This window comes from Arthrobacter sp. 9AX, assembly GCF_902506095.1.
In the GTDB taxonomy this organism is placed as follows: domain Bacteria; phylum Actinomycetota; class Actinomycetes; order Actinomycetales; family Micrococcaceae; genus Arthrobacter.
In genome coordinates this window covers 1,190,774-1,303,687 of record NZ_LR733293.1, presented here as the reverse complement: position 1 = coordinate 1,303,687, position 112,914 = coordinate 1,190,774, and the positions used below count along the sequence as shown (strand labels likewise).

At 64.6% G+C, this 112,914-nt stretch carries 107 protein-coding genes and 8 pseudogenes (2 of these 115 only partly in view); 56 read left to right on the top strand and 59 right to left on the bottom strand.

All coding sequences use genetic code 11. From position 1 onward, the window contains the following. The 3 genes in view from BACI348_RS06050 to BACI348_RS21085 are tightly spaced (at most 9 nt apart) and all read left to right on the top strand, a layout consistent with a single transcriptional unit that may run on beyond the window. On the top strand, positions 1-291 hold the 3' portion of the coding sequence (locus BACI348_RS06050) for a hypothetical protein (protein ID WP_159824398.1). The gene continues 258 nt to the left of window position 1, outside the view; the window shows 291 of its 549 coding nt (coding positions 259-549); its start codon lies off the left edge, out of view; it ends in the stop codon at positions 289-291. A 1-nt stretch (position 292) separates the two neighbouring features. Next, on the top strand, positions 293-1,879 hold the full coding sequence (locus tag BACI348_RS06045; protein WP_159824397.1) for a GmrSD restriction endonuclease domain-containing protein: 1,587 nt from the start codon (positions 293-295) through the stop codon (positions 1,877-1,879). A gap of 9 nt (positions 1,880-1,888) precedes the next feature. Beyond that, positions 1,889-2,434 (top strand): GIY-YIG nuclease family protein, encoded by a 546-nt coding sequence (locus BACI348_RS21085; protein WP_442858491.1) that lies wholly within the window; start codon positions 1,889-1,891, stop codon positions 2,432-2,434. 32 nt (positions 2,435-2,466) lie between these two features. Here the strand turns inward: BACI348_RS21085 and BACI348_RS06040 are convergent, their stop codons facing one another. Genes BACI348_RS06040 through BACI348_RS06030 form a run of 3 tightly spaced genes read right to left on the bottom strand, consistent with a single transcriptional unit; the run spans position 2,467 to position 5,529 of the window. Beyond that, positions 2,467-3,246 (bottom strand): carbon-nitrogen hydrolase family protein, encoded by a 780-nt coding sequence (locus BACI348_RS06040; protein ID WP_159824396.1) that lies wholly within the window; start codon positions 3,244-3,246, stop codon positions 2,467-2,469. Positions 3,247-3,291: 45 nt separating this feature from the next. Beyond that, positions 3,292-4,641 carry an APC family permease gene (locus BACI348_RS06035; protein ID WP_159824395.1) on the bottom strand — a complete coding sequence of 450 codons (1,350 nt, stop codon included), beginning with the start codon at positions 4,639-4,641 and terminating at the stop codon, positions 3,292-3,294. Between the two features lie 9 nt (positions 4,642-4,650). Continuing rightward, entirely contained in the window at positions 4,651-5,529 is an 879-nt protein-coding gene (locus tag BACI348_RS06030; protein ID WP_159824394.1) for a carbon-nitrogen hydrolase family protein, read from the bottom strand. Between the two features lie 96 nt (positions 5,530-5,625). Between BACI348_RS06030 and BACI348_RS06025 the strand changes: the two genes are divergently transcribed. After that, the gene (locus BACI348_RS06025; protein ID WP_159824393.1) at positions 5,626-6,390 is read left to right on the top strand and encodes a FadR/GntR family transcriptional regulator; all 765 of its coding nucleotides are present in this window, start codon (positions 5,626-5,628) and stop codon (positions 6,388-6,390) included. 725 nt (positions 6,391-7,115) lie between these two features. Further along, positions 7,116-8,045: a GIY-YIG nuclease family protein gene (locus BACI348_RS06020; protein WP_159824392.1), complete on the top strand. Its 930-nt coding sequence runs from the start codon at positions 7,116-7,118 to the stop codon at positions 8,043-8,045. A 171-nt stretch (positions 8,046-8,216) separates the two neighbouring features. On the opposite strand, the gene BACI348_RS06015 is transcribed toward BACI348_RS06020, so the two are convergent. Together BACI348_RS06015 and hisC are read right to left on the bottom strand one after the other, a co-directional pair. Then, complete coding sequence (locus tag BACI348_RS06015; RefSeq protein WP_159824391.1) at positions 8,217-9,629, bottom strand: amino acid permease; 1,413 nt, start codon at positions 9,627-9,629, stop codon at positions 8,217-8,219. Positions 9,630-9,669: 40 nt separating this feature from the next. Continuing rightward, positions 9,670-10,767, bottom strand: coding sequence for a histidinol-phosphate transaminase (gene hisC / locus BACI348_RS06010; protein ID WP_159824390.1), 1,098 nt, complete (start codon positions 10,765-10,767; stop codon positions 9,670-9,672). Between the two features lie 93 nt (positions 10,768-10,860). Between hisC and BACI348_RS06005 the strand changes: the two genes are divergently transcribed. Continuing rightward, positions 10,861-11,391: an Lrp/AsnC family transcriptional regulator gene (locus BACI348_RS06005; RefSeq protein WP_159824389.1), complete on the top strand. Its 531-nt coding sequence runs from the start codon at positions 10,861-10,863 to the stop codon at positions 11,389-11,391. A 94-nt stretch (positions 11,392-11,485) separates the two neighbouring features. Next, positions 11,486-13,138: a thiamine pyrophosphate-binding protein gene (locus BACI348_RS06000; protein WP_159824388.1), complete on the top strand. Its 1,653-nt coding sequence runs from the start codon at positions 11,486-11,488 to the stop codon at positions 13,136-13,138. A 41-nt stretch (positions 13,139-13,179) separates the two neighbouring features. Here BACI348_RS06000 and BACI348_RS05995 read toward each other — a convergent pair whose 3' ends face one another. Next, on the bottom strand, positions 13,180-13,320 hold the full coding sequence (locus tag BACI348_RS05995; RefSeq protein ID WP_159824387.1) for a hypothetical protein: 141 nt from the start codon (positions 13,318-13,320) through the stop codon (positions 13,180-13,182). A gap of 420 nt (positions 13,321-13,740) precedes the next feature. Further along, positions 13,741-14,994: an ROK family transcriptional regulator gene (locus BACI348_RS05990; protein WP_159824386.1), complete on the bottom strand. Its 1,254-nt coding sequence runs from the start codon at positions 14,992-14,994 to the stop codon at positions 13,741-13,743. 151 nt (positions 14,995-15,145) lie between these two features. On the opposite strand from BACI348_RS05990, the gene BACI348_RS05985 reads away from it, so the two are divergent. The 9 genes from BACI348_RS05985 to BACI348_RS05945 all read left to right on the top strand — a co-directional run bounded on the left by BACI348_RS05985 (position 15,146) and on the right by BACI348_RS05945 (position 24,469). Then, positions 15,146-16,624 carry a sugar ABC transporter ATP-binding protein gene (locus BACI348_RS05985; protein WP_159824385.1) on the top strand — a complete coding sequence of 493 codons (1,479 nt, stop codon included), beginning with the start codon at positions 15,146-15,148 and terminating at the stop codon, positions 16,622-16,624. A gap of 2 nt (positions 16,625-16,626) precedes the next feature. Further along, complete coding sequence (locus tag BACI348_RS05980; protein ID WP_201298383.1) at positions 16,627-17,730, top strand: ABC transporter permease; 1,104 nt, start codon at positions 16,627-16,629, stop codon at positions 17,728-17,730. Positions 17,731-17,786: 56 nt separating this feature from the next. Further along, positions 17,787-18,845, top strand: coding sequence for a substrate-binding domain-containing protein (locus BACI348_RS05975; protein WP_159824384.1), 1,059 nt, complete (start codon positions 17,787-17,789; stop codon positions 18,843-18,845). 28 nt (positions 18,846-18,873) lie between these two features. Next, entirely contained in the window at positions 18,874-19,734 is an 861-nt protein-coding gene (locus tag BACI348_RS05970; protein ID WP_159824383.1) for a sugar phosphate isomerase/epimerase family protein, read from the top strand. Between the two features lie 13 nt (positions 19,735-19,747). Next, a complete protein-coding gene (locus BACI348_RS05965; RefSeq protein ID WP_159824382.1) occupies positions 19,748-20,293 on the top strand; it encodes a gluconate 2-dehydrogenase subunit 3 family protein in 546 nt (181 codons plus the stop codon). Next, complete coding sequence (locus tag BACI348_RS05960) at positions 20,290-22,023, top strand: GMC family oxidoreductase (protein WP_159824381.1); 1,734 nt, start codon at positions 20,290-20,292, stop codon at positions 22,021-22,023. The genes BACI348_RS05965 and BACI348_RS05960 overlap by 4 nt, the downstream gene beginning before the upstream one ends. Continuing rightward, positions 22,013-22,870, top strand: a complete 858-nt coding sequence (locus tag BACI348_RS05955; protein WP_201298382.1) for a mycofactocin-coupled SDR family oxidoreductase — start codon at positions 22,013-22,015, stop codon at positions 22,868-22,870. The genes BACI348_RS05960 and BACI348_RS05955 overlap by 11 nt, the downstream gene beginning before the upstream one ends. Positions 22,871-22,899: 29 nt before the next feature. After that, the gene (locus tag BACI348_RS05950) at positions 22,900-24,093 is read left to right on the top strand and encodes a Gfo/Idh/MocA family protein (protein ID WP_159824380.1); all 1,194 of its coding nucleotides are present in this window, start codon (positions 22,900-22,902) and stop codon (positions 24,091-24,093) included. Between the two features lie 139 nt (positions 24,094-24,232). Continuing rightward, entirely contained in the window at positions 24,233-24,469 is a 237-nt protein-coding gene (locus BACI348_RS05945) for a hypothetical protein (protein WP_159824379.1), read from the top strand. An 88-nt stretch (positions 24,470-24,557) separates the two neighbouring features. Here the strand turns inward: BACI348_RS05945 and BACI348_RS05940 are convergent, their stop codons facing one another. From BACI348_RS05940 to BACI348_RS05920, 5 genes are all read right to left on the bottom strand, one after another. Next, a complete protein-coding gene (locus BACI348_RS05940) occupies positions 24,558-25,217 on the bottom strand; it encodes a dihydrofolate reductase family protein (RefSeq protein WP_159824378.1) in 660 nt (219 codons plus the stop codon). An 85-nt stretch (positions 25,218-25,302) separates the two neighbouring features. Continuing rightward, positions 25,303-26,283, bottom strand: a complete 981-nt coding sequence (locus tag BACI348_RS05935; RefSeq protein ID WP_159824377.1) for an NAD-dependent epimerase/dehydratase family protein — start codon at positions 26,281-26,283, stop codon at positions 25,303-25,305. After that, positions 26,280-28,979, bottom strand: a complete 2,700-nt coding sequence (locus BACI348_RS05930; RefSeq protein WP_159824376.1) for an alpha/beta fold hydrolase — start codon at positions 28,977-28,979, stop codon at positions 26,280-26,282. The genes BACI348_RS05935 and BACI348_RS05930 overlap by 4 nt, the downstream gene beginning before the upstream one ends. Continuing rightward, the gene (locus tag BACI348_RS05925; RefSeq protein ID WP_159824375.1) at positions 28,973-29,995 is read right to left on the bottom strand and encodes a 3-oxoacyl-ACP synthase III; all 1,023 of its coding nucleotides are present in this window, start codon (positions 29,993-29,995) and stop codon (positions 28,973-28,975) included. Before BACI348_RS05925 ends, BACI348_RS05930 begins: the two co-directional genes overlap by 7 nt. A 270-nt stretch (positions 29,996-30,265) precedes the next feature. Beyond that, positions 30,266-30,409 (bottom strand): hypothetical protein, encoded by a 144-nt coding sequence (locus BACI348_RS05920; protein ID WP_159824374.1) that lies wholly within the window; start codon positions 30,407-30,409, stop codon positions 30,266-30,268. 116 nt (positions 30,410-30,525) lie between these two features. Here BACI348_RS05920 and BACI348_RS05915 point away from each other — a divergent pair, with 116 nt between their 5' ends. After that, positions 30,526-31,455, top strand: coding sequence for an NADP-dependent oxidoreductase (locus tag BACI348_RS05915; protein WP_159824373.1), 930 nt, complete (start codon positions 30,526-30,528; stop codon positions 31,453-31,455). A gap of 289 nt (positions 31,456-31,744) precedes the next feature. Here BACI348_RS05915 and BACI348_RS05910 read toward each other — a convergent pair whose 3' ends face one another. The 7 genes from BACI348_RS05910 to BACI348_RS05880 form a co-directional block, all read right to left on the bottom strand. Beyond that, positions 31,745-32,848 (bottom strand): oxidoreductase, encoded by a 1,104-nt coding sequence (locus BACI348_RS05910; protein ID WP_159824372.1) that lies wholly within the window; start codon positions 32,846-32,848, stop codon positions 31,745-31,747. 8 nt (positions 32,849-32,856) lie between these two features. Next, positions 32,857-33,147, bottom strand: coding sequence for a hypothetical protein (locus BACI348_RS05905; RefSeq protein WP_159824371.1), 291 nt, complete (start codon positions 33,145-33,147; stop codon positions 32,857-32,859). 94 nt (positions 33,148-33,241) lie between these two features. Beyond that, on the bottom strand, positions 33,242-33,967 hold the full coding sequence (locus BACI348_RS05900) for an SDR family oxidoreductase (protein ID WP_159824370.1): 726 nt from the start codon (positions 33,965-33,967) through the stop codon (positions 33,242-33,244). Between the two features lie 17 nt (positions 33,968-33,984). Next, positions 33,985-34,752, bottom strand: coding sequence for an SDR family NAD(P)-dependent oxidoreductase (locus tag BACI348_RS05895; RefSeq protein WP_159824369.1), 768 nt, complete (start codon positions 34,750-34,752; stop codon positions 33,985-33,987). Beyond that, positions 34,739-36,130, bottom strand: a complete 1,392-nt coding sequence (locus tag BACI348_RS05890; protein ID WP_159824368.1) for an MFS transporter — start codon at positions 36,128-36,130, stop codon at positions 34,739-34,741. The genes BACI348_RS05895 and BACI348_RS05890 overlap by 14 nt, the downstream gene beginning before the upstream one ends. Next, a complete protein-coding gene (locus tag BACI348_RS05885; protein WP_159824367.1) occupies positions 36,127-37,017 on the bottom strand; it encodes a polysaccharide deacetylase family protein in 891 nt (296 codons plus the stop codon). The genes BACI348_RS05890 and BACI348_RS05885 overlap by 4 nt, the downstream gene beginning before the upstream one ends. A 41-nt stretch (positions 37,018-37,058) precedes the next feature. Further along, positions 37,059-38,087 (bottom strand): asparaginase, encoded by a 1,029-nt coding sequence (locus BACI348_RS05880; RefSeq protein WP_159824366.1) that lies wholly within the window; start codon positions 38,085-38,087, stop codon positions 37,059-37,061. Positions 38,088-38,354: 267 nt separating this feature from the next. Between BACI348_RS05880 and BACI348_RS05875 the strand changes: the two genes are divergently transcribed. Then, complete coding sequence (locus BACI348_RS05875) at positions 38,355-39,404, top strand: LacI family DNA-binding transcriptional regulator (RefSeq protein WP_159824365.1); 1,050 nt, start codon at positions 38,355-38,357, stop codon at positions 39,402-39,404. Positions 39,405-39,460: 56 nt separating this feature from the next. Here the strand turns inward: BACI348_RS05875 and BACI348_RS05870 are convergent, their stop codons facing one another. Next, positions 39,461-40,906: a PucR family transcriptional regulator gene (locus BACI348_RS05870; RefSeq protein WP_159824364.1), complete on the bottom strand. Its 1,446-nt coding sequence runs from the start codon at positions 40,904-40,906 to the stop codon at positions 39,461-39,463. A gap of 119 nt (positions 40,907-41,025) precedes the next feature. Here BACI348_RS05870 and pxpA point away from each other — a divergent pair, with 119 nt between their 5' ends. Genes pxpA through BACI348_RS05845 form a run of 5 tightly spaced genes read left to right on the top strand, consistent with a single transcriptional unit; the run spans position 41,026 to position 45,281 of the window. Next, positions 41,026-41,775: a 5-oxoprolinase subunit PxpA gene (pxpA, locus tag BACI348_RS05865; RefSeq protein WP_236557465.1), complete on the top strand. Its 750-nt coding sequence runs from the start codon at positions 41,026-41,028 to the stop codon at positions 41,773-41,775. A gap of 30 nt (positions 41,776-41,805) precedes the next feature. Next, positions 41,806-42,045: an acetyl-CoA carboxylase gene (locus BACI348_RS05860; protein ID WP_159824363.1), complete on the top strand. Its 240-nt coding sequence runs from the start codon at positions 41,806-41,808 to the stop codon at positions 42,043-42,045. 2 nt (positions 42,046-42,047) lie between these two features. Continuing rightward, the gene (locus tag BACI348_RS05855) at positions 42,048-43,400 is read left to right on the top strand and encodes an acetyl-CoA carboxylase biotin carboxylase subunit (protein WP_159824362.1); all 1,353 of its coding nucleotides are present in this window, start codon (positions 42,048-42,050) and stop codon (positions 43,398-43,400) included. Then, positions 43,397-44,305: a 5-oxoprolinase subunit B family protein gene (locus BACI348_RS05850; RefSeq protein WP_159824361.1), complete on the top strand. Its 909-nt coding sequence runs from the start codon at positions 43,397-43,399 to the stop codon at positions 44,303-44,305. Before BACI348_RS05855 ends, BACI348_RS05850 begins: the two co-directional genes overlap by 4 nt. Continuing rightward, on the top strand, positions 44,295-45,281 hold the full coding sequence (locus BACI348_RS05845; protein WP_159824360.1) for a 5-oxoprolinase subunit C family protein: 987 nt from the start codon (positions 44,295-44,297) through the stop codon (positions 45,279-45,281). The genes BACI348_RS05850 and BACI348_RS05845 overlap by 11 nt, the downstream gene beginning before the upstream one ends. Positions 45,282-45,428: 147 nt before the next feature. On the opposite strand, the pseudogene BACI348_RS21080 reads toward BACI348_RS05845, so the two are convergent. From BACI348_RS21080 to BACI348_RS20995, 3 pseudogenes are all read right to left on the bottom strand, one after another. Beyond that, a pseudogene (locus BACI348_RS21080) lies at positions 45,429-45,497 on the bottom strand (helix-turn-helix domain-containing protein); the annotation flags it as partial. Positions 45,498-45,686: 189 nt separating this feature from the next. Continuing rightward, positions 45,687-46,235: pseudogene (locus BACI348_RS05835) on the bottom strand (aminotransferase class I/II-fold pyridoxal phosphate-dependent enzyme); the annotation flags it as partial. Next, positions 46,215-46,407: pseudogene (locus tag BACI348_RS20995) on the bottom strand (Lrp/AsnC family transcriptional regulator); the annotation flags it as partial. The pseudogenes BACI348_RS05835 and BACI348_RS20995, both read right to left, overlap by 21 nt. A 43-nt stretch (positions 46,408-46,450) precedes the next feature. Between BACI348_RS20995 and BACI348_RS20990 the strand changes: the two are divergent. The 8 genes and pseudogenes from BACI348_RS20990 to BACI348_RS05795 form a co-directional block, all read left to right on the top strand. Continuing rightward, positions 46,451-46,510, top strand: a pseudogene (locus BACI348_RS20990) (hypothetical protein); the annotation flags it as partial. Then, positions 46,508-47,884, top strand: a complete 1,377-nt coding sequence (locus BACI348_RS20895; protein ID WP_328699917.1) for a thiamine pyrophosphate-dependent enzyme — start codon at positions 46,508-46,510, stop codon at positions 47,882-47,884. The pseudogene BACI348_RS20990 and the gene BACI348_RS20895, both read left to right, overlap by 3 nt. Positions 47,885-48,092: 208 nt before the next feature. Beyond that, the gene (locus BACI348_RS05820; protein ID WP_236557464.1) at positions 48,093-49,526 is read left to right on the top strand and encodes an MFS transporter; all 1,434 of its coding nucleotides are present in this window, start codon (positions 48,093-48,095) and stop codon (positions 49,524-49,526) included. Positions 49,527-49,592: 66 nt separating this feature from the next. Then, positions 49,593-50,495 (top strand): ABC transporter substrate-binding protein, encoded by a 903-nt coding sequence (locus BACI348_RS05815; protein ID WP_159824359.1) that lies wholly within the window; start codon positions 49,593-49,595, stop codon positions 50,493-50,495. Further along, positions 50,492-51,493, top strand: coding sequence for an ornithine cyclodeaminase family protein (locus BACI348_RS05810; protein ID WP_159824358.1), 1,002 nt, complete (start codon positions 50,492-50,494; stop codon positions 51,491-51,493). The genes BACI348_RS05815 and BACI348_RS05810 overlap by 4 nt, the downstream gene beginning before the upstream one ends. Next, entirely contained in the window at positions 51,490-52,239 is a 750-nt protein-coding gene (locus BACI348_RS05805; protein ID WP_159824357.1) for an aspartate/glutamate racemase family protein, read from the top strand. The genes BACI348_RS05810 and BACI348_RS05805 overlap by 4 nt, the downstream gene beginning before the upstream one ends. 30 nt (positions 52,240-52,269) lie before the next feature. Then, complete coding sequence (locus tag BACI348_RS05800; RefSeq protein WP_159824356.1) at positions 52,270-52,947, top strand: GntR family transcriptional regulator; 678 nt, start codon at positions 52,270-52,272, stop codon at positions 52,945-52,947. 64 nt (positions 52,948-53,011) lie between these two features. Continuing rightward, positions 53,012-53,577 (top strand): annotated as a pseudogene (locus BACI348_RS05795) (DM13 domain-containing protein). A 69-nt stretch (positions 53,578-53,646) separates the two neighbouring features. Here the strand turns inward: BACI348_RS05795 and BACI348_RS05790 are convergent. Continuing rightward, entirely contained in the window at positions 53,647-55,161 is a 1,515-nt protein-coding gene (locus BACI348_RS05790; RefSeq protein ID WP_159824355.1) for an MFS transporter, read from the bottom strand. Positions 55,162-55,532: 371 nt separating this feature from the next. On the opposite strand from BACI348_RS05790, the gene BACI348_RS20625 reads away from it, so the two are divergent. Continuing rightward, positions 55,533-55,787: a hypothetical protein gene (locus BACI348_RS20625; protein WP_236557462.1), complete on the top strand. Its 255-nt coding sequence runs from the start codon at positions 55,533-55,535 to the stop codon at positions 55,785-55,787. A gap of 203 nt (positions 55,788-55,990) precedes the next feature. On the opposite strand, the gene BACI348_RS05780 is transcribed toward BACI348_RS20625, so the two are convergent. The 3 genes from BACI348_RS05780 to BACI348_RS05770 are packed head-to-tail and all read right to left on the bottom strand — an operon-like array spanning position 55,991 to position 57,745. Next, a complete protein-coding gene (locus BACI348_RS05780; RefSeq protein WP_159824353.1) occupies positions 55,991-56,311 on the bottom strand; it encodes a GYD domain-containing protein in 321 nt (106 codons plus the stop codon). Between the two features lie 13 nt (positions 56,312-56,324). Next, entirely contained in the window at positions 56,325-57,092 is a 768-nt protein-coding gene (locus BACI348_RS05775) for a DUF2182 domain-containing protein (protein ID WP_236557460.1), read from the bottom strand. Positions 57,093-57,139: 47 nt separating this feature from the next. Then, the gene (locus BACI348_RS05770) at positions 57,140-57,745 is read right to left on the bottom strand and encodes a DUF1326 domain-containing protein (RefSeq protein ID WP_159829825.1); all 606 of its coding nucleotides are present in this window, start codon (positions 57,743-57,745) and stop codon (positions 57,140-57,142) included. 383 nt (positions 57,746-58,128) lie between these two features. Here BACI348_RS05770 and BACI348_RS05765 point away from each other — a divergent pair, with 383 nt between their 5' ends. After that, a complete protein-coding gene (locus BACI348_RS05765) occupies positions 58,129-58,824 on the top strand; it encodes a DUF2306 domain-containing protein (protein WP_159824351.1) in 696 nt (231 codons plus the stop codon). On the opposite strand, the gene BACI348_RS05760 is transcribed toward BACI348_RS05765, so the two are convergent. After that, entirely contained in the window at positions 58,821-59,510 is a 690-nt protein-coding gene (locus tag BACI348_RS05760) for a TetR/AcrR family transcriptional regulator (protein ID WP_159824350.1), read from the bottom strand. The two genes, BACI348_RS05765 and BACI348_RS05760, sit on opposite strands and share 4 nt — an antisense overlap. 89 nt (positions 59,511-59,599) lie before the next feature. On the opposite strand from BACI348_RS05760, the gene BACI348_RS05755 reads away from it, so the two are divergent. Continuing rightward, positions 59,600-60,301 carry a DUF4386 domain-containing protein gene (locus BACI348_RS05755; RefSeq protein ID WP_159824349.1) on the top strand — a complete coding sequence of 234 codons (702 nt, stop codon included), beginning with the start codon at positions 59,600-59,602 and terminating at the stop codon, positions 60,299-60,301. A gap of 100 nt (positions 60,302-60,401) precedes the next feature. On the opposite strand, the gene BACI348_RS05750 is transcribed toward BACI348_RS05755, so the two are convergent. Then, positions 60,402-61,235, bottom strand: coding sequence for a hypothetical protein (locus tag BACI348_RS05750; protein ID WP_159824348.1), 834 nt, complete (start codon positions 61,233-61,235; stop codon positions 60,402-60,404). A gap of 342 nt (positions 61,236-61,577) precedes the next feature. Between BACI348_RS05750 and BACI348_RS20620 the strand changes: the two genes are divergently transcribed. The 3 genes from BACI348_RS20620 to BACI348_RS05735 all read left to right on the top strand — a co-directional run bounded on the left by BACI348_RS20620 (position 61,578) and on the right by BACI348_RS05735 (position 65,058). Beyond that, positions 61,578-61,832 (top strand): hypothetical protein, encoded by a 255-nt coding sequence (locus tag BACI348_RS20620; protein ID WP_236557457.1) that lies wholly within the window; start codon positions 61,578-61,580, stop codon positions 61,830-61,832. A gap of 148 nt (positions 61,833-61,980) precedes the next feature. After that, positions 61,981-62,247 carry a hypothetical protein gene (locus BACI348_RS05740; RefSeq protein ID WP_159824346.1) on the top strand — a complete coding sequence of 89 codons (267 nt, stop codon included), beginning with the start codon at positions 61,981-61,983 and terminating at the stop codon, positions 62,245-62,247. A 138-nt stretch (positions 62,248-62,385) separates the two neighbouring features. Then, positions 62,386-65,058, top strand: a complete 2,673-nt coding sequence (locus BACI348_RS05735) for a PEP/pyruvate-binding domain-containing protein (RefSeq protein ID WP_159824345.1) — start codon at positions 62,386-62,388, stop codon at positions 65,056-65,058. Between the two features lie 7 nt (positions 65,059-65,065). Here BACI348_RS05735 and BACI348_RS05730 read toward each other — a convergent pair whose 3' ends face one another. Continuing rightward, positions 65,066-65,332, bottom strand: coding sequence for a hypothetical protein (locus BACI348_RS05730; RefSeq protein WP_159824344.1), 267 nt, complete (start codon positions 65,330-65,332; stop codon positions 65,066-65,068). Positions 65,333-65,537: 205 nt separating this feature from the next. Here BACI348_RS05730 and BACI348_RS05725 point away from each other — a divergent pair, with 205 nt between their 5' ends. Next, the gene (locus BACI348_RS05725; protein WP_159824343.1) at positions 65,538-66,776 is read left to right on the top strand and encodes an MFS transporter; all 1,239 of its coding nucleotides are present in this window, start codon (positions 65,538-65,540) and stop codon (positions 66,774-66,776) included. A gap of 61 nt (positions 66,777-66,837) precedes the next feature. After that, positions 66,838-67,785: a lipid kinase gene (locus BACI348_RS05720; protein ID WP_159824342.1), complete on the top strand. Its 948-nt coding sequence runs from the start codon at positions 66,838-66,840 to the stop codon at positions 67,783-67,785. Positions 67,786-67,799: 14 nt separating this feature from the next. Here the strand turns inward: BACI348_RS05720 and BACI348_RS05715 are convergent, their stop codons facing one another. After that, positions 67,800-68,837 carry a DUF808 domain-containing protein gene (locus BACI348_RS05715; protein WP_159824341.1) on the bottom strand — a complete coding sequence of 346 codons (1,038 nt, stop codon included), beginning with the start codon at positions 68,835-68,837 and terminating at the stop codon, positions 67,800-67,802. A gap of 220 nt (positions 68,838-69,057) precedes the next feature. Between BACI348_RS05715 and BACI348_RS05710 the strand changes: the two genes are divergently transcribed. Next, positions 69,058-70,125 (top strand): glycerophosphodiester phosphodiesterase family protein, encoded by a 1,068-nt coding sequence (locus BACI348_RS05710; RefSeq protein WP_159824340.1) that lies wholly within the window; start codon positions 69,058-69,060, stop codon positions 70,123-70,125. A gap of 120 nt (positions 70,126-70,245) precedes the next feature. Continuing rightward, complete coding sequence (locus tag BACI348_RS05705; protein ID WP_159824339.1) at positions 70,246-70,707, top strand: hypothetical protein; 462 nt, start codon at positions 70,246-70,248, stop codon at positions 70,705-70,707. A gap of 86 nt (positions 70,708-70,793) precedes the next feature. Here BACI348_RS05705 and BACI348_RS05700 read toward each other — a convergent pair whose 3' ends face one another. Continuing rightward, positions 70,794-71,663, bottom strand: a complete 870-nt coding sequence (locus BACI348_RS05700) for a DUF1295 domain-containing protein (protein ID WP_159824338.1) — start codon at positions 71,661-71,663, stop codon at positions 70,794-70,796. A 286-nt stretch (positions 71,664-71,949) separates the two neighbouring features. Here BACI348_RS05700 and BACI348_RS05695 point away from each other — a divergent pair, with 286 nt between their 5' ends. From BACI348_RS05695 to BACI348_RS05680, 4 genes are all read left to right on the top strand, one after another. Beyond that, complete coding sequence (locus tag BACI348_RS05695) at positions 71,950-72,858, top strand: SAM-dependent methyltransferase (RefSeq protein WP_159824337.1); 909 nt, start codon at positions 71,950-71,952, stop codon at positions 72,856-72,858. A 66-nt stretch (positions 72,859-72,924) separates the two neighbouring features. Beyond that, positions 72,925-73,443 (top strand): DinB family protein, encoded by a 519-nt coding sequence (locus BACI348_RS05690; RefSeq protein WP_159824336.1) that lies wholly within the window; start codon positions 72,925-72,927, stop codon positions 73,441-73,443. Between the two features lie 73 nt (positions 73,444-73,516). Then, positions 73,517-74,818 carry a hemolysin family protein gene (locus BACI348_RS05685; RefSeq protein WP_159824335.1) on the top strand — a complete coding sequence of 434 codons (1,302 nt, stop codon included), beginning with the start codon at positions 73,517-73,519 and terminating at the stop codon, positions 74,816-74,818. A 261-nt stretch (positions 74,819-75,079) separates the two neighbouring features. Further along, complete coding sequence (locus tag BACI348_RS05680) at positions 75,080-75,514, top strand: nuclear transport factor 2 family protein (protein WP_159824334.1); 435 nt, start codon at positions 75,080-75,082, stop codon at positions 75,512-75,514. An 82-nt stretch (positions 75,515-75,596) separates the two neighbouring features. Here the strand turns inward: BACI348_RS05680 and BACI348_RS05675 are convergent, their stop codons facing one another. The 8 genes from BACI348_RS05675 to BACI348_RS05645 form a co-directional block, all read right to left on the bottom strand. Beyond that, positions 75,597-76,298: an excalibur calcium-binding domain-containing protein gene (locus BACI348_RS05675; protein WP_159824333.1), complete on the bottom strand. Its 702-nt coding sequence runs from the start codon at positions 76,296-76,298 to the stop codon at positions 75,597-75,599. A gap of 66 nt (positions 76,299-76,364) precedes the next feature. Further along, complete coding sequence (locus BACI348_RS20615; RefSeq protein WP_442858522.1) at positions 76,365-77,114, bottom strand: GmrSD restriction endonuclease domain-containing protein; 750 nt, start codon at positions 77,112-77,114, stop codon at positions 76,365-76,367. A 6-nt stretch (positions 77,115-77,120) separates the two neighbouring features. Beyond that, on the bottom strand, positions 77,121-77,447 hold the full coding sequence (locus BACI348_RS20610) for a hypothetical protein (protein WP_236557454.1): 327 nt from the start codon (positions 77,445-77,447) through the stop codon (positions 77,121-77,123). A gap of 445 nt (positions 77,448-77,892) precedes the next feature. Continuing rightward, the gene (locus BACI348_RS05665) at positions 77,893-78,273 is read right to left on the bottom strand and encodes a VOC family protein (protein ID WP_159824332.1); all 381 of its coding nucleotides are present in this window, start codon (positions 78,271-78,273) and stop codon (positions 77,893-77,895) included. 219 nt (positions 78,274-78,492) lie between these two features. Further along, positions 78,493-79,005 carry a mycothiol transferase gene (locus BACI348_RS05660; protein WP_159824331.1) on the bottom strand — a complete coding sequence of 171 codons (513 nt, stop codon included), beginning with the start codon at positions 79,003-79,005 and terminating at the stop codon, positions 78,493-78,495. 79 nt (positions 79,006-79,084) lie between these two features. After that, entirely contained in the window at positions 79,085-79,285 is a 201-nt protein-coding gene (locus BACI348_RS05655; RefSeq protein WP_236557451.1) for a hypothetical protein, read from the bottom strand. 354 nt (positions 79,286-79,639) lie between these two features. Further along, positions 79,640-79,984, bottom strand: a complete 345-nt coding sequence (locus tag BACI348_RS05650) for an iron chaperone (protein ID WP_159824330.1) — start codon at positions 79,982-79,984, stop codon at positions 79,640-79,642. Between the two features lie 101 nt (positions 79,985-80,085). Then, positions 80,086-80,412: a hypothetical protein gene (locus BACI348_RS05645; RefSeq protein ID WP_159824329.1), complete on the bottom strand. Its 327-nt coding sequence runs from the start codon at positions 80,410-80,412 to the stop codon at positions 80,086-80,088. Positions 80,413-80,470: 58 nt separating this feature from the next. Between BACI348_RS05645 and BACI348_RS05640 the strand changes: the two genes are divergently transcribed. The 3 genes and pseudogenes from BACI348_RS05640 to BACI348_RS05630 all read left to right on the top strand — a co-directional run bounded on the left by BACI348_RS05640 (position 80,471) and on the right by BACI348_RS05630 (position 82,518). After that, entirely contained in the window at positions 80,471-80,878 is a 408-nt protein-coding gene (locus BACI348_RS05640) for a DUF1801 domain-containing protein (RefSeq protein WP_159824328.1), read from the top strand. Positions 80,879-80,964: 86 nt separating this feature from the next. Beyond that, positions 80,965-81,477, top strand: a pseudogene (locus BACI348_RS05635) (NAD-dependent epimerase/dehydratase family protein); the annotation flags it as partial. Positions 81,478-81,486: 9 nt separating this feature from the next. Further along, positions 81,487-82,518: an aldo/keto reductase gene (locus tag BACI348_RS05630; protein ID WP_159824326.1), complete on the top strand. Its 1,032-nt coding sequence runs from the start codon at positions 81,487-81,489 to the stop codon at positions 82,516-82,518. A 165-nt stretch (positions 82,519-82,683) separates the two neighbouring features. On the opposite strand, the gene BACI348_RS05625 is transcribed toward BACI348_RS05630, so the two are convergent. After that, on the bottom strand, positions 82,684-83,586 hold the full coding sequence (locus BACI348_RS05625; protein ID WP_159824325.1) for a TerC family protein: 903 nt from the start codon (positions 83,584-83,586) through the stop codon (positions 82,684-82,686). Positions 83,587-83,798: 212 nt separating this feature from the next. On the opposite strand from BACI348_RS05625, the gene BACI348_RS05620 reads away from it, so the two are divergent. Further along, positions 83,799-84,803 carry a TerC family protein gene (locus BACI348_RS05620; RefSeq protein WP_159824324.1) on the top strand — a complete coding sequence of 335 codons (1,005 nt, stop codon included), beginning with the start codon at positions 83,799-83,801 and terminating at the stop codon, positions 84,801-84,803. Positions 84,804-85,662: 859 nt separating this feature from the next. Here BACI348_RS05620 and BACI348_RS05615 read toward each other — a convergent pair. The 4 genes from BACI348_RS05615 to BACI348_RS05600 form a co-directional block, all read right to left on the bottom strand. Next, positions 85,663-86,445 (bottom strand): amino acid ABC transporter ATP-binding protein, encoded by a 783-nt coding sequence (locus tag BACI348_RS05615; RefSeq protein WP_159824323.1) that lies wholly within the window; start codon positions 86,443-86,445, stop codon positions 85,663-85,665. Next, positions 86,432-87,097: an amino acid ABC transporter permease gene (locus BACI348_RS05610; protein ID WP_159824322.1), complete on the bottom strand. Its 666-nt coding sequence runs from the start codon at positions 87,095-87,097 to the stop codon at positions 86,432-86,434. The genes BACI348_RS05615 and BACI348_RS05610 overlap by 14 nt, the downstream gene beginning before the upstream one ends. Positions 87,098-87,130: 33 nt before the next feature. Then, positions 87,131-87,952, bottom strand: coding sequence for an amino acid ABC transporter substrate-binding protein (locus BACI348_RS05605; RefSeq protein WP_159824321.1), 822 nt, complete (start codon positions 87,950-87,952; stop codon positions 87,131-87,133). A 116-nt stretch (positions 87,953-88,068) separates the two neighbouring features. Further along, positions 88,069-89,229, bottom strand: a complete 1,161-nt coding sequence (locus BACI348_RS05600) for a low temperature requirement protein A (RefSeq protein WP_159824320.1) — start codon at positions 89,227-89,229, stop codon at positions 88,069-88,071. A 243-nt stretch (positions 89,230-89,472) separates the two neighbouring features. Here BACI348_RS05600 and BACI348_RS05595 point away from each other — a divergent pair, with 243 nt between their 5' ends. Next, positions 89,473-92,049, top strand: a complete 2,577-nt coding sequence (locus BACI348_RS05595; RefSeq protein WP_159824319.1) for an ATP-dependent Clp protease ATP-binding subunit — start codon at positions 89,473-89,475, stop codon at positions 92,047-92,049. A gap of 206 nt (positions 92,050-92,255) precedes the next feature. Next, the gene (locus BACI348_RS05590; RefSeq protein WP_268892325.1) at positions 92,256-93,191 is read left to right on the top strand and encodes an amidohydrolase family protein; all 936 of its coding nucleotides are present in this window, start codon (positions 92,256-92,258) and stop codon (positions 93,189-93,191) included. 119 nt (positions 93,192-93,310) lie between these two features. Here the strand turns inward: BACI348_RS05590 and BACI348_RS05585 are convergent, their stop codons facing one another. The 3 genes from BACI348_RS05585 to BACI348_RS05575 all read right to left on the bottom strand — a co-directional run bounded on the left by BACI348_RS05585 (position 93,311) and on the right by BACI348_RS05575 (position 96,604). Continuing rightward, positions 93,311-93,940, bottom strand: a complete 630-nt coding sequence (locus BACI348_RS05585) for a DUF1345 domain-containing protein (protein WP_159824318.1) — start codon at positions 93,938-93,940, stop codon at positions 93,311-93,313. A gap of 268 nt (positions 93,941-94,208) precedes the next feature. Continuing rightward, complete coding sequence (locus BACI348_RS05580; protein WP_159824317.1) at positions 94,209-95,231, bottom strand: cytochrome d ubiquinol oxidase subunit II; 1,023 nt, start codon at positions 95,229-95,231, stop codon at positions 94,209-94,211. An 8-nt stretch (positions 95,232-95,239) separates the two neighbouring features. Then, complete coding sequence (locus BACI348_RS05575) at positions 95,240-96,604, bottom strand: cytochrome ubiquinol oxidase subunit I (protein WP_201298381.1); 1,365 nt, start codon at positions 96,602-96,604, stop codon at positions 95,240-95,242. 227 nt (positions 96,605-96,831) lie between these two features. On the opposite strand from BACI348_RS05575, the gene BACI348_RS05570 reads away from it, so the two are divergent. The 3 genes from BACI348_RS05570 to BACI348_RS05560 are packed head-to-tail and all read left to right on the top strand — an operon-like array spanning position 96,832 to position 98,499. Then, positions 96,832-97,422: a molybdopterin-dependent oxidoreductase gene (locus BACI348_RS05570; protein ID WP_159824316.1), complete on the top strand. Its 591-nt coding sequence runs from the start codon at positions 96,832-96,834 to the stop codon at positions 97,420-97,422. Positions 97,423-97,432: 10 nt separating this feature from the next. Next, positions 97,433-98,170, top strand: a complete 738-nt coding sequence (locus BACI348_RS05565; protein WP_236557449.1) for a ferredoxin reductase — start codon at positions 97,433-97,435, stop codon at positions 98,168-98,170. Further along, on the top strand, positions 98,167-98,499 hold the full coding sequence (locus BACI348_RS05560) for a DUF6510 family protein (protein ID WP_236557447.1): 333 nt from the start codon (positions 98,167-98,169) through the stop codon (positions 98,497-98,499). The genes BACI348_RS05565 and BACI348_RS05560 overlap by 4 nt, the downstream gene beginning before the upstream one ends. Positions 98,500-98,595: 96 nt before the next feature. On the opposite strand, the gene BACI348_RS05555 is transcribed toward BACI348_RS05560, so the two are convergent. The 8 genes and pseudogenes from BACI348_RS05555 to BACI348_RS05520 form a co-directional block, all read right to left on the bottom strand. Continuing rightward, on the bottom strand, positions 98,596-98,856 hold the full coding sequence (locus tag BACI348_RS05555) for a muconolactone Delta-isomerase family protein (RefSeq protein WP_328700006.1): 261 nt from the start codon (positions 98,854-98,856) through the stop codon (positions 98,596-98,598). Positions 98,857-98,917: 61 nt separating this feature from the next. Next, positions 98,918-99,809 (bottom strand): annotated as a pseudogene (locus tag BACI348_RS05550) (enolase C-terminal domain-like protein); the annotation flags it as partial. Between the two features lie 73 nt (positions 99,810-99,882). Then, positions 99,883-100,728 carry a catechol 1,2-dioxygenase gene (gene catA, locus BACI348_RS05545; protein WP_159824314.1) on the bottom strand — a complete coding sequence of 282 codons (846 nt, stop codon included), beginning with the start codon at positions 100,726-100,728 and terminating at the stop codon, positions 99,883-99,885. Then, positions 100,725-100,886: a hypothetical protein gene (locus tag BACI348_RS05540; protein WP_159824313.1), complete on the bottom strand. Its 162-nt coding sequence runs from the start codon at positions 100,884-100,886 to the stop codon at positions 100,725-100,727. Before BACI348_RS05540 ends, catA begins: the two co-directional genes overlap by 4 nt. 54 nt (positions 100,887-100,940) lie before the next feature. Then, the gene (locus BACI348_RS05535; RefSeq protein WP_159824312.1) at positions 100,941-102,539 is read right to left on the bottom strand and encodes a 4-hydroxyphenylacetate 3-hydroxylase family protein; all 1,599 of its coding nucleotides are present in this window, start codon (positions 102,537-102,539) and stop codon (positions 100,941-100,943) included. Positions 102,540-102,661: 122 nt separating this feature from the next. Then, positions 102,662-103,237 (bottom strand): flavin reductase family protein, encoded by a 576-nt coding sequence (locus tag BACI348_RS05530; protein WP_159824311.1) that lies wholly within the window; start codon positions 103,235-103,237, stop codon positions 102,662-102,664. Positions 103,238-103,350: 113 nt separating this feature from the next. After that, on the bottom strand, positions 103,351-104,208 hold the full coding sequence (locus BACI348_RS05525) for an AraC family transcriptional regulator (RefSeq protein ID WP_159824310.1): 858 nt from the start codon (positions 104,206-104,208) through the stop codon (positions 103,351-103,353). A 333-nt stretch (positions 104,209-104,541) separates the two neighbouring features. Next, positions 104,542-106,758, bottom strand: coding sequence for a catalase (locus BACI348_RS05520; RefSeq protein WP_159824309.1), 2,217 nt, complete (start codon positions 106,756-106,758; stop codon positions 104,542-104,544). A gap of 840 nt (positions 106,759-107,598) precedes the next feature. Here BACI348_RS05520 and BACI348_RS05515 point away from each other — a divergent pair. Both BACI348_RS05515 and BACI348_RS05510 read left to right on the top strand, forming a co-directional pair. Beyond that, positions 107,599-108,498, top strand: a pseudogene (locus tag BACI348_RS05515) (EAL domain-containing protein). A 211-nt stretch (positions 108,499-108,709) separates the two neighbouring features. Beyond that, positions 108,710-109,765 (top strand): AraC family transcriptional regulator, encoded by a 1,056-nt coding sequence (locus BACI348_RS05510; RefSeq protein WP_236557443.1) that lies wholly within the window; start codon positions 108,710-108,712, stop codon positions 109,763-109,765. 61 nt (positions 109,766-109,826) lie between these two features. On the opposite strand, the gene BACI348_RS05505 is transcribed toward BACI348_RS05510, so the two are convergent. The 3 genes from BACI348_RS05505 to BACI348_RS05495 all read right to left on the bottom strand — a co-directional run. After that, positions 109,827-110,936: a hypothetical protein gene (locus tag BACI348_RS05505; RefSeq protein ID WP_159824308.1), complete on the bottom strand. Its 1,110-nt coding sequence runs from the start codon at positions 110,934-110,936 to the stop codon at positions 109,827-109,829. 134 nt (positions 110,937-111,070) lie between these two features. After that, the gene (locus tag BACI348_RS05500; RefSeq protein ID WP_159824307.1) at positions 111,071-112,816 is read right to left on the bottom strand and encodes an FAD-dependent oxidoreductase; all 1,746 of its coding nucleotides are present in this window, start codon (positions 112,814-112,816) and stop codon (positions 111,071-111,073) included. 23 nt (positions 112,817-112,839) lie between these two features. Further along, on the bottom strand, positions 112,840-112,914 hold the 3' end of the coding sequence (locus tag BACI348_RS05495) for a UBP-type zinc finger domain-containing protein (protein ID WP_159824306.1). The gene runs 189 nt beyond the window's last position; 75 of the gene's 264 nt are visible here — the last part of the coding sequence; its start codon lies off the right edge, out of view — the gene reads right to left on this strand; it ends in the stop codon at positions 112,840-112,842.

Below are 112,914 nucleotides of genomic sequence, written 5' to 3'. Positions count from 1 at the left end.
GATGACTGGAAAAAATCAAAACGCCATAAGAAGAGCAGTCTCGTGATACGCACCACTCAGGCCCCAGCGCGCCACGCATATCTGAGGTGTGATCAACGCTACGCCTTGTTTATTGATCCCCTCGACGGACATCGTGGTCAAAATTATGCGCTTCTGTTGCGCTCCGACCGAGGTACCTATCCCAGCATTCAATGGCTAGATGACTCGATAAACAGGTTCCAGAGTAATTCAAAGGCGCCACGCTATTCGGACCGCGCCGAAGAAAACGACGATCACTTGATCGAGGAGTGAAGTGGGACTAGAAAAAACACATGGTCGCAATTACGATTTGTCTCGTATTCTTTCTGGCATACATGAAGGCCGGATCGTTCTACCCGAATTTCAGCGCGACTTTCAGTGGGACAATGGGGCAGTCAAGCAGTTGCTGGCCACATGCTTAACGGGATGGCCAATTGGCAGTCTGCTGTTGCTTCCTGGCAAGTCGCAATTCTTTTTTTCTGTTCGCGAGATTGAAGGCGCGCCGCGGGCGTCGCCTCCTTACCAAATGGTAGTCCTGGACGGGCAACAGCGGCTGACCTCTCTATACCAAGCGCTCTACGGGAGAGGTTCCTTCCGCTACGCCATACGTCTCGACGTTATAGCCGACAGAGAAACCATCGAGGACCTCGAAGAAGCTATTGTCGCTGTCCCAAGCAAGCGGTGGGAGCGCTACTACGGCAATCCACGGCGGGAGTATGAACACAATCTTCTGCCCGTATCAGCGCTGAGAAGTCCGTCCGCTTTCTACGCGTGGCGGGACGAAGCCCTAGAGCACGAGGTTCGCGCCGATTCGAAACGGCGCATTACCGACCTATATGTCGACTTTCTCTCTGGCTTGGACCGGTATGAGATACCGGCCGTTGTAATTGATGATGAGGTACATCCTGAGGCCGTTGCTAGGATCTTTGAACGAGTCAACAGGCTGGGTCAAGCGCTCGGGACTTTCGATCTCATGGTCGCTAAGTCCTTCACACAACACTTCAACCTCCGGCACCGCTGGGAGACCGCTCAACGTGAGCACCCTGGACTGGCCGCCTACCTTGAGGGTGACGGGCTTCCGGTTCTGAGCTTGATTGCGCTGCGGGCACGTCATAGCGTTCGTCAACATGACGTCTTGGAGCTCCCAGGCACCGTCGTTCGAGACTTGTGGGAGCCGAGCGTTGAAGCTATGTCACGTGCTGTCATTTTTGCCCAACAACGCCTCGGAGTGCTGGATCCGGACTGGATGCCTTTCCGCGTTCAGCTATCCATCCTCGGGGGCCTGGCCCTGGAGGGAGAGTTGGACAGCCACACGTCGTTTGTAGAGTCGTGGTTTTGGAAGTCTGTCTTCCAAGGAAGGTACGATGTTGCGTCCAATACACGCGCTGTAGAGGATTTTCAGGCCCTCCTGGGTGGCCGTGACCCACTGCCAGACCGGATTGAACTGGACAAGGAGCTAATGCTTTCTGTCAATAAACGTCAATTCGGTTCTCTCCATCGTGGGCTACTTTGCCTGTTAGCAACCGCAGGACCCATAGACCCAGTTGAGGGCGTACCCACCGCCTTCTTCGACGCCAGTAACATCGCGGCTGTTAGCGTCCTGGGTAGGGATGTGCCACAAATTTCCTCAGCTCACCTTCTTACTCTTGGAATGCTGCTGGTCGGGCGTCAAACTGCCAAAGCGGGGATAATTGACCTTGACGAGTTCCAACCAGCTACTTTGGCTTCGCATTTGATAGAGACGCCGGAACTTCTTAAGAATCCCGCTGAATTTCTAGAGCAAAGACTCGAGAGGGTTGCTCGGCAGCTGTCATCACGAGCACAGGTCCCCGTCGAGTTGATGGCCGCCGAAACGGACTAACGGTAGGGCATGTCTGTAGCCACAGATGTCCAGCACACTCGATGCGTCAGCGGCCCAATGGGGCACAAATTCCGCACTACCGCTCCGGATTCACCTGGATATCAAAAGGAGACCAGTATGGCAGGGAAGAATGTCCCGGGGAATAAATGGGAAGATGCCTTATCAAGGGTTGAACCACGCGAATTGCCCGTACCATCTCGTGAGGTTCCTGTCGCGCCCGGGGTGTACATCTGGTTCCGGGAGGGGCAGCCTATTTATGTAGGCAAAGCATTAGGTGCTGATGGCCTGCGCGGTCGCCTCAAGGCCCATTTCGCCCAAGGCACCGATTTTAGTCGCAGCACTTTTAGGGCGAGTATTGCAGCTGCCCAGCTGGGCCTCCCCCGATCCGTCGTGCGTCAGCGTCCAAGCGTGATAACCCCGGACCAAACCGCGGTTGCGAACCAGTGGCTTGCTCAATGTGAAGTGGGATGGATTGTATGCGCTAGCGCCGGAGAATCGCAGAGGCTGGAGGATGCCCTGCGCGGCGAATGGTTGCCACCGCTAAATCTCGTTTGACGAAGTTGTGGCTGAAGGGGGATGTCTTCGCTCTATAGCCGCCGCTGCCGGAACATCGGGAATGAGTCCCGAACCCGCTCCACCGTTTCGAGCGAAACCTCCACCACCCGAACGCCAGGTTCCAACCCGAGGTCCGCTTCCATAACCCCCATCGGATCCACCAGCACGCTCCGACCCACGGACACCGGCGGTGCTTGGCACACCCCCGCCACGTACACACTGTTCTCAATGGCGCGGGCTGCGTTCAACGCCAGCCACTGCTCTGTCTTGTGCTCTCCCGGCACCCACGACGAGCAAACCAGCAGGACCTGCGCGCCCGCGTCGGCCAGCGACCTGGCCAGCTCCGGGAACCGCAGGTCGTAGCAGGTCATCAGCCCGAACCGCACTCCCCCGTGCTCAAACACCACCGGTTCCAGGGACCCGGCCGGCTTGATGAACTCGGACTCCCCGAAGCCCTGCGCGTCGAAAAGGTGGATCTTCCGGTAGGAAGCCAGCCTGCCGCCGTCGGGCCCGAAAGCCACCAGCGTGTTGTACGCCCTGCCCGGCTCCTCAGACGTCTCCACCACGCCCGCCACCAGCGCGATGCGGTGGCGGGCGGCGATAGCGGCAAGCTCCCGGCAGACGGGCCCGTCCAGCGGCTCAGCTACCGCCGGGAACGTTGCGTCCACTTTCTTCTTCTCGTAGGTGGCGTACTCCGGAAAGGCGACCAGCGCGGCGCCGTCGCGCGCTGCCTCGGCGGCGGAACGGTCGATCGCGGCGAGGTTGGCCTGGATGTCGGCGCCCGACTCCAGCTGACCCAGCGCTATCTTCACGAACTTTCCTTCCCTCGGCCGTACAAGCCACAACTCAAACAGAGATCAGGCGGCCGCCTCGACCGTCGCCTTCTCCGTGGCGGTCATCTCCGGCGGCGAGGCCTTGAACCCGCGGGTGATCAGGGCCAGGACCACGACGCCCAGCACCAGCCAGGACACGCCCAGCGTAATGGCGTTGCTGTCCAGCTGGGAGAGCAGGTAGGCGCAGATGACCGCACCGACCACCGGGACCACCACGTAGGACACCGGGTTCAGCTGCCGCCCGGTCCGGCGCTGGCGCACATAGTGGAACACCACCGAGGCGTTCACCAGCGTGAAGGCGGTGAAGGCACCAAAGTTGATGAACGACGTCGACGTGGCCACGTCCAGGAAGATCGCGATCAGGCCAACGATGCCGGTGATCACCAAGTTCGCCACAGGGGTGTGGAACTTCTCACTGAGGCGCCCGAAGACCGCCTTGGGCAGGACGGAGTCACGACCCATCGCGTAGAGCAGGCGTGAGGCGCTGGCCTGCGCGGCGAGGCCGGAGGCGAACTGCGCCACCACCAGGCCGGCCAGGAACACGGCACCGAACAGCTGCCCGCCGATCTGCAGGGCGATGGAGCTTGCCGCGGACGCCGAGTCCTCGAACACGCCGCCGGGGTGGACCAGCTGGGTCACGTAGGACACCGCTACGAAGATGCCGCCGCCGATCAGGGCCACCAGCATGATGGCGCGCGGCACGGTCCGGCGCGGGTTGATGGTTTCCTCGGTGAGGGTGGTGACGGCGTCGAACCCCAGGAACGAGTAGGCGGCGATGGCGGCGCCGGCGGAGATGGTGGTGAAGCTGGCGGTGTCGTTGAAGAACGGCTGCCCGCTGGCCAGTCCCCCGGCGCCGTTGGCGGACACCACATTGCCGATGGCTAGGGCCACGAAGAACACCAGGACCAGCAGCTGGAACGCCATCAGCACGTAGTTGGCCTTGTCCGCCACCTTGATGCCCAGGATGTTCAGCAGCGTGGTGATGACGATGAAGCCCACCACCCAGACGCCGATGGGGATGCCCGGGAACTGGGCGGTCAGGTAGGAGCCGCCAATGAGCCAGATCACCATGGGCAGGAAGAGGTAGTCGAGCAGGACGGCCCAGCCCACCAGGAACCCGACGCGGGGATCGATGGAGCGGCGGACGTAGGTGTAGGCGGAGCCTGCCACGGGGTGGGCGACGGCCATCCGGCCGTAGCTGTGCGCGGTGAACAGCATGGCCACGAGCGCCACGAGGTACGCGGCGGGGGCGGCGCCGCCGGTGGTTTCGGCGATGATGCCGAAGATCCCCAGGACGATGATCGGGGTCAGGTACGCCAGGCCGAACAGGACCAGCGAGGGCAGCTTCAGCGTGCGGGTGAGGGTGGTTGTCACGGTGTTTCCTTAGGGCTTGTAGGACGGCGGTGTCCAGGTGGCCGGATTGATCCGGCCTTGGTAGACGGAAAGTTCGACGGCGGGCTCCCCCTCGCGGAACTGGGACCAGGGGCGGTTGAGGTTCTCCGTGCCGTGCGTGCGGACGCGGTCGACGCCGGCCAAGTCCAGTTCCGCTGTGAGCAGCTGGGGCTGATCGTCTTGTGCTTCTTTGAGCGTGTTGCCTTCCGGGTCCACGATGATGCTCTTGCCCTGGCCCGTGGGGCCGGCGCAGTTGACGCTGACCATAAACACTTGGTTCACGATGGCGTTGGCCTTGGCGAGGACCACTTCCTGCTTGCGGTCCGGGGTGGTGGTTTTGACGACGTTGAGGATGACTTCGGCGCCCATCCAGGCGAGCTGGCGGGATACCTCGGGGTACCAGGCGTCGTAGCAGATGTTCAGGCCCACCCTGCCGATGCCGGGCAGGTCCACGGTGGTGAACCGGTCGCCGGGATCGTAGGGCTCGAACGGGCGCCAGGGGAAGATCTTCCGGTAGTAGCCGGCCAGTTCCCCTTCCGGCGACAGGACCAGCTGGGTGTTGAACAGCTGCCCTTCGGGACCGCGTTCGCAGACGCTGCCGGGAACGAGCCAGATGTTCAGGTCTTTGGCGAGCTGTTTGAGCTCCTTGACCCGTGGCCCGTCCAATGGCTCGGCGGATGCCTGAAGGCTTTCGGTTCTTTGGAGGTCCGGGTTCTCGTCGCCGAAGAGGTGGAGTTCAGGGAAGACCACCAGCTTGCTGTGCGGCTGGGCTTCGAGGGCGTCTTTGACCTCGTCGGCGAAGGCCGAGACGGGTTCGCCGATGAGCCGGGGACGGACCTGGGCGGCGATGAGGGGAAGGATGCGTGGCATGGGTTTTTCTCCGCTGTGGGGTGTGATCCGGGTTATATTAGATCAGAATGATCCAATAAAGGGAAGGGGGGCGGCGTGGGCCGTAAAGTAGCGGTTATGACCGATCAGCTGGAGGAGACCGCCGAGCCCTCACGCCTTGGCGCCAGCAGGATCTCCGGGACTGAGCGGCGCAGTGCCATGGACGCCGTGCGGATGCGGATCGGGATGGCGATCTCTTTAGGCCTGTTGAGGCCGGGCGAGCGGCTGCCGGACCAGGAGGACGTGGCGCTGGGTCTCTCGGTCAGCCCGATCACCGCCCGCCGCGCATTGGCGAGCTTGGCAGAGCAGGGCGTGGTGGTGCGCCGGCGCGGCCGGGCCGGCGGGACGTTTGTGGCGGATGCACCGCCTACAGATGTTTTGGCTTCACTTTCGGCGTCGGCGGCCGAGTCACAGGCCGTGAACCGGCTGGTGGACCGGAGGCTGCTGTTCGAGTGCGCGGTGACGCACTATGCAGCGGTCAATGCGTCGGCGGAGCAGCTGGATGAACTGGAGCGGCTGACGCGTGAGATGGCCGAGTCGTCCGACTGGTCCTACTACCACCGAATGGACGAGCAGTTCCATCAGCTGGTGGGTACTGCGTCCTGCCTGGACTCTGCCGTCGAGGTCTACCACGAGACCCTCGCTGAGCTCTACGACTACTTCATCCCCTACCCCATCGAGAAGCTCCACAAGTCCAACCAAGACCACATCGCCCTGGTGGCAGCCCTCCGCGCCGGTCGCGTCGAGGAGGCCGTGGAGGTCTCCCGGAAGCACGTGGACATCCTGCATCGGACGATGTTCATGGGGCTGGCACAGGGCAAGCGAGACGCTGCGTCTTCCTGATCACGCTGAGTCTTCCCGATTGCACGGGCCTGCTTGTCGTACGTAAACCTCGGCCCGGCGGCACGCCGGTACATCCATGCGCATCTGAAGGCCTAACTACGCCTCCTCTAAGTTTCCTAATGCACCAAATGCCTTCATACAGAGGAACCGTTGTCGATCGGCTCACATGCTCCCAATAGGTTGCGTCAGGGCTGGCAGCGGCGTAGCATTTTTTCAGGTCTCGTAAGCACTCTTGCTGATAGTTCATCTGAGGTGCATGACCATGGGATTCGAAGTATTCAAAAGGGGCAGCTTTCCACCGCCTAATGCCCCGAGCGTCACAATCCAAAAAAAGGGTTTAGTCTCGCTAAATCGTGCTGCGATGGAGCTATTGCACAACCCGGAAGCAGTTCAATTTCTTTGGGACCGTGATAGGCGTGTTATGGGAATCCAAGCCGTCAGCATCGAGTCGTCTAACGCGTATCCAGTCCGCGCCCAAGTTCCGCCCGACCGCCGCGCGAATGCTCATCACGGAGCAAGCCTAGTAGCCGGAACGCTGTTCACGAGATCTATTGAGCTGGATACTTCCCAGGCAAGAAGATGGCTGCCCCGCATGGAAGGCGACATACTATGCGTCGACCTCAAGCAGGTAGGGCAGCCCATAACTTCTAACAGAGATCGGAGAACCGGCCACCACAATTCTTGACTGGGCCAAATAATCCTCTCGATTTCTCCAGGGCAATGAGATGAATGACGCGCTCGTTTTCACACGATATCCCGCCACAACGGGCATATCCGTTGCCTACCTGCTCGAAAGCCAGGAGGGATACCACGGGATTTATGTTTTGAGGTTCGCTGATGGCACTGAGTATGTGGGGAAGGCGGTCGACGTACTCAACCGATTCCGATGGCATGCGCGTCATCAGCACGACAGCATCGTGTCTCTCGACTTCGCACCCGTCACCCGCGCCAGCTTGGATCAGTTGGAACTACTTACTATTCGCTGGAGGAAGGAGGAAGGCGCCCATCTGCGAAACATACTTTTGATGGGTTCTCACGAGCAGAATGTTGCGCCTAGTCACTGGTTGCCTCACAGTTACCCCGTTTCCTTCAGCATCCTGGATCCTAAGGCATCGCAAATAAACAACTTCGCGAGGAACGGATCAGCAGGCGCAGATCTCGTGCGAAGTTATGCGCGTCTTGTCCAACACCCTCATGCGGAAATTGTTATCGAAGTCTTGGCCGCCTACATCCGCGCTTCTTTGCCATCGCCCGCTCGCACTGAAGGACGAGTCTGGGTTGTCACTGCACTCCCTCGTTCCGACGATGGGATGCGCCGGTTGGCCTGCCTGACCGTACAAAACATGCAGATGCTCACGCTCTTCGATGATGAAAGGGGAGGGATTTATGCGCTCCTCAACCTCGCAGCAAGCCCAAAGCTCTCGACGAGGTACGACGCAAAAGACTTTTGGCGGGAATCAAATGCCACAAAAACAAGGTTGCTCCGACTTGCACCAGAGGTGTTGATACGGGCCCTAAACGAAGACCGTGAGTTCCGCGAGGCTACAAGCGGTGCTGTCACAATGTGGCTAAACCGAGGTCCGTCCTTAATCAGCCGTTTCCACTGCTGGCCCTTAGCTGATGCGTTGTATGCGCACATCAGTCGTTCTACCTAGTGCATCTGGCGTAGACACGAACACACGACGTGTGCCTTTTATCGTTTAGCCTCGAGCCGCTTTGCCCCGGTAGAACCGACAAGCGAAGCAGCAAGTACGGAGGGCGCGTCCGGTCAGACCGGACGCGCCCTCCGCTTGCCTTAGACCCGTGGAGGGGTTCAAGCGGGTGATTCAGTCAATAAGCGCCGGCTGTTTGCCACCCTCCGACGTTTCAACAGCGGCCGGTACCTTCCTAGACCGCTGGTTCATCCAGCACCCCACCGCAAGCAGTGCCACGAGTCCGAAGGTGCTCAGGAGCTGGGGACGGGAATCCTCGCCGATGAAGCCCACCGTGAAAATCGCCGCCAGGATCAGCAGACCGAGGGAAGTCAACCACGGGAAGCCGGGCATCCGCAGCGGAAGCACCGTTCCCTCACGGTCGGCGCGGAGGCGCAGCGCGAGCTGGGCCAGGAGCGCGGACGTCCACACCAGCAGGCACGTTGAGCCCACAATGTTGAGCAGGATGGGAAGGACCATCTCCGGGAAAGCCAGCTCCAGCACAACAGTAACGACGCCGAAGGCAACGCTGGCCAGGACCGCAACCACGGGAACCCGGGCCTTCGACACGGAAGCGAGCCAGCGTGGCGCTTCGCCACGCTCCGCCAGAGAGTACGCCATCCGGGACGCACCGTAGAGGTTGGCGTTGAGCGCGGAGAGCAGCGCAGCGACGGCAACCAGGGTGATGGCGGTGGCCGCGCCGGGCATGCCTGCGGCATCCAGCACCGCGGCGAACGGGCTCTTCAGCCCCGCCGAACCGACGGGAACCACAGCAGCGATCACAAATATGGCACCGATGTAGAACACCAGAATGCGCCAAAGCACCGTGCGGACCGCCTTTTTAACGCTGCGGGCCGGCTCGGCGGTCTCAGCTGCGGCCACGGACACAATCTCGGTGCCGCCGAACGCGAACGCCACCACAAAGAGCGCCGTAGCAATCCCGGCAAAACCGCTAGGCGCGAATCCTTCACCGGTAAAGTTGGCCAGGCCCGGCGACTGCACGCCCGGCACCAAGCCGAAGAGCAGGGCAAAGCCCACCAGCAGGAAGCCGATAATTGCCGCCACCTTGAGCAGGGCGAACCAGAACTCGAACTCGCCGAAATTCTTCACACTGGTCAGGTTTACGGCGGTGAGCACCACGATGAACACAAAAGCCATCAGCCACACCGGCAGTGCCGGGAAGATCGTGGCCAGCAGACCCGCCGCACCGAGCGCTTCGGCCGCGATGACCACCACGAGCTGCAGCCACCAGAGCCAACCCACCGTGGCACCGGCCACCGGCCCGTAGGCCTTGGCCGTGTAGACGGAGAAGGCGCCGCTGTCCGGGTTGGCCGCAGCCATCTCGCCGAGGGCCCACATCACCAGGATGATGAGCGTGCCGGCCACGAGGTAGGAGATCAGTACCGCGGGGCCGGCTGCCTGGATGCCGGCGCCGGAGCCGATAAAGAGGCCCGCACCGATGGCGCTTCCAAGCCCCATCATGGTGAGCTGGCGGGGTTTGAGGGCCGCCCCGAGCGCGCGGGCAGACGTCTTTGTCTGTTGTTCCATGGGATTCCTCTAGTTAGTAGGACGTATTGGGGATAAAAATTCAGGCTGCGTGGGCTGCCAGGATCCGGAGCACGCGGTCGTTGGCGGCGGCCTCAGCAACGGTGATCCGCAGGCCGTCGCCCTGGTACGCCCGGACCATGATGCCGGCGCAGTCGAACGCCTCCATCAGTCTCGTCCGGAGCTCGTCATCGGCGCGGATCCACAGGAAATTGCCCTGGCTCGGCTCCAGCTTCCAGCCCCGGGCTGCCAGCTCCCGAGACATCCGTGCACGCTCCTGCTTGACGACGGCGACCCGCGCCTCCATCTCCTCCCCCGCATCCAGCGATGCGACCGCCGCCTTCTGGGCCAGCGCGCTCACCGAGAAGGGAAGGGCGGTCCGGCGCAGCCCGTCTGCGATGTCCGGCGCCGCCACGGCGTATCCCACGCGCAGTCCGGCGAGCCCGTAGGCCTTGGAGAAGGTGCGCAGGATGCAGACGTTCGGGTACTCGCGGTAGAGCGCCAGGGAATCGGGGCCGCTGCCCGCCTCGGCGTATTCCACGTAGGCTTCGTCGATGACTACGAGGACGTCCGAGCGGACGGTCCGCAGGAAGGCCTCGATACGCTCATGGCTGATCGGGACGCCGGTGGGATTATTGGGCGTGCACAGCAGGATGATCTTGGTGCGTTCGGTGACGGCCGCGGCCATGGCATCGAGGTCGTGTCCCTCCAGGTGGTCCAGCGGAATGCGGACCGGCCGGGCGCCTGCCAGCTCCACCAGGATGGGGTAGGCCTCGAAGGAGCGCCACGCGAAGATCACTTCATCCCCGGCGTCGCACAGTCCGGTGATGATCTGCTGGAGGACGCCCACGCTGCCCGGTCCCACCGCGATCTCCCCGGCCGTGACGCCGAGGTGCCGGGCCAGCCGTTCGCGGAGTTCGACGGCGGCCATGTCCGGGTAGCGGTTCATGGCACCGGCAGCTCCGGCCACAGCAGCGATTGCTGCGGGCAGCGGCTCGTAGTGGCTTTCATTGCTGGCAAGGGCTGCGACGTCCACGCCGGCGCTGCGCCGGCCCGGGACGTAGGACGGAAGTCCGGTCACCGCGTCACGAAGGGTGGGGCGCGCCGTGTCCGGTGCATTCCGGGATTGAATGAGGGTCATGAGCACCGATCATGATTGTGACCCGGCGCACATTGCAAGATACTCTCAAGCTATTGGGACTTCTGCTCAACTTCTACTGCATGTGGTGAAAATATGACCATCGCCAACTCCCGCACTCTGGATTCCCTCGACGGCAGGATCATCCTGGCCCTGGACAAGGATCCCGAAGCCAGCGCCCTGGCACTCTCCCGGACACTCGGCGTCGCACGGAACACTGTCCATGCCCGGCTGTCGCGGCTGGAGCGCAGCGGCGCCCTCCGCTCCTTCAGCCGCAGGCTGGACCCCGCTGCCCTCGGCTACGACCTGATGGCCTTCCTCTCGCTGGCCATCAGCCAGACGCGGGCGGGTGCGGTGGAGAACGGGCTCGCGGCCATCCCGGAGGTGATCGAGGTGCACGCCACCACCGGCGACGCGGACCTGATGGCCAAGGTGGTGGCACGGAGCACGGCCGACCTCTACCGCATCACCAACCAGATCCTGGCCATCGACGGTATCCAGCGGACCAGCACCGCCATTTCCGTCGTCGAACTAATGCCGCCCCGGTACGACGGCCTCCTGAACCGGCTGTCCCGGCAGGACTCCCGCCCTGCGGATGAAATTACGGGTGACGCAGGCCACAAGTAGGCATGTTGTCAATTACTCCTACTTCGGACTGCCAATAATCCCAGCCAGAGCCAGCTCTATTGCTTATCCGCAAGCTGGCCCACAAGATTCCTGCATGACTACTCTCACCGTCTCGGGCCGCGTGGCACAGGTTCTCAGCAACTATGTCAGCGACGTCTTCGGCGTTATGGGCAACGGCAACGTCTACTTCCTGGACGCCGCCGAAAAGATGGGCCTGCGCTTCTCCGCCGTCCGGCATGAGGGCGCCGCCATCGCCGCCGCCGACGCCTACTACCGGACCTCCGGACGGCTCGCGGCCGGCACCACCACCTACGGCCCCGGCTACACCAACGCGCTCACCGCCCTGGCCGAGGCGGTCCAGGCGCAGATCCCCGTCGTGCTGGTCACCGGGGACGCACCCAGCAGCGGCGCCCGGCCACAGGACGTGGACCAGGCAGCCATCGCCGCCGGCCTCGGCGCAGCCACCTTCACCGTCACCCGCGACGCCGCGGGCTCCGTCACCCGGCAGGCGGTGGAGTACGCACTCACCCGGCGCACCGCCGTCGTCATTGCCATCCCCTACGACCTCGCCGCGCTGGAAGCGGAGGATGAGGACCTTCCGGAGCCGGCGGCTTTGAAGGTAGCGGACGACGGCGGCACGGACCTTACGCGTATTGCCCGCCTGCTTGCCGGGGCGCGGCGGCCACTGATCCTGGCCGGGCGGGGTGCGCACCTCGCCGGAGCCGGCCCGGAACTCCGCGAACTCGCCGACCGGCTCGGCGCACTGACCGCCGGAACCGCCCTGGCGCTCAACCTCCTCAACGGCGAGGGCTACCTGGGCGTGGCCGGCGGTTTCGGCACCGACACCGCGGCCGGGCTCATGGGCGAGGCCGACGTGGTCCTGGTGGCCGGCGCCAGCCTGAGCCCGTTCACCCTGCGGTTCGGCCACCTGCTCGGCCCGGACAGCACCGTGCTCCAGATCGACACCGCCCTGCAGCCGACCAACCCCAGGGTGGACCTGTTCGTCAGCGCCGACGCGAAGTCCGCTGCCTCGCGCCTGCTATCCCTGCTCGACGGCGAGGCTGTCGCAGCTGGTTGGCGCGCGGAGGCCAGCAAGCGTCTGGCGTCGGGTGCGGGGCACCACCCGGGCTCGGATGAGACACCGGACGGACGGCTGGACCCGCGCTCCCTCGCCACGGCACTCGACGCCGTGCTGCCGGAGCGCCGCACGGTGGTCCAGGACGGCGGGCACTTCCTCGGCTGGGCACCCATGTACTGGAACATTCCCAGGCCGCAGGACCTGGTGATGGTAGGGACCACCTTCCAGGCCATCGGGCTGGGCCTCGCCAGCGCCGTCGGGGCAGCCCGCGCCCTGGAGGACGGCCACACCCTGGTACTGGCCTCCGGCGACGGCGGATTCCTAATGGGCCTGGCCGACCTCGAATCGCTCATCGGTGCGGCGAAGAGCGCCATTGTGGTCATCTACAACGACGCCGCCTACGGAGCCGAAATCCACCAGTACGCCTCCCAGGGCCTGACCGAAAAGCCCATGCTGATCCCCGAGGTGGACTTCAGCGGCATTGCCCGCGCCTTGGGCGCCGAGTCCGCGGTAATCCGTTCCCTGTCGGACCTGTCCGCGCTCACGGACTGGATCGACGCCGGCGCCCAGGGAACGTTCATGGCCGACTGCCGGATCACCTCCAGCGTCCGCGCCCCGTGGCTGACCGAGTGGATGAATGCCAAGCAGGCGGCGGCGGTGGCGGGGTAGCTAACCCTCAAGTTCCCACCGGGTCGCGGTGGCCTCGGTGTCTACTGCACGCCACCCTGGTCATCAGGATCTTGGGCCCTTGCCGCATCGTCATCTGCGGCGGGCTTGTCGTGAACCTTTTTCGGGATCTTGCCCTCAACGTCAGCGGGCACCGGTGGGTCCTTTTCTTCATCAGTAGACATAGGCCAAGCCTAAGCGGCACCCGGCTTGCCGCCCCACATACGAAAAACTTACGCCCACCCAACTATCCGGGTGGTTTTCAGCGACTCCCGGGCCCTTTCCAAAGCACTTCATGAAGATTGGAAAGATTGAAATTGCTGGCCCCATTTACGGCAGGCACCCGCGGATCCTGAGGGCGCCACCGGGAATTCGTCCGGTCCCTCGGTCTGACAGCGGCGTGCACTGCGCATTGCGACCCGGCGCATGTGAGGTTTGACACCCTCGCGCGTAAACGTTTACGATCCTTCCGTAAACGTTTACGGGGCTGTGACTTTACAAACGGCCCATTTCAAGGATGAAGGAGCGGAGTATGCCTGGCAGTGTTGCAGACTCACTTCCGCTCGATTGTTCTTCCAACCCTCGGAACCCTTGCCCAGCGCCGGCTAAAGTCCAAGCGGCTGCATCGTCGAGCCGGCGGGCCGGGTGTGATACGCGATTCCTCGCGGGGACAGCACCTGTTCGATTCCGGAGATCATCCCCCCAATCAGGCCTGCTTCGTTGCCCAAGGTGCTGTGTACCAGGGACAGATTGCGTGTGGCCAGTGGTTGCGCCTGTTGGTAAACGACGCTCCGGACCTGGGCAAGTATGTCTTCGGTGCATTGAGTGATGGCACCTCCCAGGACAATGCGGGCCGGATTGCAGAAGTTCACCAAATCGGCAACAACCTGCCCAACGACGGTTGCACTCTCCCGCACCACGCTTACGGTTGCGGGGTCACCCCGCACGAGCAGTTCGAAAAGTTGCTCCTCCCCTACGTCATCGTGGCGTACGGCGGAAACACGCGCAGCCATTGCACTGATTGACGCCACCGCCTCCAAGCAGCCGTGGCTGCCGCAGCGGCACAGCAGGTCCTTCATGTCAGGTACTTTGCTGTGGCCGATGTCGGCAGCCGCGCCGTCGGCTCCGTGCAGAAGATTGCCGCTCTCGCTGACAAACCCTCCGCCCACTCCCGTGCCGATACTGATCATCAGCAGAGGCAGATGCTCACCCCGGTACGAGCGGGCCTCACCGAGGGCCATCAAGTGAACATCATTATCGACGATCACATCGCATCCGAAATGACGGGCAAAGTAGCCGCAGACCCCAAATCCGTCCCAGCCCGGCATCAGCGGGGGGCGAACCGCCATTCCAAGCTTGGCATCAACGGGTCCTGGCAGGCCGACCGAAATGACGAGAACATCCTGCGCTCCCAGACCGCCTTCCGCGAGCATGGCCTCAAAGGCCGAAGCTATCTCGCCCAACAGCTGGTCAGGACCGACAGTGACGTCCATCTTGATTTCGCCCCGCGAGACCACCTGCTTGTCCAAGGTGGTGACAGCCAACCTGGTGGTGCGCGAGGACACATCGGCCACCAGGACGACGCCCTTGCTGGGGCTGACACGAAAAGCCTGGGCGGGCCGCCCCCTACTCCCTTGCGGGCCAGGTCCGGCGTCTTCGATCAGGCCGTATTCCAGCAGGATGCTGAGGTGATTCTCGATGGTAGAGCGGGCGAGCCCAGTGGCTTTGACCAGGTCCGTTCGCGTCACTTGTTCGTCATCGGCTATCAACCGGGCGACGACGCTGCGCGCAGCCACAGCATCCGGCGCCAGGTTCTGATCCTGATGCAGGAGGCCGACTTCAGTCCATAGGGATCCCACGGGCACGCTCCACTTTTCGTTGTAATTATGTCGAAAACAAAATAAATCAGGCAGTTTTTTTCAGTTATCGAGCTCTTTTAGGGTGAACCCATGACCTATTCGATGATAGACGCAGTCGTCTACACCATCCAACGGCTCGCGGAGGCGTGAAATGGCGCCACGTTTAGCTGTCCAGAATCTTTCCAAGCACTTCCTGGGCGTACAGGCCCTCCACGACGTAAGTTTCGAACTTCATCCAGGCCAGGTTCTGGCCCTCATTGGAGAGAACGGTGCCGGCAAGTCCACGCTGATCCGTATCCTTTCCGGAGCCCACCAGCCCGACACAGGTGAGGTGAGGATGAACGGAAGGCCCGTTCAGATCAACGGCCCCAAGGACTCTGAAGCCCACGGCATCGCCACCGTCTACCAGGAGCTGAATCTTTTCCCGGACCTCACGGTCGCGGAAAACCTGGTGTTCGGCGCGTACCCCCGCAAAGGCGTCATTGACTGGAAGGCCGCAAAGCGCGAGGCCCGCGATTTCCTGGGAAGCCTTGGACTCAACGTCGACGTCAACCGTAAGGTGCGTGAGTTGAGTGTGGCCGAGAAGCAGATGCTGGAGATCGCCAAGTCGCTGCACCGCAACGCCCAGGTTCTCATCCTGGATGAACCCACCGCTGTGCTCGGCGGTGACGATGTGGATCATCTTCTGCAACTGGTCCACGGTTTAAAGGAACGCGGCGTCAGCATCATCTTTGTGTCTCACCGTCTGGAAGAAGTCTTCGACCTGGCCGACCGCTACATTGTCCTGAAAGACGGCAAGCTCACCGGCGCCGGAAAGATCTCAGAGACCGATCACGACGACCTCGTTTCGAAAATGGTGGGCAGAAACTTCACCCGCGGGGAGCGTGAAGTCTCGGGAACGCTGGGAGAGACCGCTCTCGAAGTCAAGAACCTGACCCGCGAAGGCGTCCTGAACGACATTTCCTTCAATGTTCGATCTGGAGAAGTAGTCGGGGTAGCCGGCCTCAGAGGCGCAGGACGTACGGAACTGGCACGGGCCATCTACGGCGCCGATCCCTACACCAGCGGCGAAGTCATCGTTAAGGGCCGGAAGCTGAAAGCCGGAAAGCCACTTCAGGCCATCGACGCCGGGATCGGCCTCGTGCCCGAAGAGCGGAAAACCCAAGGACTGTTCACCGCCTTGTCCACCGCCATGAACATCCCCCTTGTCAGCATGCTCAAGAACCGCACAGCCACGGCCTCGCCCAGCCGGGACCGGAGCCTGGCGAAGGGTTACGTCGACAAACTCCGGATCAAACTCCCGGACGTGTCCTCACCCGTGGCGACGCTTTCGGGCGGAAACCAGCAGAAGGTTGTGCTGGCGAAGTGGCTGGAAGCCGGCGTGGACGTCCTCATTCTTGATGAGCCCACCCGCGGCATCGATATCGGTGCCAAGCAGGAAATCTACGAATTGATCCACGAACTGTGCCGTCAAGGCCTGGCCATCATCGTCATCTCCTCGGAACTGCCCGAGGTCCTGGCCCTTAGCAATCGCATTCTGGTCATGTATCACGGCGAGGTTGCGGCCGAACTCGAAGGCGCCACAGCCACAGAAGAACAAATCATGTTTTACGCCGTCGGAGGTAAATAGAAGTGACAACCCAAGCGCCAACGGAGCCCTGGGCCAAAGGCCTGTCCCTGAAACTGCGCAGTAACCTGCTGCCGATCATCATCCTGCTGGTTATGGTCGCCGCCGTGGCCCTATTGGTCCCCTCGTTCTTCCAGCCCAGCAACTTGCTCAATGTCGGCCGCCAGTCAGCAATCGTGGGGATCATTGCGGTCGGCATGACGTTCGTCATCCTCACTGGGGGAATCGACCTTTCGGTTGGTTCCATCCTCGCCCTATCCGGCGTTACCACCGCGATCCTGATTAACAACGGCCTGATCGTTCCATTGGCCATCGTTGCGGGCATGCTTGTGGGGGTGGTTGCAGGCATCATCAACGGTATCGGCGTTGCAGTTCTAAAGGTCCAGCCGTTCATCATGACCCTGGCCACCATGGTGGCCATCCAGGGGCTTTCGCTCCGCCTCACGGACGGGGGACCCAGGCAGTTCTCCAACCGTGAACCATTCTTCAACTTCATCGGAAGCGGCAGCTTCCTGGGCGTACCCGGGCCGTTCATCGTGTTCCTGTTGATCGCCGCCGCCGGAATTCTTGTCCTGCGCTACCTTGCCTTCGGACGGTACATCTACGCCATCGGCGGCAGCATAGAAGCCGCGCGCCTCTCAGGGGTACGGACCACCCGCACCATCATTCTGGCCTATTCAATCAGCGGGCTGTGCGCCGGCCTGGCCGGAGTCATGACCGCGGCCCGCCTCGGCGTCGGAGATCCGACGGCCGGCAGCCTGTCCAACCTGGATGCGATCACCGCCGTCGTCATCGGCGGAACCAGCCTCATGGGTGGCATCGGTGGTGCTGTTGGTACCGTGTTCGGGGCCATCCTGCTGGCCATCTTGTCCAACGTTATGAATCTCCTCGGGATCTCCCCGTTCGACCAGCAAGTGGTCAAGGGAGCGGTCATCGTCATAGCCGTCCTGGTCGCCGCCAAAGCAACCGTGAAGCGGTTCAAAGAGCGGCGCACTGACTCACCGAAGGCGGCCACCAGCCAACCACCCGCCATCCCCACGTCTTCAGCAACTCCGGACTCCCCCGAGCGGGACGGATCCTCGCCCGCTGAACAGACGACGCCCCGCTGACTTCATCTCACTCCAAACGCAGTCCCACCACCACAACAACGAAAGTGAAAAATGCAATGACGCACGCCACAAAACAGCGCACCCGGTCTTTCGCCGCCATGGCCGCCGCAGGAGTCGCAGCGACTCTGCTTACCGCCTGCACCGGCCAAGCCACCGCGACATCATCAAACGAAGCCGTCGGCGACAAACTTGCTCCGAGCATCTACTGCGGTGATACATGCCAAGGCCAGCTCGAGCTGAAGGCTGATCCGGCGGGCATTGAGTGCAAAGTCGGCGTCTCCTGGAGCAGCGCCTCCTTCCCCTACGGAGCGAAATCAACACAGCAAATTCCTGAATTCGCAAAAGCCTTCTTCCCGAAAATGAACGTCACCGTCAGTGACGGGCGCGGGGATGCGACCAACCAGTCAAACCAGGTGTCAGAGATGATCGCCCAGGGAATCAAGGTGCTCATCCTTTCGCCCCAGGATGCCAACGCGCTGGCAGGAGTTGCGAAACAGGCAACGGCGGCCGGCATCAAAGTCATCGCCGCGGACCGCCAGGTCAACGCAGAAGTCTCCACTTACATTGGCTCGGACAACGAGGAAGCCGGAGTGGTCGATGGCAAGGCCGTGGCGGAGGCCCTTGGCGGAACCGGCAGCGTCGTGGAACTCTCTGGAAGCCTTGGCGCTTCCCCCACAATCGCCCGGGCGGCCGGCTTCCGCAAGGGACTTGAAGGATCAAAGGTCGAGGTCATCGCGTCCCAAACCGCAAACTACGACCGCGCCACAGGTCTGAAGGTCATGGAGGACCTCCTGCAGCGCTTCGGAACAGGCAAGATCCAGGCGGTCTACGCACACAACGACCAGATGGCCTTCGGCGCCATCCAAGCCATCAAGGAAGCCGGCCGCGAAGGCGAAATCAAGGTGTTCGGCATCGACGGAGAGGCCGAAGCGCTCGATCTGGTCAAGGACGGAAGCTACGCAGCCACCGTCGGCTACCCGCTCGTTGTCAAGGAATCCACCATTGCCGCCGCCAAGCTCTGCGCCGGCGAGCCCGTCGAGCCGCGCATCAAGCTCGATTCCACCCTTATCGACAAGACCAACGTGGACCAGTACCTGGGCAAAGCCCCCCAGTAAACCCTGACTGCCAAGAAAAGGAACCGTAATGAAAATTTCGTACAACACCTGGGCCTATTCCAGCTTCTTTGTCTGGGTCCCCTCCTACACGCTGGAGGAGACCATCAAGCGGATCGCCAAAATGGGCTACGACGGCATTGAGATCGGCGGTGCAGCCCCGCACGCCTACCCGGCCTACCTGGGAGCCGAACGGCGGGCCGAGATCAAGGATCTCCTCGACGAACACGGTCTGTCGCTTTCCAGCATGTTGCCCGCTCCGTCCGGCGGCCCGGGAAACAACCCGGCTTCGCCCTACATTGAGGAACGCCGCGCCACCATCGAACACTACGTCGAGCTGGCCGAACTCACCGCCCAGTGGGGCGGCAAGACCTTGATCTACCTGCCCGGTTGGATGATCTTCGGCACCAGCCGGAGGCAGGCCTGGGCATGGACCCGTGAATGCCTCACGGAGATCGCGGACCGGATCGCGCACACGGGCGTCACCTTGGTGATCGAACCCACCTCGCACGACACGAACCTGTGTGAAAGCGCCGACGACGCCATCGAGCTGATGGAGGACGTCAACCGGGACAACGTGAAACTGATGTTCGACACCTTCCACGTCATGTACCGCCGCGAAGTCAACACCGACTACGTCTACAAAATGGGGAAAAACCTGAAGCACATCCACATCTCCGACAACGACCGGCTGCCCCCGGGTAAAGGCATCGGCGACTGGCCGGCGCTGGTGGACGCAATGCTCGACATCAACTTCGACGGATACCTGACCATGGAAACCGGCTTCCACCAGCGTGGAATTGAACCGGACGAGGACGCGCGGTCCAGCATTGAGTTCCTGCGCCCGCTGGTAGAGGAACGCAAGAAGTTGCGCCTCGGCGCGCAGGTATAGGAGGACGGCGTAGATGGCGTCGAAGTTTGTGCTCGACTTTCCTCTGACGTTCCTCAACCCTGAGGAGGCGGCAGTGATTGATGCCCTTGCGGCTCACATCATCCCGTCGGAACCCGGTTCGCCCGGTGCCAGGGAAGCAGGAGTAACGGAATACATTGACAAAGCTCTGGGTGGGTTCCTTCGGGAGCTGCAGCCCGTGTATCGCAGCGGGCTGATCGCATTGGCGGATTTCACAGCCGGCATTACCGAAGGACGGTTCCACGAACTGTCCGACGGGCAGCAGGAAGAGGTGGTCCGCCAGTTGGCCGAGCTGAGCGAAAGGGATCCTTCGGACTTCGCCGGCCAGTTCTTCCGCATCGTCCGGGAACACACGGTGCAGGGCTTCTTCGGGGACCCGGCCTACGGCGGCAATCGCGGGCTGGTCGGCTGGGAGCTGGTGGGTTTCCCCGGCGCGCAATGGGGGTACACGGCTGAGCAGATGGCGCCGGACTTCAACACCCGGACCATTCCGATGCTGACCATCAAGGATCTTTACTCCCGTATTGGAGGAGCACAATGAGCGAGAACTTCGACGCCATCATCGTCGGCATGGGGTCCACTGGTGGAATCCTGGCCGAACAACTGACCAAAGCCGGCCTGAAGGTGCTCGGACTGGACAAGGGCCAGGACTACACCGAGGAAGATTTCGCCATCAAGCAGGACGAAATCCGGTACTACCAGCGGGGCGCCATCGTCGCCGGCGTGAACGTGGACCCGGTGACCTGGCGCGGCTCCGAGGGCGAGACCGCGCGCATCCTGCCCTGGTCCGCCGGCGCCCTGGGCAACGACGAGCCCCTGTACGGCCTGCCCTCCATTGGAACCGGTGGCGGCACCCTCCACTGGGGGGCGGCCGCCTACAGGTTCAGGGAAGCAGACTTCCGGATGAAGAGCGCCATCGCTGAGCGTTTCGGCACCCAGGCGCTGCCGGAGGGCTCCACCCTGGAGGACTGGCCGATCAGCTACGCGGACCTGGAACCCTACTACGACCGGGTGGAATACGAACAGGGCATCTCCGGGCTGGGCAACACCGGAGGCGTGATCCCCCCAGGCGGTAACCCGTTCGAACCCCCGCGCAGCCGGGACTACCCGATGCCGCCCGTAACACAGGGCCCAGGCGACGTGCCCTTCGTGGCGGCGACCAAGCGGCTGGGGCTGCACCCCTTCCGCCAGCCCCTGGCCATAAACTCCCAGGAGTACAAGGGGCGGCCGGCTTGCGTGAACTGCGGCTTCTGCCACGGGTACCCGTGCCACGTCAAGGCCAAGTCCACAACACAGGTCACGTCGGTGCCCGCCGCCAAAGCCACCGGCAACCTGGACCTCCGCCCCCTGAGCCGCGTCCTGCGGATCAACCGGACCGCAGACGGCAAGCGCGCCACCGGTGTGAGCTACCTTGACAGCACTGGAACGTACCGGGAGGCCACAGCCGACAAGGTCATCCTGACGGCCTACTCCCTTGAGAACGTCCGTCTGCTGCTTCTCTCGGACATCAACAGCAACGGGCAGGTGGGCCAGCACTTCATGACCCACAACTTCGGCTGGTTCACCTCCATCCTGCCTGAGCCGACCAACCCGTTCCTGGGCACGTTCAACGCCTCCAGCGCCGTGGATGACTTCACCTCGGAGCTTGTCCCGGACAACGACCTGGGAGTCCTTTGGGGTTCCCCGATCATCAGCGTCGTAGGGGACCTTCAGCCCATCGAGGCCTACCACAACATGGATCCGCGGACCCGCAAGTGGGGCCTGGACCTCAAGCACTGGCTGCGGGACAACTACACACACATGCACCGCATGTACTCCCAAACCACAAACTTCCCCTACGCCCGCCATTACGCCGACCTTGACCCGACCGTCAAGGACCGCTGGGGACAGCCGGCGCTGCGCATCACCCATGACTGGGACGACCATGACGCGAATTCAGTCATCCTGATGGGCCGGTACAAGGAGAAAATCGCGCGCGAGATGGGGGCGAAGGATTACTGGATGGATTCGCCACGGCCCCCGTACCACCTCTCAACGCACGACGTCGGGGTGCACAGGATGGGCGAGGATCCGGCCACGTCCGTCACCGACATCTACGGCGAGGTCCACGAGTGCGAGGGGTTGTATGCCATTGGCGGCGGCGGGTTCGTCAGCTACGGCGGGTACAACCCGAACCAAACCATCCAGGCGTTGGCCTACTTCAGCGCCGAGCACATGCTTAAGAAAATGGGTGTGAACGGCGCGGACATGGGACTCGTTCGTGCATCCTGAGCGCGTCGGCGGGCCCATCGCTTCATCTGCGCCACCCAGGTTTTCAGGCAAGGTCGCGTTCATCACGGGCGGGGCGCGCGGACAGGGCCGAAGCCATGCCCTGCGCCTGGCACGTGAGGGGGCCGATATCGCCTTGGTGGATTTAGGTTCGGCGGGCCGCGTGGACGATCCAACCTATAACACGTCCACCAGCGCCGATCTGGAGCAGACCCGGGAGGACGTCCTCGCCTTGGGCCGGCGCTGCTTGTCCTTCGAAGTAGATGTGCGTGACTACGACGGGCTTGCCCTGGCGGCGAAAGACACTGCAGCCCGGCTGGGCGGGATTGATCATGTCATTGCCAATGCCGGCATCACTGACGGATTCCACCGCACGTGGGAGCTGCCGGTCGAGAACTGGCAAACGATGATAGACATCAATCTCACCGGAGTCTTCCATACCTGCAAAGCAACGGTGCCGCACCTGATAGAGCGGGGGGCAGGTTCTTCGCTGGTGTTGATCAGCTCAGGGGTTGGCTTGAAAGTCGTACCACGCTTGGCCCACTACGTTGCCGCGAAGATGGCCTTACGGGGCCTGAGCACTTCACTGGCGCAGGAGCTGGGGGAATACGGCATCCGCTGCAACACCGTCCTTCCCGGGGGCATCAATACGGAGATGACGACGGCGATGGTGGAACTGAATGGAGTGCCTCGGGAGCAACTGCTGGCGGGCTTCCGCGCCGGGCAGTTGATCAATGAAGACCTGGAAGTAGCGGACACCACCGCTGCCGTCCTGTGGCTGCTGTCCGACGAAGCACGCCTGGTCACCGGCCTGGAAATGACCGTTGACGCGGGCGAGAGCAAAAAATAACCACTTGTATCATCAGAAAGGGGCACCCTGTGTCATCCGAAAAAGTCCTTAAGGTCGGCATCGTCGGCCTGGAATTCGGCGCCGAATTCATTCCCATTTATCAGCAGCACCCGAACGCTGAAATGTATGCCATCTGCCAGCGCACCGAATCCAAATTGAACGAGGTCGGCGACCAGTACGGGGTCGAGGTCAGGTACACCGACTACGACAAAATGCTGGCCGACCCCAATATTGACGTCATCCACATCAACACGCCTCTGCAACTGCACGCCGATCAGGTGGTCGCGGCACTGGAAGCCGGCAAGCACGTTGGCTGCACCATCCCGATGGCCACCTCCGTGGAGGACTGCAAGCGCATCGTCGACGCTCAACAGCGCACCGGGCTGACGTACATGATGATGGAAACCACCCTCTACAGCAGGGAATTCCTGTACCTCCAGGAGCTCTACCGGACGGGCGCCCTCGGGAAAGTCCAGTTCCTTCGCGCCTCACACCATCAGGACATGACCGGCTGGCCCTCCTACTGGGATGGCATGCCGCCCATGTACAACGGCACGCACGCCATCGGACCCACCCTTGGACTGGCCGGAAACCAGGCGGAGTACGTCCAGTGCCTGGGTTCCGGGAGCGTCTTCGACCGTATGAAGGAACAGTACGGCTCCCCCTTCGCCCTGGAATCGACGCACATCAAATTCCTTGACAGCGATACAGGTGCGGAAGTAACAAGGCACCTTTGGGCCGTAGCCCGTGAATACCGCGAAAGTTTCGACGTATACGGTTCTATCCGGTCCTTCGAATGGGCACAGACAGAAGATGCAGCCCACGTGCTGTATCTCGGAGAAACACCTGAACGCATCACGGTTCCCGACTTTGCAGACCGTCTTCCCGAACCCATCCGGCACTTTACGACAGCCGGGGTCTACACCGCGGGAGGCGAAACGGAGCACCGTTCCTTCGTTCAGGGCGGAGGCCATGGCGGTTCCCACCCGCACCTGGCCGACCGTCTGTTGCAGGCCGTCCTCGGCACCGCGGAGCCGTTCCCGAACGCCGTCCAGGCGGCGAACATCACCTGCTCGGGCATCCTCTCGCACGAATCGGCGATGCGGGGCGGTGAGCGCGTCTACCTTCCGGAGTGGACCCTGACCGACGCGAAGCCAACCGTGATCGAACTTGACCAGGACGTACAGCCGCCCTGGGCGAAGGAAGATGCGCTGACCCGCTAGCAGAAACGTCCCAGCCGGCCGCTCTGAGGAAAATGCGCTTTCCTCAGAGCGGCCGGGCCTCGGGTACTTGCCACCAGCTCCAATCGATGTGACCTACTGGGGCGCCAGCCAAATGACGCAGAGACAAGAAAGAGACACCATGCCTGGTAGCCATGCTGCAGCGGCTGGCCTCGGCCGTTTCCCGGGGATGATCGAGGTACATGTGGAAAGGGCCGCAGAGCTCGACCAAGCCCTGGCCAAGGCTGTCGACATTATTTCGAAAGCCGCGCACGAACACCGCACCGGAATCATGATCACCCGTATAGGCACAGGCCAATATGTAGTACGTGCTCACCCTGATGTTCCGTTCGGACTGACACGCCAGGTTTACACCTGACAGCATGCGCCAGCGGTTCCCCTGCCGACCCCCTCGGCAACCCTCCGATCCTACCTGCCGGCACAGCGGATTGAGTCAGGAGAGCCGTTTACACCACTGCGCGACGGGTGAACACCATATGGACAACTCCGCTGGGAGAAGGGGTCGCTTCAACGGCGAAGCGGTCTTCGAGTCTTTCGAGTCCGTCCCACAGCCGTTCGCCCCGGCCCAGGATGATCGGTACGAGGACGATGTGCATGTGGTCGATCAGGTCGGCCTCAAGGAACTGCCGCACCGTGCTGGCCCCGCCGCCGATCCTGACGTCCAGGCCGTTGGCCAGTGCCCGGGCCTGTTCCAGCGCGGTGGCGGGGTCCGCGTCCACAAAATGGAATGTTGTGCCGCCTTCCATCTCGAGGACCGGCCGGGGATGGTGGGTCAGCACAACCACAGGGGTGTGGAACACCGGGTTATCGCCCCACCACCCCCTCCACTCCTCGTCCTCCCAGGGACCACGTTGAGGGCCGAACTTGTTGCGCCCCATGATTTCTGCGCCGATGCCGGGCCCCCACTGGCTGGCGAAGGCCTCGTCGACCCCGAAGGACCCTTCCGTTTCCCCGTGGAGGCCCATCGCGCGGAAGGTCCGCGTCTCGAAGGCCCACTCCATGAGCCTCATGCCCGCGTGGCCGAACGGAGCCTCCAGTTGCTGGCCCTCACCGGTGCCGAAGCCATCGAGGGAGACCGAGAAGTTGTGCACGCGGACAAGGGACATGTCATCTCCTGAGGTGTAGTTGACAGTCACTGTAGGGCGGTCAATGCCCACCGCTCAAGATTTCCCCGGCGCGGTGCGGCGTTCATCAACCCGCACTTCCGGCACCGTAGTGCCCGGCCAGCCTCGCCAGCCCCTCATCGATGGAGACCTCCGGAGTCCAGTCGAGCAGTTCCCGGGTCTCGCGCTGGTCAAACCAGTGTGCTGTGGAAAGCTGCTCGGCGAGGAACCTCGTCATCGGCGGCTCCTCGTCCTGCCGGGCCCAGGTCCAGAGCTTTTCCACCACCGCTCCGGCTGCCCGCGCCACGGCACCCGGCACCGACCACGACGGCGCCGGCACGCCGCCCGCGGCGCAGATGCCCGCCAGCAGCTCGCCCACGGGGCGGGGCTCGCCGTTGGTCACCACCAGCGCCCGGCCATGGACGTGCTGCATCCGGTGCAGCGCAGCGACGATGGCCGCGGCCGCGTTGTCAACGTAGGTGGTGTCGATCAGGGCCGCGCCGGCGTCGAGCAGCGGCAGGCGTCCGACGGCGGCACGCGCCAGCACCCGTTCCACCAGTTGGGTGTCTCCCGGCCCCCACACAATGTGCGGGCGTACCGCCGCGACCCGGAAGTCCGGGGCGTCCGCGGCCAGCGCCAGCAGCTCCGCTTCGGCCTTGGTGCGGGAGTAGTCACCGTGCGCCCGCTTTGGGTCGGCCGGCTCGGCACCTAGACCGGCGATAGCGGCCCCGGAATTGGCCACGGACGGGGAGGATACAAAAACCACGTCCCGCACCCCTGCCACCCGGGCAGCCTGAAGCAGGCGGCGGGTTCCCTCGATGTTCACCTCGTCGAACTCCGCCGCGCGGCCCGTGAACGAGACCTTCGCAGCGAGGTGGATGACGCCTTCCGCACCCTGGACGGCTTCCACGAGCACCGCCTCGTCGGCGAGGGCCCCGCGGAAGTCCGTAGCGCCGTCGACCCCTGACGGACGGCGCTGGAAGGTGGCTACGTCATGTCCCTGCCGTACCAGCAGCTTTGCGACCTCTCCCCCGAGCAGTCCGCTCGCTCCGGTGACGAGGACCTTCATGGCTTCCCCGGCCGGCCGCCGGCCAGCACCCGCGAAGCCCAGCGGGACAGGCGGCCCCTGTCGATCTTGGCATTGTGCCGGATGTCTGTGGGCTGCGCCGGGACCTGAAGCACGGCGGAGACCTGGACGCCGACGTCACGGGCAGCCCTGCGGACCTCCCCGGCGAGCTGTGTCCCGGCCGGGCCCGCTTTCCGGGCGGGCGGAACGGTCTCGACGACGGCCACCACGGCCTGGGTGCCCGCCGGTCCAACCCCGGCGATCGCCGCCAGCCGGACACCCTGCAGTCGCTCAATGGCCTGTTCGGCACCCACCGGCGTCACCACCGCACCCGGCGCCGTGACCACATGCGCCAGCCGTCCCTCCACCCACAGCCGGCCGGCGGCGTCGAAATGGCCCACATCGCCGGTCCGGTGCCAGCCGGGAACGCCGGCGCTCTCCTCCTGGGTGAGCCACAGCCGGTCGTACGCTTCCTTGACGTGCGGGGCACGGACCAGGATCTCACCTGTCACACCGGGTTCGGTCACGGGGTCAGCCCCGGGCGCGGTGCCGTCCGCCGCCAGCGGGATCACGGCCACGCGGGCGCCGTGCACCGGCTTCCCCACGCACACGCCGTTCCCTGCTCCCCGCACGGAGCCGGCGGCAGCATCGGCGTCGGCCGCCTGGATCTCCTCGAGGCTGATGTCCGTGACCGGCAGCGCCTCCGTCATCCCGTACGGCGTGTGCAGCGAGGCGTTGGGCAGCAGCCCCTGAAGCTCTGCGAGAAGCGGTTCCGGAACGGGCGCACCGGCGGACAGCAGCAACTCCACGCCTTCCAGCGCCTTGTGCCCTGCTGCTTCCAGTCCGTCCCGGGTGGCCAGGACATTGCGCAGCGCGGCCGGCGAGGCGAAGACCACCGTGGCGTTGATCGCCGCCGCAGCGCTGGCGAGGGCGCCCGCGGTGAGGGTGCGCGGCGCCGTGACGTCCATTGCCGGGGTCACGGACACGGCTCCGAGCGCCGGTCCGAGCAGGGCGAACGGTGCGAAGCCTGCCACCAGCCGCCCGCCTGGACGGATCCCGAAGGTTTCGGCCACCGTGTCCCGCATCGCGGCCAGCTGCCGGTGGCTGTAGAGCACGCCTTTGGCGGGACCGGTGGAGCCGGAGGTGAAGAGGACGGCCGCCGGCGCGTCCGGATCCACAGGGTCCGGATCCACGCCGTCCGGCTGCCGGCCGTGTCCGGCCCCGGACCGGGTGAGGGAATCGAGCGAGTCCTCGACGCCCAGCATCCGACGGCGGGCGGCCGGGAGGTGGCGCACGCTGATCCGCCGGCCGGGCCAGCCAAGCACCGAGGCTGCCGCGAGCGCCCTGTCGATGCCGATGAGGAAGTCAGGGGTGGCGCCTTTCACGGCGCGGCTCAGGCCCTTGGTTCCCAGCCCGGCGTCGGCCACCACCACCACGGCGCCCAGCCGAAGGCAGGCGTACAGGGCGGCGGTCAGGTCCACCCCGGGCGGAACCATGAGGCTGACCCGGCTGCCGTTTCCCACTCCGGCTTCCCGTAGCCCGGCGGCGAGGTCCAGGATGTTCCGGTCCAGCTCCTGCCAGCTCAGCGAGCGGGCCAGCGTCCCGTCCGGCGCCATTTCGGCGACGGCGGTTTCTCCTCCCGCCGGCCCTGCCGCCTGTTTGCCCAGCAGGTCCCACAGCGGCCGGAAGGCCGGTGCCGGTTCTGCCGCATCACCGTGGTCCCCGCTGGCAGCTATGGCTTCGGTGTCCGGCGATCCGTCATTCCTGGCACCAACGTTCCCTGCGAGCCAGTGGAAGACCGGCGCGGCAATGTCCCGGTCCTCCGCCACCAGATGACCGGCGCCTTCGAAGCGGTGCACTTCGGCGTGCGGAAGCCGGCCGATGAGGTCCTTGAGGTACCGGTCCGAAAAGATGGGGTCGCGGGGGCCCCAAAGCATCAGCGCGGGAACCTTCAGCCCGCGTAGCCCTTCTGCCACGCCGCTGAGCGCCGGGAAGCTGGGATGCGCGGCATCCACCGGAATGTCTGCGACGAAATTGCCCACCCCGGCCCGGCGGTCGGCTCCCCTGTAGGGGGCCACGTAGGCGTTGCGGATATCGGCGGCCAGCGGCGGGTGGGCCAAGGAATGCGTCACCCGCAGGAAGGCGTCCGACGTGGTGGTTCCCCACGTGTGCACGGCCGGGTGCAGGGCAAGGCGAAGCGGCGCCGGGATTACCGAATCTGTGGGCTGGTGGACGGCCGTGTTGGTCAGGACCACCCCGGCGAGGAGTTGCGGGTGGGCCAGGGCCCACCCCAGGCTGATCACGCCGCCCCAGTCGTGGCCCACTGTCACCACGGGACCCTCGAAGCCGAGCGCGTCGGTGAGGTCGGAGAGGTCATTGATCCGGTCAGCAAGCCGGCGGAAGGTGCCGGTTCGCTCGGAGTAGCCCATGTCCAGCTGGTCCACTGCGACAACGCGCCACGGATGGGCCTGGTCCGATCCTGCCGCCAGCAGCGTCCGCCACAGATACGACCAGGTGGGGTTGCCGTGCACGCACAGCAACGTCCCGGCGGGCGTCAGGCCGTGCTTGGCAAGCTGGGCGCCATTGTCCAGCACGTGCCAGCGGCGCACCGCGCCGGGCGCATCGGCGTCGGACGTGGAGGGCACGTCAAGCTCGCGGGACCACTCGGGATCGACGCCGGGCCAGCCGGCGGTTACCAAACGATTTCCATCATTGCGGTGTTCAGCCCCGACCCGACGCCCATGCAGAGCACCCGGTCGCCCACCTCAAGGGACTGCGCTTCGGCGGCGAGGGTCATGGGCAGCGAGGCCGGGCCCACGTTGCCCCAGTGCGGGAACGTGATGGGAACCCTGGCAGGATCCAGGTCAATGGCGTCGATGATGGCCTGGGTGTAGGCGTTGCTGACCTGGTGCGTGACGTACCGGTCCATGTCCGCCCAGTCCCACTCCGCCCGGGCTTCGCGCCAGGCGTCGACGACGAGCTGCAGGCCGCCGTCGAGCAGGCCTTTCGTGTCGGTAGCCATGCCGTCAATACCGCCCACGCACAACTCATGGTGTTCCGTGCCCGCGCGCATCACGCCGCCCACGATCCGGTGCGCACCGGGGTGCTGATCAGCCGGGCCCAGGACAGCGGCCGCAGCTCCGGAGCCCAGAGTGAGTGTGGCAAACTCCCGGTTGAAGTCCTCACGCGTGGTCTCGGGCCGCTGAAGCCGGGCGAGCGTCGCTTCCTGCGTGGCTTCGGCGTCCTCCGCGTTGACGATCATTGCGTACTTGACCTGTCCGGAGTCGATCATATTCGCCGCCAGGGTCAGGCCGTTCACGAATCCGAGGCACGCGTTGGCCAGGTCGAAGTTCATGGCCGACGACGGCAGGCCCAGTCCATGGTGGATCTTCACCGCCACCGAGGGCTCAAGGTTCCGCCGCGTTACCGAGGTGTTGATCAGCAGGCCGACATCGGACGCTTCAACGCCGGCTTCGGCCAGGGCCTTTGCACCCGCTTCGGTGGCAGCATCGTCAAACGACGTCCCCGCCGCCCACCACCGCCGGTGCGTTACCCCGGCAACCCGCTCCAGCAGCCGTGGCGGGAACTTCAGCCGGTGCAGGGTCGAGGCCAACCGGCGGTCGAAATCCGTGGAACTCACGATTCTCGGAGCCTCGAGGCTGCTCACCGAAAGCAGCGCCGTGTTCCTGTGCCGGAAGGTTGCATTCCCTGCCATTCAAGCCCCTGTTCATTTCAGCCATGCGCTCCTGCGGTGACTGTATAAGCGCAATCCCAAAGCCTAACTGTGCCCGGCCGGCCTCCCGCATATTTCCCCCGCCAGCAATGCCCGGGACTGGAACTCCAATGATAAGCCTGCTTATCATGAGTTCATGCCTCGGCGGCCTCCTGACTTGGCCCGCAGCGCTAAAATCCGGGGCTTGCTGTCGCACGCCCGGCACCAGCACAGACGTGTCCTTCATGTACGCCTCATTCTGCTGAGAGCGACTCATGATGCGCGGCGGAATTCTCCCGGCCGGACCTGGACGATGAAAGGCAGCGGCAGCTGCGTCGGCTTGTCGCCGATGGGCTGGTCGAGCAGCTCGTTGATGGTGCTCTGCCCCTCCAGCTCGCCGTTCCGCCTGATGTCCATAAACCGACCCTAAGGGCCCGACGGCGGGACCGGATCCCATGACACGGGGCATGTTCGATACACGACTTGCCCCCGGGTTCGGAATAGCGAAGCATGCCTGTGCCAGTGTTGTAGGCATGAAGGCAATCACCTACAGCACCTACGGAAACCCGGACGTCCTCGAATACGGCGACCAGCCGATGCCAAAGGTCGGGCCCGGCATGGTCCTGGTCAAAGTCAAGACGGCGGCAGTGAACCCGGTGGACTGGAAGATCATGGCCGGCGGACTGGACGCCATCATGGACCTGCAGTTTCCCGCCATCCCCGGATGGGATGTGGCAGGGGTTGTGGAGTCCGTGGGCATCGATGCCCGGCAGTTCCAGCCCGGTGACGAGGTCATCGCTTACGGCCGCAAGGACTATGTTCACGGTGGAAGCTTTGCCGAGTACATCGCGCTGCCGGAGCGGCTCCTGGCCAGGAAGCCTGCCTCACTCGGGTGGACCGAGGCGGCGGGCCTGCCGCTGGCCGGGCTCACCGCCTACCAGGTCCTCAACCGGCTGGGCCTGAAAGCTGGCGAAACTGTCCTGATCCACGGTGGCTCCGGAGGCGTGGGCTCGCTTGGCATCCAGATCGCTGTGGCCATGGGCGCCAGCGTCATCGCCACCTCTTCGCAGAAGAACCACGAGTTCCTCCGTTCCCTGGGCGCCGAGCCGGTTGCCTACGGTGAGGGGCTTGCAGAACGCGTCCACGGACTGCGCCCTGATGGTGCGGACGTCGTGGCCGACTTCGTCGGAGGAAACCTCGAGGCAACCCTCGCCGTGCTGGCCGAGGGAGGCAGGCACGCATCCATCGCCGACAGTGCTGTTGAACAGCATGGAGGCGACTGGATGTGGGTCAACCCGGTGGGCGCCGACCTGCAGGCACTCGCCGACCTGGTGGACAGCCGGAAGATCCGTGTGGAAGTTGCCGAGGTCTTCCCGCTGGACAAGGCCGCGGATGCCTTCCGCGCCAACATGGAGGGCCATACCCGCGGGAAGATCGTTGTAGCCGTGGACCACAATTCCTGATCCGGCAGCCGCCGCCTGATCTCCGCCACGGCGGGCCCCGCCATCGCAGGCCCGCGGAACGATGCCGGGACGCCGTCGTCGAACACTGCCTGAGCGGCGCCGAAGGCAACAACAACGGCGCTGAAAGCGAACGAGCGCAACGGCTCCTTCGGCCTCCAGAACCCCGGTAGCCGCCTGGTTTCAGCCGCAAGAGCAGGAAGGCCCTTGCCACGAACGGCATGGGCCTTCCTGCAGGTCTGGCAAGTCCGGACACACAGGTGGAGTCTCACCCCCTGACGTGTGGTCCCGTCTAGGCTGATTCCTCCAGTTCCCAGTCCTTGACGTCCGCCAGGGGCGCGAAGACGGAAAGGTCCAGTTCGCCGAATTCAAGGTTGTTCCGGACCAGGTGTGGCCAGTTCCGGTTGGCCAGCGCACCCTTGCCCAGCGCAATGAGGTCCGCCGAGCCCTCGGCCAGCAGGGAGGCGGCGCTGGCCGGGTCGTCGAGCTTGCCGTTGGCGATCACGGTCACTCCGGAGTACTGCTTCGCCAGCGCAGCCAGGGTCTGCGCTGCATCCTCGAATGCGGGCGCGGTGGCGCTGTATTCGGTGGTGTGAACAAAATCGATCCCGGTGGCACCGAGCGCGGCGAAAATGGCCTCGGCTTCCTCCACTCCCCCGCTCCACCTGTGGTCCGGGTCGCTGACCTTGGACTGGGAGATGCGGATGCCCACGGTCATGTCCGGGCCAACAGCGTCGCGGATATCCCGGCAAATCTCAGCAGCGAAGCGCACCCTGTTCTCGGGTGAGCCGCCGTAGTTGTCGGTGCGCTGGTTCAGATAGTCCGTAAGGAACTGGTCCAGCAGGTACCCGTTGGCGCCATGGATCTCAACGCCGTCGAAGCCGGCCTGCTGCGCGTGCAGCGCCGCCCTGACAAAGCCGTCCCGGACCTCCTGCATCTGGGCGGGGGTGATCTCCGCAGGAACCGGGAACGGGCCTTCGCCCCGGTAGAACCCGAGCTGCTCGCCCTTGGGTGCCACGGCGGACGGTCCCACCGAGGAGTGCACAAAGCGGTTTCCCTGGCTCTGTGCCCCGGCGTGCATCAGCTGGGCGAAGATCTTTGCGCCCGCTGCGTGGACACCGTCCACCACCATGGCCCAGGACTGGGCCTGCTCCTCGGTGGCGATGCCGGGCTGGTGGAGGTAGCCCTGGCTGTGGGCGGTGTCCGGATAAATGCCTTCCGTGATCAGCAGCCCGAAGCCGCCCCGGGCGAACCTGCGGTAGTAGGAAGCCATCCGTTCCGTGGCGTGCCCGTCCTCCGTGGCGCTGATCCTTGTCATGGGAGCCAGCGCCACCCGGTTGTCCAGGTCGGTCGAACCGATCCGGACGGGGTGCCAGAGCGGGGTGTAATCAGTCATGAATCTCCTTAGGAATAAATGGTTGCAGCAGGCTCCGGCACAACCCCGCCCGGCTGTGCCGCACGGGCGGGCAGGCCGGCGTTGGCTGGATCAGCCACGTAGGCCTGCCGGCGCCTCTGCAGACGGTCCAGCACGGATGCTTCCGTGAAACAGCCGAGCACAGCGGACCAAAGTTCTTCAACGGTCTGGCACTGCCGGGATCCCCCGGAGGGGCCCGACATCATCCAGCCTTCTTTCAGCGCGGTCACCTTGGGGGCTCCCGGGAGGCCGGAACAGACGGCGTTGACCGTGCTTGCCACGATCAGATGTTGCCGCATGCTCCGCACCGGCCCCAGGACAGGATCGGCAACGGTAGTCCTTCCGCAGGCACCACACATGTCCGCTCCCTTTCCTTTAAGGCATTACGTCGCCGGAGTTTGGCCCCAGCGTCTGCCCCACAAACAGGTTTCCGCCCGGATCGCTGGCCAGCAGCAAGGCGGCGGGGGCCACCTCCGCCGGCGTGCCGAAGCGGCCGAGCGGAAGCTCGGCGCGCTTGGCGGCCTTCCAGCTTTCCGAGATGCCCTCCACCAGGGGAGTTTCAATCGGGCCCGGGGCAATGCAGTTTACCAATACGTTGTCCGCCGCCACTTCCAGGGCCAGGGCCTTGGAGAGACCCACCACCCCGGCCTTGGCCGCACTGTAGTGGGTCAGGCCCACGCCGCCCTTGATGGCCAACTGGGAGGCGATATTGATGATGCGGCCCCACTTGCGCTGCCGCATCTCCCCCACCACCTCCCGGCAGCACAGGAACACGCCGGTCAGGTCCACCGTAAGGGTCTCGTTCCACGTGTCCAGGGACATGTCCTCCAGGGGTGACTCGGTGAGCAGGCCCGCGCTGTTGACCAGCACGTCCACCGAGCCGAGGCGTTCGCGGGCTGCCGCGAAGGCGGCTTTCACGCTGGCTTCGTCGGCCACGTCGACGGCGATGGTCCCGTTGCCGCTGGCCCTATCCATGACCACCACGCGGTCCCCGTTGGCCGTGAAGGCGGCGGCAATCGCCGCGCCGATTCCACTCGCGCCGCCGGTGATCACCACGCCGCGCCCTGCCCGTTCCGGATGGCTTAGTGCTGCGTCATTCATGTTGTCCAGTCCTGCTCCTAGGCGCGCATCTTGACGGTGAGGCCACCATCAACGATCAGGGATTGTCCGGTCACGTACCGCGCGTCATCCGAAGTCAGGAAGCCGATAACACTGGCCACTTCCTCCGGTTTGCCCACCCGGCCCCACGGGATGTCGTTCCCGGCCCGCTTGAGCCCTTCCGGGCCCAGCGAGTTGACGGGGTCCAGGGACTGCGGGGTCTCAATGAGCCCGGGGATCACGGCGTTGGCGCGGATCTGGCGCGGACCCAGTTCCACGGCCACGCTGCGGACCAGGCCAAGCAGCCCGGCCTTGGCGGCCGCGTAGTGGGAGTGTTCTTCCCAGCCGTAGACGCCGCCGGCGATGGAGGAGATGGCCACCATGGAGCCGCCGTCTGTCATCCTGGCGGCGCCTGAACGCAGGGTGCGCAGCACTCCGGTGAGATCGACGTTGAGCATGTCGTTCCAGCGCTCGTCCGTCATCTCGCCCAGCGAGGCGTTGCGGAGGATCCCCGCATTGGCGACGGCGTAATCCAGCCGGCCGTACTCGTCCACGGCCCGCTGGGCAAAGACCTCCACCGACTCGGTGGACCGGACGTCCACCTCCTGGATGACAGCCTCACCGTTGGCCTCTTTGACCAGGCGAAGGGTTTCTTCGGGATCGTGCGGATCTCCCGGGAAGGTGCCGATGACTGACGCCACTCCCTGGCGGGCATAGTGGACGGCAAGGGCGCGGCCTATCCCGCTCGCAGCGCCGGTGATGATGGCAACTCTGTTAGGCGACGTCATGGGGGTGGTCCTCCAGGAGGGCTTCGACCGGGGGCTTGGCGGCGAACATGAGCAATCCGGAGATCAGTGTTCCCAGCGCGCCGACCCACAGGGCGGCAGCCCCGGTGCCGGATCCGGCGGCGATGGCGGTGAAGATGGCACCGCCGATGATGGTGCCGGGCTGGCTCATGGCGCCGATGAACGCGGTTCCCGTGGCGCGGCAGCTGACCGGGTAGCACTCGGCCATGAAGTACTGGATCGCAGCGTAGGGACCCACCAGGAAGAACAGGCCGGCGCCGTAGGTGAGGATGATCATGAACGGGCTGGTGGCAATCGGGCTGAGCATGACAGCGAAGGAGATACCGGAGATGATCCAGCCGCCGATGATGGTCTTCTTACGGCCGATCCGGTCGCCGAGCCAGCCGTGGAAGACGTAGCCGAAGTACGCGAGCAGGTTGATGACGATGAGCATCCAGAAGGCATCGGAGAGTTCCACGCCCTTGGCGTTCTTCAGCACCGAACTGCCCAGCACGCTGAAGATGGTGATGCCGAAGAAGTTCAGGATCCAGGCGAGGGAGAAAACAATGGTGTTCCGGCGCAGGTGCGGTTCCCAAATGCGCTTCAGCGGGGCCGTGGAGGAGTGCTCCACGCCGTAGGACTTCGCCAGGGCGTGAGCTGCCTCGGTGTCACCCTGCTTTTCGAGCTCCGTGAGCTTGTGGTGGAGTTCGAACTGGGGCGTTTCCTTCAGCTTCTTCGAGATGACCCAGACGATGAGGAATGCCGGGACGGTTGCCATGAGGTACAGGGCACGCCAGCCAAGGGTGGGAAGGAATGCCAGGGCCAGTGCGCTGGCCAGCAGGAAGCCGAGCGGCCAGCCGCCCTGGATGAAGGAGTAGTAGAAGCCGGGACGCTTGCGCTTCTTTTCATCCTCGGTGACCTGGTAGACCTCGTTCATGTAGGTCGCGTTGACGGCCTGCTCCGAGAAGCCAAGGCCACCGAAGGAACGGACCAGGACCATCAGCCCGTTGCTGATGAACGGAATGCCTGTGGGGATCAGCGCGGTGATGCCCGAGACGGCGGCGGTGCCGCCCACGGTGACCATCATGCCCTTGCGCCGTCCGAGCCGGTCGATGACCGGTCCGATGCCGAAGCAGACGATGGCGGTACCGACGGCGATCCAGGTGTTGATTGCGTAGGCTTCGGTTTCGGTCCAGCCGAAGTCCTCCTGCATCGCCGGCAGCAGTGTGCCGAAGAGGCCGTAGTCGAAGACTGCCACGGTCCAAGCAAGGAGCGCGATGGTGGTGGCGATGGTGGTGTTCTTCTTGGAGAACGGGGGCAGCTTGCGCTTCTCGTCCGACTGGGGCGGCGTCAGGTCAATCCGCGTGGTGGGCGTGCTCATGAGTTGCTTCCTTTACGTGGGTTCCGGTCAAGGAAGGTGTCAGCAATCTGGTCAAACGTCTGCCAGCGGACGCCTTCGTGGGAGTTGATGTGTTCAATCAGCCGCTCAAGCATGAGCAGGACCTGCGGGCGCCCGGACACGTCCGGGTGGATGGTCATGGTGAAGACCGCCTGGTCCATTTCCCGGTAGACCCAGTCGAACTGGTCACGCCACATCTGCTCAATGTCGCGGGGGTTGACGAAGCCGTGGGAGTTCGGAGCCGCCTTGATGAACATCATCGGAGGCAGGTCATCCAGGTACCAGTTCGCCGGAATCTCCACCAGGTCCGTCTCCTCGCCGCGGACCAGCGGTTCCATCCAGGTTTCGGCGTCCTTGGTGTAGTCGATCTTCTTCCAGCTGTCGCCGACGCGGACGTAGTACGGCTCGAAGTCGCGGTGCATCAGGGAGTGGTCGTACTTGATGCCGCGCTCGAGGAGGATCTCGTTCGTGACCGGGGAGAACTCCCACCATGGGGCGACGTAGCCGGTGGGCCGTCGACCGGAGACCTTCTCGATCAGCTCGATCGAACGGTCCAGGATGGCGGTTTCCTGTTCCCGGGTCATGGCGATGGGGTTTTCGTGCGAGTATCCGTGAACGCCGATCTCGTGTCCGGCGTCAACGATCATCTGGGTTAGTTCGGGGAAGGTTTCAATGGAGTGGCCGGGCACGAACCAGGTGGCCGGGAGCCCGTATTTCTCGAACAGCCGGATGAGCCGGGGTCCGCCGACTTCTCCGCTGAAAAGCCCGCGGGAGATATCGCACGGAGAGTCTTCGCCACCGTAGGAGCCGAGCATTCCTGCGACGGCGTCCACGTCGACGCCGAACGCTACTTGTATGTCCTTTGCCATGGGTATTTACCTTTCAGTGTGTTTGTAGTTGGTGCTTGTGCCTATTCACCGGGACGGGCAGGAAGGTTTGCCCTGCCGGCGAAAACTTGTGCGATCCGGTCCCTCGGGGTGCCGAGCCGGAGCAGAAGGCTGAGCAGGATGAGCGACTGGGAAGGTCTGAGCAGTCCCGAGGGTATGGCGCCCGCCGCCCTCAGGTCCGCGCCTCCGCCATTGCCATAAACGGGCACCACGGCTCCGGCGTCGACGCGCGTGCTCGTTACGACGACGACTCCCGCGGCGGTGGCCGCGGCGACCTCGGCACACAACTCGGCATTGGCATTGCCGTTTCCTGTCCCTTGCAGGACAATCCCGTCGGCGCCGGCCTCCAGCGCGGCCCGCAGGAGGGTGGCATCCGCCCCGGGGTACGAAGGGATGACGTCCACGCGCGGTGAACCGGCTTCAGGCCGGGTGAACGGCAGCGGCGCATGCCTGGGAGGAGCCTCCCAGAGCCGGACTTCCCCAGTATCGGAAACCTGGCCGGCGGCTCCGAAATCGGGGTTGGCGAAGGCCTCCAGCCTCGTCGTGTGGCTTTTCCGGACTCCGCTGGCCGGGAACACCGTGCCGGCGAAGGCAACCAGCACTCCCCTGCCCCTCGCCTTGGGAGAACCGGCGACGGCGATAGCGCGCGCCAGGTTCGCCGGCCCGTCAGGGGAAGCCGAGTCCGCCGCCAGTTGAGCCCCGGTGAACACCACGGGCCGCTCATCGTCATGGACAAGCTCGGCGAGGTAAGCCGTCTCCTCCATGGTGTCGGTCCCATGGGTCACCACAACGCCCAGCACCTCGGGATCCTCGAGCGCTTCCCTGATGGTTGCGCAGATAGTGATCATGTCGTCCACGGCCAGCAGGTACGAACCCTTCTGGAAAACATCAACCACCCGCACCGGATAGGAGGCCGCCGAGCCGAGGCTGGCGAACACCTGTTCTCCGGTGTCCGAGGCCACCGCGCCCGCCCCGGGGACCGTGGACCGCGAGGAAATGGTTCCTCCGGTGGCCAGCAGCACCACGTGGGCTTGCGAATCTGTGACGGTCATTTCCACTCCGTTTTGGTCGTGCACCTGCGGTCAGCAGGCCCAACCCAATCGATTGGGTTGGCAGGGCTAAAAAGTATTCAAGGGATGTTTCCGGGTTTGCGCGTCAACGTTTCGGGATTGTAAAACCAGTAACGTCGAGGGACGGGGCGCACACTTACCCAATCGATTGGGTGGCGCTTCGTAACTGTAAAATTGTGAGTCGGAGCACGTCAAGGGTTTTGCGGAAGATTTTCCTGGCGTGCAATTGGAGAACATGTTGGGGAGCGAATGAAGGACAACGGCGCAGGGGGCCAGGCGGTCACGCTGAAGGACCTGGCGGTCGAGCTCGGAATTCATCCGTCCACGGTCTCCAGGGTCCTGCATTCAAGCTCGGACGTGGCAAAGGGAGCAGCCTCCGCTGCTACTGCAGAGCGCGTGCGGGAGCTGGCACGGAAACGCGGCTACTCCCCGGACCCGCAGGCCATGGGCCTCCGGACCAGGCGGACCGGCCTCCTCGGGGTGATCGTTCCCCGGCTGTCAGACCTGGTTCTTGCCACCATGTACGAGGGCATTGAGCAGTCCGCAGCTGAGCTCGGCTTTTCCACCTTCGTGATGAACTCCCTGGATGACCCTGCCGAACAGCGCCGGAAAACCGACATCATGCTGGCTCGAAGGGTGGATGGGTTGATCATCGGCGATGCGCATCTGGGCAGCGGCCTGCTGCCGGAACTGACGGCACGGAAAGTTCCATTCGTCCTGATGAACCGCCGGGCACAGGGGTACCCCTCGGCCACGTGCGACGACGTCCTCGGCGGCGAGCTGGTCGCCGAGCACCTCTGGAATACCGGCCACCGAAACGTATCCGTGATCGCCGGGGAACCCTATGCCAGCACGGCTATTGATCGCACCGCCGGCTTCGTGGACCGGTGGAAGTCCTTGGGCGGCGAGATCGACGACACCGACGTCGTCTGGTCCCGATTCGACACCGCCGGAGGCCGTGAAGCAGCCGAAGCGATTCTCTCGAAACGCCGGCCGACGGCCCTTTTCGCCGTGAACGACTTCGCCGCCATCGGCGCGATGGGAGCTCTGCGGTCCCACGGCCTCACCGTGGGCAAGGACGTGGCAGTGGTGGGATTCAACGACACCTCGCTGGCCGCGGAACTGCCCATTCCGCTGTCCTCCGTGCGCTCGCCGATGCTTGACATCGGTCGCACTGCTGTTCAGCTGCTTCAACGTGTCCTCCGCGGTGAGGACGTTGAAGCAGTCAGACTGAAGCCGACGCTCCACGTACGGGAAAGCAGCGCCCAAGCCTGCCCCGATCCCTCCGGAACGCCGTAATTCCCGCATTTTCCGCCCTGCAAGGAAAGTTTGCGCGGGCTAACCCGGCGGTCCTGTTAGCTGCCGGCACCCACGATGCTCAGGGCGAGCAGGCAGGTGGCGCGAACCTCGCCGTCGGACAGGTCGATGTGCAGGAGTTCTTCGATTTTCCGCAGCCGGTAGCTCAGCGTGTTCCGGTGGATGAAGAGCTCATTGCAGATCTCCCGCGAACTTCCGCTGTGGCGCAGGTAGGCGTCCAGGGTATCGCGCAGTGCTCCGCTGCTGTCTGCGGCCAGCGGCGCCAGGAGGCGGTGGGACATCCCCAGCAGGCCCTGGCTGGGCAGCCCCCGCACAATGCCTGCCAGGTCGGCCACCGGAGCCCGGCGAACGCCGGGCCTTCCTACCTGGCGTCGGGCCAACTGGAGCGCCAGGGACAACTCGCTGAGGCTTCCGGACTCTGAGACAACCACCGACAGCTCCGGCGCGTCGGTGAAAAACCGCTGGACGGCGTCAATCAGCTCGACCGAGCCCGCCGGTTGCTGCACCAGCAAGGTGGTGAGCCCCGATTCCTCCATGAAACGCACCGTGCCGTAACTGTCCTGGAGTCCCACGCGCGCGCGCCACGCGACAGCTCTCAGCTTCGCCGGGGCTTCTTGTTCGGCCCCGCCGATGAGGACCGCGCCCCACTCCCCGTCCGGCTCGAAGCCGGTTTCAACGGCATAGCGGCGCAGCGGCGCGGAGGGGGCCCCTGCCCCCTCGTACAGCGCTTCGATAAATCGGGCGGCCTCACGCGAATGCAGCGGTGAGCGTGACCCCAGTGTGTAGCTCAGCTGCATGGCGATAACGGCTGCCACCGGCCCCAAAATGGGCTGCAGCACCACGCTGCTGTTGATCCCCTCAATGATCAGTTGGAAGCGGTGGGAGTCACCGCTGGGGAGCCGGAGCGTACTCCGGGCCGTCTCGGCGCCCGCTGCTCCGGCTGAAAGGAGCTCGAAGGAGTTGTGGTCGACAACTGCAACCCGCGCTTTGACGGCGTGGGCAACGCGCTCGAGAACCCCGGCAAGGGAGTGGCCGTCGGCCGCAAGCCGGGTGCATTCGTCGGCCAGTTCCCAACCCGCACGCATCTCTGCATGCCGCTCCGAGGCGATGACCAGATCGACGTGCCGCATCACCAGCAGGAAGGGCACGTCCGGCGGCAGCTCCAGCAGTGGCAGGCCGTGGGCCTCACATGCCTGGATCAAACCGGCGGGAAGCTCACGGTGTGCGGCGCCCAGGCCGAAGACGAGCCCGGCAACAGGTATCGAAATGAGCCGCTCAACGTAGGCGTCCCAAATCCGGTAGTCCCTGACGTTCAGGCCCATCCCATTCGTCAGCACCAATGCATTGACGCTAAGGAAAGGCGTGGGATCCATATGCTCCGTCGGAGCGCACCACGTGATGGGCCGGTCCAGCAGGCCCTCGCCTCCCGTCACACGCAAGCGGATATTCAGATCGGGGTCCTTCACCAGATCGGAAATGCGCATATAAGCCTCCAGAGGGACGGGATTCACCCGACCATTAGTGCAACTTCAACAGTTGGAGCCGGCAGATTCAGCAGTCTGCACCATACCCGCAGTCCTTACCGTTGGGTAGCGTTTCCCCCATGCAAAAAACTGTGCCCCCTGACACTTCCGGCCGTGCACTCCTGAACTCCGACATGGGCGAAGGGCTCGGTCTTCACGAGTTCGGCAACGACGAGGAGCTGATGCGCATCATCGACGTCGCAAACGTCGCCTGCGGCTACCATGCCGGCGATCCCGACGTCATGAACCGCACTGTGGCACTTGCCGCGGAGCATGGAGTGGCCGTCGGCGCCCACCCCGGCCTTCCGGACAAGGTGGGGTTCGGACGCCGCCGCATGGCGCTCACGCCCGAAGAGGTCGAATCGATCATCCTGTACCAGACCGGGGCACTCACCGCATTCCTCGGAAAATACGGGCTCGAACTCAACCACATCAAACCCCACGGCGCCCTCTATGGCATGCTGGCCGGTGACGAGGAACTGATGCAGGCAGCCGCCGGAACAGCCAAGCAGTTTGGTGTCCCTTTCTACGGCCTGGCCGGCACAGCCCATGAAACGGTGTGCCGGGCGATGGGTGTGGAATTCGTTGGCGAACTCTACGTTGACCTGAACTACGGGGCTGCCGGCGAACTCCTGATCCAGCGCCGTCCGGAACCCACCGACCCCGAAGCCGCCGCCGAGCGCGTCCGGCGCGCCATCAGCGGGAAGCCCGTCCTGGCCGTCGACGGCACGGAACTGGACATCTCCTTCCAGAGCATCTGCGTCCATTCCGACGCACCCAACTCCACCGCCGTTGCGTCTGCCGTCCGCGCAGTCCTCGGCTCCCTCTGACCTATCCCACCAGCTGAAAGCGAAAAACAAGTGGCAACCATCGTCTCCCCGCTTCCCGGAATCTTTTACCGCAAGCCCGGCCCGGGCAAACCGCCGTTCGCTAACGAAGGCGACACCATCGAGGTGGGACAGACCCTGGGCATCGTGGAAATCATGAAGCAGTTCACCGAAATCCAGTCCGATGTGGCCGGCGTCCTTGAGTCCTTTGAGGTCAATGAGGGCGACATGGTCAACCCCGGCGATGCCATCATCGTCATCCGCGAGGGATAGCTGTGAAAAAACTACTGATTGCCAACCGCGGCGAGATCGCGGTAAGAATTGCCCGCACTGCCCGCGACATGGGCATCGAGACCGTCGTGGTGGCAAGCGAAGCCGACGCCGATTCCCTGGCGGCCCGCTCGGCTGACCATGTAACGGTCATCGGCCCGGCCCCTGCCACGGCCAGCTACCTGAACCACGACGCCGTCATCGCGGCCGCGCTGGACAACGGCTGTGACGCCGTCCACCCGGGCTACGGTTTCCTCTCCGAAAACTCCTCGTTCGCCCGCAAGGTGGTCGACGCCGGCCTGATCTGGGTCGGCCCCGACGCGGCGGCCATCGAGATGATGGGCAACAAGTCGCTGGCCAGGGAATCGGCCCGGAAGTCCGGCGTCCCTGTGCTCAAGGGCTCGGACGGGCCCCTCGACCCCGGGGCCGACGCCCTCGAAGTTGCCCGCGGGATCGGCTATCCGCTCGTGGTGAAGGCCTCGGCCGGCGGCGGCGGCCGCGGCATCCGGTTCGTCCACAGCGAAGACGAACTGCTGGAGACGATCGAGATGGCACGCGGCGAAGCGGCCTCCGTCTTCGGCGACCCCACCGTTTACCTGGAACGCTTCGTCCAGCATGCCCGCCACGTGGAGGTGCAGGTCCTGGGCGACGGCACCAACTTCATCCACCTCGGAGACCGGGACTGCTCCATGCAGCGACGCTCGCAAAAGGTCATTGAAGAAGCACCGGCTCCGGACCTCCCCGACGCCGTGCGCGAGACCATCCGGAACTCCTCGGTGGAACTCGCCCGGGAATGCGGCTACAGCGGGGCCGGAACCGTCGAATTCCTCTATGACCCGATCAACCACGAAGCCGCGTTCATTGAGATGAACACGCGCATCCAGGTGGAGCACCCCATCACCGAGCAGATCACGGGCATCGACCTGGTGCGCGAGCAGTTGCTCATCGCGTCCACGGGATCCATGTCGGTCCGGCAGGAAGACGTGCACTTCAACGGCCACGCCATCGAATGCCGCATCAACGCCGAGGATCCGGACAACAACTTCTTCCCCAGCCCGGGCCGCATCCAGGCCATGGAATGGCCGTCCGGCGAGGGCATCCGGGTGGACACCGGCGTCGAGGCTGGATCCGTGGTGAGCCCGTACTACGACTCCATGCTCGCCAAGCTGATCGTCCACGCCGCTGACCGCGAAGCAGCCACCGCCGCCATGCTCTCTGCGTTGGCGGAAACGCACATCGAAGGGGTCAAGACCACTATCCCGGTGCACAAGACGTTGCTCGCACGGCCCGAATTTGCAGCCGTGACCCACCACTCGAAGTTTATTGAAACCGCTGCGGACCTAATGGAGGCACAATGACCAGCCCAAGCACTGCTGCCGTGCAGCAGGCCCGCTATACCTGGGGCGGCGACGAATTCCTGTTCGTAGAGGTCGCGGAAGCCATGAGCCTCGCCGCCAACTTCAAAGTCATGTCGCTCGCCAGCAAGCTGTCCGACGCCGGGATTGCCGGCGTCGTGGACATCTGCCCGGCGAACGCCTCGCTGCTGGTGAGATTCGATCCCGCCGTGCTGGCGCCGTCGGCCCTGGAAGAAACCATCCGGAGCTTCGAACAGGACCTGGGAAACGAGGAGGAGCAGACGCTCGACACCCGGATCGTTGAGGTCCCCGTCTGGTACGACGATCCTTTCACCGCCGAGGTGGCGGAGCGCTTCCGGGAAGGGTTCCACCAGGAGCCCGGTGGAACCGACATCGACTACGCGGCCAAGGTCAACAACCTCAAGGACGCCGCCGAGTTCATCCAGCGGCATCACGAACAGCCGTGGCTGGTTTCCATGGTGGGCTTTGTGGCCGGGTTGCCGTTCATGTTCCAGCTGGTGGAACAGGACAAGCAGCTGGAAGTACCCAAGTACTTGAGCCCGCGGACCGACACGCCCAAACTGACCGTGGGGCACGGAGGATGCTTCGGCTGCATCTATTCAGTACGCGGCGCTGGCGGGTACCAGATGTTCGGCGTGGCCGCCGCCCCCATCTTTGACCCTGCCCAGGCGCTGGAAGACTTCAAGGACTTCATGGTGTTCTTCCGTCCGGGGGACATCGTGAAATTCAAACCGGTGACGGAGGCCGAATACAACGCCATCCAGGCCGAGATCTCCGCCGGAACCTTCCGCTACCGCCAGGCGCCCGTGACCTTCGAGCTGTCCAAGGCACTGGCCGATCCCGAAGGCTACAACCGCCAACTCATGGAGGCCCTCAATGGCATTTGAAATTGGAAACCCGGGCCTTGCCACCACCGTTCAGGACCAGGGACGCACCGGCCACTACAACGTGGGCATCCCGCAAAGCGGTTCCATGGACCAGTACTCGGCTGAACTCGGAAATGCCCTGGTGGGAAACACCGCACGGGAAGCAGTCCTGGAGTGCACCTATCTAGGCCCCGTGCTGACCACTGACAGCGATGCCGTCATCGCCGTCACCGGAGCCCCTGTGGACGTGAAGGTCAACGGGGAGTCACGGCCCCAGTGGACCCGCCTGCTGCTGAAAGCCGGAGACCAGCTCTCGTTCGGCGTCATCCAGGGCGGCACCCGCTACTACATCGCAGTGCAGGGCGGCATCGACGTTCCCGAAGTGCTGGGCAGCAGGTCCACGTACAGCCTCGGCGCGATCGGTGGATTCAAGGGCCGGAAGCTTGAGGCGGGGGACGTCATTCCCGTGGGCGCTCCACTCAACGACGGAAAACTCCCTCCGGCCGACTCTGTTCCGGAGGAATTCCGGCCCGTTTTTGCCAAAGAGCAGCAGGTCCGGATCGTCCTGGGGCTGTACGACCACCGCCTCACGGACGAAGGCCTGGGCAACCTCCTGAACGAGGAGTGGAAGGTGACGCCGGTGGCTGACCGGATGGGCCTGCGCTACTCCGGGCCCGGCGTGAAATGGAAAGAGCGCGAACAGCCATTCGGTGCAGGCTCGGACCCATCCAACATTGTGGACGCGGGGTACGCCGTTGGATCGATCCAGATCCCCGGCGGCACCCAGCCCATCATCCTGCACCGGGATGCCGTCTCGGGTGGCGGCTACGCCATGGTGGGCACCGTCATCAGCGCCGATATGGATCTCGTTGCCAGGGCGGCACCAGGAACGGCCACCACCTTTCAGGCGGTAAGCCTCGAAGATGCCCTGGAGGCGCGCCGCGATCTTGCGGAACACCGCAACAAGGCATGGTCTGAACTGGGCGCCAGCCGCTGACCGGTGGTTGGCGGGTCCCCCGCACCGGGAACCCGCCAACCACCGCAAGGCCCTACAACCGCTCAATGTCGCCTCGTGTGAGGTTGCGGTAACGCAGAGCGAGGGCAAGTTCCAGCAGGTTATTTAGCCGTAACGGGTCATACCCGGTTAAGGTCTGTATTTTTTCAGTCTGTGGGCCACTGTGTTGATGTGCACAAAGAGGCTCCGCGCGGCTTTGGACGGGAAAAATCGTTATCCACCAACGCCTGAAGTGTCTGCGGCAGCTGCGGGTGGTCTTCAAGCGGCCGTAATCGGCCGGCCATCAATGCATTGGCAGTCTTGGTTTGATCCAGTTGCAAAGAGTCGACCAAGACCGATTCATAGGTGACAACGGTCTGCTGCCGCTCCTGGCGCATGCCCACATGCGCTGCGGACAAAGGCCTCGAGGCGGTCGTGGCTGATCGGCACGCCGGTGGGATTGTTGGGCGTGCACAGCAGGATGACCCTGGTGCGGTCGGTGACGGCGGCGGCCATGGCATCGAGGTCGTGGCCCTCCAGGTGGTCCAGCGGGACGCGGACCGGCCGTGCGCCCGCGAGCTCCACCAGGATGGGGTAGGCCTCGAAGGAGCGCCACGCGAAGATCACTTCATCTCCGGCATTGCACAGTCCTGTCGTGATCTGCTGGAGGACGCCCACGCTGCCGGGTCCCACCGCAACCTCCTCGGCCGTGACACCAAGGTGGCGGGCAATCCGTTCGCGGAGTTCGACGGCGGCCATGTCCGGGTAGCGGTTCATGGCACCGGCCGCTGCCACCACCGCAGCCGTGGCCGCGGGCAGGGGCTCGTAGTGGCTCTCGTTGCTGGCAAGGGCCGCGATGTCCGTGCCGGCGCTGCGCCGGCCCGGGACGTAGGACGGGAGGCCGGTCACTGCGGCACGGAGGGTGGGCGCGCAGTGTCCGGTCGTACCGGGCGGCATCAGTTCGACGACGGAAATGGCGGTGCTGGTCCGCTGGATCCCGTCGATGGCCAGGATCTGGTTGGTCCGGGATGGCCGCGAGCCCGTCCTCCACGGCGCCGGTCCGCGTCTGGCTGATGGAGAGCGAGAGGAAGGCCATGAGTTCGTAGCCGAGCGCGGCGGGGTCCAACCGCACGTCGGGGCGGCTCGCGGCCGGCACCACCACCTACGGCCCCGGCTACACCAACGCGCTCACCGCCCTGGCCGAGGCAGTCCAGGCGCAGATCCCCGTTGTGCTGGTCACCGGGGACGCACCCAGCAGCGGCGCCCGACCACAGGACGTGGACCAGGCGGCCATCGCCGCGGGCCTCGGCGCGGCCACCTTCACCGTCACCCGCGACGCCGCGGGCTCCATCACCCAGCAGGCGGTGGAGTACGCACTCACCAAGCGCACCGCCGTCGTCATTGCCATCCCCTACGACCTCGCGGCCCTCGAGGCTGAAGACGAGGAACTTCCTGAGCCGCAGGGTGCCAAGGTGACGGACGACGTCGCCACGGACCTTGGGCAGGTGGCCCGCCTTCTCGCCGGGGCGAAGCGTCCGCTGATCCTCGCCGGCCGCGGGGCGCACCTTGCCGGCGCCGGACCGGAACTGCGCGAACTCGCCGACCGGCTCGGCGCCCTGACGGCCGGAACCGCCTTGGCGCTCAACCTCCTCAGAGGCGAGGGGTACGTGGGCGTCGCTGGCGGTTTCGGCACCGACACGGCGGCCGGGCTCATGGGCGAGGCGGACGTGGTCCTGGTGGCCGGTGCCAGCCTGAGCCCGTTCACCCAGCGGTTCGGGCACCTGCTGGGCGCAGACAGCACGGTGAACCAAATTGACAGCGCCCTGCAGCCCACGAATCCCCGGGTTGACCTGTTCGTCAGCGCGGACGCGAAGGCTGCCGCGGGACGCCTTCTTCAACTGTTTGATGACGCGGCTACGGCTCAAGGTTGGCGCGCGGAAGCTTCTAAGCGTCTGGCCGAAGCACCGGCCCACCACCCGGGCTCGGACGAGACGCCGGACGGACGGCTGGACCCGCGCGCCCTTGCCACCGCGCTGGACGCCGTGCTGCCGGAGTGCCGCACGGTGGTCCAGGACGGCGGGCACTTCCTCGGCTGGGCACCCATGTACTGGAACATTCCCCGGCCGCAGGACCTGGTGATGGTGGGGACCGCCTTCCAGGCCATCGGGCTGGGCCTCGCGAGCGCCGTCGGGGTGGCGCGTGCCGTGGAGGACGGCCGCACCCTGGTGCTGGCTTCCGGCGACGGCGGTTTCCTGATGGGCCTGGCCGACCTCGAATCGCTGATCGGTGCGGCGAAGAGCGCCATCGTGGTGATCTACAACGACGCCGCGTACGGAGCCGAAATCCACCAGTACGGCTCCCAGGGCCTGACCGAAAAGCCGATGCTGATCCCCGAGGTGGACTTCAGCGGGATCGCCCGGGCCTTGGGCGCCGAGTCCGCGGTGGTCCGTTCCCTGTCGGACCTTTCCGCGCTGACGGACTGGATCGACGCCGGCGCCAAGGGCACCTTCGTGGCCGACTGCCGGATCACCTCCAGCGTCCGAGCCCCGTGGCTAAGCGAATGGATGAACGCCAAGCAAGCGGCGAAGGTGGCGGCAACAAGGTGATCTCGGAGCTTCCGACGCCCATACGGTATACAAAAAGTCTTCTTACTTCGCACCTATAGAAAAAAACTTCCTTGTAAAATAAGGGCTGTATCGAATATTTAGCCTGCTCGAAACCTCCACGAAACAGCATTTGGGATACAAAATAGGTATCCCTTTCGGCGCCGACCCTGTCGGAGCCGGATCCCCATCTCATGCCGTGGAGTTACACATGACTGCTGTATCCCGCACTTCCGCGTCACCGGCACCGTCATCGGGCGGTACCGTCGCCTCAGTCCTTGATTCGATCGGATTCACCCGCGCCCAGTTCTGGGTTTTCATGCTGATCCTCGCCGGGGAATTCTTCAACACGCTCGAGCAGAACTCGGTGGGAGCCATGGCCACCCACATCAAGGGATCGCTGCAGATCAGCGACGTCCAGCTCACCGCCATCAACACCGCCACCGTCATCGGCGGCCTCATAGGCCGGGTGCTGGCCGGCTGGCTGGCAGACCGCTATGGCCGCCGCTTTTCGCTCAGCTTCAACCTTCTCATTTACACCCTCGGCGGCCTTTTGAGCGCCTGCGCCTTCGACTACGAGATGCTCCTGGTCAGCCGGCTCATCGTCGGCATCGGCATCGGCGGTGAATTCATGATCGGCATCGTCATGCTGTCCGAGATGGTGGCCACCCGGTTCCGCGGCATCGCGATCGGGGCCATCAACGTCGGCGCCGGCGGCCTGGGCAACTTCCTCTCCTACGGACTGTTCCTGCTCCTGCTGGGACCGATGGAAACTCCCCTGGGCGGCGAGGACGCGGTCTGGCGCTGGTCCTTCGTGATCCTCGCCGTCCCGGCGCTCCTGGTGGTGCTGTACCGGCGGCGGCTGCCGGAGACCCCGCGCTTCCTCCTCTCCAAGGGACGCGTGGCTGAAGCGAACCAGTCCCTCGCAATCCTCGCCTCCGATTCCCTCCGCCCCACCACGGACCGTCCGAAGGTGGAACTCACCGCGGACCACCTTCCCCCCATAACGCTCCGCTCCTCCCCCGCGGCTGTCTTCCACCGCCTCGTCCTCCGGCGCACGGCCGCCCTGGGCGTCGCTTCCTGGATGGCGTTCGGATCCCAGGTCACCCTGAACTTCCTGATGCCCACGCTCCTGGTGGAACGCGGCTACTCGGTGTCCGAAAGCCTCCTTTACACGATGATCATGAATATCGGCTCGCTGCTCGGCGCCACCACCGCGGCCGTCATCGCCGGAAAGGTCGGACGGCGCACCGCCGTCACCGTCGCCGGGGTACTCGGCTGCCTCACGGCGCTCGCCTTCGCCGGGTTCGGCAACAGCACCGCCACCATCCTGGTGTTCGGCGCGCTGTTCCAGTTCTTCACCATGGTCACCAACACCACCCTGGCCACCTGGACCGCCGAGGTCTTCCCGACGGCGATCCGCGCCTCGGGTGCGTCGATCGTGAACGGCATCGGCAACATCGCCGGCGCGGTGATGCCCTTCCTCGCCGTGGCCCTCTACGGCTCCTTCGCCTTCGCCGGCGTCTTCGGACTCGCCGCCGTAATGTACGCCGTGCTGGTCCTCGCCGCTCGGTTCGCTCCGGAAACCCGCGGCCGTTCCCTCGAAGACGTCAACGAGAACACGCTCGCCGCTTCCCACTCCTAAACCCCGGGGGTTCCGCCGGGACCCCCGGCGGAACCCCACCACCCGCCAACGCCCCTGGAGGCACCTATGGAAACCTTGAACATCTCCGCCACCGCAAACGGCCTGAACTATCTCCCCGAGTACGTGGCCGGCGTCGGGGGCATCTTCGCCGCCCACGGCCTGCAGGTGACCGCCACAGCATGCGACCCCTGGACCGGTGTGCTCGACGACCTCGATTCCGGGGCGGCGGACCTCGCCCTTGGCGGCCTCTGGGTCCCCGGCATGTACGCCGGCATGGACCGCCGCGTCACCGTGGTGGGGCAGCTCAACCACCGCTTCCCGATGACCATTGTGGCCCGGAACGCCACCGGCCCCGTGGGCCTTGACTGGCTGGCCGGCCGCGTGGTGCTCGCGCCGGGCGCCGGCGGCAGCGCACCGTACGAGTTCACCGCCGGGCTGATCCGCGAAAGCGGCCTCGACCCCGCCGCAACCCGCTGGGTGCGCGATCTCTCCACCGCGATGCTCACCGAGCTGTATCGCGGCGGCTTGGGGGACGCGATCATCCTCGACCTCCTGTCCGCCAAGGAGCTCGTCGCCGCGGGCCAGGGAACCATCGTCTTCAGCCACCTCGAGGCAGGCGGGGTCATGCCCAACAGCGTGTACTACTGCCGCACCGACAGGGCAGCCGAACTCGGCGACCGCATCGAACGCTTCACCTCCGCCATCGCCGAGGCCATGGACCGCATCGTGTCCGGGGCGGCCGCTACAGACATCGACGCCGTCCTGGCCGCCCGCTGGCCCGACCGGGACCCCGTGCTGCTGCGGCAGGCTGTGGCGGAAATGGCCCGCGGCGGCGTCTGGGACACCACCGAGATCGATCCGGATGCCTCCGACCGCTGGATGCGGATCCTCGCCGACGCCGGACTGGTCACCCGCGCCCCGTCACTCAAGGAACTCACCGGAGGCCGTATGGTGGGTGCCGCATCGTGACGCTTTTCCTCACCGCCGAGCACATCGCTGCCCTGATCGGCGACGTCGATGTCCTGGCCGCCGTCGAAGCGGTGCACGCGGACCTGGGATCCGGGGCCATGACCCAGCCCCCGCCGTCGACCCTTGCCGGCGAAGGCGACGCCGTATTCCTGCCCATGGCGGCCCGTTCGGACCGGCTGGGGCTCGCCGCGGTGAAACTGATGGCGGACATCCCCGGCAACGGCTCCCGCGGGCTGCCGACGCAGCGCTCCACGATCCTGGTCAGCTCCACCGTCACCGGTGAATGCGTGGCAGTGCTCGACGGCGCCCTGGTCACCCGGCTGCGCACGGCCGCCGCCTCCGCGGTGGCCACCCGCTACCTTGCCCGCGGCGACAGCCGTACCCTGGGCCTCGTCGGCGCGGGGAACCTCGCCATCGAGCACGTGCGTGCCATCAGCGCGGTCAGACCCATCGAGAACATCATCGTGTGGTCGCGTTCGGCCGCCACCACGGCTCGGTTCCTGGAGGCAGTCAGTCCAGAACTCCGCGGCCGCACCGTGGTGGCGGCCGACCCCCGGGCGGTGGTACAGAACTGCGACGTCCTCTGCACGCTGACACCGTCCGTCGACCCAATCGTGCGCGGCTCCTGGCTGCAGCCGGGCCAGCACGTCAACGCGGTGGGGGCCCGCCCCCGGCCCACGCACCGTGAGCTCGACGGCGGGGCGATGGGCCGGGGCACCCTGGTGGTGGACAGCGCGGACACCGCCCTGTCCAAGTCAGGCGACCTGCTCCAGGCCATCGCCGAGGGGGCGGTTCCCGGGGACGTGCCGCTGCGCGAACTCGGGCACGTCGTTGCCGGAACCGCGCCCGCCCGCACCGGCCCGGACGAGATCACCGTCTTCAACTCGGTGGGCCTCGCCGCGCAGGACCTTGCCACGGCCGCAGCGCTGATCGACCTCGCCCGGCTCCGCGACATCGGCACCTTGGCACCACTCACGGCGATTCCGGCGGCCGTATGAGCCGGATCGCGGTGGTGAACTGCAACACCACCACGTCGATGACGGAGATGGCCGCAGCCCGGGCCCGGCTTGCCGTGGGCCCGTGCACCACCGTGGTTGCTGTCACGCCCACGTGGGGTGTCGAATCGGCCGAAGGCTGGTACGACAGCTTCATCAGCGCCGCGGCGGTCCTGCACAGCCTGGAGAACCTGCCCCCGGACATCGACGGCGTGGTCATGGCCGGCTTCGGCGAACACGGGCGCGAGGGCGCCCGGCAGCTCCTCGACATTCCCGTTGTGGACATCACCGAAGCAGCCGCCCACCTGGCGATGCTCCTGGGCCGCCGCTACGGAGTGGTCACCACCGTCAGCAGCGCGGTGGGCCAAATCGAGGACAGCCTCACCACCGCCGGGCTGATGGGGCACTGCGCCGCCATCGAGGACACGGGCCTCGGCGTCCTGGAGATCGACGCCGACCCGACCGCCACAGCGGAGGCCTTCGTCGCCGCCGGTGAGAGGGCGATTGCCCGCGGCGCCGAGGTCATCTGCCTGGGTTGCGCGGGGATGGCGGGCCTGGAGGAGTACGTCAGCGGGCGGCTCCCCGTTCCCGTGATCGACGGCGTCGCTGCCGCGGCTGCCCTGGTGGAAACGCTCATCCGCCAGCGCCTGGGCACCAGCAAGATTGACAGCTATGCCGCGCCGCTGCGGAAGACGCGGACCTGGAACCCGCCAGCGGTGGGGGTGGACGTCGCGGCGGGTGTTGAATAATGGGTTCACCGTTCGAATGGAGCCTCCCACATGACATCATCAGCCCCCGAGGGTTCGCTGACCAGCCAGACCTACCGGACGCTGCGCCGGCAGATCATCCTGGGTCACTACCCGCAGGGGTCACGGCTGGTGGAGGCCGCACTGGCAGCGGAACTGAACGTCTCCCGGCTGCCGATCCGGGAGGCACTGCCACAGCTGGAGAACGAGGGCTTCGTGCGGACCCTTCCGCGCCGCTCCTCGCGGGTTGCCGAATGGACGACGGCCGATGTCACCGAGTTGTTCGATGTGCGGCTGAGCCTGGAAACCCTGGCCGCACGGTTAGCCGCCAGGTCGGTGGCGGCCGGCGCCTCGATGCAGCCGCTGCTCGATGCCATCGACGCGGAGCACAGGGCGTTAGACAGCGAGGACTGGCTGGAAGTGGCCGAAACATCCACTGTGGTGCACGAGGCGATTGTCGAAATAGCGGGCAGTTCGCTGCTGACCACCCTGATGCGCGGCGTCAGCGGCAGGATGACGTGGCTTTTCTACATGACCAGCGCCCGCGACCAGCGCCAGCAGTCCGACGAACACCACGGGCTGCTGGAGGCAATCCGTGCCGGCAATGACCGGCTGGCCGAGGCCATCGCCTTCACCCACATCGAGAAAGGCCGGGCTCCGTCGCTGCGCCTACTGGCCGCGGACCATATCTCCGGCAAGAGCGTCTCCTAAAGCCAGGGCGGACCTCCCGCGCTCCGGCCCGGAACAGCAGCATCAACCAGGACGTTGAGGTGGTATGCGAAAGCGCGTTGTCATTCCGGCTGCAGTGCTGGTGGCTGCCATTGCATTAACGGTGGGGTTGTACCTGTTCCAGCCCTGGCGGATCTTCACGAGCTCAACTGTGATCGAGGATCTTCCGGCTGCTGCCACGCCAGCCGTCGAGCCGTCGACCGGGCCGACGGAGCCCGCGGGACCCTCGGCAGCGCCCTCCGCCGTCGCGCCCGTTGCCGCTCCGCGTGAGTTGGCAACGGGCCAACTCATCAGCCATGAACACGCCAGCTCAGGAACTGTGAAGATCCTGGAGCTACCCGACGGGAGCCGGATTCTCCGGCTCGAAGGCCTTGACACGTCCGACGGCCCGGACCTGCGGGTGTGGCTCACGGACGCGCCGGTGATCGAGGGATTCGACGGCTGGTATCTTTTCGACGACGGTGCTTACCTTGATCTGGGCGCGCTCAAGGCGAACAAGGGCGACCAGAACACCAGATCCCCGCCGGGACCGTGCTGGGCGATTACAGCTCAGTCAGCATTTGGTGTGCGCGTTTCGCGGTGTCATTCACCGCCGCCGAGCTGAACCCATAGCCCGTTCGTTGCCGTGAAACTCCGCCTGGGGACCTTACGAACGCCAGCCCGCCGTCGTACATCCCTGCGTCACATCACTTTTGGCTTCCCGGGCCGCCCCTTGTGCTCCGCCCGCGCGATCTCGAAGCTGCTCTCGAACGGCAGCGAGTCCACGTCCAGCAGCGGGTCGCTGTCTTGCGTCTCCACCAGCTTCCGCGCATCCTCCTCCGACTCCACGCTGGGCATGGACCCGGGCAGGTGCCGCCCGGCCGATTCCGGCAGGAACCGGATCGCCACGGCAGCAACCGCGGCCACGGCCATGAGGTAGTACGCAATCGCCATGTCGTCGCCGGTCAGCCCGATCAGGGCCGCGATGATGAAGGGGGCCGTCCCGCCGAAGATGGCGACGGCCAGGTTGTAGGCGATGCCCATGGCGGAGTAGCGGTGCTCGGTGGGAAACAGCGCCGGCAGCGCGGAGGCCAGGTTCGGCACTGAAAACGCCACCGGGAAGGCGATCAGGGCCAGGCCCAGCAATGTCATCGGGACGCTGCCCGCCGCTATCGCCAGGAACGCCGGAACAGCGAACACCACCGTACTGAAGGCCCCGATCCACAGCACCGGGCGCCGGCCGATGCGGTCCGAGAGCAGGCCAGTGAAGGGGATGCACAGCGCCATGACCACCAGGACCGGGAGGGTCAGCAGCGTCCCCTCCACCTCGTTGTAGCCCTTATTGGTGGTGAGGTACGTGGGCATGTAGGACGTGAGGGCGTAGGCCACGGTGTTGGCAGCGGCCGCCAGGATCATGGCCAGCAGGATGGGCCGCCAGTGCGCCTTCAGGATCCCGAGCGGACCCACAGGGCGGAGCTCCTCCCCCGTCCCGGGGTGCTTGGCCGCCACGGCTTCGGCCTCCATCGTGGCTTTGAAGGCGGCAGACTCCTCGATCTTCATCCGGAAGTAGACAGCCACAGCGCCCAGCGGACCTGCCACCAGGAACGGGATCCGCCAGCCCCACGCTTCCATCTGCTCCTGCCCCAGCATCAGCTGCAGGACGGACACCACCAGCCCGCCAGCCGCGAAGCCGAGATAGCTGCCCATGTCCAGGAAGCTGACGTAAAAGCCCCGGCGCCGGTCCGGCGAATGCTCGCACACGAACGTGGTGGCGCCCGAGTATTCGCCGCCGGTGGAAAAGCCCTGCACCAGCTTCAGGACCACCAGCAGCACCGCCGCCCAGATGCCCAGCACGTCGTACCCCGGAAGCAGGCCGACGGCGAACGTCGCCGCGGCCATCAGCATCAGCGTCATGGCCAGGACCTTCTGGCGGCCCATCTTGTCTCCCAGCCAGCCAAAAAAAATGCCGCCCAGGGGCCGGGCGATGAACGTGGCGGCGAACGTTCCCAGCAGGAACAGGTTTTGGACTGCCCTGTCCGCTTCGGGCAGGAACACCGGCCCCATGGTGGTGATGAGGTAGCCGAACACGCCGACGTCGTACCACTCCATCGTGTTGCCCACGATGGTGCCGCCCAGCGCCTTGCGCAGCGTGCGGCGGTTGACGATATTGACGTCGGATACCTGTAGCCGCCGCTTCTGCCCGCTGTGCTGTGTCATGCCGCCCACCGCCGCCTCGCTCGCGTAGCCGGGCACACGTCGTCGTTCTTCTTACCCCCGTGAGCGGCAGCGGCCCAACACCTCCGTTCATCTTGCCACTCCCGCACTGCGGCAACAACGGACTGGGGATGTATCAACCGCTGGAAGCACGTTCAAGAGGCAGGCCCAGGGCGGATGCGTGGCTCAATTTCTTCAAGGTACGTTGTCCGGGACGAAGAGCGGGCTGGAACAACGGCCCGGCGTAAGGCCGCGGGGCGTGCCCAGGAGGTCCTTGCACTTCGGTTGGGGCTGATGGCTCCGTTCGCCCCGCCGCCGTTCGTGTTGGTCACCACTGCGGACGACATCCTGGAGCTCCTGCTCGTCGGAGCCCTTTGCATCGTCGCCGCCCTGGCGGGCGGGCACTTCCTGACGTCCCGCGCCGGGGTGCCCACGGAGTCGAACAGGGTGATGTCCCCTTCGTCCCGGCGGCCGGGAACCTGGCCGGCCACCAGCTGGGCATGTTCAGCGCCCAGCTCATCCTGGAACGCACCAAGGCGCTGGGCATGCAGGGGCTGGTGACCATCTGGCACGGCTACGGTCTCGCGGACCTGGCGGCCGGCGTTCACCTGCAAGTTCCGGGCCGATGAGCTGATTGAGCACTGCGTTGCCGTTGCCACTGTTGGCGGCTCCAGCGTTATTGATCCCGCAGCGCAGCGGCTTGCTTCTGTGGCGGACCGGCCGGGCGTCGCGGTGGGAGACCCGGCCAAGCTGGTGCTGGTGGAGGGTGACGCGGTGACGGCCGCAGTGATGGACCGGCGTCCCGGCCGCTGGCTTTGGTGACCAAACTCCCCTACTGCCCCGGCGCCCGGTAGGTGGGCGACTTCTTGGCCGCCTCATCGAGGTCCTCAACCGTCAGGAGCGGCTTCAGGCGGACGTTGACGTTCCCCGACGAATTGATCAGCAGCGACAGCGCTGCTGCGCTTGCATCGTCTGGAATATCGAAAACGCCGAGGACATCGTAGTAACCAAAAGCGTAGTAGAAGCACTCCAGCGTTCCGCCCACGGATTTCAGTGCCTCGGTCAGGGCCTCGCGGCGCTTGGTGCCGCCTTCCTGCATGAGCCCCTGGATTCCCTTGCCCACGTACGTCGCTTCAAACAGATACTTCGGCATGACCGTTCCTTTCCTACATTCCCATCCCAGTTGTCGCCGCAGGGGCAAATGCCACGCCGAGCGCGATCACAGCCAGCGCCACCGCAACGGAGCGGTTGGCGAGCCGCTTCCACGGCAGCATTTTCTCCCCGGCGATGAAGGCCCCGATCAGGGCCATCCAGCCGACGCTCATCACGCCGAGCGCAAACAGCGCCGTCATCAGCGCCCAGCAGCACGCCACGCACCAGGCGCCGTGCTCCACACCCATCCGGAGTGCACCCGTGTAGCCCGGCCGCATCCGGTGCAGGATGAAATCCATGGGTGTCCGGCATTTCATCAGGCTCACGTTTTTGGCCGGCGTGAGCTGGTACAGGGCGGCGATCATGATGACCCCCGCCGCAACGTAGCGGCCGCCCTGGTCCGGGGCGAAGAGCCCGGGCGCCAGCTCTGCCACCGACACATAAAGCACGTACGCCACCAGCCCGAACGCCGTCCACGCGGCCAGGTAACCGGCCACGAACACGGCCGTAGACCCTGCCGGCGCGTACCGTCCCTGCTCCCGCCGGTGCCGCTGGATCCGGTGGTACGCCACCACCATGGGGGCCACCGACGGGAACATCATGGCCGCGAGCATCACCACCCACGTCACCGTGAAGAAGCCCACCGGTCCCGGCGTCGTCCACGGGCCCATGTCCATACCCGCCAACTGGGAGAACGTCAACACCCAGCTGGCAGCGGCGAGCACCAGCAGGACAGCAACAAGGCCGGCCTCCCGCGGATCAACGCGGGAGGCCTTCGCCACTGAGTGACCGCTACTGAACAACCTCCTGCGTTCCACTGCCGGGCCGTTCAGCCCCGGCCCCTCGGGGCACCCTCCGCCATTTCACTGGCGAACGCGAAATCGGACGTCTCGCCGTAGACGCCGTCAAACTCCTGTCCGAACAGGTCCACGTGCCCCGGTGCCTTGCCAATCCGGAACTCGGGGGCGAAGCCGTACATGGCGTTCTTCACCGTGGTCACGCCGCCGTCGGGCCCCGGCAGCGGCTCGAACGTGAACCGGGCCTTGTCCGAAACCGAGCCGGACGGCCTGTCACCGCCCGTGAACGTGACCTTGGCGCGCTCCAGTCCCAGCCACTCCCCGTACAGCCCAGCGAGGTCGCCGAAAGGACCGCCGGCCTGCCCGCGAAGGATGGTTTCCAGGGCGCCCACCTGGGCTTCGGATGCGGAGTCGTCGACGACGGCCCCCACCTTCCAGCCGCCCGCGGTCAGATGCGTGGGGAACCAGTTGACGAACGCGAATTCGACGCCGGACAGGTCCGTGTCATCGAGGTTTCCCTTGGCGATATGGAAGACATTCAGGCCGCGGCACTCGCCGTCCGGCCCGGTGGGCATGCCGTCCACCGGGCACGGACAAATCAGCTGGCATGTGCAGTTGCCCGCGTATGTTCCGGACATTTCCCAAGACACAGAACCCTCCTCACCTGGCGTCGTCGCCGTGCAGGAGTGGCCCGGATTCTGGCGCCTCGTTCCGTGGAAACGGGGTGGATGGCCCCGTTAACGCAGACGCTATTCCTCCGGCAACAGGCAGTCAATATGCCCGGGATACCTAATGGCCGGCGGACCGATTTCTCCGGTTCCCGCCGCTTTTCACGGCCGGCGTTCAGGTCGGGGAGGCTTGCCTATCGCTTACCGGAAGCCGGTGCAGTAGGTTGGGCTTACGCCGTCCGAAGAGGTGCTGCTGGGCACCGGTATTCCGGCCACCGACGCCTTGAATCCGCCGCCAGCCCTGCATGAAAATTCGTGCCCAGGCCACGCCAGCACTTCAGAGAAGCGAATCCATGAACCCTGCAACTGCTCCCCGCATCCGTCCAAACCCCCGCTTCCGGTGGCTCGTGCCCGCCGCCCTGATTTTCCTCAGCCTCGTGCCCATCATCGCCGGGGCCGTCCGCCTGGGTGAGCTGTCCGGAGGCGAGATCAGGCCCGATAACGCGCGGTTCTTCGATTCGCCTGTCCCCGTGCTGATCCACATTCCCACCGTCACGCTGTACCTGGTGCTGGGCGCGTTCCAGTTCGTTTCCCCGCTGCGCCGGGGCAAGCGTGGCAGGCCAAGCTGGCACAAAGTCGCCGGACGCATCCTCGCCCCCACCGGGCTCCTCGCTGCCCTGTCCGGTTTATGGATGGCAGTCTTCTACGACCTCCCGCCCCTGGACGGGCCGCTGCTGCTCATCCTTCGGCTGGTGTTCGGGTCCGCCATGGTGGCGTTCATCGTCCTGGGTTTCATCGCGGTGCGGCGCCACAACTACGTTCGGCACAGTGAGTGGATGTCCCGGGCCTACGCCATTGGCATCGCCCAGGGAACCATCGTGGTGGTGACCATTCCCTGGATCGTCCTGGTGGGGCCGGTGACCGAGCTGACCCGGGCACTCCTGATTGGTGCATCCTGGGTCCTCAGCCTGGCGGTGGCCGAGTACTTCATCTATCGGCGCGCGCACGGAGCCGAACAGAAGCTCCGCCGTTCCGTCCAGCCTGTTTAGGCCTTCCCCTCCGCGGTTGAATCCTTGGCCCGTTCAAGCGCATCGAGAACCAACTCCAGTCCGAACGCGAATTCCTCGGCATAGCTGTAACCTGGCCGGAGGACATGCTTGGCCATGAGTTCGTGAAGGTAGGGGTACTCACCGGCCGGCAACTGCCCCAGCATCACGTGGGCCATGGCGGCCGCCTCTTCGCCCGAGTCGAAGGGCAAGGCCTTTTCCTGCTTCGCGAAGCCGTACACATAGCTGTCCAGCGCGGAGAAGGCGTGCGCCGTCATGGCCAGGGAAAAGCCCCCGTTCCGGAACGTCCCGAGCACCCTGTCGTGGTGCCGCATCGTACTTGGTCCGGCGTGGGTGGCGGAGTCCATCAGCCCGTTGGCCCACGGGTGCCGCAGCAGGACTGCCCGCACCGACACCGAGCGCTTTCGCAGGGCGGTTTTCCAGCTTTCATCATGGACCGGCAGGTCGATCTCGCCGTAAAGGGCATCGATCATCCCGTTGAGCAGGTCCTCTTTGTTCGAGACGTGGTTGTACAGCGACATCGCTTCGACCCCCAGCTCATCCCCCAGCCGGCGCATCGAGAGTTTCTCAATCCCGTCCTCATCCGCGAGCCTGATGGCAGTTTCCAGGACCCTGGCCCGGTTCAAACGCTCCCTGCCTTCAGTCCGCTGCACTCTTCTTGCAGGCATTTCCCCTCTTTCTTCCGACCCCATTGACTCACCTTACACCGTAGGCGTAGGTTACTTACATCATAAACTTACAACGTAAGGCAGAGATCATGAGCACGCTCCCTGGAACCCGCAACACCGCCATGCCGAGCACATCGAAACTGGACTTCCGCAGCTGGTCCCCCGCTACCGCGAGCGCAGTATCCGGACTGGGCCTGGTGGTCATGGTGGTCCTCATGACGGCCGGCTACTTCGGGGCAGTGTCACCGCTCATCACTCCCGGCGATGCAACGAAGACAGCCCAGAACATTTCGCAGTCGGGAACCGCCTACCTTGCCGGCGTCGCCTGCATCGTCGTGGTCATCCTCATCGATGTGGTGGTCTCCGGCGCCTGGTATGCGCTGTTCAAAGGCGTCAACCGGCAGCTGTCGGCGGCCGCCGCCTGGCTGCGGGTCGCCTACTCGGTGCTCTTCGCAGTGGCAACAGGCCAGCTCGCCTACGCCTACACCCTGTTGGAAAGTCCCGGCCGGGCCCTGCACGCCATCGAATTGTTCCACACCATCTGGCTCATCAGCCTTGGCCTGTTCGGGCTCCATCTCATCCTGATCGGGTGCCTGGAACTGCGCTCCGCCTTCGTCCCCAAAGTTTTCGGAGTCCTCCTGCTCATCTCCGCCGCGGGATACATCCTGGACGCACTCGGGGTGGCCTTCGTGGAGGCGTTCACTCCGATGTACGGACAGTTCGCCATCATCGGTGAAACCAGCTTCATCTTCTGGCTCCTGACCAAAGGCCGCAAACTAACCCTCCGTTGAGCTGCCCACCGCCCGAGGCGGGCGAACGTTCCCAAGCCAGGTGCCGCCGTCGTAATGTACGACGGCGGCACCTGGCTTTAGTGCCTCGTCGCGACGGCCGTCAGGGCTGGTGGGCTGGAATGAGCCGATAGGCGAAGCGGCCCTCCACACCATCCAGCGGGCTCATGGTGAGATCTGCGCCCTGGCCCGGCAGCCGCAGGGGCGACCTGACCGCCTGCCCGTCGCACGGGACCCGCACGGGCGCAAGGACTTCCTCACCTGCCGACGTCGATATGGACAGCTCCGTAAAGGACGGTCCTGAGCAGACGAAATCCAGATCGTACTGGCCGGGTTCGGCCATGAGCGTTCCCGTGGTGGTGGTGTTGCCCCCGCTGGTACCGCGGAGCTCGCCCGGTATCCGCGTCTGCAGCTGCTGGTCCGACCACTCCGACAGGTCCTCCAGTTCCGACGCCCTCCGGTCCGGGTTGGTCTGCACCTTGACCCCCGTTGCCGACGGCTTGCCCACTGGCGGGACCGCGCTGATGGTGATGGGCCCGCCGGTGTGCCGGAGGAAGCGGTCCAGCCCGGAACCGCACTCAAAGGCCGATGCTTCCGGCACGCCGTCGGCTCCAACAATGGTGAGCTTGGCGCCGTAAACCCCAGCGCACGCGCCCGAGACCATGTAGTCTCCCGGTGCCAGGTCAAGGAACAGTTTGCCGGCCGGCTCCGCCTCGGACGGCATGCCCGGTTCCGATGGGGACGCCTCGAGCAGGCGCACCACTTCACCCATGTTCTCCTCGAAGGAAGCCGCAGGTGGTGTTGCCGGCGGCGAGGACGCAAGGGCCCCTTGCTCATCCGGGCCGGTGTACTCACACCCGGCCAGCGCCATAACCAGTGCGGCCGCAACCGCCAGAAATCCCCGGTGCCGTGCCGGCATCCCCCCATGCGCTGACATGCCTCCGAGTCTATGGCCTCCCCCCGGGGGCAGCTGCGGGCAAGGCTAGCTGTCGTGGGCATAGGAAGGAGCGGCCGAAGGGCGCATAGTTGGACGATGACAAGTCCGTACACCCGGGGCGACTCCTTTAGCAGCGGCGCTTCACGGGAACACATCAGACAAGCGCTCGTGGACTACGGCGCCACGGACGTTGTTTTCAGCCAACGCGGGAATCGGAGCGCCCTCGCCTTCAGGGGTGCCGGACGGCAATTCCGCATCGTAGTTTCCCTACCCGAGTCCGACGGGAGCGTGACAACCCTAGGGGACACAGCGGAGGGTCCCCTCCGCGAAGCGAAGGGGAAAATGCTGGAACGCGCCAACCGCAGGTTCTGGCACGCCCTGTCCCTGTCGATAGACGCCAAACTCGGTGCCGTGGCAGCAGGCATTGCCAGTCTTGAATCCGAATTCCTGGCCCATGTGGTCCTCCCCGGGAATCGCACGGTACTCGACGAACTCGAACCCGTCATCGACTTTGCTTACCGGTCCGGCCGGCGTCCCTCCTTCGGATATCCGGCCCCGTCCCTGGCACTTACCACTGCCATGCCGGGCCTGCCGTAGGTTGCCCTGGAATTACCTGTCTGAAGTGCGTCTTTGGGCGTAGACTCGCAGCACCCCGGGACGCTGCGACTGGACATCCTGCCTCCGGCAATCAACAAATCCCTCTCCGTCAGAAGCAGCCAGCGAACCAGCGCCTGGAAGGCACACCATGACCGAACCGCTTATCCAAGACCAGTGGCACCGGCTTCCCTCCACGGTGACGCGGTGGCTGATTGATAATCCCGGCTGCGTGATCCTGCCGCGAACGTTATCCGCAGAAATCAGTGCAGCCACCGGCCATCCCCTCAACGAGGACCCACACGGCGAAACCACGCTCTGCCAGCAGGACGTGGACTTTATCCGGATGAAGTCACGCGAGGCCGAGACCGGGCAGCCCGACGCCGGCTACACGGACTTGGGTTCCGTTCGAGCATAAAAGCTCCCGGGCTTGCCCGGAGGCCGCGCTGAACCGCTCACCGTGCCTAGGGCTGTAGCCTCCCGCCTGCGGCAGTGCCAGAATGTTGGGCAACAGCTCCACTCCGGGCGGCAATTCCGGCAGCAAGTAGGCGCAGTCATGACGTACATCAACGACCTGGGCAACGTGGGACGCGGCGATCTTGCCGTAGCCGGCGGCAAAGCTGTGGGCCTCGGTGGCCTCATCCAGGCCGGACTGCCGGTCCCGCCGGGCTTTGTCCTGACCACCGCTGCCTACTCGGATTTCGTCACCGGCAACGGCCTGGGCACAGCCATCCAGGAACACGCCTCGCTGTCACCGCAGGCCTCGCCGCAGGACTATGCGGCTGCCTCGGAGCGGATCCACACCCTGTTTCGCACCGGCACCATACCGGCCGGAATCGCAGCCGAACTGGCCGAGGCCTACGGGCGCCTCGGCGGGAATACGGCGGTGGCGGTGCGGTCTTCCGCCACGGCGGAGGACCTTGCCTCGGCCAGCTTCGCGGGACAGCAGGAAACGTACCTGAACGTCCGCGGCACAGACGCGCTGACGGACGCCGTGATCGATTGCTGGGCGTCCCTCTGGACGGCCCGCGCCATGGCCTACCGTGCCCGCGAAGGCGTGGGACCGGACGAGGTGCGGCTCGCCGTCGTGATCCAGCAGATGGTGGAAGCTGATGCAGCAGGGGTGATGTTCACCGCCAACCCGGCGAACGGGCGGCGCGACCAGACGGTGATCAGCGCCGCGTGGGGCCTGGGCGAGTCGGTGGTCAGCGGCACGGTCACCACGGATGATGTGGTGGTCGACGCCGAAACCGGCACCGTGGTGTCGCGGCAGACGGCCGACAAGGAAGTCATGACCGTCGCCGCAGAGCACGGGACCCGCGAGCAGCCGGTGGCGGAAGCCCGCCGTCGTGCGCCCGTACTGGACGACGCCGCGGCAGCCGAGCTTGCCCGCCACGGGCGGCGGATCGCGGACTACTTCGGCGCGCCGCAGGACATCGAATGGGCGCGGGCGCACGGCCGGTTCTACCTGCTGCAGTCCCGGCCCATCACCGCGCTGCCCGAACCGGCGGCCGACACCCCGGACACCTGGCCCCTGCCCTATCCGAAGGGGCTCTACTTCCGTGCAAGCATCGTGGAACAGCTGCCGGATCCGCTCTCGCCGCTGTTCGCCGACATGATCGACGGCTCGGTCTCCCGCTCGTTGACGGCCCTGATGACCGAGGCCGTGGGCAAGAACATCCTGCGCGACGGCGAGATCGGGCTGCCCACCATCAACGGCTACGCCTACTACTATTACCGCAGCTCGGCGATGTGGCGGATGATGGGCAGGTCCGTCACGGCGATGCGTTCGCTGGCCCGCGGCAGGGCGCACATGGGAGTGGCCGGCTGGCGCGAGTATTCCCATCCCCGGTACGTTCGGGTGATCAAGGACTGGTCCGTGAAGCCTCCGGCGGAGCTCACTGGCGGGGAACTGCTGGCGGGCGTGCAGGCCCTGCTGGACGCCGGCACCATGTACTACACCGCCGTGCAGTCGGTCATTCCGCTCGCCGCCACGAGTGAAATCTCCTTCCGCGCGTTCTACGACAAAGTGGTCAAGCGCGAGGGCGATCCCCCGGCCACAGTGTTTTTGCTCGGCTTCGACAGCGAACCGATCCGGGCAGAGAAGTCACTGTTTGATCTGGCCGGATGGGCGCGCAGCGACCCGGGCCTGGCAACGGCGTTGCTGGAGCGGTCGACGGCGGAACTCGCCGAGTGCCAGCGCACCGGTTTGGCGCCGGCTGGCGTGGACGACGTCCTGTGGCAGGAATGGCGCTTCACGTTCAAGGAGCACCTGGACCTCTACGGCCACGCCGTCTACAACCTGGACTTCGCCAGCCCGCTGCCGGCCGATGATCCGTCCACCCTGCTGGAGACGGTGAAGTTCTACCTGCGCGGGCAGGGCACGGACCCGCATGAGCGGCAGCGGCAGCTGACCGAGCGCCGGGAGTCGGCCACCTCGGAGGTGGCAGGCCGGCTGGGGCCGCGGCGGCGGGCCTTGTTTTTCCGTCTGCTCAATTGGGCCCAGGAGACGGCGCCGATCCGGGAGGACGCGCTGGCTGACGTCGGGCTCGGCTGGCCGCTGCTGCGCGGGATGCTGCTGGAGCTCGGCCGGCGGCTGGTTTCCTCGGGGGTGGTCGCTGCTCCGGACGACGTGTTCTGGCTGCGGTTCCCTGAGCTGCGGAGTGCGGTGGAGTTTGGTCTCGCGGCACCGGGCAGGCTGGCTGCGCCGGCGGTGGCCATTTCCGGGGCTTCGCAGCCCGTCCGTGCTGCCGTCGTGGAGGAGCGGAGGATGCTGTGGCACGGCCAGGCGAAGGCAGCCGTCCCACAGATGCTGCCCGAGAGCCGCTGGATGGACAAGGCGTTCGGTTCGATGATGCCCGCAGGCCCGCAGCAGAAGCCCGGCGACGTCATCAAGGGTGCCGGCGCGAGCTCCGGCAAGGTCACCGCGCCGGCCCGGGTGCTGCGGGGACCCCAGGATTTCGGGCTGATGGAGCCGGGCGAGGTCTTGGTGGCCCGCATGACCACACCGGCCTGGACGTCGCTGTTTGCGATGGCCTCCGGCGTGGTGACCGACGTTGGCGGGCCGCTGAGCCACAGCTCCATCGTGGCCCGCGAGTACGGCATCCCTGCCGTCCTGGGCACCGGAGTAGCCACGCAACGGCTGAGCAGCGGGCAGCAGATCCTCGTTGACGGCGACGCCGGGACGGTCACCATTGCGCATCAGGCCACCGCTGCAGACCAGGGTTGAGCGAGTGCTACTCCCCCATCCCGGGATGCACCGGCACAAAATCGATTTTGTTTCCGGAGTTCTTCCGGCCCGCAGCCGTCCGGGAGAATCCCCGCGCGTCCAGGCCGTTCTTGGCGCGGAATTCGGCGAGCGCAGCGTCGTAGGCGTTGTTGAGGGCAAGGCCTGAGAATTCACCCGTGCTGCCGTCATTAAAATCGATCCTGATGCGGACGCTGGCCGGGTAGTGCCGGTTCATCCGGATAAAGCCTTCGGTGTCCTGCTGGAGAGTAATCAAGGGAGTCTGCTTTCGTCGTGGAAGTGACCTCCAGTCTGGCGCAGATCGCGCCTGTGTGCAGACGTGGGTGGTACCAGCAGGGCTACCCTCGCCACCGCGGAACTGCATAGATGCCGTTAGTCCACCGGCTAAACTTATGGGAGGAATTGTTGGGCCAGCCGAGCCCGGTTCCCACCTCCCTCCCCCTTGAATGGAACCTCCCTTAATGTCCTCCGCGATTTCCGCGCCGGCGCCCAAGCGATTCCCGCTGGCCGCCATGATGGTCCTGGCCACCATCGCCTTCACCGCCATCACCACCGAGCTCCTCCCGTCCGGCCTGCTCCCCCAGATCAGCGCCGGGCTGAACGTGTCCGAACCGGTGGCGGGCTACCTCGCCGCGGCCTACGCCGCCGTCATCGTGGTGACGGTGGTGCCGGCGGCGCGGCTGCTGGCCAACATCCCGAAACGGCCGTTGCTGGTGGCACTGGTGCTGACCTTCGCGCTCAGCAACGCACTGGTTGGTTTGGCCCCGGACTTCACGTTCGCCATGGTGGCACGGCTGGTGGGCGGCCTGGCGCACGGGCTGCTGTGGACCACCATGGCACCGTACGTGGCCCGCGTGGTTCCCGCGGACAAGGTGGGCAAGGCCCTCGCGATCGTGTTCAGCGGCAACAGCCTGGGCCTGGCCATCGGCGCGCCCATCGGCACCGCTCTGGGGACGGTCCTCGGCTGGCGCTCGGCGTTCCTGGCGCTCGCCGGGTTCGGCGTCCTCCTCGCCGTCCTGGGCTGCTTCTTCCTCCCGCCCGTCCGCCGCGGCGCCGGCGAGGCCCGCCCGTCCATGCGCGCGGCCATCGCCCAGCCCGGCGTGAAGTCCGTGGCCATCGCGTGGCCATTGCTGGTCCTGGCCCACTTCGCGCTGTTCACCTACATCGCCCCGTACACCCGCGAAGCCGGCCTGCCCGACTACGCCATCAGCCTCTCCCTCACCGTCCTGGGCGTCGCCGGACTGATCGGCATCTGGATCGCGGGCATGACGGTCGATTCGCACCCTCGCCGTTCGCTCCTTATTACGACGGCGGCCATTGCGGCGTCGATGCTGGCGTTGCCTTTTGTGGGCGGGAGCCTGGTCTTCGCCCTCGCTTTGATGACGGTGTGGGGTGCCGGACTGGGCGCCATTGGCATCTACAACCAGTCGGCCATCCTGCGGGCCGGCCGCGAGAACAAAGACGCCGCCAACGGGCTGACCGTCCTGACCATCCAGCTGGGCATCACCATCGGCGCGCTCTACGGTTCCGCCGCCCTGGTGGTGGCCGGGCCTTTGCTGGTTCCCGCTGCCGCGGCCCTGCCGGTGATCGCCGCACTGGTTATCGCCTGGGCCGGAAAGACGGCCGCGTACCCGCCGGGTCCGTGCGAGTCCACGTGGAAGAGCCCGCGGCCCGTGGAGATCCCCGAGAGCACGCACTAATTGGCGTGCGGCCGTTGGCCGGCTGAGGGCATTCACAGCTCAACCCCCTAACATGGCCCCCATGAAGGATGCCCGCAAGGCCCGCTCCGCTGCCGTTGTGATCAATGCCGGCTCCCGCCGAGGGGCCGCGGCGCATGAGCTTGCCGTGGACGCCACGCGGCGTGCCGGTGTGCCGATCTCCGCGGTGCACCGTGTCCTGTCCGGGGCGGAGCTGTCCCAAACACTCGATGGTGTGATTGCCGACGGACACGACCTGCTGGTGGTGGGTGGCGGCGACGGCACCGTGGCTTACGCCGCCGGCCGGGTTGCCGGCACCAGCATCGTGCTGGGTGTCCTTCCGCTGGGCACGGCCAACGACTTCGCCCGCACCCTGGAGATACCGAACGACCTCGCCGCTGCGTGCGCTGCCATCGCGGACGGGAAGGTGGTGGACATCGACCTCGGCCGGGCGAACGGCCAGCCCTTCCTGAACGTCGCGTCGGTTGGTTTGTCGGTGGGGGTCACCGAGGCCCTCAGCCCGCGACTGAAGCGGTATGTCGGGCCGTTGGCCTACAGCATCGCCACTGTTATGGCCTATGCCCGGCACAAGCCGTTCCGCGCCCGCCTCGAGTTCCCGGAAGGGGACCACGAGCCGCTGGAACTCGAAGGCCTGCTGCAGGTCGCCGTCGGGAATGGCCGGCACTACGGCGGCGGCAACACGGTCTCCCCCACGGCCGGGATCGATGACCACACCCTGGACATCTACGCCATCCTGGCCGGGCCGCTCCGGGAGCACGTGAGCATCGCCCGGCTGCTGAAGGACGGCAGCTTCATCAAACATGACCGGGTTTACCACCTGACCAGCCGCCAGGTCCGGCTGGTCACCGAGCCGACGCTACCGGTAAACCTCGACGGCGAGATCGCGGCGATCACCCCCACCGACTTCACCGTCCAACGCAACGCCATCCACGTGGTGGTGCCCCAGAGCAGCAATGCGGCAGTATTCGACGGGCCTGGCCCTACGGGCTGACCGCCAGGTACAAATTAAGGCGCGGGATCGCCGTCGTGCTTCGTGGCGTGGTGGCCGCCGAGTGCGGCGCGGACGTCGCCCTCCTCGTGGCCGCCCTTCCCCTTGCCTTTGCCCTTGCCGAACGGCAGCGCTTTCAGCACCGGGTGCAGGATGGCCATAACAACGAGGCCCCAGGCGAGGCCCACGATGGCCGAGCACAGGGTGTTCACGAGCCAGGCCAGGAGGCCGCCCACCACCGGGATTACCGCGAACGGGTGCTCAAGGACATGGACCAGGTCATAAGGCGCGTGCCAGCCGAGGTCGTAGGCACCCTGCAGCATGATGTGGCCACCAACCCAGAGCATGGCGATGGTGCCGATCAGGGTGATCGCGGCCAGCACGGCGGGCATCCCCCTGACGAGCAGCTCGCCGAAGCGCTTCGAGCCCGCGGAGTTTTTGGTGGTCAGGTGCAGGCCGACGTCGTCCATTTTGACGATGAGGCCCACGGCACCGTAGACAGCCACCGTGATCACGAGGGCCACGACCACCAGGATGAACGCCCGGACCCACAGGGACTCCGCGGCCACCTCGTTCATGGAGATGACCATGATTTCGCAGGACAGGATGAAGTCGGTGGTGATGGCGCCCTTGACCACCCTTCCCTCCGCCTCGGGGCCACGGTCCACCGCGGGCGAGTCTTCATTGGCCTCGTGGTGGCCGCGGAGCTTGTGCCAGACCTTCTCGGCGCCTTCGAAGCAGAGGTAGGTGCCGCCCAGCATCAGGATGAACGGGATGGCCCAGGGCACGAAAGTGCTGATGAGCAGCAGCGCCGGCAGGATGATCAGCAGCTTGTTCCGGAGCGAGCCCCAGAAGATCTTCTTGATCATCGGCAGTTCCCGGGACGGATCCGCCCCGGAGACGTACTGCGGGGTCACCGCGGCGTCGTCGATCACCACACCGGCGGCCTTGGCACTCGCCTTGGCGGCGCCGGCAGCAACGTCATCCACCGAGGCGGCCGCTATCCGGGCCAGCGCCGCGACGTCATCCAGCAGGGCAACGAGACCGCCGCTCACAGGGTGCCTCCGTCCTGTTTGGGGGCGGACGGCTGAGCGCGGGTGCCTCGGTCGAGGTGCGTGATTGGCATCTTCGGAGTATACGGCGGCTGGAAGCCGGCAGGACAACCCCACGTTAACCTCCGCTCCAACTTTGCGCACCCCTCCCGCAACCTGGCCTCCCTAGCGTTGACGGGTCACCGGCCACCAGCCGGCCCCGTCATTCCAGGAGGAACCACCCATGCGCCAAGTCCTGAACGCCGCGGCAGCCGCCGCCCTGATCGCCGCCATGGCGAGCCCCGCCGTCGCAAGCCCGCAGAACGATGCCGGCGCGCCGTCGTCGAACGCTGCCGGAGCCGCCACGTCCGCTCTGAAGGTGAACGAGCGCAACGGCTCCTTCGATCTGCAGAGCCACCGCGGCGGCCGCGGCGAGTGGACCGAGGAGTCCCTGGCCGCGTTCAGCAACTCCCTGGCCCTGGGCGTGACCACGCTGGAGCTGGACACGCACCTGACCGAGGACGGCAAGGTGGTGGTGTGGCATGACGACACCATCCAGGCCAACAAGTGCGCCGACACCGCGCCCGCCACCGCCGGCGACCCCCAATTCCCGTACGTGGGCGCCCGCGTGGCAGACCTGACCCTGGCGCAGGTCAAAACGCTCAACTGCGGCTTCACGCAGCTGCCCGGCTACCCGGAGCAGGACGTGATCGAGGGCAACCGGATCGCCGAGCTCAGGGATGTCTACCAGCTGGTCCGCGATGCGGGCGCCGCGAAGGTCCGTTTCAATGTGGAGACCAAGGTGAACGACAGCGAGATCGGCGGCGCCGGCATGGAGTCGCTCACCCGCGCCGTGGTGGCCGAGATCGAGGCCTCCGGCATGGCGGACCGGACTACCCTGCAGTCGTTCGACTGGTCCTCGCTGAACCTCACCAAGGAGATCGCTCCCGGCCTCACGCTGGTGGCGCTCTCCAGCGGGGACGCCTGGATGGGTGTGGACAAGCCCGGCAAGAGCCCCAACCTGGGCGGTATCGATATCGACGACTACGAAGGTTCCCTTGCCAAGGCGGCAGCAGCCCAGGGGTACGACGTCGTCTCCCCCACGTTCGCCTCCGTCACCCCTGCGATGATCGCCGAAGCCCACGAGCTGGGCCTGCCCGTCATCCCGTGGACCGTGAACACCACCGCCGACATGGAGCGCCTGATGGACCTGGGCGTGGACGGCATCATCACTGATTACCCCACCCGCCTGCGCACCCTCATGGAGGAACGCGGACTGAAGCTGCCCAAGGCTTATGCGGTGAAGAGGTAGGTTCCCTCCCGGACCAGGTGCGTGCAGCCCGGCGAACCCCGACTCGGCTGCGCGCCCCTGGTATCCCGGCCCGGCGGCTCCGATAGGGTCAAGGGACCAAAGCCTGAAGGGGACAGCGCTATGAAACGAACCTCCCGGATTACCGCCGCCATCTTGTCTATCGCCACAGCGCTGTCGCTCAGCGCGTGTGCCCCAACTCCGGCACGAATCAGTGCACTCGATCGCGAAGCGACCGCCGAGGATGTCCTCCCCGCTCAGATCCCTGCCGTGATGGGAGAACAGCACACTACCCGGCTCCTGGCCGCCAAGGACGGCATCCGGTACTTTGTGGCGCAGGCTGACAATTCCGCGTACACGTGCGTGACAGGCTATCCGGATAACCGGCCCGAACTCTGGTTCACCGGGTGCAGCGACCAGTCGGGTCCCGGCAAGGAGATTGTCAGGACCGCCAGGAACGGTGTTGCCTCCGTTGTCCTGGTCCCGGACGGCTATGACTCCTCCGCGCTCGTCAAGGACGGTTTCGAAGCCGTGCACCCAAATATCCTGGTAGCGGGGACGTCCGGAAGGGTCCCGGGCGCTTAGGCGGTGCGGGCCATCCGGAACCCACCAAACACAAACGACGGCACCCAACCCGGGTGCCGCCGTCGTACGCCTGATCACCCAGCCCGCTACGAGAGCTTCGGGACCAGCACCGGCGTGTTCTTCTTGTAGGCCTCATACTCGGGCTGGCCGCCCCACTTCCTGTCCGCCTTCTCCTCCAGGGGCGGCACGCCGCTGCCCTTGATCAGCAGCAGGGCCACGAACACGGGAGACACCAGGGCCGCCCACTGCCAGCCCTGAAGTACCGGCAGGGCGATGATGGCCACACCCACCCAGAGCGTGATCTCGCCGAAGTAGTTGGGGTGCCGGGACCTGGACCACAGGCCGGTGTTGATGAAACGGCCCTTGTTGACGGGATCGGCCTTGAAGCGGGTCTTCTGGACGTCCGCCACAGTCTCCACGGTGATGCCCAGCGCCCACACCAGCAGGCCCACCCAGAAGAACCCGTCCAGGCCCACTTTCTTGTCCGAGGTGATGGCCACCCACGCCAGTGCCGCGGTAAGCACCACCCACAGGCCCTGCAGGGTCCAGGTGTTCAGGAACCGGGCAACGTCCGTCTTGAGCTCATCGAAGCGGTCGTCCTTGCCGTGCTTCATGACGCGCTGGAACAGGTAGCTGCCCAGCCGGACAGCCCACAGCACCACCATCGCCGCCAGCAGCAGCCCCCGCGCGTCCACTCCGGGGCTGGCCAGCACCAGGAACACCGTGATGGTGATGTAGGTCAGGGCGCCGGTGAGGTCGTAGAACTTTTCCGTCTGCTCCTTGAAGGACGGGATGAACACCAGCCACTGGATCACAAACGCTGCAGCCACCCCCAGCGCGAACACCGGGACGCCGCCGATCGTGGAACCGCCCTGGCTCCCGGCGAGGGCAATGAGCACCCCCGCCACCACGGCAAGGGGGACACTGATGAGCGCCTTCCGGCTCTTCTCGTTCATGTGGTGAGGTCCTTTCACGGCCTGCCATCCAATTAGCCCTGTTCACTGAGTCTTCGGAGCGGGAACGGTGTTGTATGGGTGACGAACCAGGAAATGGCTGCTCTCCTATGTTGTCACCGCCGGGATCTTCGCCGTGCTGGACCTTGCCTGATCGCCTTCGTGGCGAGCAGCCTTTACCAGAGCCAGATCGGCCACATGGTCGCTCCGCGGCCCAACGGCCACAGTGTCAGTTCCCGGGGGTAGGCTCCGTCCAGGAGAATCCACCAGGCGCGGGAGGGGCACACCAATGGCAGAGTTCGAGGACCAGGGGGTTTCGCTGACCGCGCTGGCCGTGGCTGCCGGCCGTGCCGTCGAAACCTCCCGACCCGATCCGCTCGTACGGGATCCGTTCGCTGCCGCGCTCGTGGAGGCGGCGCACTCCCACGTGGACTTCCCGACGGCGTGGCCTCCAAACCCGGAGGCCGTGTCACCTTTACAGCAGCCTCTCCTCCTCGCCTCCATCTACATCGGCGTGCGGACCAGGTTCATTGACGACTTCCTTGAGTCAGCGCCTGCTACCGGACAGACGGTGGTGCTCGGAGCAGGACTCGACACCCGTACCCACCGGCTGTCGTGGCCAGCCGGCAGCCGCGTCTTTGAAATCGACCACGCCAACGTGCTGGACTTCAAAGCCGACGTGCTGGCTCGACTTTCGTCCCCGCCGTCGTGCGAGCTGATCACCCTTGCCGCCGACCTGTCCGAGCCGTGGCGCGCCCTTCTCCTGGCTCTCGGTTTCGACCCCGGCAAGCCCACCACCTGGGTCCTCGAAGGCCTGCTCCCCTACCTCGATTCCGCCGCACAACTGGCGGTGCTCACGGAAGTTCTGGCGTTGTCCGCGCCCGGCTCCCGGGCGGTGATCGAGCGTGCCGTGCCGCTGCCCAAAACCGAAGACTTTGAAGCCAAGCTGCGCGAGTTCAGCCTGCAGACCGGCTTGCCGATGAGCCAACTCCTGGCACGGGCTGATCCACCGAACCCTGAGGAACTGCTGACGGCGGCGGGCTGGCGCTGCACCGGACACACCGTCCAAGACCTCTGCGAAAGGTACGGCCGCACACTGTCACTGAGGCCTGTTGACGCCGCTGGCCGCGTCGAACCGGCGCCGCAGCGACCAACCGACCACTCCCGCGGCGGCTTCGTCACCGCCTGGCGTTCCTGACCGGAGGAACCAGGCTGGATACGAACGTGAACCAGCCGCTGGCACCTGCTTTGCTAGGGTCGGGCTATGGCACCCCTCCCCCGCTCGGTCGACGACGTCATCAACGAACCTGCCCGGGTCCAGTTCGAAGTATTCCTGGACCAGCACCGCGCCGCGCTCAGCGAATGCCTGGCCGGGCTGACGGAGGAGCAGGCCCGCCGTCGGCTTGTTCCGTCCCGCACCACCTTGCTGGGGCTGGTGAAGCATGCCACCTTCGTGGAAAAAGTCTGGTTCGACGAAGCCATCAGCTGCCGGCCGCGCAGCGAGATCGGCATCCCCGCGTCGCCGGACGAGTCCTTCATCCTGGAGGACGGCGACACGATCGAGTCCGTCCGGAACGCCCACCTCGAAGCCTGCGCGGCGTCGCGGACGGCCGCCGCCCCGTTGGGCCTCGACGACCTGGTCCTCGGCAACCGGCGGGGCCCGCTTCCGCTGCGCTGGGTGTACCTTCACATGCTGCGGGAACTGGCCCAGCACTGCGGACACGCAGACATCCTGCGCGAACAGATCCGGGCCCGGGACGCTGAGGCGGCCAGCGCGTCGTAACGGGCACACAAATCGGTCACGGATGCTGCCCGACAAACCGGCGGAGCCACCGCCATTTCGGTAGTGTCTGATCATGGACACCGACACACTCGTCAATTTCCTGTTGGTCCTCTTTTTTGTGCTGCTCGGCGGGGTGTTCGCCGGCACTGAAATGGCTCTGGTGTCCCTCCGCGAGAGCCAAGTGCGCCGGATGGAGAAATCCGGCAAACGCGGCGCCCGGATCGCGGCGCTGGCCGGCAACCCCAACCGGTTCCTCTCCACCGTCCAGATCGGTGTCACGCTGTCCGGCTTCTTCTCGGCGGCGTATGGCGCGTCCACCATCGCACCGGACATCAAACCCCTCCTGGAAGGCATCGGCTTCGGTGCCGCGGCCGAACCCGCCGCCTTCATCGGCATGACCCTGCTGGTGGCGTACCTCTCCCTGGTCCTCGGCGAACTGGTACCGAAGCGCCTGGCCATGCAGAACGCAGTCAGCTTCACCAAAGTCCTGGCCCCTCCCCTGGCTGTGCTCTCCGAAATCATGCGCCCCGCCGTCTGGCTGCTGTCCGTCTCCACGGACGCCGTCGTCAGGGTCTTCGGCGGCGACCCGAATGCCAAGCAGGAGAGCATCACCTCGGAAGAACTCTGGGACATGGTGGCCGAGAGCGAGGCGCTTGAGGAACACAGCCGCAACATCCTCTCGGACGTCTTCGGCGCGGGCGACCGTTCGCTGCGGGAGGTGATGCGCCCGCGTACCGACGTGACGTTCATCAACGGCAACCTCACCATCGCGGCGGCCCGAGGCATGGTGCGGGACGGGCCGTACTCGCGCTATCCCGTCATCGACAAAACGCCCGACGACGTCCTCGGCTTCATCCACGTGCGTGACCTCATGCCGCGGGACGGCAACTATGACGAAGGCCTGGTGCGCGGCATCGTCCGTGAGATCCTCCCGCTGCCGGGAACCAACAGGGTGCTGCCGTCCCTGTCACGCATGCGCCGGCTGGGCCAGCACATCGCGCTGGTGGTGGACGAATACGGCGGCACGGACGGGATCGTCACGCTGGAGGACCTCGTCGAGGAGCTTGTGGGTGAGATTTACGACGAGTACGACGCCGGAGCGGACCCCGAGGACCGGGTCACCAAGGCCAACGGTTCCTTGGACGTCGACGGCGGGCTGATACTTCAGGAGTTCGCCTCGGTTTCCGGAATAGATCTGCCTGAGGGGCACTACGAGACGGTGGCGGGTTTTGTGATTGACCGGCTGGGCCACCTTCCCCGTGTTGGCGAGAGCGTGGAGGTGGCCGGACACCTGCTCACCGTCACCGCGATGGACAGGCTGCGGGTCGCCCGGATCCGTGTGACTCCTGCCCCTGACCGCTTGGGCGCAGGCTGACCCACCACGCACCCAGGAGGAGCTGCGGGCAGCCGTGGAGGAGGCGAGGCTGCAAACCGATACGTCGCCGCGCACGCCTACTCCGCGCGTGCCATCAACCGCGCGCTACAAGGCGCACTTGGTGTCTGAAGGGAGGGGAGCCGGGTACATTGACACCCATCCGGGGTGGGCGTGGAATTTAATTGGCTCCAGCAAGCAGCCGAAGCCAACCCACGAAGCGGCCTCCGCTTCCGTGAGGCCGCCCAAAATTGGAGGTCCACAATGGGACAGGCACGCGAAGTCATGGATCGCTTAAACCGGGCCATGGAAGCAAAAGACAAAGAGACACTCGCACGCAGTTACGCCACCGACGCCGTCGCTTACACCCCTGACAAGGGCGAGCTCCGCGGGCGCGACGCCATCGCCGGCTACCTGATGGAATTCTGGGAAGCCATGCCGGACGTCCGGTACGACCAGACGGGACGGTATGAGGCGGGGGACGTGGCCATCGATGAGGGCATCGTCGTCGGAACCAACACCGGGCCGATGCGAATGCCCACCGGCGAAACCCTTCAGCCCACCGGCAGGCAGCTGCGCGTCCACAGCTGCGACGTCGCCACGGTCGAGAACGGCGAGATCACCACTCACCACTTCTACTTCGACCAGGTTGAGTTCTTGACACAGCTCGGACTGATGCGTGAACTGACCTCGCACTGAACGTCGTAAACCCGCCAGAGGCAGAAAAGCCGTGGATGCCTTCGAATGGAAGGTACCCACGGCCTTCTTTTATGCGGCGTGACTACTCGCAGGCAACACCATTGTTGTTGCGGTCGAGTGCCGCGCGGAAACCAGGCTGTCCCGCATACAGCGGAGCCGCGCCGGCTGCTCTGACTGCATCACAGTTCTGGTAGTAGGCAGCCGCCGGAGCGGGCGCAGCGGGAGCTGGCACAACTGGCACAGCGGGGGCGGGGACGGGGACGGGTACAGCCTTTGCTGCCTGCTGGGCGGCTTGCGCAGCAGCCTGTTGAGCAGCAGCAGCGTCTGCTGCAGCCTTGTCCGCGGCAGCCTTGTCGGCCGCAGCTTTGGCCGCAGCAGCGGCGTCGGCGGCGGCCTTCTCCGCGGCGACTTTTTCAGCCGCCGCCTTCTCAGCGGCAGCCTTTTCCTCCGCCAGCTTCTCCAGGGACTTGACGCCAAGGTGCACGGTTGCGCCCTTTTCCGCCTTGGTGCCGTCCGTTGGGTCCTGTGACACGACCTGCCAGTTCTTCTTGACCACGATCGATTTGCCGTCGACGCTGTCCTTGGCCTCGACGGTGAATCCAAGATCTTCCAGCTGATCCGTGGCTTTGTCCAGGGTCAGGCCTATCACGCCCGGAGCTGCCACCACTTCTGCAACCGCGGCAACTGCAGTTGCAGTTTCTGTCGGCTGTACGGCCGCCTGCTTGCCGCCGCAGCCGGTCAGCATCAGGCCGGCCAGGACAACTAATGTCAGCGTCTTTTTCATGTATTCCCCCTAGGAATGTTCGTTGTTGGTGATGCGGACGGGGCGGATAGGCCCCAAAACAATGGGTCAGCTTTCGCAGGCGATGCCGTCCATGTCGCGGTCGAGGCTTGCCTGGTAACCGGCCTGTCCGGCCAGGATCGGCGCCGCACCGGCGGCTCTTGCCGCCGCGCAGTTCGCGTAGAAAACAGCTGCGGGCGCCGCCGGAGCAGGGACAACTGGAACCGGTGCCACAGCGGACGGTATTGGCGGCGCCACAGCTACGGGTATAGGAGCAGTGGCAGCAGCAACCGGCGCCGGGGTTGACCCAGCCGGTGTCGACGCTGCAGCTGCGTGCCGGCTCGTCGGTGCCGGCTGCCCGGTGCACCCCGCGAGGATGTTCGACATCGCGTCGTGCTCCGCCCGGGTAACCCACAGGCGGTAGGTTGCCTTCACCGAAATCTGCCGCGCGACGTACTCGCACCTGAACCCCTTGTTCGGCGGCAGCCAGGTGGCGGCGTCGGCGTCGCCCTTTTTCTGGTTGGTGGGGCCGTCTGTTGCCTGCAGGTTCAGCGGATCGTTGGCGAACGCCGTCCGCTGCTCCGGGGTCAGCTGCTGCGCGCCCTTCTGCCAGGCGTCGCTGAGCGCAACAACGTGGTCGATCTGCACCGCAGTGCTGGTCCCGTTCCCCCTGACGAAGCTGATGTTGCTGCCCGTGTACGGGTCGGCCAGCGTCCCGGTCTGCACCTTGCAGGGAACGCTGTTGATGTAAGTGACCCCCGTCAGGTCGCGGCTGAGGATGTCGTTCCGGGTGTCGCAGCCGTTGCGATCAACGTCCAGCCACGCCTACCCGAACAGCGCCCGGTCATACCCTGTCTTGGGTGCCCTGCCCTTGATGGGAAGACTGGCCAGCAGGTCAAGCGCTTTGGTGACGACATCAGCCTGCGCGTTCGGCGCCGCCGCGGCCTGTTGGGCCATAGCGTCCGGAGTCTCAGGATTGAGTAGTTCAGCCGTCTCCGTGACGGCAGGAGCGGACGACGGCGCCGGCGCGGCTTCCGCGGTCGGGCTCGCTTGGGCTGGTGCGGCCGCAGCCGTGCTCGCTGACGCGGCTGCCTCCAGGTCCGCGGAAAACGCCCGGGGCAAGGCAACGGCACCGGCGACAAAAAGTGCCAAGGAGACACTAAGTGCGACGGCCCCCGATTTCCGTCGCCGCTTTGCTCCCGTCCCCCGTCCACGGTAGGAACCTCCCCGCGGCGCGCCGTAATTCAACAAGTTCTCCCCCAATGAAAAAGGGCCCGGCAATTGCCGGGCCCTTTGCTTCAGCCGCTGTTGTTACTGCTGCGAGCCTATTTCCTGGGAAATGCCTGAAAGCCAAACTTGGACGAAGCTGCGGGAACTTTGATCTTGTCTTGATCCAGTCTTGATGGTCCGGGGTCGCAAAGGCAGGCAGGGACATAACAAATTGCAGGAGGATTGCGGAATCAAAGTAGATCCCGCGAAAGGCGGGCAAAGCCCGGCGGCCGGTGCCGCCGTCGTACTCTCCGCAGTTTCCACCCCACCTTCAACAGATAGGTAAGCCCGTGCGGGCTCCATGCTCGCGCGGGCTTACAACCCACAGTTAGGTGCGCTGGGCCAGATTAAGGATGTTGCCCTCGCTGTCCAGGAACCAGGCAGCCTTCCCCCACTCACTGGTGGCCACGCCGTTCTCCGTCTTCAGCCCGGGCATGTCGTATTCTTCGAACGTCACGCCGCGGCCCCGGAGGTCAGCCATCTCCTTCTCGAGGTCGTCCACTTCCCAGCCCATCTGGGTATTTTTGGCCGAGCCCGCGTTGTCCGTCTGGTACACCAAGAAGGACGTACCGCCGCCGCAGCGGTACAGCACGCTGTCCTCCTCCATGGACTCCGAGGATTCAAGCCCCAGCTTGTCCCGGTAATACTCTTTGGCCCTGCTGATGTCCTTGGCAGGAAGGACGGCCATGATTGCTGAGTCCTTGAGCATGATGATTTCCTTTTGTGCATCGTTTTTGTGGCTGTGTGGCGATGCTCTCCCCCGGTGTCGGTCCGGAACGTCAATGTCCGGGCCGCGTGGCCGTCCGTCCGCCGAGTGGGCCGGTCACCTGGGACTCTTCGACGCCCCGCCAGCCATCACCGGCGCGAGGGGTCCCCGAAGCTTATGTGGCCATTATGGAACCGAATCGCGGCGGGCGAAATAGGGAATCTACTGCCCCTGCTCCGGCGTGAGGCCTTTCACATAGGCGGCCTGCCCCACATGTTGGAGGCAGTCCGCAATGGTGCTGACCAGCCGTACGCCGAGGGTGACCGGTGGGTCCCAACGGGTGTCGACGACGCGGTCCAGATCCTCATCGCTGAGGCCCTGCAGATAGCCGACTGTCTGGCGTTGGACGGCGTCGTAGTAGTCCCGCAGGAGTTCCGCGGGGGCCCGGACGGCGTCCACCTGATCAGTGGAGTGCCCATAACCGGTGTCCCGTGGCCGGAGCGGCAGCCCGAAGCGGCCCACAAAATCCTGCGCGGACCAGACCTGTTCCAGCCCTGCAACGTCCGACACCTGGGCATCTTCAACCCTTGCCAGGTGCCAGATGAGCCAGGCTATTGAGTTGCCGGTGCCCTCCGGCCTCAGCGCCAAGGACCCGTCGTCGAGCCCCTCAAGGGTGCGCTCCACGGTCTCCCGGATCCTGCCAAAGGCATCCAGCAGCAGTTCGTTCGATTTCATGCGTACCGCCTCTTCGCTTCCGTGCGCACCAGCGCTGATGTCTTGCCTGCCCGACCCGCGTAGGACCCAGGTGGGGTACTTACTGTTCCCCGTCGGCTTCCGTTTCCTTGTCGCGGGCCTCGCGCAGGTGCTGCTCGAGTTTCGCTTCTGCATCCCGGCGGCGATCCCCAACGGACCGCCCCTGTTCGGCCGCGGGAGGCGTGTTCACCGGTTCCCGCACGTGCTCAATCGCGCCAGTGGAAGGGACGGCGCTGTCCAACTCTTCGCTGTTTTCACCCATACCGGATGGTCTCACAGTCAGCTGAACGTGATCCGGGAGCCCACCGGGCGCGGCGTGGATTGAGACCCCGCACATCCATTGCCGCATGTGGTGTTCACCGTACGTTAGGACCCCGGACGCCGGGGTTCCCTATCCTCACAGGGACGGCGGCCGGGCGCGTGGCGCGCAAAGTGCAGAGAGGCAACGACCGGCCGGAACCGGCTCCACGGCGCGCGAGTCTTTGAGCCCGACGAGACCCACGCGGGCATCTACAAGGAAACCAGGCTGGTGTTCGCCAAGGACTTCGCCATCGATCTCACGGCGAATGACCAGCCCATCACTCCCCTCCCGCTGGACCCGGCACAGCTCCAGGCGCTACTTCCGGATCTCCGCCATCCGCAGCCGGACCATCTCCGCCACCACGTCATCGGGAACGGGATGGTCCGGTGTGAACCGGACCGTGCCTTTGGACAGCGAGTATCCCTCGAGGTCTGGCGCAACGGCGTCCACCACTGCGGGCGAGAACGGGAAGATGGAGAGGTGTTTGGCCGCAGCCACCACACCGATCAATGGTTTGCCGTCCAGCTTCAGGGCGGGCATCCCATAGCTCATGCCCTCGACGGCGTCCGGCGCCATCTCGCGCGCCAGGGCAATAACCCGCTCCAGGCAGCCGCGGTCCGCCTCATCCATAGCGGCGAGGGAATCGTCAACGGCGCCCATGCCGTCATCTTAGCCCTGAAGTAACGTACGACGGCCAGTGACGTACGACGGCGGGACGCAGCTTCCCGTTGCGGCCTCGCCTTCCAGCGTCTCGGCCCGGCCTATGCCTTGGCGGCGCGGATCGCCTTCCGGACCGCCACTCCGACAGCCGAGATCACGGGAACCAGGCACACCAGGGCCACCACGGTGTTCGGCCGGAACGCCACCTGCCCGCCCACGTTGCGGTAGACGCCCAGCGGCAGGACCATGCCACCACCCCCGCCGCCGGAGGCACCCTCCTGCCCCGCCTCACCGCCGCCGCCAAACCCGAAGGATACGAGCGCGACGGGAATGACCTCTTCCCCTCCCAGCTGAACCGGGGAACCATAGGCCCTGGAGACGCCGACGTTCTTGAAAGTTTCCACGAGGGATGCAAAAGAATCAGCCATGGCTCCCACCCTAGGAGCAGCGCCGGGCCGGCAACAGCCCTATCGAAGGAGTTCATCCATGAGCTACGAAAAAGACCCCCGCGTGGACCAATACATCAGCCCCCTCCCGCCGTGGCAGCAGGCCATCTGTCAGCAGGTGCGGGACCTGGTTCACGCCGCCGATCCCGCCGTCGAGGAAACCATCAAGCGCACCGTCCAGCCTTACTTTGCTCTGCAGGGCAACATCTGTGCGCTGCTCGCCGCGAAGGACCATGTCAACGTCTTCCTGTACGACGGCGGCCTAACCCCGGACCCGCACCACATCATCACCGGCGGGCATGGCAACAAAACCGGCCGGATGATTTCCTTCTACGAGGGCGACCCCGTCAATGAAGAAGCCCTGCTCGAGATCTTCCGGGAGATCATTGCCACCAACCGTGCCGGCGGGGACTGTCCGATTTTCGGTGGATCTAGGGTTGGCATTTAGTTGATTCTTCCGTCGAAGCTGATGGCGAAGGCGTTCAGTGCCGGCTTCCATCGTGTGGCCCATCGTGCCCTGCCTTTGCCTGTGCGTTCGACGTCGACCCGCCCTACATCCCCGTGGACGAGGAATACCCGGCCCGGCCGGAAAGCACCTACTCCCTGGTGAAGCACCTCGAGGAGCAGATGGCGGTGGAGCTGACCCGCTGGGACCCGGAACTGAGCATCTCCGCCCTGCGGTTCTCCAACGTCATGGACCCGGAAGACTATGCAAAGTTCCCAGCCTTCGATGTTGACCCCATGCTGCGCAAGTGGAACCTCTGGGGCTACATCGACGGCCGGGACGGGGCCCAGGCCGTGGCCCGCGCGATGGAGAATGGCCGGCCCGGGTTCGAGGCGTACATCATCGCCAACGCCGACACCGTGATGAGCCGGTCCAGCGCCAGCCTCGCCGCCGAGGTCTTTCCCGACGTCAAGGTCACCAAGGAACTGGGCGAGCACGAGACCATGCTCTCCATCGACAAGGCCCGGCGGGTGCTTGGCTTCGACCCCGAACACAGCTGGCGGGCCTACCACCCCGGCAAGACCAGCCCCACCGAGAACTAGGGAGTAAACATGCAGTACCGCACACTGGGCAACAGCGGCGCCGTGGTATCGAACTACGCGCTCGGGACCATGACGTTCGGGGCCGAAGCTACCGAGGAAACGTCCCACGCCATTCTGGATAGCTACGTCGCCGCGGGCGGCAACTTCATCGACACCGCTGACGTGTACAGCGCCGGCGTATCGGAGGAGATCATCGGACGCTGGCTGGCCGGAAGGCCCGATGCCAAGGACCGGGTGGTACTGGCCACCAAAGGCCGCTTCCCCATGGGGGCGGCCCCGAACGACGTCGGCACGTCCCGGCGGCACCTCACGCGGGCCCTGGATGATTCCCTCCGGCGCCTGGGGGTGGAGCAGATCGACCTTTACCAGATGCATGCCTGGGATCCCATCACGCCGCTGGAGGAGACGCTCCGCTTCCTGCATGACGCGGTCAGTAACGGCAAGATCGCCTACTACGGGTTCTCCAACTTCTTGGCCTGGCAGCTCACTAAGGCGGTCCACCTGGCCAAGGCCCACGGCTGGAGCGTCCCGGTGAGCCTGCAGCCGCAGTACAGCCTGCTGGTCCGTGAGATCGAGTCGGAGATCGTCCCGGCTTCCTTGGATGCCGGCATCGGATTGCTCCCTTGGTCGCCTTTGGGCGGCGGCTGGCTCTCCGGCAAGTACAAGCGTGACGAGCCGCCTGCCGGGGCCACCCGGCTCGGTGAGAATCCGAAGCGTGGCATGGAAGCGTGGCAGGCCCGCAACGACGATCCCCGCACCTGGGAGGTTATCGGAATCGTGGAAAAGATTGCCGCTGACCACGGGGTGAGCGCGTCACAAGTGGCCCTGGCCTGGTTGGCAGACCGGCCAGCAGTTACGTCCGTAATTCTCGGCGCCCGCACCACCGGGCAATTGGCCGATAACCTGGCGGCGGCGGACCTGGAGCTGACGCCAGACGAAACTGCGCGGCTGACCCAGGCCAGCCAGCCGCGCGTCGGGGTCTATCCCTACGGGCCCATGGCAGTTGAACAGCGCACCCGCAAGATCGAGGGCGGCAGGTAGCTTCAAGAACAGAACGCAGGCGGCGCTGGCCAAGGCCGGCGCCGTCGGCGTGCTACCCGCTTCATCTCGACGACTGGGGCCGTGGATACCACACCTACACAATGTCGGGCGGGGCAGACCGTGCAGGCAGGCCTCGAATTCGGTGGAGCCGGCACAGCCCCTTGGTCACCCTAGCCCGGCAGGTTCCTGGTGTCCGTCGTCCTCAGCGATTCGGCCGGTGACCGGTTTGCGGGACAGGTGGACCGCGCCCGCTTCCGGCCCATGGGCTGTTGCGGCTGCGATGGCGTCGTGGTCATCGGCTTTTGTATAGGCATGGCGCAGATGGACAGGGTCGATGGGCTTTCCCATACGTTTTTCCTGCCGTCGCTTGGCCGCCAGGTTCAGTGCTTCCACCGCGATGGCGAAGGCCATCGGGCCGTAGATGAGCGCCTTATCGATCTTCACTTCGAATGCGTCGGCGATGAGGAATACGCCGATCAGGACCAGGAAGGCCAGCGCGAGCATCTTGACGGTGGGGTGCCGGTTGACGAACGCAAAGATGTGCTTGGCGGAAAACAGCATGATGGTGAAGGAGGACAGCACAGCCACGATGATGATGAGCAGGTTGTCCACCATTCCGACGGCGGTGATCACCGAGTCGAAGGAGAAGACCATGTCCAGGATGACAATTTGCCCGAGGATTGCCCCGAACGTTGCAGCCTTCACATTGCCCGATCCATGGGATTCGCTGCCCTCAAGTTTCTCGTGGATCTCCTTGACCGCCTTGTAGACCAGGAACAGGCCGCCGAACAGCAGGATCATGTCGCGGCCGGAGAAGCCCATGCCGAAGAGTTCGAAGATGTTGTTTGTCAGCGAGATTATCCAAGAGGCCGCGAACAACAGGATGATCCGCATCAGCATCCCGAGCGTTAACCCGAGGTTGCGGGCCCTGGCCTGCTGCTCGACGGGCAGCTTGCTTGCCAGGATGGAGATGAAGATGACGTTGTCCACCCCGAGCACGATCTCCAGGATGAACAGGGTCACGAATGCGATGGCCAGATCCGGTGTCAGCTCGAATGCGAGTTCCATTCGGCCAGCCTAACCAATGCGGGCGGCATGTTCCGGGTTAGGCCGGAGTTTTAGGCTCGGCTATGATTGACCTATCAAGGGGAGTACTCCCGTCTGTGATCGACCCGTCATTACGGATGCACTGAAGCATCCCGGGTCGACGGTTCCGGTGTCATCGGGGCGGAGGAGACCTTGGCGTATCTGTTCAACGCCTACCCCTTGGGAGCATCCTCATGCAGGTCACACCCCTCATCTGGCTCATCACGATTACCGTGACGATCCTGTTCTTCGTCTACGAGTTCTTCGCCCACGTGCGCAAACCCCACGAGCCGTCCATTGCGGAGTCGGCCCGCTGGTCGGCGTTCTACATCGGACTCGCATTGCTGTTTGGAGTGGGGATCGGCACGGTGTCGGGATGGACGTTCGGCGGCGAGTACTTCGCCGGGTACCTCACCGAGAAGGCACTGTCGATCGACAACCTGTTCGTCTTCCTCATCGTGATGGCCGGCTTCGCAGTACCGAAAAAGTACCAGCAGAAGGTCCTGATGATCGGGATCATCATCGCCCTGATCCTCCGGGGCGGGTTTATTGCCATCGGCGCGACCCTGATCCAAAACTTCTCCTGGGTCTTCTACATCTTCGGCGCACTGCTCCTCATCCTGGCCTACCGGCAAGCGTTCAGCAGTCACGAGTCCAGCCCGGCTGACGGGAAATTCATGACACTCGTGCGCCGGGTCCTGCCTGTCACTAACGAGTATCACCAGGACAGACTCACCGTGATGCAGGGTGGGAGGCGTTTCGTCACGCCGATGCTGCTTACGATCGTTGCGATCGGTTTCGTGGACCTGATCTTCGCCGTCGACTCCATCCCCGCGATTTACGGCCTGACCAACGAGGCCTACATCGTCTTCACCGCCAACGCGTTCGCGCTGATGGGTCTGCGCCAGTTGTTTTTCCTCATCGGAGGACTGCTCGAGCGCCTCGTTTACCTCGCCCAGGGGCTGGCCGTCATCCTTGCCTTTATCGGTGTGAAACTCGTCTTCCACGCCCTGCACGTCAACGAGCTCCCGTTCATCAACGGCGGGGAACCGCTCCTCTGGGTGCCGGAGATTCCCATCTGGTTCTCGCTGCTGTTCATCGCCGCCACCATCGTTATAGCGACCGTCGCCAGCTTGCTGAAAACCCGCGGCGACGAAAACAAGGACGACCTCGGACTGACCCACACCGCAAACCGGTAATCACCCCTGGCCGGCACGACCGGGACGAGGATTCCGCACAGACGTCCACGGCAACCATCCACAGGTGCAATACCTGGGCAAGAAAGGAGAACGCGTGGAAACGGCGCTTGTCACCGTACTCATTGGTGTGTTGATCACTAACATCGGGGTTGGTCTGCTTGTGGTTGGGGCCTTCGCTGCTTCCGAGAGCCATGGCGCCGTACGCAGGCAGACGGAATACGCGCGAGAGGTCGCGCCGACAGCTAAGACCGGCAAGTGGGCCGGAATGTGGGGAATAGCCGGAACTGCTTTCGGGGTCCTCTTGGTGGTCGGATCAGCCGCCCTGGATACCTAACAGCCTTATCACCCACAAGACCGGCCATGGTGACCGGCAGCAAGCACCGCCACTCGGGGGCCGGCAGATCGGAGCAGGAGCCTGTTCTGGCCATGGTCGCCGCCAGGCTGTTTCCGCGTATTGTCCCGCCAGCTCAGGTGGAGAAGCCACTGCCAAGCTGGCTGGCTTGCAAGCCTTCGTGAAGCGGGAGCCTGAAAGGCGACGCGCTTCCCAGTCAGTCGTTCGGCTCGTCCCTCGAGGCTTTGTGGTCGGACTGTTCATGTTTTTCTGCGACCTGATCGTGGTGGATACGCTTCGGAGCGCCGACAAGATCCGCGGGTACGGGAGGATCCTTCTCATCATCAGATGTCATGAGGCTCATCCTAGGGGCAGCAAGGGCAAATAGAGGCAGCCAAGGGCCGAAAAGCTGCCAACCCCATGGCCCTCCCTGACGGCAGCCCCGCTACAGGATGGTGGAGATAGGGACGACGGCCGGGGGAGGCGCGCATGGTGTGGCCGGACACCGTCGCAGGCGCATCACGACGGCTAGAACGGGTGCAGCAGCCGGTCCACGAATTGCCGGGTACGTTCCTCGCGCGGGTCGCGCAGCACGGTGTCGGGATGGCCGCGTTCCACGACGACGCCGCCGTCCATAAAGATGACTTCATCTGCAACTTCGCGTGCGAACGCCAGTTCATGGGTGACCACGACCATGGTCCAGCCGTCGTCGGCCAGCTCCTTGATGACGGTCAGGACGTCGCCTACCAGTTCCGGGTCAAGTGCGGAGGTCGGCTCGTCGAAGAGGAGAAGTTTGGGCCGCAGGGCAAGTGCCCTGACGATGCCTACACGTTGCTGCTGGCCGCCGGAAAGCTCGAAGGGATAGCTGTTTTCCTTGTCCGCCAGACCAACCCGTGCCAGCAGTTCCCGGGCTTCAGCTATGGCCTCGGCCTTTGGCCGTTTCTGTACCTGTACCGGCCCTTCGATGATGTTCTGCAGTGCAGTCATGTGTGGAAAGAGGTTGTAGTGCTGAAACACCATTGCACTCCGGTCCCGCAGTGCTGCCAGATGCTTTCTGGACACCTCAGCCGAAAAGTCGATACTGAGGTCGCCTGGAAACTCGACGACGCCGCCGTCGGGGATCTCAAGACCGTCCAAGCACCGTAGGACAGTTGTCTTTCCTGAACCCGACGGACCGATCAGTGTGACTACTTCTCCGCGCCGGACGTTCACGTCGATGGACTTGAGTACTTCGTGTTGACCGAAGGCTTTACGGAGCCCGCGGGCGGCCAGCAGCGGAGTGCCCGACGGGGCAGATTCAGTGCGCGACATAACGGTCCAATCGCTTCTCGAGGATTGACTGGCCGCCGGAGAGGACGAGGCAGATGATCCAGTAGATGACAGCTGCTTCGACGTAAAGGAGCATGAATTCCTGGCTGAAAGCGGCCACCTGCTGTGCCTGTCGGAACAGCTCAGTCACGAGAATCAGAGAGGCAAGGGAGGTGTCTTTCACCAGGCTGATGAAGGTGTTTGAGAGCGGCGGAACGGAGACCCGGGCGGCCTGCGGCAGGACGACGCGGGCCAGCGACTGGTGCCGCGACATTCCGATCGTGTAGGCAGCTTCCCACTGGCCCTTCGGGACGGAGAGGATGGCTGCGCGGATGACCTCAGCAGCGTAACCCCCGACATTCAGGGAGAAAGCGATGATCGCGCTGGGCCACGGACTGATGGTCACACCGACAGACGGCAAGCCGTAGAAAATGACGAATAGCTGGACTAAAAGCGGGGTGCCGCGGATGACTGAAATATAGCCGCGCGCGATTGCCGATAGTACGGAATTGCGGCTGATGCGCATCAGGGCGACCAGCAGGGCCAGGACCAGGCCGAGAGCAAACGACGTCAACGCCAGGGGAATGGTGCCAGTTACAGCACCGCTCACGATCGGGCCCAGGGACTCCCACACCAGGCCCCAGTTGACCGTCATGGTGTAAAGCAGACGTCGCCTGTGGCCGTGCCGCTACTTCGTGACGTCAGCATCGAAGTACTTCTGGGAAATCTTCTGCAGCGTGCCATCGGCCTGGAGCTCGCCCAAGGCCTTGTTGACCGCGTCCGTCAAGCTTGTCGAGCCTTTGCGGATGGCGAAGGCGCTGAACGACTTATCTGAAGTTTCCGCGGCGATTTTGATGCTTGGGTCGGGGTTGGTTTTTTGCTGGTCGAGATACGTCAGTTTGTCGTTGATCGTTGCATCCACGCGCCCCTGCTTAAGCAGGGTGATTGCCTGGGCCCAACCCTCTACCGCCTGCACGTTGGCGCCGCTCTGCTGTGCCAGCTTGTACCAGTTGCTCGTCAATGACTGCGCCGTGGTTTTGCCCTTCAGGCTGTCAAAGGACGTGATGCTCGTGTTGTCTGACTTCGTGACAATAACTCCCGTGCTGACCGTGTACGGCGTCGAGAAATCATACTTTGCCTTCCGTTCGTCAGTGACTGAAACCTGGTTCGCAATGACGTCGAACCTTTTCGCTTCGAGGCCGGCGAAGATGGCGTCGAACTGTGTTTCCTGGAACGTTGGCTTGACCCCAAGCTTGTCTCCTACCGCGCTGATGATCTCAACGTCATAGCCGGTTAGTTCCCCGCTGCCGTTGGCATGGAACGAAAAGGGCTTGTAGGTTCCCTCGGTGCCAATCTTAAGTACTCCGGAACTTTTGACGTCGCTCAGGGAAGTGTCCTGGCCACCAGCAGGTGCAGAGCCGGCAGGACCTGTCGACGAGGACCCGCACCCTGCCAAGGCCAGTCCTGCAGCTGCAATGAGGCCGATGAGGGAAAGCCGTCTGCGCTTCATAGTGGGTCCTTCGTCGTGGGGGTGGTCCCGCCCTGGAGGCTGACGGTAATTTCACTTCCGACGATACCAAGGTCGATGGGTTTCGTCGCCGATGGAGAACCCCTCTTCCGCGGTCATCAGACTCCCTGTTTCGTTCGCCGGCGGCGGTTCGCGGCGTCGGTAACAGCCACGCCGATGAGGGGAAGAACGGCCCCCATAGCGGCCACGAAGGCCGGGAGCAGAGCGCTCAGGCTTGCCAGGACCGCCAGGGCTCCGATGCCGGCGAAGTCCGGTGGCCGGCGGTGGTCCAGCACGCGTCGAATAAACACGCCCCGGGCAGCAAGAAAAAGAGCCGGTCCGCCATACAGAAACAGGATGGTGGAGAAACCAGGGTGGGCCGCGGGCTCGCTGATCACGAGCTGGTCACCGACTGCCACCAGGATCAGGCCCGCCAGTAACACGAGCAAGCTGTTGCCCGCCAGAATACCGGGCCGGAACTGATCAGCTTCAGAAGCAAGCTTTTCCAAAGTTTCGCGCTCAAGGCCGTGGAAGTAGCACCACCAGATCGCGACACTTCCAGCCAGACTTACGGTCCCGGTCAAAAGGATCAAGGGGTCCTCCAGGTTGCCCGCTATGGCCAGGCCGGTCGAAATGATTGTTTCGCCGAGTGCGATCAGGTAGAACAACGCGAATCGCTCAAAGATTCTTTCTCCGGGGAGCGGTAACTGCCTGCCTTCGGTTTTCCGGCCCGGCAAGCGGTGCGCCAGCATATGGCCGGCCAGATCGATGGCCGCAGCCACGCCCCAGAACATCAAGCGGGGTTCTGGGTCGAAGAAGACGCCGGCAACCCAAAAAGGCCCGCTCATACACCCCCAGATCAGCGTGCGCACGAAGTGGTTGTGAGTGGCCGGGTCAAGCCCGACAGTGAGCATCCAGGCACCGCGGCCGAGTTGGACCAGGAGATAGCTCGCAGCAAAGAGCCAGCCGAAGGCGCCAAACGCTGAGCCGGTTGAGGCGTTCATGAACAGTGAGACAAGCATGACGGTCAACAGCATCCACTGGACTTCCAAGCGCGAAGTGTCCAGCAGCGTAGCCGCCCAGGTGGTGTAAACCCACACCTTATAGACGCCAACAAGAAGCACAAGTGTCTCACCAGCCCCCAGCCAAGAAGGATGCTCCATCAAATGATGGGACAGTTGCGATAGCGCGAAAACAAAGACCAGATCGAAGAACAGCTCGAGGCGCGTGACTTGGTTTCCGGAAGTCGCGGAACGCATCAGCGACCTGGCACGGATCATCTGTTTCCTCCATGGCTTCAGGAGCGGGCGGGCGCCCCTCCTGCTGCCGAAAGAGTGACGAGGCCCAGCACAGAAGTCAAGGTCCCGCGTTGACTCTTCCGGTTGCACGCTGAGCATAGGCGGTATCCAGGCCCGGCGCGCCCCGCTTCCCCGGGTGCCGCGCCTCACCGCTGCTGGACCCGGGGAATAAATACATTTCCTCAACGTTGAGTCAAGTACACTCAACTTTTCAACGGAGGTTTCATGGCTTCATCTTTCGGACCGGCGGAGTCCAACAACGGCTCCTTCGACGAATTCCTTGCCCGCTACTTGCAGGGCCAGCGCGGGGCCCGATTCGGGCAACCTATGGACATCACCCGGCTGCTGAGCCGGCGCACCCATGAGGCGCTGGCAAGCGCCGCGGAGTTCGCCGCGAAGCACGGTCACATCCACGTGGACGCGCTGCACGTCCTGCGCGTCCTCGCCGAGCGGGAACCGGCCGCCGGTTACATCCGCCACGCAGGGGCGGAGCCTGCTGCCATCGCCACGGCGGCCGAGGAGCGTCTCCCGGAACAGGCAACCGCCAGAGCGGAGACACTTGCCCTTACGTCGTCGGCCCAACGAGCCCTGCTCGACGCCTACCAGGTTGCCAGGGCATTCGGCTCAACCTACATCGATCCTGAACACGTGTTCTTTGCACTCGTCGTTAACCTGGAGGCTCCGGCCGGTCAGGTGCTCGCAGCGGCTGGAGTGACGCCAGAGTCCCTGCAGTCCCGCCCAGTGGGGCAGTCCGCGTTGCCTGGGTCCGCGCCGGCTGGCGCAGGGCCCGCACAGCCGCAGGCAGCCGCCGGCGCGTCTGAGACCCCTGTCCTGGACGCCTACGGCAGCGACCTGACGGCACGTGCGGGCGAAGGCGGCCTGGATCCCGTGATCGGCCGGAGCGCCGAGATCGAGCAGACCATCGAGATCCTGGCCCGGCGCACCAAGAACAACCCTGTCCTGGTCGGGGAAGCCGGCGTGGGCAAGACGGCGATCGTCGAAGGGCTGGCCCAGGCAATCATCGCAGGCGCCGTGCCCGAACAGCTCCGCGGCAAGCGCGTCATTGCACTGGATCTGCCGGCCATGTTGGCCGGAACACGGTACCGCGGTGACTTCGAGGAGCGCCTGACCAAGGCGATGGACGAGGTCGCTTCACGCGCCGGGGAGATCATCCTGTTCATCGACGAACTCCACACGGTCGTCGGAGCCGGCGGCGCGGGGGAGGGCGGCATGGACGCAGGAAACATCCTCAAGCCGCGCCTGGCCCGTGGAGACCTTCATCTCGTCGGCGCCACCACCCTGAACGAATACCGGCAGGTGGAAAAGGATGCGGCGCTGGAACGCCGCTTCCAGCCCGTACAGGTGGGCGAGCCGAGCATCGAGGACGCTGTACAGATCCTCGACGGCCTGCGCGCACGGTACGAGGAACACCACGGCGTCCGCTACACCGACGAGGCGATCCGTGCCGCCGTCGAACTCTCGGCACGCTACGTGACTGACCGTTTCCTGCCCGACAAGGCCATCGACCTCATCGACCAGGCAGGTGCGCGGCTGAGCCTCAAGCGTGGCTCACGGACCGACGTGGCTGTCCTTCACGAGCAGCTCGCAACCCTGGAAAAGTCCAAGAACGATGCCGTCGCCGCGGAGCGCTATGAAGAGGCCTCGCGGCTGCGGGATGAGATCGAAACAGTAAACGGGAAGCTCTCCGCTGCGCGTCCCGACGCCACGGAGCCGGCCGGCGTCCAGGCCGTCGTCAACGAAGCGGAGATTGCCGGGATCATCTCCCGGTCCACCGGGATCCCGGCCAGCAGGCTCACCGAAGACGATCGGGAACGATTGGCCAGGCTCGAGGAGGAACTGCATCAGCGGATCGTCGGACAGGACGACGCCGTGACGCTGATCGCGAAAGCGGTCCGCCGCAGCCGCACCGGCATGGGGGATGCGGGCAGGCCTGTCGGCAGCTTCCTGTTCCTCGGCCCTACGGGCGTGGGCAAGACAGAACTCGCCAAGGCGCTGGCGGGGTCATTGTTCGGAGACGAGAATGCGATGGTGCGCTTTGACATGAGCGAGTTCGGCGAACGGCACACTGTAAGCCGGCTGGTCGGAGCCCCTCCGGGCTATGTTGGATACGGCGAAGCCGGGCAGCTGACCGAACGCGTCCGTCGTAACCCGTACTCCGTCGTGTTGCTCGACGAAGTGGAGAAGGCGCACCCGGATGTGTTTAACCTGTTGCTCCAGGTGCTCGACGACGGGCGGTTGACCGATGGACAAGGCCGGATAGTGGACTTCCGCAACACGGTGATCATCATGACCTCCAACCTCGGCTCCGAGTTCCTGGCCAGCAAGAGCGGCGCGATGGGCTTTGTCTCCAAGGCGGACGAGGGCAACGGCTTCGGCTCAGAGAAGGCGCTGCGGGACCGGGTGCTCGGCCGGCTGCGGGAGACGATGCGGCCTGAGTTCCTCAACCGCATCGACGAGATCGTCCTTTTCCGCAAGCTGGACCAGGCACAGCTGCGCCGGATCGTCCGGCTGATGCTGAACCAGACTGAAGCCCGACTGAAGTCCCAGGGCATCGCTCTGGAGGTCAGCGAAGCGGCTGTCGACTGGATCGCCGAACGCGGCTACGAGCCCGAATACGGAGCCCGGCCGATGCGGCGCGTGATCCAGCGCGAGCTGGACGACCGGATCGCCGATCTGTTCGTTGCGTCGGACCTCAGGTCAGGCGGCCTGGTGGTCGTCTCGGTCGAGGGGCAGTCTCTCGTCGTCGAGGCCGGCCGCGAGGCGACGCCGCTGGCGGCGTAAGCGACCTCCGGATCCGCCGGCGGGTGGATCCGGACCACTGCCGGGTACACAGGGGCGCCTGTGTACCCGGCATTTTGCCGTGCCCGTCCCGGTTTGCAGTGCCTTTTACATATGCTTGGCTGGGCAATAGGTCGGTAACGCCTGCGCAGGAGGGCTCTAGCCTGGCGAGCTTCATTGGGTCGAGGAAGCGCGGGTGTTGAAGAGATGTGGAACGCAGGAGATTCATATTGGTTGTAGCACTTGTACCGCGTTCAGACGCGGAGGTCCGCCCGTACCTCGACTCGCTGGGATTGCCGGGGATTATTGATTTGCATGTGCATTTCATGCCTTTCCAGGTACTGGAAAAGGTGTGGGGGTTCTTTGACCGCGTGGCGGACAGCGGGGCTCCTGCGTGGCCCATCACCTACCGGGACTCCGAAGAGGAAAGGGTGCGGACGCTGCGAGAGATGGGGGTGAAGGCATTCACCACACTGAATTATGCGCACCGCCCCGGCATGGCGCAATGGCTCAACGACTACTCCACAGCCTTCGCCTTGAGCCATGCTGACGCCATCCACTCTGCCACTTTCTACCCGGAGCCAGACGTGGAAACCGTCGTGGCGCGCAGCTTGAGACAAGGCGCCCGGATCTTCAAGGTGCATATCCAGGTAGGCGGATTCTCTCCCTTGGACCCGCAGCTTGCACCCGCCTGGGAGCTCATTCAGGACTCCGCTGCACCGGTGGTCATCCACTGCGGCAACGGTCCGCACGCCGGGGAATTCACCGGACCTGAACCCATCCGCGAACTCATCAAGAGGTACCCCACACTGGTGCTCATCATCGCCCACGCAGGCTTGCCGGAGTACCGGGAGTTCGCCGATCTTGCCGCAAACAATCCTCACGTCTACCTCGACACCACCATGGTGGGCACCTCCTACATGGAACAGGTCGCCCCGCTCCCGCCCGGATACCAGGAGACCGTTGCCGGACTGTCACACAAAGTCGTCTTCGGCTCGGATTTCCCCTCGATTCCCTACTCCTACAGCCACCAGATTCAAGTACTCGAAGGCTGGGGGCTCGGAAGCCAGTGGATGAAGAATGTCCTCTGGCACACCCCGCGGAAACTCCTATGGGCTGGTCCTGCTGCCTTGGGAGACAGCTGAACAAGATGCTTGTGAGGCGGGCAGAACGCCACCGACAATCCTTGGTACACCCCATCTGAACTTCCGGGGCCGCCGTCGAACGACCCGGTGCCGCAGCGCATCACCCACCCGTGTCGCAGTCAACTGGACTGGCCGAGACTGACCACGAGGTTGATCGCCACTGCGACCACGAAGGTGGCGAAGAAGTAGGAGAGCAAAGCATGCCCCAGGGCGATCCTGCGGGAGGGAGTGGATGACTCGTTCACATTGCTCGCGTTGTATGACATGCCGATGGAAAATGCCGCGTAGGCGAAGTCGCTGTACGACGGGTCCTCGTCCTGGTTGAAGCTGAAGCGATGGTGGTCGTCGTGGTAGTACATCCGAGCGTACTTGAACGCGTAGACGGTGTTGACGAGAGCCCACGCGAGCACCACGCCGAGAGCCGCCAGAATCGCCGCGGCCACGCCAATGGAGTCCTTCTGCTGACTGCGGATCAATGCAAAGACGACCGCCACGAGACTGACGAATGTTGCGCCGATGATGAGGGAGTCAACGAGCCTTCGAGACCGGCCTTCCTGGCGGGCGAGTTCACCCGTGGCCTCCGGACCAGCGGGCCACGCCTTAGTCCACGCCCAGACCAGGAAGGCACAGCCGGCGACAGACCACCCGATCAAGGGCGCGAGTTCGGGGGCCCCGAGCAACGCCGCAACGAGTGCGATAACGAGACCGATGACGGCCGAGATTAGTGCCTTGCGATCAATGTGCGACATTGAAGACGTTCCCCTCCAGCTCGATTGACCGTGCAGGGGTCCGATGGCCCAACGCCTGGGTTAGAGCGAATCCCGACATCACGGAATATCACAGGACCTACGGATTCCTTTGTGTTCACAAGGAACCGGGGGTTCACTGCCCCCTAGTGTACGCGGCGCACCGCCACCGGCGGCGAGGACGGCCAATCGGCTTCGGCGACCACCAAAGGCCCGCTCCCGCGGCCGCAACGTCGTCGAGCGATGCTTCAACAGGCCCAGGCCCAGGCTTTCAGCGCGCTTGCCCCCGTGTCTTGTCAGAGAACTGGTCCCGCTGGAAGATCGCGTACAGCCACCACAGTGAGGGAACCACCAGGATTCCTGCGAGCAACACGGCTACCGAATTGGCGATGAGGACGCTTTCTGTGGCGGATGCTTCTGAGAGCTCCAGCCCTGGCAGGACATACGGGTACTGGGCCGCGCCCCAGCTCCAGAGCAGCGTAGTTACTGCCAGAGCGGCGGTGACGCGAACGGCTACGAAATGGCGGCGGACCATGAGCATGAGGGACGCGATGCCGGCCAGTACCGACAGCGCTGCCAGTGGCAGTGCCGGCAGGGTAACCAGTTCCTGGAACAGTTGGGGCGCGTCGATGGCCAGGACGAACAGTTCCAGGACGGCGAGCCCTCCGGCTGCTGTCCCGGCTGCCAACGCCCTGCGCCGGAAAGCGTCCGCGAGTCCGGGGTTGCCTTCGCGCCGGGCATCGTGGGTCAGGTAGACGGCGGCGAGGTAGGCGGTGGTGGCCACAGCAAGGATTCCACTGGTGAGTGAGGTGGGGTTGACCCAGCTGGTGATGGGGTCACCTGCTGCTATTCCCGGCGGTACCCTGCGGGAGGCGATGGATCCGCCCACGGTTCCGAGGAAGAACGGGGTGAGGACAGAGGACAGGGCGAAGGCGCCGCCGAACAGGCGTTGCTGCCACAGTTCCTGGCTGACTTTCCGGAAGGCGAAGGCGGAGCCTCTTGCGATGATGCCCAGGGCCACGAGCGTCAGTGGGATATATAGCGTGGAGGATACTGCGGCGAACACGGGGGGAACGACTGTCCAGGTCAGTATGATGACGAAGATCAGCCAGACATGGTTGGCTTCCCAGATGGGGCCAATGGAGTGTTCAATGAGGTTCCGCTGCGGCCTGCCTCTTTCGGCACGGCCCGCGATGAGGTCCCAGAAGCCGCCGCCGAAGTCCGCGCCGCCGAACAGGGCGTATGCGGTAAGGCAGATCCACATGGCTGCCATCAGCAGTTCCGCGAGCGGCATGGCCCCTCCTAGATGATTTTGTAGTCGGTGACGTCTGATTCCTGGGGCGCCAGTGGCACCGGCTTGTCTTTGGCCAGGCGTCGAAGAACGTACAGGGAGGCAGCTGTGAGGAACAGGTAAACGATCGATACGAGGATGAATCCGTAGAACAGGCCAGGCGCAGGATTCACGGCGTCGGAAGTGCGAAGGATCCCGAACACGATCCACGGCTGCCGGCCCACTTCGGTGACCACCCAGCCGGCCTCGAGGCACGCCACCGCAGCAAGTCCTGACAGGGCTGCAAAACGAAGGAACCACTTCGACCGGGGCAGGTCCTTGCGGCGTTTCCAGGCAATGGCCATCCAAACGGAGAGTCCGAGCAAGGCGAAACCGCCTGCCACCATGATTTGGAACGCGAGGTGGACGATGTTAACGGGGGGCCGGGCATCTTCGGGTACTTCGTTGAGTCCCATGACCTCGGCGTTTGGATCGAAGTGCGCCAGCAGCGACAGGCCGCTGGGGATTTCGATGGCGTACCGCATCTCGCCGTCAACGGCGATTCCTCCTATGTGCAGCGGGGCTCCCCGTTGGGTCTCGAAGATCCCCTCCATCGCTGCGAGCTTCACCGGTTGGTTCTCTGCGACGAAATGTGCGGCCCAGTCGCCAACCCCTATCTGCACGGGAGTGACGACGGCAGCAACGGCAAACGGGACAAGAAAGCCGAGCCGGTGGTATCTGTCCCGCCGCCCGCGGAGCATGGCGTAGGCGTAAACCGAGGCCATTCCGAAACCGGCAACCATAAGGGCAGCCAGGATCATGTGAACGGTCTGCGGCGGTGTAGCAGGATTGAACATGGCCGCCATAGGGTCCACGGCAATGATGCGGCCGTTTTCCTCGTCGAACCCGGTTGGTTGCTGCATCCACGCGTTGGCGGTTACGACGAAGAAGGCGCTGGCTACTCCTGCGGCGATGACAGGTAAACCGGTGAGCATGTGGATGCGCGGCGGCAGGCGGTCCCAGGCGTAAAGGTAGATGCCAAGGAAGATCGCTTCGATAAAGAAGGCGATGCCCTCCAAAGTAAACGGCAGGCCGATAACTTCGCCATAGACTCCCATTAGGCCCGGCCACAGCAAACCCATCTCGAAGGACAGGATCGTTCCGGAAACTGCACCTACGGCAAAGAGGACGCCCATCACCCGGGCCCACCGGCGCGCCAACAGACGGTAGTGCGCATCACCGGTACGGTGGCCGCGCCATTCGGCCAGAAGCGTTATGGCCGGCATTCCGACACCAAAGCAGGCAACAATAATGTGCCAACCGAGGGACAGTGCCATCTGCATCCGGGCGGCCATCAGGTCCACTGGCTGGACCTCTGCAACGACATCAACCAGCACAAGCCGCTCCTGATCGCTTTCGATTACCAATTCTGGAATTTGGAATCAACGTTCCCGTACCCTGCCTGGGCCGTATTTATTCATGAGGTTGTTTGCCACGGCACACACAGCGTTTCGACGGGCGCCCCGGCCGCGTCCCGTTGATATCTGGACCCCGTCCAGACGTTGTCTTATGGTTGGGGAATCACGTTTAGTGACCGGGTGAGGCTCCACTGCGGAGGTGCATCATGGGTTTGATTTCTTCCGGCTTCCGTGGACGCCGGTCGCAGAATCCCGCACTGCCTCCCGGGCAGCATGAAACGCAGGATTTTCCCGTCCTCACCGCTGGGCCTTCTCCGCTTATTCCCGTTGACGACTGGGAGTTCTTCATCGCCGCTGAGACCGGCGAACGGTTCTCTTGGTCCTGGAACGACTTCATGGCCTTGCCCCAGGAGCGAATCACCGCGGACATTCACTGTGTGACCAGTTGGTCAAAACTGGGAACAGTGTGGCGTGGAGTTTCATTGGACACGCTTTTCGAAAAAGTCGAAACCACCTGCGATTTCGCCACCGCCCATTCCTTCGGCGGGTACACAACCAACGTTCCTCTGTGGGACCTCCTGGGCGGCAAGGCCTGGGTGGCCTGGGAATACAACGGCAGACCCCTTGAACGCGCCCACGGGGGCCCGGCACGGCTTTTGGTGCCGCATCTGTATTTGTGGAAAAGCGCCAAATGGATTCACGGCCTGGAACTGACCGTGGAAGACGTTCCCGGTTTTTGGGAATCAAATGGCTACCATCTCCACGGCGATCCGTGGCGCGAGGAGCGGTACTCATGAGGCGCGCACCGTGAGCAGCCAATGGCGGATCGCAGAAGTGGTGGGCGGAGTTCCGGAAAATGCCACGGCCCGGACCATCAGGCTGCGCGTGGATGGATTGATGGGACACCTGGCAGGCCAGCACATCGACATCCGCCTCACCGCCGAGGACGGCTACACCGCCATCCGCTCCTACTCGGTGGCATCGGCAAGCATGGATGGGCATTTGGAAATTACCGTTGACGAGTTGCCCGACGGCGAAGTGTCGCCTTATCTGGTCCGGGACCTGGGCGTCGGGGATAGTCTGGAAATCCGCGGGCCGGTGGGTGGCTGGTTCGTTTGGCGGCCCCGGGATGGGAACCGGGTGCAGCTGATCGGCGGGGGATCCGGAGTGGTGCCCCTGATGTCGATGATCCGCGCCCACCAAGCGTCCACCAACGAGTCTCCTTTCAGGTTGCTCTACTCCCTCAAGTCACCCGAGACTTCGCTTTACCGGGACGAGTTGCGTCGGTTGGACCGGGAATCGGACAAGCTGATGGTGGACTATGTTTACACGCGCTCGACGCCGGCAGGCTGGCCTGCCCCGCCCGGGCGCCTTACCTCGGACACACTTCTGCAAAAGATCTTCCCGGCTGAGGAGAATCCGGATGTTTTCATCTGCGGCCAAACGGTTTTTGTCGAGACCGTTGCGGACTGGCTGGTGATGGCCGGCTACCCTGGGGAGTCGATAAGGACCGAGAGGTTCGGCGGGATGGGAGGCATCCAGTGAACGGCGCGGACGATTTCGCTGTCCCCGACTCTGACGACCAAGACCTTGCAGCGTCGCCCCATGATCCGATTCCGTCCCTGGACGGTAACGCAACGGCTGGCGCGTTGTCCGAAGTGTTCCGCATCGACATCATCGCGGCGCTCGGACGCTGCAGGCACTGCGGTTCAGTCAGGGCCTTTGGCGAGGCAATGGTGTTCGCCGATGCGCCCGGTATTGTGGTGCGCTGCCGCGGCTGCCAGGGCGTGCTGCTGAGGCTGGTGGAAACGCCAACCCGATATTGGTTGGATTTGAGCGGTCTCACCTACTTGGCGATCAACCGCGACGAGTAAGCCACAGGAACCCTCTCCGTCAGCTGAGTTATCGGGGCAACTCCTGCCCTGCATTTCCCAAACGCCTTGAGGCTTCGGACAGGCCGGCGTTCCAGGTCATTGAAGGGAGTTGGGATGTTTGGCCAGCGGCGTGACTTTGATCCCCATGTACGGGTACATGGGAAAGCCGCCGAGGATTTGGTGCAGTTCGTCGTTGGACCCGACGTTGAAGACTGAGTAGTTTGCGTACTCGCCTACTACCCGCCAGATGGCGGCCAGTCGACCGTCCTGCTGCAGGGTGTGGGAGTATTCCTGCTCGAGGCCCTGCAGGCGGGTAACCTCGTCCGGCTCGAGGTGCGGCGGGAAATGGACGTCCATGCGGGCAAGGAACAACATGTTTTTCTCTTTCGGTTGGGGGCTGGATGTACTTCCGGGACCGCTAGGTCAGGCGGTAGGCTGCCAGCTTGTCCTCGTCGATCTCGGCTCCAACTCCGGGTAGGTCGCGGAGCGATCGTTCCGTCGATGATGCGGATGGGGTCAGCCAGGAGATCGTCGGCCATGTCCAGGAAGTTGGACAGCTCCCCGGCACGCCGGCTTGTGGCCTCGTGGGAGGCGCCGAAGGTCACTGTGGCGAGCGATCCAATCTGGGTGTCGATCTGGTTGCCGATGGTCTCGTCTACTCCGAGTCCCGTGCACAGGCCCAGGATTTCGGTGGCCTCGGTGAAGCCGGACCGTGCGGTTTTCATGCAGACGGCGTTGCATCCCCCGGAGAGGAGCTCGCGGGAGACGTCCCCGGCTGTAGGGACGGATTCGTCGCCGACCACCGGGATCGGTGACTTTTCGACCAGGCGGCGGCGGCCCAGGGCTTCCTTGGCGTCGCACGGCTCCTCGAGCAGGCTCAGGCCGAGATCCTCGGTGCAACGGAGTACTTCCAGGGCTTCGTTCGCCGTCCATCCGCGGTTCGCGTCCAGGTAGATCTCGACGTCGTCGCCCAGCCCCTCGCGCAGGACGCGGCACGCTTCCACGTCCAGTGACAATGGCCTGCGGCCAACCTTCAGCTTGAACGTGGTGATGCCGTAGTGCCCCCGGTAGCGCCGCGCTTCGGCGAGCAGCTCGTGCGCGGGCCGGAAACCGAGCATGTGGCTCACCCGCATACGGTCCGTGTAACCGCCGAGCAGCTTGTGCACCGGGGTGCCGAGGGTTTTGCCGATGGCATCCCACACCGCGATGTCGACGGCGCCCTTCGCCACCTGATTGTGGATAGTCCGCCGCAGTACGGCGTGAATCCTCTCCCGGTCCATGACTTCAGTGCCAGCCAACTGCGGGGCGAAGGGGCGACCCGCTGCTGGTGCCTGTGCCCCAGCAGCGGGTCGCGTGGGATTGCGTTGCCGGTCCCGGCGTCCTTTATGCGGGATCGAGAACGAAGTCGTAGGAGACTTCACGGCCCGCCCCGTCGGCACGTGGAGTGGGGTCGAGTATCAGTTCGGGCTTCACGGCTGAGGCGATGTCATCGCCCACGTGTGAGTCGCCCTTGAAGTAGAGCTGCGAGGTGATCAGGTGATAGCCGGGCGCCGAGATCTTCAGGTGCAGGTGGGCGGGCCGCCAGGCATGCCAGCCGGCCGCAGCGATTAGCTTTCCGCAGGAGCCATCGGTCGGGATCTGGTAAGGGGCGGGTTGCATGGTGTTGATTTCGTAGCGGCCGTCTGCGTCCGCGATGACCGTAGCCCGCAGGTTCCACTCGGGCAGGCCGGGGGCGAACTGGGAGTAGAACCCCTCGTCGTCGGCGTGCCAGATTTCCACTGAGGCCCCGGGCAGCTTTTCGCCTGCGAGGTTGGTGATGTTGCCCTGGAAGAGCAGCGGGGTACCCTGCTCGTTGTCGCGCATCGGCAGGGTGGCCGGCGAGTCGAGCTGCGGGGAGTCGGGCACATAGTACGGACCTTCAATGGATCCCTTGGTGCCTTCCCGGTACTCGTTGGCGACCTGCTCCACTGAGTGCTCCACCCAGACGTCGAGGAACAGTGGCCATTCGCCGTCCTCGCCGACCTGAATGAGCCACGCCTTCAGGGCGTTGTACTCGTCGTACGTGACCTTCTCTTCGAGCACAGTGTCGTTAATGGCCTTGATCAGCCGTGAGGCCAGCTGGCTCACCCGCTCCTGGCTGGACGACGCGGCGGCCTTCTTGTTCTCGCGGAAGCGCTCGGTGGCGTTCGCCCCCGAAGCGGCAGCGGTGGCTTGGAATTCGATGGTCATTGCATCTCCTGTTTTGTTGATGGTTTGTTTTGGGTTTCTTCCATGAGGACTTCCGGGTCGTAGCACCAACCGCTCCAGGCCATATGCACCAGTGTGGTTTCGCCGGCGGGAGGGGACGGGGGACCGGAATGCCGAAATTCGGTTTGATCGTCAAACATGGTTCCTCCTGGGAATCCTTTGGGTTGCCCGTGGCGGGCGACTCAGCGGACCGACTAGTGGCGCTTGAGGAAGAGGCTGACGTCGTCGTTGTTGATGAGGTCCGGAACGGTCCAACCGTCCAGGTCGTATTCACTCATGCACTGGTCCGCAAAGCCGGTCATCATGGTTGTGGTGCCTTGAGCCTGGGCGGCGAAGAGCAGTTCGGCCTTCACGTTTTCGTGGTTGCCGGAGTAGTTTCGCTCGTAGAGTTCGTGGCGGCCGCCGAATTCGGTGCCGATGGCGTCCCAGAGCAGCTTCATCAACTTGACCCGGTCCACAGCCTGGATGCCACCGGAGCCACGGACGTACTTGTCCAGGTAAGGGCGGATTTCCGGGGTCTTGAAGTCCAGCGCAGAGGAGTTGAGATAGATCAGTCCCGAGGCGACGTCCTGTTCAATGATTTCCTTAATCCGCGGGTAGCCGGTGGCCATGAACATCCGGTACGCGAGCCCGTAGTCGAGCTTCGGCAGGACGGTGCCGTCGGGGCCGGCATCCGGGTTGAGTGCCATGGCATCGGCGAGGGCGTAGAACATGTTTCGCCAGCCGATGACTTCTCCGGCCCGCGCTTGGACGCCGCGGAAGTCCTTGGTTCCGGCGATTTCGAGGGCCTTGAGAAGTAGGCCGGCGATGAAGTCGAGCTTGACGGCCAGCCGAATGACTCCCTGGAAGGTGAAGCGGTTGAGGAAACCGGTCTGCGGGAAGAAATTGTTGATCTTCTCGATGTCCCCGTAGGCGAAGACGTTTTCCCACGGGATCAGGACCTTGTCGAACACGAAGACTGAGTCGTTCTCGTCCAGTCGGCTTGAGAGCGGGTAGTCGAACGGGGTACCCATCACGGCGGCCTGGTGGGAGTAAGAGGCCCGGGAGATCAGCTTCACGCCGGGTGCGTCCATGGGCACTGTGCAGATCAGGGCGAATTCCTTCTTCTTGATCGGCAGGCCGTAGTGGGCGATGAAGTTGTACTGGGTGATGGCCGAGCCTGTGGCGACAACCTTCGCGCCGGAGACAACCAGCCCGGCGTCGGTCTCCTTCTCGACTTTCATGAACACGTCGCCGACCTGGTCGGGCGGGAGATGCCGGTCGACCGGCGGGTTGATAATGGCGTGGTTCCAGTAAAGGACCTTTTCCTGGGATTCGTTGTACCAGCGGATCGCGTTGTCCTTGAACGGCTCGTAGAAGTCCGGCATCCCACCCAAGGTGCCGAGGAAAGCCCCCTTGTAGTCGGGGGAGCGGCCCATCCAGCCGTAGGACATCCGCGCCCAGGTTTCGATCGCTGTGCGTGAGGCCTTCAGGTCCTCGACGCTGCGGGCAGCCTTAAAGAACGGGTGGGTCTGGCCGTCGGAGCCGGTGTCGGTGGGGACCAGGAGCTTTGACGCGGTGTCCGGGTTGTGGAAGCCGTCGTAGAGTCGGGCCGCCATACGCACGGAGTTACGGAAGGCCGGGTGTGTGGTGACGTCCTTGACCCGTTCACCGTAAATCCAAACTTCACGGTCATCGCGCAGGGACTCAATGTATTCGTCTCCGGTTTGTGGCTTCAGCGGATTCGCAGGTGCTGTCCGGGCAGACATGTCTGGCAAAGTTGCCGTTTCGGGGGTTTCGATGGTCTCGGTCATGGCCGGTTCCTTTCAGTGGTTCGTCGGCGTCGTCGCCGTACGGGCGGAGGGTAAAACGGATGAGTGGAAATGAAACGGAGGGCACGGGCGCGACGCCGGCAGGGTGTGGCGCTGTGCGGGGGCTACACCGCGGCGGAGAGGCGGCCGAAGGCAGCGGCCCCGGTGATCCAGCCGGCCTCGTGGCCGTCGCCGCACTGCTCCCACGGCGTGCCGTCGACGAGGCGGCCCAAGTGGTGAAACTTGCCGCCGAAAAATATCAGGGGATCGAGGGGGGTGATCTCGAGGTGCTCGACCTCGCCGACGACAATCAGGTGGTCACCGCCGTCGTAAATGCGCCACGGCCGGCATTCGAGGGTGGCCGCGTTGCCTGCCAGCACGGGAACGCCCGTAGCGCTCCGGCCCCAAGCGGGGCCGCCTTTCATCGGCTTGCCGGCGAAGTGCAGGCAAGTGCCAAGCTGTCCCATGGACATCACATTGATGGCGAAGGGTCGATCCTTCACGAAGGTGGCGAGCTTCGAACTGCGCATCAGCGTGACTTGGGCCAGCGGCGGGTCCAGCGACACCGACGTGAACGCGCTCACAGTCGCACCATGCGCCTGGCCGTCACCCGACGTCGTGGTCACTACCGTGACGCCCGTCCCGAACCGGCCGAACGCGTGGCGCAGGTCCCGCGGATCGATCATGGATGTTGCAGACATCGTGTACTCCTGGAAGCTGTTGGGCGTGTTGTTCCCCTTCAGCGTGGCGCACACCACGGGACCATGGGTGTCGCGGATCACATGAGGTCGGGTGGGTGTAAAAAGATGTCCGGTCAGTGCAAAACGAGCCGCTCAGCGGGTTGGGCGAGGGCGGCCCGGCGTTCCGTCGAGGGTGTGACGCCGTAGCGCGTTTTGTAAGCGCGCGCGAAGTAAGCCTGCGATGCGTACCCGCAACGGCGGGCAACCGCCGCTATGGGCGACTGAGCCTCGGTCCGGTCCGTCAGCAGGCGCCGGGCGAGCTCGAGCCGGAGCTCGAGGATGTAGGCACTCGGCGGGCTGCCCGTTTCGTTGAAGAGGCGGGCCAGGTGCCTTTCGCTGATGCCGACGGCGGAGGCCACTTTTGCCACATTGAGTTCGATATCGCCCAGATGCTCGGTGATGTAGCAGCGGGCGGCGGCGAGGTGGGAGGCGCCGGTGCCGCTGCGGTCGCCCACCAGTATCGCGGACAGCAGCTCGAACGCCGCGGCCTCGGTGCTCTCTGCGTCCCCCGAGCGGGACAGCGCATCAGACACCAGCCGGGCCAGGGTGAAGGCGCGCCGGCTGTCCGGTTGCTCCTGCCGGAAGTCAAAGACGATCGGCTTGGCCAGAGCGCGGCCGCCGGTGATTTCGAGGTAGTCCTCATGCGGGACAGTCATCACCATTTCCCGCAGCCCGCTGCTGAAGCCACGCATGAAGGGCCGGTCAACGTCATAGATAACCGCTTGGCCGGGCTTGAGCGCTTCGAAGCCACCTTGGTGATAGAAGAACGCTTCGCCTTCAAGGGCGAAGAACACGGCTACGGAATTCATCGGGTGGCGCCGGATGAACGCCTCGGTTCGCTCCACCACTTGGGCGCTGCCCCTGACGGAGGCTAACTTCAGGGAGGGGAAATGGAGGTTGATTTCGGCCGCCTGCAGCGGTTGTTCATCCATGGTGTGAATGTCGAGCGGGATAAGCGCCTTCGCGTTGTGGTGCTCCCACAGATGCACGCGGTTACCGAGGGGATGCCGTCGGTGGAGAAGCGCAGCGCCTTCGCCGCGCGGGACTGCCCGGAAGTCATGAAACGGTAGTGTAATCCGAATCACAGAAGGTGCGTTAGTTTGGGCTGAAACCGGAGGCACGCCAAACCGGCCCGGACCCACCCCATCGGCCGCCGAGGCCCAACGTTCCGGCAGCCGGGACGGCTGATGAAACGTGGTGCGTTGGCCGAGCCGATGGGGGAGGGCTTCATCCCGGTTGCCCGCTCCGCAGCTGCCGGCGGGCCCTTAGGCCGATGCCGCCGGGAACCGTTCCCACACCCGGTGGGCCGCCATCAGGCCGGTCAATTCCTTTACCAGGGCCCCGACGTCGTTCCCGGAAACAATCCCGGGCGCATCCTGCGGGATGCCGGCCGCTGTCAAAGCCGGTGCGGCGCTGTCCAGGGACGCAATCGCCTTTGCGTGCCTGAACGCCTCAGTCAGCAGCAGCACACCGCGCGGATCCAACGCACCCCCGGGGGCGCCGGCCTTGGCGTCGAGCCCGGGCGCGGCGTCCGGAGCCGGAGCGGCGGCCGCCGCAATGATGACGGCGTCAAACTCTGTTGAGCGGGCGGTGAGGTAGGTACGCTGCACGGGGACCCCGCCGTCGTCCTCTGATCCCAGGAATCCGGCTGCCGGAGCGATAACCAGCGGGACTATGCCTTCGGCGTCCAAGGCCTGGCGTGCCGCGTTCACGGCAGCAAGGTCGCTGCCCTCATCGGCCAGAATTCCAACGATCCGGCCGGCGACAGGCCAGGTTTTTCCCAGCTGCGACAGGGCAGGGCTGGGGTCCGAGTCCGGCACTTCTTCTGTCGCCGCCGGGACGGGCAGGCCAAGGCCCTTGGCTACTGCGGCGCACAAATCGGCGTCCACATTGGCGAGGGCCGCGAGCTGCCGTTCGCGGATGGACTTTTCGTAGCACTTGCCCAGCTCGAACGTGTAGGCCTGAATCACGTGGTCCTGTTCCACGGGGCTCAGGCTGCGGAAGAAGAGGCGCGCCTGGCTGTAGTGGTCGTCAAAGGACGCCGGGTTTCTGCGCTCCTTGATGGAGGCGGCCAGTTCCTCCGGGACATCAATGAATGCCCCGATATCCTGTCCGGCGAGGAATGGGCAGCCGCCGTCGAGGGAGTTGGGCTGGTAGGGAGCCACTCCAGCGTGGACGGCCTGCTGGTGCATCCCGTCCCGCAGCATGTCGTTGACCGGGGCCTGCGGTCGGTTGATGGGGATCTGGCCGAAGTTGGGGCCACCCAGCCGGGATATCTGGGTGTCCAGGTACGAAAAGAGCCGTACCTGGAGAAGGGGATCGTTGGTGACGTCGATCCCGGGGACCAGGTGGCCCGGGTGGAATGCCACCTGTTCGGTTTCTGCGAAGAAGTTGGTGGGATTGGCGTTGAGGGTCATGACGCCGATGGGCTGTACCGGGGCCAGTTCCTCCGGCACGAACTTGGTGGGATCGAGCAGGTCGATGCCTTCAAACATCTGGTCCTCGGTGTCCGGGAAGGTCTGTACCCCGAGCTCCCACTCCGGGTAGGCGCCAGCCTCGATGGCATCTGCGAGGTCCCTGCGGTGGAAGTCCGGATCCATGCCATTGATGATCTGCGCTTCTTCCCACACCAGCGAGTGGACGCCCTGCTTTGGCTTCCAGTGGAACTTCACCAAAGTGGTGCGGCCTTCCGCGTTGACGAACCGGAAGGTGTGCACGCCGAAACCTTCCATGGTCCGGTAGGAACGCGGGATACCCCTGTCGGACATGTTCCACATGGTGTGCGCCTGAGCCTCCGTGTGGAGAGAGACGAAGTCCCAAAATGTGTCGTGGGCGCTCTGCGCCTGGGGAATCTCCCGGTCCGGATGGGGCTTGGCCGCGTGCACGATGTCCGGGAACTTGATGCCGTCCTGAACGAAGAAGACAGGGATGTTGTTGCCCACGAGGTCATAGGTGCCTTCGTCGGTATAGAACTTCGTGGAGAACCCGCGGGTATCACGAACAGTATCGGCAGAGCCACGGGACCCCAGTACGGTGGAAAAGCGGACGAAGACCGGGGTCTCAACGTCTTTTGCCAGGAACCCTGCGCGGGTGATGTTGGCGGCCGTGCCGTAGGAGCGGAACACTCCGTGGGCTCCGGCGCCCCGGGCGTGGACTACGCGCTCGGGAATGCGCTCGTGGTCAAAGTGCGTGATCTTTTCCCGCAGGTGGTGATCCTGTAGCAGGATGGGTCCGCGCGAACCGGCCTTCAGGGAGTGGTCAGTATCGCGAAGGCGAAGCCCTTGGGCAGTGGTCAGATACTGGCCGGACTGGGCGCGCGACGTGGCCGGTGCCCCTGTTGGACTTCCAGTGGGGGAGACCGCCTCCGGTCCTTGCTGGTCCGGCTTGGGCGGGAGAGGCTCCCGTGGGGTGGTGGGTTCTTCCAGGCTGGCAGGTTCGCTTGCCGGGACGCCAGGGATGTTGATGCTGCGCTTTTCTGACACGGATATTTCTCCTCAGGGTGGGCAAAACTAGCAATCCTCGGCCAATGACCGAAAATGCTAAGCGTGCTTAGCATTAGTTGCACCCTAGGCAAGGTTTTTCAAGTGCACAAATTTTGCCCGCGATCTGGACTTCCTGCCCATCGGCAACCGTGCTTACTGCATGGCCGGTTTTCGGGACTGCTGATGGAAGTTGCCCGGACAACGTTGGCTGAATCCGCCCTCATGCACGGAGAGGCACACCCGCCATCACAGACTGCACGGACTGAAACCTGCACCAAGCCGACGGATCATCATCCGCCATAGGGTTTTGCAATGTCGATCTTCAGAGCCACCAACGGAGCGAAGGGGCTGTTGTTTTTCCGCTCCTTGGAGAGCCCGGCAGGTACGCTTGTCGGCTCGACCCATGCGGGCAAGTCTGACTGCACCAACGCTCCGTCTTGAATAGATCCGGGTTGGAACGCTGATGTGGACCAATCACAGTCACCAGACCGAAGAACCTATCCGGAGGCATAGGCTTGGTTCAACCCGTAACCCTTCTCATCCGCCCGGGCCTCTGTGGTTGTCGCCGGCCGGCCGGTGGCTGTTGGTTCTCGTGGGCGCCGAAACAGGAATCACGCTGGCCACCCTCACCTGCATCTGGTGTTCCGCTGCGGGCCCCAGCGGCGGCCCCGGATTTATCCCCGCTCTAGCCGGAGTGTTGTTGCTGCCTTTGGTCCTGCGCGCAGCCTGGAGTCTGGGGCACCAACACCCACAACCACCGGGCTAAGGCTACGGAGGCAGCCCAGCTCATGGGTACGGTGCTGAGCAACTGCCGATAAACCGGAAGCTGCCTGGACGGACGTGGTCACCCTTCGCCACCGCGACGGCACCGCCGTTCAGGTCGAAATCTGCGTCAGAGGGCGCAGGGACGGAACCGGGCGTTTGGGGTATACGGGGAGCTGCCGGCTTTTGGACCGCGGAACGGTTGAAAGCCTTGCCGCTGAAAAAGTCAGGGCGCGTGCGCGAGCCCTGCTGACCGGCCGGACAATATTAACGGCGTTCCAGCCGATCCGCCGCCTGGACACCGGGAGTGTCATAGGCGTTGAAGCATTGACACGCTTCGCCGGTCAGCTGAGCCAATCGCCCGAAGCGTGGTTCGCCGACGCCGCCTCGGTCGGATGTGGTGCGGAGCTCGAGTTCCTGGCGATGGAGATGGCGCTCGATGCCGCGGCACGGCTGCCAACCCATCTGTACGTTTCGGTGTATCTTTCACCCCAGGCATTCCTTGATCCCCGTCTGAACGACATTCTGCAGAAGTCCCGGGTGCAGGCAGGGCGAGTTGTGCTGGAACTGACCGAACGCACCGTCGTGGACGACTACGAGCAATTCACGGCTGCCTTGGCGCGGCCGCGGGACAGCGGCTTATGAATCGCCGTCGATGACGCCGGCGCAGGGTTTGCTTCCATGCGGCACATCCTCCAGCTCAAGCCCGAGCTGATCAAACTTGATCGGTGTATCGTCGCTGGAATCGACACCAACCGTGGCCAGAGAACCCTGGGAGCGGCAATGGTCACCTTTGCCACCGGGATCGGAGCAGCCCTGATTGCCGAAGGAATCGAGACCGACAAGGAACTGGACACAGTCACCGAACTTGGCATGGACGCCGGGCAAGGCTACCTGCTGGGCCGTCCCTCAGAGCGCCCCGAGGAATGGATGCAATGGCAGGACCGCACTTCCTCGATGGGTGATCCAAGCCCGTAGGGCTGGCGCTGGGGGTGCTTGATTGGTCAGGCTTTTCTCTTTTGTTTCGTGGGCCGTCCGCTCCGGGTGGGTTGGTGATGCCCGCCACTGCTGCCGGGGCGTTCCGCGCCGAGGGCCTAAACTTGGATGTCGTAAGCGCACCGTGCCTCCTTCGGCCGCATTGATGCTCCATTTGAATCTCGGTTGTTGAACAGCCAAAGGGGCCCGCCTCATGACGTATATGCCCGCGACCAGCGCAGACGCTTCCGGCCCGGACACATCGGGCTCGGGGCTGGATGGAATCAGACACTACAGTGTTCCGGCGGGGCTGAACCTGGAGGAAAAATTTGAGCACTGGCGGTGCTGGTACGGCAGCGCGATTGACACTCCGGCACGGCTGGAAAAGACCGAGCAATTGGTGCGTCCCAGGTTCGATCCAACCGCTTTAAGCCTGGAAGGTCCTGGCTTCAGCCTCGTTGAGGTCAACAATGAACCGGCCAGCTGCCAATGGAGTGCGCCTGCCCGTTCCCAGAACTGGTTGCTGTACTTCCGGAGTTCGTGCCCCGGGTTCAGCTTCTCGGGCCGATCCGAAGAAATTTCCGCCGGAACGGTCAGGTTCCTTGACCACTCGTCCCCGGGCAGTTTCTATGCTCCGGACGGTTTAAGCGCGGTGAGGATGCAATTCGACGGGCAGCTGTTGGGCTTGGACGGCAAGTCGATGAAACGGCTGCAGGGGCTGGGTGACATTCGGGAAAATTCTTTGGTGCGCGGATTGATTCTTCCCGCGTTGTCCAGCTGGCAGCGGGCGGACTTAGGCCAGGAGATACCGCGCCTCCGGCCGGTTTTCCGGTCCATGATGACAGCCCTGGTTGGTTCACTGCTGGAAGCGCCGGTTGATGGTGCGGATGTGAAGCTGGCGCGTATCGCAGCGATCAAGAAATTCGTCTGCAGGAACTACAGGAACCCGGCCCTTGATGTCAATGAAGTTGTCGCGTACTCGTTCCTTTCACGCCGGGCGCTCTACTACCTCTTTGAACACGAGGGCCTCCAGGTAAACGGATACATCCGCGCGCTCAGAACCTTGGAGGCCCTGGAACTCCTCTCCGGCCAGGATTCGTGGAAGCGATCCCTTGCGGGCATAGCCCAGGCCAGTGGATTCACGAATCTCCAGGCCATGCGCCGCGCGGTCAAAGAATCAACCGGACTCTCCCTCAGCGACGTCCAAGAGAACCCGGAACTCTCACAGCGCCACGCCGCCGAGCTCAGAAAGCTGCTCACCGGACCATAAGGTCCACAGGGCTTGCGGACCTACCACTGCCGCCCCAATTCTCCCGCTGGGAAAGGCCGCATCATTCGTCGGGCTCCACAGACTGGCGACGATGGCGCTCCCGCTGGCCGTACGCCGCTCGAAGGATGTCGTCCTTTGACTCGAATCCGGAACCCAACGCTCCACCGATGAGCGTCGCCGACGTCGTCATCCATGCGATTTCCACGAAGTCCCAAACAGCCACGGGATGTTGAAGGGTCAACGCCAACAGACCGTCGTCGATAGTGAACACCGCAGCCAACAGCACGGCCAGGAACAGCAGGACGTAGCTGATCACCACGCCTATCGTCAACGACCACACCGTGGAAACGTTATACAAGGAAGCTTTGTATCGTTCGAGGGCGTTGTCGCGCCGGGGGCTTTCCCAGAGATCGTGTTGGGTAATGATCCAGAACACCATCGAACTGATTGAAAGGACCGTCAGTAACATCAGCCTCGGGGCCCCCAGCAAATCTGCGAGCTGCCAGATAGTGTTCGTGACGAGTGCAAAGGCGCCAGTCGCGATCGCTGCCGCCATTGCGTTCCTCAATCCGAAGACCAGGCGCCAGGGACGGTTCGCCCGCAGCATGCCCGCCAACAGCCGCCCGCGGCCGAGGCGGGTTGCTGAGACGTAGCGGAACCCGATCGGCCCGTCATCAAGAACAGCGGTCTCGATATGCCGTGACCGGTGCAGCGAGGGTGGACCGAATTCCCCGGCGTCGTCCTCGGGATCGGAGCGGCGGTGCATCGCCCAGCCGAGGTCGGCGACGGCAGAGCGGACCCGGCGGTCAATGTTGACGGCGCCGAGCGCGGGCAAAGAAACCAGGGAGATCGGCTCCCCGAGCGCGACTTCCGCGACCACAGTCCGGCCCTCAAGACGAATCGGAAGATCGGTCAGGCAGACCATGACGTCCCATGCACTGCGGATCCGGTGCTTCACCAAGGAGTCCAACATTGGCGTCAACCCATTGCCGGCCGTAAAGTCCCGGTACTCGATGGCGACGGACCAGTTGTGGCGCTCATCGGCAAGGTTGAGCAAGTGGCCCACTTCGCGGCCGTTACGCTCGGCAAACTCGGCGGTGACCTCCGGTTCGGCGAGCACGCCCAGCGTACGGGCAGTTGTACGGTTCGCATCGCCCGAACTTTCCGGCACGCCTGGCCTCCTAGCGTTTCAGCGCCTCAACGCAGGGTGGTTCAATGCATGGTTCGACTCTTTCTGCCGTACTGTCGCAGGTGCCGCCACCGCCCTGTTGAGGATTTCCTCGGTCACATGTTGATCAGACATATTCATTCCCGTCTCTCGCTCGAACGCGCACCGGCCGGTCCATCCCGAAGGAGGCGCAGGTGTTCGTGGATCATGGCTACTGCCGTTGAGCCTTCGCCGGCGGCAGCTGTTACGCGTTTCACTGACCCATGCCGAACGTCTCCGGCCGCGAACATACCTGCGACGCTGGTTTCCAGGGGCAGCCGCCTGCGCCCCAGATGGTCGAACTGGGGAGGAAGGTCTTCGAGATCAGCCCCGGTGAGAATAAAACCGTGGTCATCCAGAGCGAGGGTGTCCTGCAGCCATTCTGTGTGCGGCTTTGCCCCGATGAAAATGAAGAGGTATCGGGAGTCGAAGGTACGTTTTTCGCCGGTGGCTCGCAGATCGACGACGATCCGTTCAAGGGCGCCTGAACCGGCTACGCCCACGATGCTGGCCCCCAGCAGCACCTCTATGCCCCGCTGGTCTTCGATCCGATCCGCGAGGTACCCCGACATGTCCGCGCGGAGGTCTTCCCCGCGCACCACCAGCCGCACGGGTGTTCCCCTCTCAGCCAGGAAAAGAGCCGCTTGGCCCGCGGAATTTCCGCCACCGACGACGGCCACCGGCTGTGATCCGCAGAGCCTGGCCTCATGGACAGTGGCAGCGTAGAAGACGCTGATCCCCTCAAATTCCTCCAGCCCGGGGACCGGCAGGCGCCGGTAGCGAACCCCGGTTGCGAGCAGCGCGGCCCGCGAGGAGGCGGGGCCGCTCCCGTCGAACTCGGCGCGGAACTCACCGTCCCTCAAAGCGATGGAGTTTGCCCGGCAGGCGACGTTGACCTGGACTCTGAACTTCCGCGCCTGGAGGATCGCTCTTTCAGTGAGTTCCCCACCGGAGATTCCAGAGGGAAAGCCGAGAAAGTTCTCGATTCGTGGTGACGTGCCGGCCTGCCCGCCGATCGCACGGTCCTCCTTGAGGACGACCGACAATCCATCGGACGCCGCGTACACGGCGGCCGCCAGGCCAGCCGGGCCGGCCCCGATCACCATGAGATCGTACGAGGCAGAATGCTCTTTCACCCCCCGCAGGCCCAAGGCAAGGGCCAGATCCGCGTTGGTCGGGTTTTTGAGGACATGCGAAGCGTCCAGCACCACTGCGGGCAGGTCACTGGTGAGGATCCCTGCCCGGTCCAGGATTGCCTGTGCCTGCTCGTCCTCCTCCAGATCGACCAGTCGGTGAGGCAGGCGGTTGGCGGCTGCAAATTCCAGGAGCCGGAGCGTGTCACGGCTGAAACGGGACCCGACGATGCGGATCCCCGCGCCCGCGCTGATCAGGAGGATCCGGCGCTGAAGATATGCCCGCATGATGGTCTCACCCACCGCGGCGTCCGTTAGAACCACACGGCGCAGATCGTCCCCGTCGATTTGGAGCACTTCGCCCGCCTCGGCGACCACGGTGCTGACAAAGGCCGGTTGCCCCTCGACGAGGCCCAGTTCCCCGAGGAAACGGCCGGGACCATGAACTTCGAGGATCCGTGTGTCGCGGCCCAGCTCAGCGGGTTGTCCGTCGCCGGCAGTGTTCAGCCCCTCCACGACCAGTACCTTGCCCTGCAGGATGACAAAGAAGTCAGCGTCGAAGTCTCCCTCATGTATGAGGACTTCTCCGGCGGAGGCAGCACGCCGTGTGCCGGTGCGGCCCAACAATTCGATCTGGGCCTGGCTGAGCCGTGGATAGGCGCCGGACATATCCGGCGTTTCGATCAGCGTCGAGTCTGCGGCAGGTTCCATCGGCTGCTTCCACCCACCGCGCCCTAGACGAATGCCTCATGCGGATAGCACCAGCGCCAGTCCTCGCCGGGCTCCAGGGAACGGACAATTGGATGCAA

Coding starts and splice junctions, on each gene's coding strand:
- BACI348_RS21085 (WP_442858491.1), top strand. CDS start 1,889: ATGTCTGTAGCCACAGATGTCCAGCACACTCGATGCGTCAGCGGCCCA.
- BACI348_RS06030 (WP_159824394.1), bottom strand. CDS start 5,529: ATGCCACGCATCCTTCCCCTCATCGCCGCCCAGGTCCGTCCCCGGCTC.
- BACI348_RS06025 (WP_159824393.1), top strand. CDS start 5,626: ATGACCGATCAGCTGGAGGAGACCGCCGAGCCCTCACGCCTTGGCGCC.
- BACI348_RS06020 (WP_159824392.1), top strand. CDS start 7,116: ATGAATGACGCGCTCGTTTTCACACGATATCCCGCCACAACGGGCATA.
- BACI348_RS06015 (WP_159824391.1), bottom strand. CDS start 9,629: ATGGAACAACAGACAAAGACGTCTGCCCGCGCGCTCGGGGCGGCCCTC.
- hisC (WP_159824390.1), bottom strand. CDS start 10,767: ATGACCCTCATTCAATCCCGGAATGCACCGGACACGGCGCGCCCCACC.
- BACI348_RS06005 (WP_159824389.1), top strand. CDS start 10,861: ATGACCATCGCCAACTCCCGCACTCTGGATTCCCTCGACGGCAGGATC.
- BACI348_RS06000 (WP_159824388.1), top strand. CDS start 11,486: ATGACTACTCTCACCGTCTCGGGCCGCGTGGCACAGGTTCTCAGCAAC.
- BACI348_RS05995 (WP_159824387.1), bottom strand. CDS start 13,320: ATGTCTACTGATGAAGAAAAGGACCCACCGGTGCCCGCTGACGTTGAG.
- BACI348_RS05985 (WP_159824385.1), top strand. CDS start 15,146: ATGGCGCCACGTTTAGCTGTCCAGAATCTTTCCAAGCACTTCCTGGGC.
- BACI348_RS05975 (WP_159824384.1), top strand. CDS start 17,787: ATGACGCACGCCACAAAACAGCGCACCCGGTCTTTCGCCGCCATGGCC.
- BACI348_RS05970 (WP_159824383.1), top strand. CDS start 18,874: ATGAAAATTTCGTACAACACCTGGGCCTATTCCAGCTTCTTTGTCTGG.
- BACI348_RS05965 (WP_159824382.1), top strand. CDS start 19,748: ATGGCGTCGAAGTTTGTGCTCGACTTTCCTCTGACGTTCCTCAACCCT.
- BACI348_RS05960 (WP_159824381.1), top strand. CDS start 20,290: ATGAGCGAGAACTTCGACGCCATCATCGTCGGCATGGGGTCCACTGGT.
- BACI348_RS05945 (WP_159824379.1), top strand. CDS start 24,233: ATGCCTGGTAGCCATGCTGCAGCGGCTGGCCTCGGCCGTTTCCCGGGG.
- BACI348_RS05940 (WP_159824378.1), bottom strand. CDS start 25,217: ATGTCCCTTGTCCGCGTGCACAACTTCTCGGTCTCCCTCGATGGCTTC.
- BACI348_RS05935 (WP_159824377.1), bottom strand. CDS start 26,283: ATGAAGGTCCTCGTCACCGGAGCGAGCGGACTGCTCGGGGGAGAGGTC.
- BACI348_RS05925 (WP_159824375.1), bottom strand. CDS start 29,995: ATGGCAGGGAATGCAACCTTCCGGCACAGGAACACGGCGCTGCTTTCG.
- BACI348_RS05920 (WP_159824374.1), bottom strand. CDS start 30,409: ATGGACATCAGGCGGAACGGCGAGCTGGAGGGGCAGAGCACCATCAAC.
- BACI348_RS05915 (WP_159824373.1), top strand. CDS start 30,526: ATGAAGGCAATCACCTACAGCACCTACGGAAACCCGGACGTCCTCGAA.
- BACI348_RS05910 (WP_159824372.1), bottom strand. CDS start 32,848: ATGACTGATTACACCCCGCTCTGGCACCCCGTCCGGATCGGTTCGACC.
- BACI348_RS05900 (WP_159824370.1), bottom strand. CDS start 33,967: ATGAATGACGCAGCACTAAGCCATCCGGAACGGGCAGGGCGCGGCGTG.
- BACI348_RS05895 (WP_159824369.1), bottom strand. CDS start 34,752: ATGACGTCGCCTAACAGAGTTGCCATCATCACCGGCGCTGCGAGCGGG.
- BACI348_RS05890 (WP_159824368.1), bottom strand. CDS start 36,130: ATGAGCACGCCCACCACGCGGATTGACCTGACGCCGCCCCAGTCGGAC.
- BACI348_RS05885 (WP_159824367.1), bottom strand. CDS start 37,017: ATGGCAAAGGACATACAAGTAGCGTTCGGCGTCGACGTGGACGCCGTC.
- BACI348_RS05880 (WP_159824366.1), bottom strand. CDS start 38,087: ATGACCGTCACAGATTCGCAAGCCCACGTGGTGCTGCTGGCCACCGGA.
- BACI348_RS05875 (WP_159824365.1), top strand. CDS start 38,355: ATGAAGGACAACGGCGCAGGGGGCCAGGCGGTCACGCTGAAGGACCTG.
- BACI348_RS05870 (WP_159824364.1), bottom strand. CDS start 40,906: ATGCGCATTTCCGATCTGGTGAAGGACCCCGATCTGAATATCCGCTTG.
- pxpA (WP_236557465.1), top strand. CDS start 41,026: ATGCAAAAAACTGTGCCCCCTGACACTTCCGGCCGTGCACTCCTGAAC.
- BACI348_RS05850 (WP_159824361.1), top strand. CDS start 43,397: ATGACCAGCCCAAGCACTGCTGCCGTGCAGCAGGCCCGCTATACCTGG.
- BACI348_RS05845 (WP_159824360.1), top strand. CDS start 44,295: ATGGCATTTGAAATTGGAAACCCGGGCCTTGCCACCACCGTTCAGGAC.
- BACI348_RS05820 (WP_236557464.1), top strand. CDS start 48,093: ATGACTGCTGTATCCCGCACTTCCGCGTCACCGGCACCGTCATCGGGC.
- BACI348_RS05815 (WP_159824359.1), top strand. CDS start 49,593: ATGGAAACCTTGAACATCTCCGCCACCGCAAACGGCCTGAACTATCTC.
- BACI348_RS05805 (WP_159824357.1), top strand. CDS start 51,490: ATGAGCCGGATCGCGGTGGTGAACTGCAACACCACCACGTCGATGACG.
- BACI348_RS05800 (WP_159824356.1), top strand. CDS start 52,270: ATGACATCATCAGCCCCCGAGGGTTCGCTGACCAGCCAGACCTACCGG.
- BACI348_RS05790 (WP_159824355.1), bottom strand. CDS start 55,161: ATGACACAGCACAGCGGGCAGAAGCGGCGGCTACAGGTATCCGACGTC.
- BACI348_RS05780 (WP_159824353.1), bottom strand. CDS start 56,311: ATGCCGAAGTATCTGTTTGAAGCGACGTACGTGGGCAAGGGAATCCAG.
- BACI348_RS05770 (WP_159829825.1), bottom strand. CDS start 57,745: ATGTCCGGAACATACGCGGGCAACTGCACATGCCAGCTGATTTGTCCG.
- BACI348_RS05765 (WP_159824351.1), top strand. CDS start 58,129: ATGAACCCTGCAACTGCTCCCCGCATCCGTCCAAACCCCCGCTTCCGG.
- BACI348_RS05760 (WP_159824350.1), bottom strand. CDS start 59,510: ATGCCTGCAAGAAGAGTGCAGCGGACTGAAGGCAGGGAGCGTTTGAAC.
- BACI348_RS05755 (WP_159824349.1), top strand. CDS start 59,600: ATGAGCACGCTCCCTGGAACCCGCAACACCGCCATGCCGAGCACATCG.
- BACI348_RS05750 (WP_159824348.1), bottom strand. CDS start 61,235: ATGTCAGCGCATGGGGGGATGCCGGCACGGCACCGGGGATTTCTGGCG.
- BACI348_RS20620 (WP_236557457.1), top strand. CDS start 61,578: ATGCTGGAACGCGCCAACCGCAGGTTCTGGCACGCCCTGTCCCTGTCG.
- BACI348_RS05740 (WP_159824346.1), top strand. CDS start 61,981: ATGACCGAACCGCTTATCCAAGACCAGTGGCACCGGCTTCCCTCCACG.
- BACI348_RS05735 (WP_159824345.1), top strand. CDS start 62,386: ATGACGTACATCAACGACCTGGGCAACGTGGGACGCGGCGATCTTGCC.
- BACI348_RS05725 (WP_159824343.1), top strand. CDS start 65,538: ATGTCCTCCGCGATTTCCGCGCCGGCGCCCAAGCGATTCCCGCTGGCC.
- BACI348_RS05720 (WP_159824342.1), top strand. CDS start 66,838: ATGAAGGATGCCCGCAAGGCCCGCTCCGCTGCCGTTGTGATCAATGCC.
- BACI348_RS05710 (WP_159824340.1), top strand. CDS start 69,058: ATGCGCCAAGTCCTGAACGCCGCGGCAGCCGCCGCCCTGATCGCCGCC.
- BACI348_RS05705 (WP_159824339.1), top strand. CDS start 70,246: ATGAAACGAACCTCCCGGATTACCGCCGCCATCTTGTCTATCGCCACA.
- BACI348_RS05700 (WP_159824338.1), bottom strand. CDS start 71,663: ATGAACGAGAAGAGCCGGAAGGCGCTCATCAGTGTCCCCCTTGCCGTG.
- BACI348_RS05695 (WP_159824337.1), top strand. CDS start 71,950: ATGGCAGAGTTCGAGGACCAGGGGGTTTCGCTGACCGCGCTGGCCGTG.
- BACI348_RS05690 (WP_159824336.1), top strand. CDS start 72,925: ATGGCACCCCTCCCCCGCTCGGTCGACGACGTCATCAACGAACCTGCC.
- BACI348_RS05685 (WP_159824335.1), top strand. CDS start 73,517: ATGGACACCGACACACTCGTCAATTTCCTGTTGGTCCTCTTTTTTGTG.
- BACI348_RS05680 (WP_159824334.1), top strand. CDS start 75,080: ATGGGACAGGCACGCGAAGTCATGGATCGCTTAAACCGGGCCATGGAA.
- BACI348_RS05675 (WP_159824333.1), bottom strand. CDS start 76,298: ATGAAAAAGACGCTGACATTAGTTGTCCTGGCCGGCCTGATGCTGACC.
- BACI348_RS05665 (WP_159824332.1), bottom strand. CDS start 78,273: ATGCTCAAGGACTCAGCAATCATGGCCGTCCTTCCTGCCAAGGACATC.
- BACI348_RS05660 (WP_159824331.1), bottom strand. CDS start 79,005: ATGAAATCGAACGAACTGCTGCTGGATGCCTTTGGCAGGATCCGGGAG.
- BACI348_RS05655 (WP_236557451.1), bottom strand. CDS start 79,285: ATGGGTGAAAACAGCGAAGAGTTGGACAGCGCCGTCCCTTCCACTGGC.
- BACI348_RS05650 (WP_159824330.1), bottom strand. CDS start 79,984: ATGGGCGCCGTTGACGATTCCCTCGCCGCTATGGATGAGGCGGACCGC.
- BACI348_RS05645 (WP_159824329.1), bottom strand. CDS start 80,412: ATGGCTGATTCTTTTGCATCCCTCGTGGAAACTTTCAAGAACGTCGGC.
- BACI348_RS05640 (WP_159824328.1), top strand. CDS start 80,471: ATGAGCTACGAAAAAGACCCCCGCGTGGACCAATACATCAGCCCCCTC.
- BACI348_RS05630 (WP_159824326.1), top strand. CDS start 81,487: ATGCAGTACCGCACACTGGGCAACAGCGGCGCCGTGGTATCGAACTAC.
- BACI348_RS05625 (WP_159824325.1), bottom strand. CDS start 83,586: ATGGAACTCGCATTCGAGCTGACACCGGATCTGGCCATCGCATTCGTG.
- BACI348_RS05620 (WP_159824324.1), top strand. CDS start 83,799: ATGCAGGTCACACCCCTCATCTGGCTCATCACGATTACCGTGACGATC.
- BACI348_RS05615 (WP_159824323.1), bottom strand. CDS start 86,445: ATGTCGCGCACTGAATCTGCCCCGTCGGGCACTCCGCTGCTGGCCGCC.
- BACI348_RS05610 (WP_159824322.1), bottom strand. CDS start 87,097: ATGACGGTCAACTGGGGCCTGGTGTGGGAGTCCCTGGGCCCGATCGTG.
- BACI348_RS05605 (WP_159824321.1), bottom strand. CDS start 87,952: ATGAAGCGCAGACGGCTTTCCCTCATCGGCCTCATTGCAGCTGCAGGA.
- BACI348_RS05600 (WP_159824320.1), bottom strand. CDS start 89,229: ATGATCCGTGCCAGGTCGCTGATGCGTTCCGCGACTTCCGGAAACCAA.
- BACI348_RS05595 (WP_159824319.1), top strand. CDS start 89,473: ATGGCTTCATCTTTCGGACCGGCGGAGTCCAACAACGGCTCCTTCGAC.
- BACI348_RS05585 (WP_159824318.1), bottom strand. CDS start 93,940: ATGTCGCACATTGATCGCAAGGCACTAATCTCGGCCGTCATCGGTCTC.
- BACI348_RS05580 (WP_159824317.1), bottom strand. CDS start 95,231: ATGCCGCTCGCGGAACTGCTGATGGCAGCCATGTGGATCTGCCTTACC.
- BACI348_RS05570 (WP_159824316.1), top strand. CDS start 96,832: ATGGGTTTGATTTCTTCCGGCTTCCGTGGACGCCGGTCGCAGAATCCC.
- BACI348_RS05555 (WP_328700006.1), bottom strand. CDS start 98,856: ATGGACGTCCATTTCCCGCCGCACCTCGAGCCGGACGAGGTTACCCGC.
- catA (WP_159824314.1), bottom strand. CDS start 100,728: ATGACCATCGAATTCCAAGCCACCGCTGCCGCTTCGGGGGCGAACGCC.
- BACI348_RS05540 (WP_159824313.1), bottom strand. CDS start 100,886: ATGTTTGACGATCAAACCGAATTTCGGCATTCCGGTCCCCCGTCCCCT.
- BACI348_RS05535 (WP_159824312.1), bottom strand. CDS start 102,539: ATGACCGAGACCATCGAAACCCCCGAAACGGCAACTTTGCCAGACATG.
- BACI348_RS05530 (WP_159824311.1), bottom strand. CDS start 103,237: ATGTCTGCAACATCCATGATCGATCCGCGGGACCTGCGCCACGCGTTC.
- BACI348_RS05525 (WP_159824310.1), bottom strand. CDS start 104,208: ATGGATGAACAACCGCTGCAGGCGGCCGAAATCAACCTCCATTTCCCC.
- BACI348_RS05510 (WP_236557443.1), top strand. CDS start 108,710: ATGACGTATATGCCCGCGACCAGCGCAGACGCTTCCGGCCCGGACACA.
- BACI348_RS05500 (WP_159824307.1), bottom strand. CDS start 112,816: ATGGAACCTGCCGCAGACTCGACGCTGATCGAAACGCCGGATATGTCC.